Genomic DNA, 113,184 nt, shown 5'->3' on the forward strand with positions numbered 1-113,184 from the left:
GGCGGAACGTCTGGGCGTTGAGGCCTATAGCGATTTGCAGGCGATGCTGGTTGATCCAGCCATTGATGCCGTCGTCATCGCTTCTCCGGCGCGTACGCATGCGCAGTGGGTGGTAGCGGCGGCCAAGGCCGGTAAGCACGTGTTCTGTGAAAAACCAATGGCCGTCACGATGGAGGAAGCGGATAACGCCATTACCGCCGCAAACCGGGCAGGCGTGGTCCTGCAGGTGGGCTTTAACCGCCGTTTTGTCAGCGGGTTTGCCGCCGCTATCGCCGCCGTCAAGTCAGGGGAGAATGGCACTACCCAGTTGTCGCGCTCGGTCACGCGCGACCCGCAGTTACGCGATCCCGCGCCGATCCCGGCGTGGACCATCTTTCTGGAAACCCTGATCCACGATTTTGACACGCTGCTGCATTTCAACCCTGGGGCCCGGCCGGTGGAAGTGTATGCACTGGCGGATGCACTGGTACGTCCGGACTTCAAGGATCGCGGGCTACTGGACACGGCGGTGGTGACCATTCGCTTTGATAACGGGGCCATCGCCACCGCCGAAGCCAATTTCCAGGCGGTATACGGTTATGACGTGCGTGGTGAGGTATTTGGCAGTCAGGGCATGCTGCAGGCGGGCAATATCAACTTGAATAACTGCGTGCGCTATCACGCCGGTGGCATCGCCATTGAGACCTCGCGGCAGGATACCGACTTGCTGCACGACGCCTACGTGGCGGAGCTGACCGAGTTCGCTCAGTGCATTCAGCAAGGGCAAAAACCGAGAGCTACCGGCCAGGATGCGCGCAATGCGCTGGAAATCGCGCTGGCCTGTATTGCGTCGGTGCAGCAGGGCAAACCGATCAAACTGGGAGATCAATAATGGCCAATTATCAGTTGTCCGTTTGCGCCGAAATGGTGTTTCTCGATCTGCCGTTTGTCGAACGCGTGGCGCGTATTGATGCACTCGGTTTTGGCGTTGAAATCTGGAACTGGGCCAATAAAGACCTTGATGCTTTGGTGGCTACCGGAGCGCGCTTTACCTCGATGACCGGCTATCTCAGCGGCAATCTGACCGACGAAGAGGACATCGCCCAACTGTTGCACAGCGCCAGACAATCGCTGGTCGTGGCGCAACGCTTAAACTGCCCAAGTTTGAACCTGCACGGCACCGGCCTGGACCCGCAAGGGCTGCCGGTGAAGCCGGTGCAGGTGGTGACGGGTGCCATGTGGTTGAAGGCGGCTGAGACGCTAACCCGGTTGGCGCAGATGGGCGAGGAGGCCGACAAAGTCTTCACGCTGGAGAACCTCAACCTGCCGCTGGATCACCCGGGTACGCCCTTTGCCAAAGCCGGCGACACGCTGGCTCTGGTGGAGGCTGTTAACCGCCCGGGGCTGAAGATGAATCTCGATCTTTATCATGCGCAAATTGGCGAGGGTAATTTGATTGAACTGATCCGCCGCTGCGGTCCGGCGATCGGTGAAATCCAGGTGGCTGATGTGCCGGGGCGAAAACAACCCGGTACCGGCGAAATCAACTACCGCGCCATCGCCCGCGCGTTGGACGAAATAGGCTATCAGGGCGTGGTGGCGATGGAGGGTTGGGCAGCCGGTGACAGCACCGAGGCGCTGCAACAGTTCCGCGACCATTTCACCCTCTAACCCTAAGCCAGCCGGGTAGTGGCCTGTTACCCGGAATAAGCAGTGATGCGTTGATTTTAATAATAAATAAACCTCAACCTACAGGATGTCATCATGAAAACAAAAACGTTGCTGTTGCTTCTGCTGAGCCTGGTTATGGCCTTCAGCGTCCAGGCGAAAACCTATAAGGTCGGCGTGGCACTGGCCAATTTCGATCTTAACTTTGTTTCTATTCTGCGCTCGCAGATGGTCAGTGAGTTGAAACTGCTGAACATGGACGGTCAGTTTGTCGATGCCAAGGGGGACGTGGCGCTGCAGGTGCAGCAGGTAGATGACTTTATCAACCTGGGGGTGGACGCCATTATCCTCAATCCGGTCGATACCCAGGGGGTGAAACCGATGATGGATGCCGCCGAACGCGCCAACATTCCACTGATTTTCGTTAACCGTAAACCCGAGGTGAAACTGGGCAAGGCCATGGCCTATGTCGGCTCCGATTCGGCGGCGGGCGGTGAGATGCAAATGGAAGCGCTGGCGAAAAAAATGAACTACCGCGGTAACGTGGCAATCCTGATGGGGGCGCTGTCCAATGAAGAGGCTCGTGAGCGCACCCGTGCAGTGGAAGCGGTGATCGCCAAGTACAAAGACATGAAAGTACTGGAGAAGCAGACCGCCAAATGGCAGCGTAATGAAGCGGTGGACGTGGTGTCCGGCTGGCTGCTGAATGGCCGCCCGATTGACGCTATTGCTGCCAACAATGATGAAATGGCGATTGGTGCCATCATGGCGCTGAACCAGGCCAAAAATAAAACCATTCTGGTGGCGGGTATTGACGGTACACCGGACGGTCAGCAGTTTATCAAAAACGGCAGCATGACCCTGACCATCTTCCAGGACGCCAAAGGCCAGGCCACCGGCGCGGTGCAGGTGGCCCAGGCGCTGCTGGAAAAACAAAAAACCGAGCCGTATCACTGGGTGCCTTATAAAATCATCACCCAGGATAATCTGGCCCAGTTTATAGCGGCTAATCCGAAATAAGACCCAGTGGCTCAGGCTGCGGCGCGGGTACCGGGTTTGGCCAACATTCTCAGTACCAGTCCGCCCGCAGCCGCCAGGGTAGCCAGTGCCACCACGCCCGGCCAACCGGCACTTTCGAGGATCTTGCTGCCCAGTGCCGCGCCGCTGGCCATACCGACAAACACCAGGGTGAACATGATGGCGTTGAGGCGGCTGCGGGCCGCCGGGTTGATGGCGTAAATAATGGTCTGGTGCGCCACCAGCGTAGCCTGAATACCGAGATCAAAACCTACCGCGCTCAGGGCAATCAACGCCAGTTGCGCCGGTACCGACAGCAACGGCAGCAGAAACATCAGGGCGAATGAAACCACTACCATGGCAGCACCGATTTTAGTTACGTAGTCCGGCCCGTGACGATCGGCCAGCATCCCCGCTAATGGCGCAGCCAAGGCACCGGCCGCCCCCGCCAGACCAAAAGCCCCGGCGACGGCGCTGCCCAGTTGATAGTGTTCTGCCAGCATCACCGCCAGTGTCGACCAGAAAGCACTGAACGCCACCGACAGCAAGCCTTGCGCCAGCGCCGCGCGCCGCAGCTCCGGGTAGTCCGTCCACAATTTGCCTAAAGACCGCAGCAATGCCGGGTAGCTCAGCGTGGTATTGGGCTTAAAGCGTGGCAATACCGCCCCGATCGCCAGGGTGATCGCCAGCACACCCAGTGCCGCCAACAGGTAAACGCTGCGCCAGCCGAAATACTCCGCCACTACGCCGCTGAAAACCCGCGACAGCAAAATGCCGGCCAGCAGCCCGGTCATCACCGTACCCACCGTTTTGCCCCGGTTGGCGTCAGATGCCAGCGTGGCAGCCGCCGGGATAATGTCCTGCGCCACGGTAGCGGCCAGACCGATCGCCAGGCTGCTGAGCAACAGCAGCGGGAATGACGAAGAAAACCCGCAAAGCAGCAGGGTGAGCGCCAGCAGCACGCCTTTAATGCGGATGATCTGGCGACGATCGTGGCGATCGCCCAGCGGGGCCAGCAGCAGGATCCCCAGTGCGTAACCGACCTGAGTCAGCGTAGGCACCATGCCGGTGTCACTCACTCCGGCGTGGAATGCATTGCCCATAATGCCGAGCATCGGCTGACTGTAGTAAATGGATGCGACGCTCACACCGGCGCCGGTAGCCAGCAGAAAGACAACTTTGGCGGAAAGCGCACTGACAGGCGCGGTGGTGTTAGTGACGGGGGAAATCTGGCTCATGGTGGTTATTCCAGTCAAGGTTAAGTGCGGCTATTTTTGCCAGTATTCGCCACAAACTGTAGCCCCCGCGCGGGTAAAACTGTTATACGTAATAGGTATGAATAAGAACCTATTCCCTAATGGCGACCGCATAGCCATGCTGCAAACCCTGGTGCGTATCGTCGACAGCGGCAGCCTCTCGGCGGCGGCGGCACAAATGCAGACTTCACAGCCCACCGTCAGCCGGCGTTTGCAGGTGCTGGAACAACTGTTGGGCGTTAAATTAATCCAGCGGACCACCCACAGCATGAAGCTGACCGACGATGGCGAACGTTGTTATCAACATGCCCGTAAGCTGATTGAGCAATGGCAAATCATGGAGGATGAACTGCGAGGCGCGCGCGATGAGCCGGTCGGTGTCTTGCGGGTAAGGGCGCCGCATGCCTTTGGTCAGGACCAGTTGATTGGGCCACTGGGCGATTATCTGCAACGCTATAGCCAAACCAGCGTGGAGTGGACGCTCAACGATCACTCGCCCGATTTTATACCTGAAGGCGTGGACTGTGCGATCCACGTCGGTGCGGTGACCGATCCTTCCGTGGTCGCTGTGCTGCTGGCGGAGGTACCGCGGATAGTGGTGGCCGCCCCGGAGCTGTTGGCGGCGCATGCGCCACTGGGGCAGATCGGGGATTTGGCACAGTTGCCCTGGCTGGCGCTAAACAGTTTTTATCGTAATGAGGTCAGCTTGACCCACAGTAGCAGTGGCGAAACCTGCCGTTTTGATATCACACCCCGGTTGAGCACCGACAGTCTCTATGCAATACGCAAAGCGGCGTTGAACGGCGTGGGGGTGGCGATGCTGTCATCCTGGGTGGTCAAACAGGATCTGGAACAGGGGCGGCTGACGCCGTTGATGCCGGACTGGCGAGCCGCCTCTTTGCCCATCTATCTGCTTTACCCCTACGCCAGTTATTATCCGGCGCGCTTGCGTAAATTCCTTGAGCTGATGAAAGAAGTGATGCCACGCATCACCGGCGCACATGCCCCTCTGTCGTGAGCGGGCCGGTTTTGCATTGAGCACAGCGGAATAGGTCGTGGCGAGGGTGATAAACAGCGTAAATACCGAGTGCCAGAGGGTGGATTCAGCCTGATTGGTGATGCTATCTGTTTGATAATCGAAGAACAGTGACCGTCCTTTTCAACCGAGAGAATCGCCCATGCACTTTACTCAAGCCATTGCCAGACTCCCTGCTGATAGCTGCGCCAGCGGACAGACCACCGTCCAACTGGGTGCCCCGGATATCGCGACCACCGGCCGCCAGTTTTTGGCCTATGTGGACACCTTGCTCCGCCTGGGGCTAAAAGTGACAGTGTTACCGGCTGCACCGGCATTTCCTGATGCACATTTTGTTGAAGACACCGCCGTTGTGATGCCGGAATTAGCGGTGATCACCCATCCGGGTGCGCCCAGCCGTCAGGGCGAAGTGGCCACCATTGCACCGCTGTTTGAAGGGGAACGCCCGGTTGTGCGCATGAGCCAACGCGGCCATCTTGACGGGGGGGACGTGCTGCTGGTCGATCGCCAGTTTTTTGTCGGCCTGACGTCACGCACCGATGAGGCCGGTATCGGCGAATTTAGCGCGGCGGTAGAGCCTTATGGCTACCGGGTCACTGCCATTGAGGTAAGCGCCGGGCTGCACCTGAAATCTATCGTCAACTATGTAGGTCGCAATACCCTGTTGCTGACGGAAGACTACCAGCACCATGCTGCCTTTAGCGATTTTAACAGCATCGTGATCCCGGAAGCGGAGTCCTACGCCGGTAATACGCTGTGGATCAACGATACGCTGATCACGCCGCAGGGTTATCCGCAAACGCTGGCCCAAATCGAAAAATTAGGTATGCCGATCGTTCAGCTCGACACCAGCGAATTTAAAAAAATGGACGGCGGCCTGACCTGCCTGTCACTGCGTTTCTGACACTTACTTTTACCGGGGATCTCAGTCATGAAAAAAACATTAGCGGTTTTACTGACCAGCCTGGCATTAAGCGGCCCTGTGGCAGCTCAGGCCTTCGACACCATCAGCTTTGGCGTGGACGGTGGTTATCCGCCGTTTGACGTGCTGGCCCCCAGCGGTGAGATCACCGGTTTTGATATCGATATAGCCAATGCGTTGTGTACCCAACTGCATGCCAAATGCGTGTTCGTTAAACAACCTTTCGAAAGCATGATCGCGGCGCTCAACGCCCATAAATTCGATGCCATTATCGCCTCGCTGACCATTACCGATGAACGCAAAAAAGAAGTGGGTTTCACCGACCGCTATTACCGCAGTTCGGCCCAGTTGGTGGCGCGCAAGGGCAGCACGTTACTGCCTGACGTCGCCAGTCTGAAAGGCAAAACCGTTGGCGTGCAGACCGGCTCGATCCACGAAGCCTACGCCAAGCAACACTGGGGCGGAAAGGGGGTGAAAATTGTCTCTTACGCCAACCAGGATAACGTCTATCTGGATCTGATGTCCGGACGTATTAATGCCTCCTTACAGGACAATACCCAGGCCGCCAGCAGCTTTATCGATACGCCGCGCGGGCAGAAATTTGCCTTCGCCGGTCCGGTGATTGAAGACAGCAGTATTTCCTCCGACGTGGGTATCGCCGTGGGTAAAGACAACCCGGCGCTGCGCGATGCGCTTAACGGGGCGATCAAGGCGATCCGCGCCGACGGCACCTATGAGGCGATCCAGAAAAAATATTTCAGCTTCGATATTTACGGCGGCTAAACCGGCCCGGATTCAGTCATGTAGGGGAGGCCGGGAATGGTCATAGAGTATTTGCCGTTGCTGGCGCATGGTGCGTTACTGTCGCTGTGCGTGATGCTGGTTTCACTGGCGGTGGCGCTGGTGCTCGGCATGACCAATGCGCTGATCAAACTGTTTGGTCCGCGCTGGTTGCGCTGGGTATCGACTGGCTACACCACGCTGGTACGCGGGATCCCGGAACTGGTGATCATGCTGCTGCTGTTCTTTGGCGGTGAGATGCTGGTTAACGGCTTCCTTGGCCTGCTGGGGTTGGGGCCGTTGCGCTTCAATACCTTTATCTCTGGCGTGCTGGCGATTGGCTTTGTGTTTGGCGCTTACTATACCGAAACCTTCCGCGGTGCGTTTCTTACCGTAGAACGCGGTCAACTCGAGGCGGCGATGGCCTATGGCATGCGTCCGGGCCAGGTGTTTCGCCGCGTATTGCTGCCGCAAATGCTGAGTTTTGCTATCCCCGGCATCAACAATAACTGGCTGGGGCTGATGAAAGCCTCGGCGCTGGTGTCGATCCTCGGGCTGGAGGACATGGTATGGCTGGCGGAGCAGGCGGGGCGGGCAACGCAAAAACCCTTCTTGTTCTACTTCCTGGTGGCGCTGATTTACATGGTGATTACCGCCGTTTCCAGTTGGGGCTTTAGTCGGCTGGCACGGCGTTATGCGCTGGCTTCCTCACACTCTGCCGGAGCACGCTGATGAACCTGCAAAACATCCTGGAAGCCGCACCGAGTTTTCTGTGGAGCGACGGTTCTGACGTGACCGGACTGGCGATGACCGCCAAACTGTTCTTGCTGTCGGTGGTCCCGGGGTTACTGTTGGCGGCGCTGATGGCAATTGGCCAGGTTTATGGCCCACGCCCGGTGTCATGGGTGATCCGCAGTGTGACCTATTTTTTCCGCAGTACGCCGCTCTATTTGCAGTTGATGCTGATTTACTACGGCTTGTCACAGTTTGACGTGGTGCAACTGGGCTGGCAGAACGATCAGCCTTTCTGGCTGCTGTTTCGTGACGCCACATTCTGCGCCACGCTGGCATTGGTGCTCAATACCAGCGCCTACGTCGCCCAACTGTTGGCCGGCATGATGGAAACCTTCCCGCGTCAGGAGTGGATTGCCGGTGAGGCCTATGGCATGAGCCAGTGGCAGATCATCCGTCGGCTGGTGCTGCCGGCAACGCTGCGGCGTGGCATTCCTGCGCTGAATAACGAGATGGTATTCCTGCTGCATGCCACTTCGTTGGCCAGTACCGTCACGCTGCTGGATATCACCGGCGTGGCCCGCGCCTTTTATGCCGCCACCTATTCACCCTTTATTCCGTTCCTGATGGCGGCGGCACTGTATCTGCTGTGCACCTTCCTGCTGATTTTCCTGTTTTCACGCGCGGAGCGGCGCTGGTTGGCGTTTATCCGCCGTGACTGAGCGCCTTCAGGAGCGTTTGATCGACTGTAGCTCGGTCAGGGTGACGATTTTATCCACCCGGAACTTTTTGCTGGTCAGCCAGGTATCGGCCAGCAGCCGGTAGTTTTCCATGCTGCGGCAGCCAATACGCACCAGAAAATCGAAGTTGCCGCTGACCAGCCAGCAGTCCAGCACTTCCGGGGTGTTACGCATTTCCTGCTCGAACGCCGGTTGAGAATGGCCATGGTCGGCCAGCGCGATCTGCGCCTGGATCACAAACGCATGTTCGGGCTCCGGCAGTTCGATAATGGCGCTGTAGCCACGAATAATACCGTCGCGTTCCAGTCCGCGAACTCGTTCCAGGCAAGGGCGAGCGGTCAGATTGACCTGCTCGGACAGCTTCTGATAGGAAATGCGGCCATCCCGGCACAGTATTTCAAGGATTTTTTTGTCGATGCGATCAAGCCGGGCTTTCTTTTCCACAGATAGGGCGTCCAATGAAAAGTAAACATCATAAGTTACCTGAACATGCCCTGGGTGGGCAGCGCCAATTCACCAGTTTTCATTTCGGCCAGCCGGGTAAAGGCGAAAAAATTTACCTGCAGGCCGGTCTGCATGCCGACGAACTGCCCGGCATGCTGGTGCTGCATTATCTTAAAAGATTACTTAGCCAGGCGGAACGGCGTGGTGAGCTGCAAAGTGAAATAATTCTTGTCCCGGTAGCCAATCCGCCAGGGTTGGCGCAGGTGGTTCTCAATGGCGGCGTAGGGCGCTTTGATCTGGTCAGCGGTCGCAACTTCAATCGTGACTTTCCTGACCTGGCGCAGTTGTTACAGCAACAGGATTTCAGTAGCACGGAACCTGCACATCAGCAGGTGCGTGCCGCGATGCGCAGCGCTTTACAGGCCGCGCCAGACACCAGTGAAGTCACGGCGCTACGCCGACAATTGCTGCTATTGGCCTGTGATGCGGATGTGGTTCTGGATCTGCACTGTGACGACCGCGCAATTTTGCATATGTACGCCGATCCTGCCTGGTGTGAACAGGCCGAAGTCCTGGCTTGCTTTATGGGTATTGGCGCGGTGCTGCTTTCGCAAGACAGCGGCGGCGGCTCCTTTGATGAGGCCTGCGGCCTGCCTTGGCACCGGCTGGTGGCACAGCATCCGGCGCTTGATGGGATGTTACCAGGCTGTATGGCGGTCACGCTGGAGTTACGTGGGCAGCGGGACATCAGCCATGAGCTGGCCAGCGCCGATGCTGAACGCCTCTATCGATACTTACAGCACCGTGGAGCCGTTGCCGGTGACCCACTTGGGGTACCGCCGCTAGAAGTGGCCATGTTGCCGTTCGCCGCCGGGGAGATCGTCACCGCCTCCGCCAGCGGCATTCTGTTGCTGCTGCGTCAGCCGGGGGAATGGGTAGAGGCCGATGAAGCGGTCGCTGAAATCATCGACCCGATCACCGATATGGTAAAAGCGGTGCGGGCCCGCGCCGATGGACTGATTTATGCCTGCCGCCAGGCACCTTTTGTCACCCTGGGGGCTGAGGTGATGAAGATTGCCGGTAAAACCCCTTACGCAGGCGGTGGTGGGCTGGCGTCCTAGCTATCGCACCAGCGCTCGGCTAATTTCGGGGCCGTAGCCGGTAACAGAAAGTGTATCCCCAGCCAGTTCAACCACGGCGAACGGCAGCAGGTCGTCGCCATCTACCATGCCCTTCAGGGTGATAAAGTCGGTATGCTCCACCCGCAGATAGTCGCCCAAATGGTAATGACCAGCAAAGTAGGCGCGTACCTGATAACGGCATAACAGGGCCACCAGGGCATCGCAATTCCACAGGTTATGTTCATTCTCCGGTGCCAGCGGGTAGTGGCCGAACACCACAATGGTTTCGCCTTTGCTTTGTGCATCCGCCAGGCTGCACGCCAACCAGCGTAGTTGTTCATCGCCGACGGCACCGTTCCAGCTTTGCGCCTGCGGTTGATGCTCGGCACGGATGCGGGCCAGCAGATGCTGTGCCTGTGCGTGCTCTTCGCCGTTGGCCGGGTTGCAGTACAGGCTGATGTCGTTACCGTCGATCACGATAAAACGATAGCCGTTCAGGCTGAACTGGTAATAGTGTTTCGGCAACGCCAGCGCCGGAGACTGCGCCGCCAAATGGCGGGAAATCACGTCGGCATCATGGTTGCCCAACACCACCGCATGGGGATGACGTAACTGTCCGTACACCGGCAATAACTCGGCGTAACTGCTCCAGTGATCGTCAACCAAATCCCCGAGCGTGGCGACAAAGGCCAGCGGCAGGTCATTCAGCTCGGTAATGGCCTGGCTCAGTTTACGCAGGCTGTTACGGTAGTAGCGGTTGTATTCCAGATTGGGATCGGCGTCGGCATATTGTGGATCGGCGATTAACCCGAAACGAACGGAGCCCGAGGGCGTCGACTGGTCGGAAAACTGGGGCGGCTGATAAAGCGAACTGACCTGGCCCAGGGCCAGAGACTGTGCGGCGGTGAGGTGTGAAGTCATAGATTACCTGCTTAGCGCTAGCGAATGCCGGCGCGCATAAAGGATTGAACGAACTGGCGCTGAAACACCAGGAACAGCACCAGTAAAGGCAGGGAGGTCATCAGCGTCGCTGCGCCGATCAGCGCCCATTGCACGCCTTGTTCCGGCGCTGAAAATAGCTGTAGCCCGACGGTCAGTGGCCGCACGTTAACCGAGTCGGTAATCACCAGTGGCCAAAGAAAATCATTCCAGTGGAAACTGATCGAGACCAGGGCAAAAGCGACATACACCGGCTTCGCCAGCGGGATATAGATGCGCCGCAGGATGTAAAACCGGCTGGCCCCTTCGACGATCGCCGCCTCTTCCAGCACTAACGGGATGCTTTTGAAGGTCTGTCGCAGCAGGAAAATGGCGAACGCCGAAGCAAAGTAAGGCAGGGCGATGCCCAGCAGCGTATCGCGCAGGCCCAGCGCACCAATGGTCTGGTAGTTGTTCAGGATCAGCACATCGGGACTGATCATCAACTGCAACAACACCAGGGCAAACAGGATGCCCGCGCCCTTAAGCCGGAACCGCACCAGGGCATAGGCCGCCATGGTGGCCAGGATTAACTGACAGAACACAATCAGCAGTACCAGCAGGATAGTATTGAGGAAATAACGGCCAAAAGGCGCGGCATGCCAGGCGTTGATAAAGTTCTGGGCAGTCAGGGGAGCAAAAAGTGAAAAACCGCCCTGATCGGCCGCAGGGTGGATCGCCACCCAGGTGGCAACCAGAATAGGGAAAACCCACAACAACGCGGCGCTCCAGGTAAGCAGGCACCAACATAATCGACGTAGCGAAAGGCTGCGCGGCGGTGAGGCGGTGATGGAAAGACTCATTGGTAGTGGGCTCGCTTATCCAGCAGATTGAATTTAATTAACGCGATGCTGGCCAAAATGATCAGCAGTACCACGGTCATCGCCGAGGCATATGGCAGATCCCAATAGCTGAAAGCCGTGCGGTAGATGTAGAACAGCAGCAGGCTGGTGCTGTTGTCCGGCCCGCCATTGGTCATGGCGATCACCTGATCGACAATGCGGAAAGCATTCATCGAGGCGTTGATCAGAATAAACAACGTGGTCGGCATCAGCAGTGGCCACTGGATGCGGCGGAAGAAATAGCCGCGTGAGGCCCCTTCGATCTCGGCGGCCTCGGCCAGCTTGGGGTCAATCTGCTGTAACGCCGCCAGATAAAAAATCATAAAGAAACCGGCTTCCCGCCATACCGATACCGCCATCAGGCAGTACAGCGCAGACTGCGGATCTCCCAACCAGTTGACCGCCGGCAGTGAAAACAGCGCCAACAGCTGATTCAGCAACCCCACCTGTGGGGTATAGAAGAACAGCCACAGATTGGCGATCGCCACCATCGGCAGCAGTGAAGGAATAAAGAACGCGGCACGAGCAAACGCCGTGCCGCGCAGACGTCGGTTAACCGCCAGCGCCATTAGCAGGGCCAACCCTACCGCCAGAGGAATGGTGATCGCCGCATACAGCAGGTTATTGCGCAGCGCCAGAATGAAAGTCTCGTCATCCAGCAAGGCGCGATAATTTTCCAGCCCGACGAACTGGGCCGGTCGGTTATTGTGCGCCGCGCTGAACAGGCTTTCCCACACCGTGGCCAAAGCCGGATAGTGGGTAAAGGTGATCAGAAAAACCAACGCCGGCAGGACCAATAAATAGCCATAAAGCTGCAAAGAAAAGCGCTTATGGCGGGCGGCGGGCAAGGCTGAGTACGATGAGGTCATGCCGGCTCCGGTTATTGGTAACGTTGCAACAGACGGTCGGCCTGTTTTTGCGCGCTTTCCAGCGCCTGCGCAGGGGTTTTGCCTTGCGTCACGGCGGCTTCCACCGCACGGTTGAGCAATTCCTGAATTTGCACGCTGTTATAGGTGGAAAGCTCCGGCTGCGAATATTTCAGCTGTTCACGCGCCACGGTCGCCTGCGGCACTTTTGCGGCATATTCCTTCATGGCTGCGGTTTCCCAGGCGGCCGGTGAAGTCGCCACATAGCCGGTGGCGATGCTCCAGCGGGCGGCCTGTTCCGGTGCAGAGAGCCAGCGCATAAAGGTGACGGCGGCTTGTTGCTGAGCCGGGCTGGTGCCGTTGAACAGGTACAGGTTACCGCCACCGGTTGGGCTGCCACGCTGGGTTTTCTCCGGCAGCATGGCGACACCAAACGGGAATTTGGCGTTTTCACGCACCGTGGTCAGGTTACCGGTGGTGGTGACCATCATCGCGGTTTTGCCGTCGATAAAGTCCTGCGGCGTGGTGCTCCAGGTAATGGCGCCTTTTGGCGAAACCTGATATTTCTGCGCCAAATCGGTCAGCCAGGTTAATGCTTCAACGTTGGCCGGGGTATTGAAAGTTACCGCGGTGCCCTTGCCGTTATCCAGGTGGCTGCCATTGGTGGCGGCAATCCCCTGGAAAGTCCAATAGCCAATCGGGGTGGAAGGGATCTCGATCCCCCATTGTTTAACGGCGTTACCGTCGCGGATCACCAGTTTCTGACCGAAATCGACCACCTGCTGCCAGTTGGCCGGTGGGGTATCGCCATTCAACCCGGCTTGCTGGAACGCCTGTTTGTTCCAGTACAGCACCACGGTAGAGCGCTGGAACGGAATGCCCCACACCTTGCCCTGAATTTTGCGAATAAACGCCGGGTAGAAGCCGTCGATCCAGGCTTTGCCGGCTTGGTCGTTAGCCAGGTCACTGACCGGTAAGATGGCCCCGGCGTCGATCAGCGAATAGGCTTCGATATCGCCAATTACGGCAATTTGCGGTGCATTGCCGCCACGGAAGGCGGTTAATGCCTTGGTCACCGTGGTGGCGTAGTCACCGGTATAGACCGGCTGAATACTGATATCCGGGTGCAGTTTTTCAAAGTCCGCCACCAGGCCTTCAACAGTGTGGCTGATTTTGCCGCCGACGGCGATCGGATAGTACATTTGCAGCTTCACGGCATCCGCCGCCTGGGCAGAAAGAGTAACGCCGGCCAGCAACAGGGCGACAGCGCTTAATCTGGATAAACGGATCGAGACGGACATGGTTTTCCCCTGGAATAAAATGATGTTTTTGATTATTGAACTGCGTATTGATGAGTCACTGGCTGAAAGGCCTGCTCCATGGTGTGGCAACGCTCACCACTGGCGGAGAACAGGTATTGCGCTTGCTCGGCCCATTGCAGGCCAACCAGGCTGCCTTCGGTAAAGCGCTGCATGCCGGGGGTTTTTACCGTGATTTGCCCCTGGACCGCAGGCAGATGGCAAACGGCGAGGGTATCGGCCCCCATATATTCATAACTAAGCACCTGACAGGTGAGCTTGCCGCTGCCCGGTGTGCACAGGCTAATCTCTTCGGCACGGATCCCCAGACTTAGCATCATGTCCTGGCCACCCAAAACAACCGGCAGCGGGGCGTTACCCATGTGGTGGCCACTGCTTTTGCTCGTTAGTGGAATGATGTTCATCGGTGGTGCACCAATGAACTGCGCGGCAAAAATACTGGCCGGGTTGTTATATAAGTTGTCAGGGGTATCGTGCTGCTCAATACGGCCATCGTTCAGCAGAATGATTTTGTCCGCCATGCTCATGGCTTCGGTTTGATCGTGGGTGACATACAGCATGGTCAACCCCAGCTTACGCTGGAGCGCACGGATTTCCCGGCGCATGCTCTGGCGCAGTTTGGCGTCCAGATTGGATAAGGGTTCATCCATCAGACACAGTTTGTTCTGGGCTATCACCGCACGACCCAGCGCGACTCGCTGTTGCTGCCCACCGGAAAGCTGTGCCGGCAGACGATCCAGCAGCGGCTCCAGCTCCATCAGCTTACTGATGTCGGCCAGACGGGCGGCAAAGTGCTGTTTGTCTTCACCGCGGGCCCGCAGGCCAAACAGCAGGTTTTCGCGCACGCTGAGGTGGGGGAACAACGCATAAGACTGGAAAACCATCGACAGTTTGCGTTGCGATGGTGGCAGGGCGGTGACGTCGCGTTGCTGGATCTCAATCGTGCCGCTATCGGCGGACTCCAGTCCGGCCAGGGTCCGTAGCAGGGTGGACTTGCCGCAGCCGGAGGGGCCCAGCAGGGCCACAAAGTCACCTTCCTGTACCTCAAAACTGATGTCATCCAGTGCGGTTTTGTCGCCCCAGGTTTTCTTGATGTTACTGAGTGATAAATAGCTCATGGCGCTTCTTGAAGTGGCGTGTTCTGCCCACCCTAGCTGGCGCGTATTTATCTGGTATGAATAATTAATGACAGTTGTATGTCGTAGCGGTCCCATGTCCTTACGCGAAAGATGGCTTGCCGACCGCCGTCCATGTTAAATTTGACCTTTGCCACTCCGTAGCCCCTGATGATAAAGAGAATTTCAAATGGAAGAACGGCTGCCTGTGCCAAAGAAGTCAGGGTCTATGAGCACAGCCAAACCCCGCCGTCCGCACGGGCGATGGGTCTATTACATCCTGCATGAAGATATTCTGTGGCCTTGCCCGGTCAAGTGGGAATGGGAGAGCAACTTCCACGCCTGGCTGCCTTTTTACTACTCGCCCACCCTGGAATTTGTTGCCGGCAACCCCGCCAAAGCGACAAAGATCATCAAAACCAAGCGTTAATCATTATTCTTGCTTAAGAACCTTTTTTATCCCTCTCGCCGGAGTGATATTTAACCCTCTGTTTTTAAACAAGGCATCACTCTCCTTGCCCTCAGGGAAGACAGTAACTACATTAACAACTGTACTTCAATTCACCTGAGGGAAATATCCGATGAAAGCTGCCGTAGTCACCAAAAACCACAGTGTAGATATCCAGGAAAAGCAGCTTCGCCCACTGAAATATGGCGAAGCGGCGCTCAAGATGGAGTGTTGCGGGGTTTGTCATACCGATCTTCACGTCAAAAATGGCGATTTTGGCGAGGTTCCCGGCATCACCCTGGGTCATGAGGGCGTGGGCGTGGTCACCGCTATCGGCGAGGGCGTGACCTCATTAAAAGTGGGCGACCGCACCAGCGTCGCCTGGTTCTATCAGGGTTGCGGCCATTGTGAATATTGCGTCAACGGTAATGAAACCCTGTGTCGCTCGGTCAAAAATGCCGGTTTCAGCGTTGATGGCGGCATGGCGGAAGAATGCATCGTGGTGGCGGACTATGCGGTGAAGGTGCCTGATGGCCTGGATCCTTTTGCTGCCAGCAGCATCACCTGCGCCGGGGTGACCACCTATAAAGCGGTGAAAATCTCTGATATCAAGCCGGGGCAGTGGATCGCGATTTATGGTCTGGGTGGCTTGGGCAACCTGGCGCTGCAGTATGCCAAGAACGTATTCAATGCCAAAGTGATTGCCATTGACGTCAATCAGGGCCAGTTGGACTTTGCCAAAGAGATTGGTGCGGATCTGGTGATCAATTCCAAAACGGAAAATGCCGAAGAAATTATTCAGCAGAAAGTCGGCGGCGCTCATGCTGCGGTGGTTACCGCGGTAGCACGCTCGGCCTTTAACTCTGCGGTGAATGCGGTACGCGCCGGGGGCAAGGTGGTGGCCGTGGGTCTGCCGCCAGAAAGTATGGATCTGAGCATTCCACGTCTGGTGCTGGACGGCATTCAGGTGGTGGGGTCATTGGTCGGCACGCGAGAAGATCTGAAAGAAGCCTTCCAGTTTGCTGCCGAAGGTAAAGTGACGCCGAAAGTCACCAAAAGGCCGTTGGGTGACATCAACGCCATCTTTGAAGAGATGAAGTCAGGCACCATCCGTGGCCGTATGGTTATCGATCTGACCAACTCTTAATCCCGCCAAAAAATAAGGCCACCTATAGGTGGCCTTGAGGCCGTTGGTCAAGAGCTCTGTTGTTCAATGGTAGGGGCGCTGCATGCTGCGCCCATTTGCATAATCAATGGGTTACATCGGGTCGAACATGTTCGACCCCTACCGATTTAGCCCTTTCGCGGGTTTGTTAGCAATCTGAAGACCACCAAATCAGAACAGTCCAAGCGGTTTGGCATCGTAGCTGACCAACAGGTTTTTCACCTGCTGGTAATGCGACAGCGCCACCTTGTGGGTTTCACGGCCAACGCCAGAGTTCTTATAACCACCGAAGGCGGCATGCGCCGGGTAGAGGTGATAACAGTTGGTCCACACGCGTCCGGCCTTGATGGCGCGGCCCATGCGGTAAGCGCGGTTGACGTCGCGGGTCCACAAACCGGCACCCAGTCCGAACTCACTGTCATTAGCCAGTGCCAGCGCTTCCGCTTCGTCTTTGAAGGTGGTCACGCCAATTACCGGCCCGAAGATCTCTTCGCGGAAGAAACGCATGCTGTTATTACCGGTGATCAACGTAGGCTGGAGATAGAAACCGCTCTGCAACGTCTGCTCATGGCTGGCACGCTCGCCACCGGCGATAATTTTCCCGCCTTCGTTTTTAGCGATCTCGATGTAGGACAAAATCTTGTCGAACTGCTGCTGGGACGCCTGCGCGCCGATCATGGTGTCGGTATCAAAGGGGTCGCCCTGGCGAATGGTGGTGATCCGCGCCAGCACTTTTTCCATAAACTGCGGGTAGATAGATTCCTGGATCAGGGCGCGTGAAGGGCAGGTACAGACTTCACCCTGGTTGAAGAAGCCGAGGATCAGCCCTTCAACTGCCTTGTCGATAAACTCCGGTTCGGCCTGCATGATGTCTTCAAAGAAGATATTCGGTGATTTGCCGCCCAGCTCGACGGTGCTGGGAATGATATTTTCCGCTGCACAGGCAAGGATATGTCGGCCTACCGGGGTTGAGCCGGTAAAGGCGATTTTATCGATGCGCTTGCTGGTCGCCAGTGCCTCACCGGCTTCTTTCCCAAAGCCCTGAACCACATTGAGTACCCCGGCCGGCAGCAGGTCGCCAATCATTTCCAGCAACACACAGATGCTGAGCGGAGTTTGTTCTGCCGGTTTAAGCACCACGCAGTTACCGGCAGCCAGCGCCGGAGCCAGTTTCCAGGCTGCCATCAGCAGCGGGAAGTTCCAGGGGATAATCTGTCCAACCACGCCCAGCGGCTCGTAAATATGGTAGGCCACGGTATTCTGGTCGATCTCCGCGGCGGTGCCTTCCTGTGCACGCAGGCAACCGGCAAAGTAACGGAAGTGGTCAATCGCCAGTGGGATATCCGCGTTCAGCGTTTCGCGGATCGGCTTACCGTTGTCCCAGCTTTCGGTCAGCGCCAGCAACTCCAGCTTTGATTCCATACGATCGGCGATGGCCAGTAATACGTTGGAGCGCTCCTGCACGCTGGCTTTACCCCAGGTTTCGGCGGCGGCATGGGCGGCATCCAGCGCCAGTTCGATATCTTTCGCGTCGGAGCGCGGGAACTCGGCGACAGTCTGACCGGTCATCGGGGAGGTATCAGTGAAGTAGTTGCCTGAAACGGGTTCGACAAATTTGCCACCAATATAGTTGCCATAACGTGGTTTGAAAGAAATCAGCGAGCCAGGTAAACCGGGATGAACGTATTTCATGTAAACACCTCTCATGGGAACAGACTGTGTAGGGTTGACGCCTGACTGCGTAGCGCCATCAGCTTAACCCTAAGCATTGCTTATGCCACATTGTGTCGGTGTCGTTCTTCTAAAATTTAAAGCTGTTTTAAATCAAATAATTAAATGATTAAAAATGCTTTGACCGGCAATAAGTCCGAGGGCTTATTATTGGTTTCTATTATTTTTTGTGTCCCACGTCGCAACGCATGGGACACATTCATGATACAAAAATGCAACACTTTTATTGGCGGGAGTTGGCCATGTTGCATAAAGACCAGACCACCCAGACCGGGTTTGCCTCTGATAGCGATAACCTGTCTCTCCCTGGTCCAATGTCTGAATCCTGGCTACGTAGTCAGGCTTACGGTCTTAACCGGGCCGACGATCGGCTGCCTGTTGTCAGGCCGGGCTTGCTCAATGAAGTGCGCGGGCAAAACGGCTGGGTGGTACAGTTGGCACGGCCACTGATCGAACGTCTGGGCAGCGAAATTAACCGACAGCCTTCTATTGTCGTGGTATCCGATGCCAGCGGCATGGTGCTGGAAACCTGCGGCAATAGCCATTTTTTGCGCAAGGCGTCGCGTATCTCGCTGGCACCGGGCAATTTATGGGGCGAGCAGGAGCGAGGGACCAATGCTATCGGCACGGCGCTGGCGTTGGGCGGCTTGTGTGAAGTGAATGGCGACCAGCATTTTCTCAATCAAAATGCCGGGCTTTACTGCGCAGCCGCGCCGATTTACCGGCCTGACGGCCTGATTGCCGGGGTGCTGGATATTTCTACACCGGCGCAGCGCCCTTACGATGACGCACGATCCTTGATTCTGCAGGCGGTCAGGCATATAGAGCACCAGTGGACGATGGGGTGTGTCACCTCTCAGCACTGGACGCTGCGGCTGCACAGCGATGCGCGGGTGCTTGGCAGCGCCCATGAGCTGATACTGGTGTTTCGCGACGAGGTGCTCACCGCCGCCAATCGACTGGCAATGCAAGAATTTAACCTCACCGCCACCTGCTTTGGCAGCCTGGATTTCGCCACGCTGTTCCCGGAAATGCAGCGACAGACGCTAAACGCACCGCGCCAAACTTTGGCGGTCAATAATCGCCACTATTATTCGCTGTTGCAGATGCCGGAAACGCATTCACCGGCCATCAGATCGCGGGTTCTGCCGTTTGACCAGGACGGTGCCGACAGACAAAAAGCATTACGTATTTTGAATGCCGGGCTGGCGCTGTGCATCAGTGGCGAAACCGGCTGCGGCAAAGAGTATTTCAGCCAACGGTTGTTTGAGGAAAGTCACCGGCGGCAGGGCAATTTCGTGGCGATCAACTGTGCCGCTCTGCCAGAAAACCTGATTGAATCCGAACTTTTTGGCTATGCGCCAGGTGCCTTTACCGGGGCTAACCCGAAGGGCTACCTCGGCAAGATCAGAGAGGCCGACGGGGGCGTGTTGTTCCTGGATGAAATTGGCGATATGCCATTGAGCTTACAGACCCGGCTGCTGCGGGTACTGCAGGAAAAAACGGTCACGCCGCTCGGCAGCCGCATCAGCTATGCCGTCGACTTTTCGCTGATCTGCGCCACCCACCAGGATTTGGCGCAGCAGGTGGCGGCGGGGGCATTCCGTGAAGACCTGATGTACCGCATTCAGGAATTTAACCTGCGTATTTTACCGCTGCGCCAACGGGCGCACGTCGATCGTTTTATCCTTAATTTGTGGCGTGAGCTGGGGGCCGAGTCACGGGGTATCCGGCTGGCACCGGACACCGTCGCTGCGTTGGCAGGCTATCCGTGGCCCGGTAATGTTCGGCAGTTGATGAGTACGTTGAAAGTGCTGCTGGCACTGGCGGACGATGGCAATCTGATCCAGCCGGATGATTTGCCGGAACAGTTCAACACCTTGCCGGTGCGCTGTGCCGATGCTCACGCCGCACCGCAGGAGATGCTTGAGGCTATCCGAAGTGCTAACGGCAATATCAGCCAGGCAGCGAAACGGCTCGGCGTTTCACGCAGTACGCTTTATCGCAAGATGGAGAAGGGGCGTCGGCGTGATATGTAGAGGATAGCTGCATTTCGGGGCCCCTCCCTGGGCCCTGTTCTGGATGTTACTGGTCGCCCAAGCCCAGTGGGTTGATTTCAGAATGTTCGATTTTCTCGTCACTTTCCGCCCAACGATCCAACACCTTCAGGTAGCTGCCATTGGCGATAGCGCTATTGAGCGAAGCCTGCACCGCGTTCACCAGGCCATTGCCCTTTTTCACCGTAACGGCAATGTTGGCGCTGCGCGGCCAGCCGCCCGGTACGATGCCCACCAGCGTGGTTTTACCGTTCAGTTTGGCCTGATAAGCCCCGGCCACGTTCGGCCCAAAGGTCGCATCTGCCCGGCCCGACTGGATGGCCAGCGTGGCGGCCGCCTTGTCGGTTACGTAGATCGGCAGCAGGGCGGGCAACCCTTTGGCCTGATTCTCTTTATCCCAGGCCAGTAACACTGCCTCCTGATTGGTGCCGGAATCGACGATGATCTTCTTGCCGGCAATATCCGGTGCCGATTTTATCGAGGTAATTTTACTGCCGCTCTTCACGTAGAAACCCAAGGTATCCTGGCGGTAGGTGGCGAAGTCGAATTTGGTTTTACGCTCCTGAGTGACGGTGATGTTATAAATTGCCGCGTCATATTTACCGGAGGTGACGCCCAGCGGCCAGTCTTCCCACGAGGTCGGTACCAGCTTGAGTTTCAGCCCCAGGCCATCGGCTACCAGCCGGGCAATATCCGATTCGCTGCCAATTACCGTTTTATTGTCACGGGCGTACAGCCCGAATGGCGGGCCACTGCCCAGGATCGACACGGCCACCGTCAGCGTACCTGGCTCGACGAATTTAAACCCGGCCGGGATCTTGGCCGCCGCTTCAGCACTTTTCAGCGTATTAATCGGGGTTTCGTTGGCGACAAGGTCAATGCCCGGTGCGGCATGCGCCAGGGCTGAAAGGCTAAGGAGTGCCGCCGCTGCGGTGAGTTTTGCGCTATACATCATTATTATTACCTGCATTATTATGTGGTTGAGGCGGTCAACTCACTATCCTTCAAGCCGCTGATTCTGTGAACGAACAAAAATGGCTAACTAATTGCGGGATAAAAAAATGCCGACCGCCGGAGTTTGTCGGGCGGTCGGCCAGGGGCAGGGTTATTGCTTGTCCGGATATCCGGCGGAGCTTAGTGCAGTGAGGAATGGGGTTTCGTCCAGGGTGCTGTCGACCATAACTTCACGCGCGGCCAGATCGGTTTCGATCACCGCCTGTGGGTCGACGCTCAGTAGTGCTTTGGTGACGGAGCTGGCGCAGCCGCCGCAGGTCATATTGGGAATGTAGAAACGTAGCACGGTGAACTCCTTATGAATGACTGTGTTCGGCCAGGATGCGGCCTGCCAACGTAGTAAGGTCAAGCGGTTGTTTCACGAGTGACCGCGTTGGCGCGCCGAGGCGGGCATGTCGATACCAAACCGGGGTGTCCTGCGGGGTACCGGTGCAACAGGTTCCACCGTCGCCGCCTTTTCTGCCAATCCCTCAATAATCGGGCAATCCGGTCGGTCATTGCCGTGGCAATGTTCGGCCAGGTATTCGATGGTCTGTGCCATGGCCTGCAGCTCGGCTATCTTCGCCTTTAGACCGGCGACATGGGATAGCGCCATAGCCTTAACGTCGGCGCTGGAACGGTCACAGGTGCGCCACAGGATCAGCAGCTCCGAGATTTGGTCGACGGGAAAACCAAGGTCACGGGCACGCCGGATAAAGCGCAGGCTATGGGCATCGGCCGTGCTGTAATGGCGATAACCGGCATCAGAACGCATCGCTTTCGGGATTAAGCCAATTTGTTCGTAGTAACGAATCATCTTCGCCGAGACGCCGGAGAATTTTGCCGCTTGTCCGATATTCATCATTCACCCCTTAATCTTGTTTGGTTTCGACCGTCATCGGTGCCTGGAAGCGTTTGAGCCGCAGCGCATTACCGAGGACGAAGACGCTGGAGAGCGCCATCGCCGCCGCGGCGAAGATCGGTGAAAGCAATGTGCCGTTCAGTGGGTAGAGCGCACCGGCCGCCACCGGGATCAGCACTGCGTTATAGGCGAAGGCCCAGAACAGGTTCTGCTTGATGTTGCGGATCGTCGCCTGGCTGAGTGCAATGGCATTCGGCACGCCGCGCAGATCGCCCGACATCAGCACCACGTCAGCCGCCTCAATCGCCACATCGGTTCCGGTGCCGATAGCGAGCCCAACGTCCGCTTCGGCCAGTGCCGGCGCGTCGTTAATGCCGTCGCCCACGAAGGCCACCCGTGCTCCATTGAGGCGGAATTTCTTCAGTGCCGCGACCTTGCCGTCAGGCAGGACTTCGGCGGCGACTTCATCAATACCGAGCTGTTTGGCGATGGCTGCGGCCGTTGCCGCATTGTCACCGGTGATCATCGCGACCTTGAGGCCCAATGCATGCAGCGCCTTGATCGCCTCCGGGGTGCTGTCCTTGATCGGGTCAGCGACCGCGATCACCGCCGCCAGCCGACCGTCGATGGCGGCATAAAGTGGGCTCTTGCCTTGTTCACCGAGGCGTTGGGCCGTCTGCTGGAACTGGCTCACATCAAGGCCGAGTTGAGTCATAAAGCGGTCTGCACCGACGGCGACAGTTCGTCCCGCGACGCTGGCCGTAACGCCGAAGCCCGGTGTGGCGTCAAAGCTTTCAATGGCCGCGAGCGTCATGTTCCGTTGCCTGGCTGCCGCGACAATCGCTTCGGCGATCGGATGCTCGGAGCGGGTTTCAACCGCTGCCACCAGCGCCAGAACCTCATCGTGTTCAAAGCCTTCTGCGGGCACCAGATCGGTCAGCTCAGGACGTCCTTTGGTCAGCGTGCCCGTCTTGTCGAGCGCAATAACACTCACATCACGCAGTGCCTGCAAGGCTTCACCTTTACGGAACAGCACCCCGAGTTCGGCAGCGCGGCCGGTACCGACCATGATCGAGGTCGGCGTGGCCAATCCCATGGCACAAGGGCAGGCGATAATCAGCACCGCAACTGCGTTAACCAGTGCGAAGGTCAGTGCCGGATCCGGCCCGAAGATCAACCAGATCAGGAAGGTCAGCGCCGCAGCCGCCATCACCGCCGGCACGAACCACAGGGTGACCTTGTCGACCAGCGCCTGGATCGGCAGTTTGGACCCCTGAGCTTCCTCGACCAAACGAATGATCTGAGCGAGCACCGTATTCGCACCAATTTTGGTGACGCGGAAACTGAAAGCTCCGGTTTTGTTGATGGTGCCACCGACCACATCGGCACCGACGTTTTTCTGCACCGGTACCGGCTCGCCGGTGATCATGCTCTCGTCAACGTAAGAGGTTCCTTCGACGACTTCGCCATCAACCGGCACTTTTTCACCTGGACGAACCAGCACGATGTCACCGGTGGTCACCTGATCAAGAGGGATTTCCAGTGTTTCACCATTGCGCTCGACGCGCGCAGTCTTGGCCTGCAGACCGACCAGCCGCTTGATCGCCTGCGAAGTTCGTCCTTTGGCACGGGCTTCCAGCGTCCGGCCCAGTAAGATCAAGCTGACGATCACGGCGGCAGCTTCGAAATAGACGTTGGCGGTGCCCTGCGGCAGCACTTCGGGGACGAAGGTCGCCACAACCGAGTAGCCGTAAGCCGCCGCCGTGCCGACCGATACCAGCGAGTTCATGTCGGGAGCGCCGCGCAGCAACGCCGGGATCCCCTTGCGGAAGAAGCGCAAACCCGGCCCGAACAGCACCAGGGTGGCGAGAACAAACTGCAGATACCAGCTGGTCTGCTGCCCCAGTACCTGCATTACCCAATGGTGCATCGCGGGCACCAGGTGCGAGCCCATCTCGAGAATGAACACCGGCAAGGTGAGGGTGGCGGCAATCAGTAATGAGCGTCGTAGCCCCCGCGCCTCATGCTCACGACGCTCGGTATCCTGATCGTCTGCACTGGCCGTGGCGGCGGATAAACGCCGGGTTTTATAACCGGCCTTTTCAACGGCGGCCTCAAGGTCGGTGATGGCGACGACCCCGGCAAGGTGACGTACCCGCGCACGTTCGGTAGCCAGATTGACGCTGGCCTCGAGCACGCCGGGGAGCTGTGTCAGGGCTTTTTCTACCCGGCCGATACAAGATGCACAGGTCATCTCCTCGATCGCCAACTCGGTGGTCTCTTCACGCACGGCGTAACCGGCGCTCTCGATGGCACGGACCGCCGCCTGGGGATCGGCCGCGCCAGTGAAAGTGAGATCGGCGCGTTCGGTAGCAAGATTGACCGAGGCGGTCTGCACGCCCGGCACGGCTTTCAGCGCGCGTTCGACACGACCGACGCACGAGGCGCAGGTCATGCCGTCGACCGGTAAACTCAGTCGAGTGACTGAGGACAGCGTCGGATTGGTATCGGGTTTGAGGGTAACGGAAGTCATTGAACTGCCCCTTTATGGTGTCTGTTGCTGAAGAGCTTAAAGCTTCCCACCGCTGGAAGGTCAACAACTGTCGTCGATTTATTTTACTTGTTGCAAATTAGTCGTGCCGTCAGCGCCTCGGCAGTCGTTCAGCCCCGATGTACAAGCTTGCCAACCACCGCCTAGCGCCTTGTAGATACTGACAATGGCAAGTTGCTGGTCGGTTCGTGCGACGCTCAGCGCCCGGCGGCTGGCGAAGTCAGAACGTTCGGCATCGAGGACCTCCTGGTAGAGGCCTTCACCTTGCGAGAACCGCACCCGGGCCAGGCGGGCCGCCTCGCGATTGGCCGCTGACTCATGCAGACGCAGCGCCAGCGTGCTGCCGGCGGCGCTATAAGCCTTAAAGGCATCATCGGTTTCCTGCAGGGCCCGCAGCAAGGTCTGGTCGTAGAGGATCAGGGCCTGTTTGGCGCGTGCCTCGCTGGCGGCGATGCGGGCGCGGACACGCCCGCTATCAAGCAGTGACCAGCGAATGACCGGGCCGATAAAGCTCGACAGGGCTCCCGCACCGCTCATCGCATCCAGACTGCCGGCGACGAACCCGATCGACCCCGTCACCTGGATCTCGGGGTAAAGGCCAGCCGTTTCTACACCAATTCCGGCGGTTGCCGCCGCCAGGTTCCGTTCGGCCGCTGCAATATCAGCGCGCCGCCACAGGAGCGCGGCAGGGTCACCCACGGCCAGGGTTCGGACTTTCAGCATCTCCTGCGCAGCGGTGGCAGCAGGGGGGCTGAATCTTTGCGGCGTTTCACCCAGCAGGACGGCCAAGGCGTTGCCGGCGACCGCACGGCGGCGTTCAAGTTCTGGCGTGGCCGCCTCAACATTTCGCAGTAAGGCTTCGGCCCGCAGCCGGTCGACTTCGCTGGCGGAACCGGCGCTGATCCTTCGCTCAACCAACGTCAGACTTTCGCGCTGGTTTTGGCGAGTTGCGGCGACCACCGCAAGTTCGGCCTCGATACCTTGTAATTCAAACCAGGTCGCCGCCACTTCGGCAGCGACGCTCGCCTGTACACCGCGCAACAAGGCTTCGCGTGAGCCCGCTTGTGCTTGAGCGGCCTCCACCGATCGCCGCCGGTTGTGGGGTAATCTGCATGCCGGGGCGCACCAGTCCCTTGACGACAATGCGTTCGCCGGGTTGCAGACCTTGCTCAATCACGCGTAATCCCTCAAGCACCGGGCCAATTTCAACGGGCCGATACTCGGTCTTATCGTTTTTACCGACCACGAGCACGTAGCGACGTCCCTGATCGGTACCGATCGATTGATCGGAGATTAAAACCCTGGCCTGTGGTGCACCGGTCTCCAGTTTGACCCTGGCGAACAGGCCGGGCATTAATTGCCCCTCGGGATTGTCGACAATGGCGCGCACACGTACCGTTCCGGTACCTCGATCGGCGGTGTTGGCGAGAAAGTCGATCCGGCCCGGCCGTGAATAGGTCTTGTCGGTAAGTAATGCCACCCTGACCCTGGCGGTCGCGTTGGCCCGGTCTGCGGCGAGCGACCGTAAATAGGTACGTTCGTCGATATCGAAATAAACGTAGAGTGGGTTGAGCGAGACAATGGTGGTGAGCGGCGTTACGCCGCTGGCGACATAGTTGCCCTCGGTGACCAGGACTTGTCCGATGCGTCCGCTGATCGGCGCCGTGACGCTGGTGAAGCTCAGATCCAACTGTGCGGCATCCAGAGCGGCCTTTGCAGCGTCGACCTGCGCTTTATGCGTATTTAAAACGGCCGTTGTCGCATCGAGGCGCTCACGGGCCACCACCTTTTGGGCAAACAATTGTGTGGCACGCCGATGGTCCGTCTGGGCGAGAATGAACTCCGCCTCAGTCTCACGCAGACGGGCTTTCGCGGCGCTCACCGCCGCCTGGAACTGCCGAGGGTCGATCAGGAACAGCTTGCGCCCCTTTTCAACAAAGCGGCCCTCCGGAACGCTCACCTGCTGGATATAACCGGCAACGCGCGGGCGCAATTCCACCCGGTCTATGGCCGTGAGTGAACCGGTGAATTCGGCAAAGGGCGCTACCGAACGAATGAGTACTTCAGACACCGGTACGCTGGGTGGCGTTGCCACCGTGGCGAGCGGTACGGCTTCCTTGCATCCGGCGATAGCCAGCGTGATGCCCAGGGCCACGGTGAATCGAATCGGGTGTTTATCTTTCATCGTCTTGCCTCCCTCAACTGGAGTCGAATGGGTTTGCAGAGCCGGGGTGGCTGCGGTTCCCTTTCTCAGACGATCAGATTTCCCACGTTGGGAAGGTCAAGCAGATATTTGCGGGGCGGGTCTCATTAACAACATGCTGAGCGCTTTAGGTGCCTCAACGGCCTGGCTAAACAGAAAACCCTGACCCAAATGGTAGCCTGAGTCACGCAGCGTTTGGCGCTGCTGCTCGGTTTCTATGCCTTCCGCAATGATATCGATGGCGAGTTTCTGCCCCAGAATACCCATGCTTTCGACAATGCCCAAAATGGCCGGCTCGTTGTTCATGCGGCGAATAAAGTCACGATCCAGTTTTATGCAGTCCAGCGGGTAATCCATCAGATGGGTAAAGGAAGAGTGCCCGGTGCCAAAGTCATCGAGCGCAATGCGGATCCCCATTTCCTTGAGCATTTGCAAAGCCCGCAGCACATATTTCGAACCGTGCTTATTGAAGGCGTGTTCGGTCACTTCCAGCTCAATCAGAGGGTGAGGGATATTAAACATCTGCAAGCGCTGCAGGAAAGTTTCGGCGTAGTTGTCGCGTAAAAACTCGATAGGGGACGCGTTCAATGACACCGGCAACACCTCAACACCGGACTCAAGCCAGCCCGCCATATCGGCAAACACCTTCAACTGCATGGTTTCACCGATTTTGGTCGCCAATTCGTAATCGTTAAACGCTTCGCTGACGCTATCCGGCATCTGGATGCCAGTGCGCGGACAATACCAGCGCAGCAGGGCTTCAAAGCCGACAATGGCACCGGTGGGCAGGCTGACTTTCGGCTGATAGCTGGGGCGGATTTGATTATGACGCACAATCTGACGGGCACGATTTAACTGCGCAGCGCGCTCCTTGGCCTTATCCATCATCTTCGAATTAAACATATAAACGCCGCCGCGGCCGCCATCCTTGAGCTCGTACAGGGCGGTGTCGGCGCATTTCATCAGTTCGGACGCATCACGGGCATCCTGCGGATACAGGGCGCAGCCAATGCTCATGCCGCAGTGAAGCGCTTTGCCACCGTGGGTGATCGGCGATTCAAGCTGCATCAGAAAGCTATTGGCGATTTTGAAAATATCCTGCTGGTTTTCGACGTCGCTGATCACTACTGCAAATTCATCGCCGCCCAGTCGGGAGACAAAAGAGTTCGGGGTCAGATAGGTTTTTAGTCGCCGGGATAAGACGCGTAGCAGATGATCGCCGGCATCATGCCCCAGAGTGTCGTTAACCAACTTAAAGTGGTCAAGATCCAGTAAAATCAGCCCCAGCGATGTTTGGTTATTCAGAGCCCGTTTCATTTCCTGCTTTAATCTTTTCTTGAATAACCGCCGGTTGGGCAAGGCGGTCAGTTCGTCATATTCACTGGCGATCAGCAAACGTCTTTCAGCTATTCGCTGCGAGGTCACATCGCGCGAAACGCACAATATATTCTGTATCCGATCATCCTTATCGGTCACCGGGCTGAGGATATTATCCCAATGCTGCAGTGTGCCTTCCGGGGTAGCACTAAGGCCGGCAAATCTGGCATTTTTGCCGTTTAACACCTTACGCAGCGCTTTTCTGCCCCGCTTGCGAGCCTCTGGGTGCAGTAGATCCAGCCAGGGCATGCCAAATTGTTGTAGGTTTTCATCTATGCCAAGGGCGAGGCTACCGGCTCGGTTCATATGCAGCAACGAACCGTCATTGTTAATCACTTTGATACAGTCGACGCTGGCATCCAGCATATTTTTCTGCGCCGCCAGCGTGTCGATGATGATTTGTTTTTCCAGCATTTGCTGATGGATATCGGCACAGCTCAGGTACCAATGGTTCTGCGCGGAGTTCGGAACTTGCTTTGCCGCGAATGACAGTAAAAACCAACGATACTCACCACTGTAATGGCGCAGGCGGGCTTGATTAACGAACGAGGTAGCGGCAGTCATCGCTTGTTGCCACAGCGTATTCACGCGGGCATAGTCATCCGGATGCAGGGTATTCAACCAGCAAAGGTCATTGTTATCAGATGAAGAGAGTCCGGTATATTCACACCACAACTCATTAAAATGTCCCCCGAGGCTATTCCCTACGCCAATGAGATTCGGTAAACCGTTAAAGATTTCATTAGCTGGATCAACAGGATGATTGCCATCACTGTGCTCGGATAAAACATTCATCTGTCATTTCCTCTGAAAACCGCCGGATATTCACGCCAAAAGAATATTCTTGCCAGCGGAAATCGTTCTATAGCCTGGTCTGCTCAATAACAAGCCGTCAAAGAGAATGAGATATAATTCAGGGCAACACATTAGGAATACTCTTGTATTTGGGCTTTTTAAATGATCCGGCTCTCCCAGGGGCTTCCCACCGTTAAATATCTTCCTTCCGTGGTGGCAGCAGATATTAAAAAGCCCCCATCTTTATCAGATGGGGGCTTGATGATTATAGCCTATGGCCAGATTTATTTATCGAGAGCATAGGCAATGACGTAGTCACCGCGGTCTGGCGATTGGCGTGCACCGCCGGCGGAAATCACAATGTACTGTTTGCCGGTGGTTGGCGACACATAGCTCATTGGCGTACCGCCGCTGCCAACAGGCAGACGTGCTTTCCACACTTCTGCGCCGGTAGAGGAGTCAAACGCGCGCAGGTAGTAATCCTGAGTACCGGCAATAAACACCAGGCCGCCCTGAGTGGCTAGCGTGCCGCCCAACGTCGGCATACCTACCGGCATAGGTGCGCGCATTTTGATGCCGAATGGCCCGGTATCCTGCACCGTACCGGCCGGAACTTGCCACACCACTTTCTGAGTTTTCAGATCGATGGCGGACAGGGTGCCGAACGGTGGTTTCTGGCATGGAATGCCCAGCGGTGACATAAAGCGGTTTTTGTTGACGCCGTAAGGCGTCCCTTTCAACGGCACGGCACCCATCCCGGTGTTGACCGACTCACCGCCGTTACTGGCCGGTGTATTGGCATCGGTTTTCTGCGGGATCATCTGTACCCACAGGCCCAAACGCATATCGTTGGCGAAGATATAGTGGTTGTTCGGATCGGTCGACAGGCCGCCCCAGTTCATGCCACCCAACGAGCCCGGGAAGCTGAGCGAGATATCGGTGTCGGGGGCGGTAAACAAGCCGTCATAACGCATCGATTTAAAGCTGATGCGGCACATCAGTTGGTCGAACGGTGTTGCGCCCCACATGTCGGACTCGGTTAACTTTTGATTGCCAATCTGCGGCATGCCGACAGAAAACGGCTGAGTGGCCGAGTATTGCTCGCCAGGGATGGTACGAGTTTTTACCGGCAGCTCTTTCACTTCGGTTAAAGGTTTACCGGTATGGCGATCCAGCACGAAGAGCTGCCCGGTTTTGGCACCAATGACCAGCGCCGGCTTGGTGGTGCCATCCTTCATCGGGAAGTCGATCAGACTTGGCTGCATTGGCAGGTCGAAGTCCCACAGGTCGTTATGAACGGTCTGATAGACCCATTTTTCTTTACCGGTGGTGGCATCGAGCGCCAGGATAGACGCGCCGTATTTGTGATCCAGTGCGTTGCGATTTGCGCCCCACAGGTCAACCGAAGAGCTGCCCATCGGCAGGAACACGGTGTTCATGGCCGGATCGTAGGACATCGGTGCCCAGGAATTCGGCGTACTGCGCACAAAGGTCTGGCCCGGTTTCAATGCCGAGTTCGGATCTTGATTACCCGGGTCGAACGCCCAGCGCATTTTGCCAGTGACCACGTCGAAACCACGCAGCACGCCGCCTGGCATGTCGGTTTGTACGTTATCGGCCACGCGACCGCCGACCACGATGGTGGTGCCTGCCAGCGTAGGTGCAGAGGTCAGTTGGTATTTGGGATCGGAGGCATCACCCAGACCGGCCTTCAGATCGACCACACCCTGGTTGCCAAAGTTCTGGCAGAACTCGCCGTTATCGGCGTTGATTGCTACCAGGCGTGCATCGATGGTGTTCATCAGAATACGACGCTGGCAACTGTCGCCTGCCGCCAGGGTGACCGGCGTGGCAGGGGTAGAGCCTGGCACCGTCGGTTGCGGCAACGGTTTGGTGACGTCGAAGTAGGCCAGCCCACGGCAACGGTTCCACACCTGGGATTTCGCATTGACTTCACGCTTCCAGATCTCTTTCCCGCTGTCGGCATCGACGGCAATCACGTTGTTATGCGGCGTACACAGGAAAATACGGTTACCGATTTGCAGCGGCGTTTGCTGGTCTTCGGCACCGTTACCGTCCGGACTTAACGGAGTATCGCCGGTGTGGAAGGTCCAGGCGACTTTCAGCTCTTTCACGTTGTCGCGGGTGATTTGATCCAGCGCCACGAAGCGGCTGCCGCCCGGAGTGTTACCGTAGTTATCCCAGTCTTTTTGCTGCTTGGCTTTATCCACCGGGATCAGCGGCAAGGGTTCGCCGCTAAAAGCGACGGTAGGGTGTGGCTGGAACATCTGTACGAAGGTGCCGACCATGCCCACCGCCAGCACCGCGCTGAGCAGGTAGGACAGTTTTGCCAGCGGCGCCTTGCCTTCCGGCTTACGCAACGCCGGCCAGCTCAGGAAGGCTAACAGCATCAGCCCGGTTGGCACCATCAGGCGTGAAACCAATGGCCAGAAGTCAAAACCGGCATCGAACACCGACCAAATCAGTGTGCCGATAAAGACCAGCAGGAACAGCACCACCGCTGAAGATTTGCGACGGAAGAATTGCACTGCAGAAAGTAGGGTGACGATACCGGCAATCAGGAAGTAGCTGCTGCCCCCCAGCGAGACTAATTTACCGCCGGCAATGGCAAAGAATAGGCCGACTGCGGTAAGGATTATCCCCAATAAACAACACCATAGTTTAAGTTTTATACCCGGACGGGCATTTGATTCAGGCATGGCTGACAGACTCCAAGATAATGTTTTTCTTCATGTTTACCCCGAATGAACGCGGTATCGCTGTTCCCTGGACAATGAGGGAACCGAGCGCGAGTCAAACAGTGGAATTCGCGTATTGTACCATTTGATTCGTTAGCAAGTTAAGGATATGTTGGTTTCTGGCAAAAATTGTTAACCTGAAGTGCGAGGGGCAATGATTTATGGCTCGCTGGTAGCCGATAAAATGTCGCTCTTGAGAGCATCTTGAAAAAGAGCAGATAAAATCTGGAGGATGACGACGTCTAATATCAGCTGATTTAAAGGAAAACTGCAGTCACATACTCAGGTAGCTTCAGGTGAGTTTTATAAACCCATTTGCAATGCAGGGGTGATAAAGGCTGTTAGTTATTATGAACAGGGAATAGACAAACCTGAGAGCATATTTCATCTTGCTGATTTTCCAGCCCGTTAATCGGGCCTTTTTGGTTTCTTTAGTTACATAAGGTTAAATGTTTTAATTTGTTACGTTAATATTATTATTCCGCTATGCAGTGCTTCGGTTGATTGGGCGTCATCGTTTTTAATGTACTGCATAGTGGGCATCCTTAAATCCAGATTTATCCTTAATCAAAAATCCTATAAATTCACGACAGTGCCATATCTATTGATATTAATAGTATCGACAACCCTGTACCCATTAGGTATTGATCATCGCGAAACGCTGTTTAACCACGCTCAATACCCATTGTCGTAGCCAGCGATGTGCCACATCGGCTTCTAAGCGCGGATGCCACATCTGTGAAACGGTAATAGCCTGGGTTTTTACCGGCAGTTCAAAAGCATAGAGAGTGGCACTATCACCATTGCCTACGGGTTGATTGATCAGGAAAGAGGCGGGGACCAACGCCACCAAATCAGAGGCCTGAGCCACCGCCAGCGCGGCGGGAAAGCTTGGCACTACCGCAGCAACCCTGCGCTCCAGCCCCAATTCGGTCAGCGCCTGGTCTACCGGCCCGATTAATAGCCCGCGGCGTGAGGCAACTACGTGGCCGCAAGCGGCATACTGCTGGGCAGTAATTTCACTTTGCTGTTCAAACGGATGACCTTTACGGACCACCGCGACGAAACGATCGCGAAATAACGTCTGTAAGCGGATCTCTGGCCCCATTTCGCCCAGTACGCCAATCTCAAGATCCACCAACCCTTCACGCAAATGCTTTGAACTTTTTTCGGGTTTGGGGGCAAAACACAGGCGTACAAAGGGGGCTGCCTGCGCGGCCGCCGCGATCAGCACTGCGCCAAACGCCTCGACAAAACCCTCGTTGGCGCGCAGGGTAAAGGTTCGTTCCAGGGTGGCTAAACTCAGTTCTGACACCGCCGGTCGAAGTACCGCACGGGCTTCGAATACGGCGTTTTGCGTGCGTTCACGTATCTCTTCGGCGTAGGGTGTTAACACCATATTGCGGCCGGCACGTACCAATAAAGGATCGCCGGTGACTGCCCGCAGCCGACTAAGCGTGCGGCTCATCGCCGAGGCGCTTAATTCAAGCCGACGCGCCGCACCAGCGACGCTGCCCAGAGAAAGAAGTGCATCGAGAGCAATCAGTAAGTTGAGATCGGGGTCTGTCATTGCTGGCATCCTGAGCAGTCAATAAGGGGAGGCGTTCGCTGCATGTTATAAGTGCAAATGCTGCGTCTTCCGCAATCTATCCAGCATAGTTATATTTTCTACCCCACAAGACAACTGAATGCAGAGGAAATAATCCATGCCAACACCGACTTCACTTCAAAAGACCGTTTTGCTGATTGGCGCATCCCGTGGTCTGGGTTTCGCGATGGCAGAAGAGTTCCTGAAACGTGGCGACAAAGTGATCGCCACCGGCCGCGAGTCCTCTAAAGAGCCTCTTTATCGTCTGGCTGAAAAATATCCGGACAGCCTTGAGGTAGAGACCGCCGATATCACCGTGCCAGAGCAGGTAAATGCGTTGCATGAGCGGCTTGCTGAACGCCGTTTTGATCTGTTGTTTGTTAACGCAGGGGTCAAAAATGACGATCGTGAGACCATTGCGGATGTCTCTACCGAAGAGTTTAACCGGGTGATGGTCACTAATGCACTGAGCCCACTGCGGGTGATTGAAACCTTTAAGGATCGGGTAACACATGGGGGGACCATTGGCGTGATGTCTTCCGGCCAGGGTAGCCTGACGAACAACACCAATGGCAAGTTCGAGGTCTATCGGGCCAGCAAATCCGCGCTAAACATGCTGATGCGCAGCTATGCAGCGCGTAACAACGACGATCCTCGTACCTTGCTGCTGATGGCGCCAGGTTGGGTACGCACCGAGTTGGGAGGATCAGAAGGGCGTTTGAGCATCGAAGAGAGCATCCCTAACTTGCTCAATACCATTGCGGCTTATGCCGGGCGTTCGGGGCTGCATTACCTCGATTATCTGGGCAAAATTGTGCCTTGGTGATTGGCAAAGAAAAAGCCGATAACCCGCAAAGGTTATCGGCTTTTCGCTGCCGGTCAGGGCGGATTAAGCGGCAGGCAACTGCTGCGCGGTTTGATCCACCAGTGCCAGCAGGACTTTGATATCGTCCAGGCTGACCGTTGGGTTTAACAACGTCATTTTCAGGCAGGTCACGCCATTAAACTCGGTCACCCCAACGTTGGCACGCCCTGACTCCAGGAGCGCATCGCCAATCCGCTGGTTCAGCAGTGCCACTGCGGCATCGCCGCTGTTGGCTAATGACTGCGGACGGTAGCGGAACAGCACGCTGGCCAACTGTGGCTGCATCACCAGCTCCAGAGCCGGTTGGTCGCCAATATAGTGGGCAACCTGTTGCGCCAGCGTCACGCCGTGATCGATGATCGCGGCATATTGCTGCTGGCCTAACGCCTCCAGCCCCATCCACAGTTTTAACGCATCAAAACGGCGGGTGGTCTGCAAGGATTTAGACACCAGGTTAGGCACACCCTGAGCTTCGTCGAACTCGGAGTTCAGGTAAGCCGCCTGATAACGCATCAGCTCATAGTGACGGGCCTCTTTCAACAAGAAAGCGCCGCAACTGATGGTCTGGAAGAATTGCTTGTGGAAGTCCAGGGTAATGGAGTCCACCAGTTCAATGCCGTCCAGGTAGTCACGGTACTTCTCGGAAAGCAGCAACGCGCCGCCCCAGGCCGCATCAACGTGCACCCAGACCTGGTGTTCCGCCGCCAACTGCGCAATTGCACGCAGCGGGTCGATAGCCCCGGCATCGGTGGTGCCCGCGGTAGCGACAATCGCCAGGATCTGCTCGTCATTGGCCTTGGCTTGCGCCAGTTTTTCGGCCAGGTCGTTCACATCCATCCGTGCGAATTGATCGGTTTTCACCAGCGTAACGGATTGGTAACCCAGTCCGAGCAACGCCATGTTTTTCTGCACCGAGAAATGGGCATTTTCAGAACATAACACTTTAATCTTGCGCAGGTTACCGACCAGACCATCCTGTTGCACCGAGTGCCCCTGCTTGGCGAAGAAGGCATCGCGTGCCAGCATCAGGCCCATCAGATTGCTCTGGGTACCACCGCTGGTGAACACGCCCGCATCGCCAGGCTGATAGCCAACCTGGGTACGCAACCACTCGATCAGCTTCATCTCGATGATGGTGGCTGACGGGCTTTGGTCCCAGGAGTCCATGCTTTGGTTGGTGGCGTTGATCAACACTTCCGCCGCCTGACTGATCACCAGACTTGGGCAATGCAAATGCGCGACACACTGCGGGTGATGCACCGACAGGCTGTCTTTTAAAAAGTATTCAATCGCGCGTTCGATGGCCGCCTGGTTGCCCAGGCCCTGCGGATTAAAATCCAGCGTAATGCGTTCACGCAGTTCGGCAACGGTTTTTCCCTGATACATCTCGGGTTGTTGCAGCCACTGCACTACCGCCTGACTACTTTGCTCGATCGCTTGCTGGTAGGCTTCGGTGCTTTGCGCCGAGGCGGCCAGAATCGGGTTTGACCGGGACATTAAATTCACTCCATGCCTACAGGCTTGACGCCGGCGGCTAACAGGGCCTGTTCAAATTTATCCAGGAAAATGCCCAGCTCATCGTTGGTGATCAGCAGGGAAGGCAGCAGACGCAGTACGTTACCGTTACGGCCGCCACGCTCCAGGATCAACCCGGCTTCGAAGCATTTTTTCTGCAGCAGGGCAGACAACTGCGGATCCGCCGGGTAGCAACCCATATGATCCTGCGCTTCGTCAGGTTTAACGATTTCCATGCCAATCATTAAGCCCAGACCGCGCACGTGACCTATTGCCGGATAACGTTTTTGCAGCTCGGCCAGCTTGGCTTTCAGCCATTCGCCTTGTGCGGCGACCTTATCGGCCACGTTGTTATCTTTAAGGTGCTGCAGGGTGGTCAGGCCGGTGGCCATCGCCAGCTGGTTACCACGGAAGGTGCCGGTGTGGTGGCCAGGCTCCCAGGCGTCAAATTCTCGCTTGATGCCCAACACCGCCAACGGCAAACCGCCGCCTACCGCTTTGGACATCACGATGATGTCCGGCTCAATACCGGCGTGTTCAAAGGCGAACAGTTTACCCGTACGGGCAAAGCCGGCCTGAACTTCGTCGATAATCAGCAGAATGCCGTGTTCCTGAGTGACTTTGCGAATGCGCTGCAACCATTCGACCGGGGCCGGGTTGACGCCGCCTTCACCCTGAACCGCTTCCAGAATGACGGCCGCAGGTTTGCGCACGCCGCTTTCGACGTCGTTAATCAGGTTTTCAAAATAGTAGGTCAGTGCCTTAACGCCAGCTTCGCCGCCGATGCCCAGTGGGCAACGGTATTCGTGCGGGTAAGGCATAAACTGGACTTCCGGCATCATGCCGTTAATCGCTTCTTTCGGTGACAGGTTGCCTGTGACCGCCAGCGCGCCATGGGTCATGCCATGGTAGCCGCCGGAGAAGCTGATCACCCCAGAACGGCCGGTGTATTTTTTCGCCAGCTTCAGTGCGGCTTCGACCGCATCCGCACCCGATGGGCCACAGAACTGCAGGCAATATTCCTGGCCCTGTTGCGGCAATAAAGAGAGCAAATAAGCTGAGAACTGATCTTTCAACGGGGTTGTAAGATCGAGAGTATGTAACGGCAAGCCGCTGGTAATGACATTTTGGATGCTTTGAAGAACGTCAGGGTGGTTATGACCCAGAGCCAGCGTACCCGCACCAGCCAGGCAATCAAGATATTGATTATTCTCAACATCGGTGATCCACACGCCTTGGGCTTTCGCAATTGCCAACGGCAATTTACGGGGGTAACTCCTGACATTCGATTCAAATTCGGCTTGTCTCGCCAAATATGTTTCGTTGTTTACATTTTCTAAACTCACACCGAAATTATCAATACGGACTTTATCCGTCATCATATCTCTCCTACAACTGGGGGTATCGATACCACCCTAGTTGAATTATTAAATTGAATAAGTAACTACCGTGAAAAAACGCGCCCAATATATGGCTTTTTACCCCCCGGCTCAATAGTTATTTGGCCGGGCAGAATTTATTGTTTTTTCGATAAAAATCAACAAATTGCTGCTTTATTAGCCAATAATGGCGTGATTTGGGGATAATGGAGCGCTTGACAAGGCACGAAAAACTCCCGCAAAGAAAACAGGGGTACCGGCCCAATACGTTTATTTTGCAGGTAATTTTCACCGGGATGGGGCAGGTTTGTGACGGGGGGATTTGTGAGCAACCACTTATTATAAATTATCCATTGCTTACAAAATAACCAGATCTGGTGGGTTTTCTCCGTGATGACATCAGGGGATCTTGCCTTTTTCCTTACAGATACTGGCACTTTTATGGGCGTTTGGGCTGCATGATTAATTCCTCCAGGGGCCCGTAAAACCGGGAAAACCGTCTAAGCTGAATGAAATAAGTCATTTACGGCGCGGTGTTGAGTCATTAAGGCAGCGGCTAATCCTGCCCACATCGCCCAGGGACCTTCATTTGGAGCAGACATGTTCGAGCCATGCTTTCCGGAAAATGAAACCGAGCGGCTGTCGGTTCTACATTCGCTGAACGTACTGGATACGAATTCGGTAGAAAAATTAGACCGGGTTACGCGGTTGGCCGCCAAATATTTTGGGGTCAGTATTGCCTTGATCTCGTTAATCGATCGTGAGCGGCAATGGTTCCTCTCCCGCTCGGGTTTGGAGGCTCGGGAAACGCCACGCAACATTTCATTTTGCGGCCACGCCATTTTGCAACGTGACGCGTTAGTGGTGCCGGATACCGCGGTTGATCCGCGTTTCTTTGACAACCCATTGGTGACCGGCGGACCCAAGATCGGTTTCTATGCCGGTCAACCCTTGCTGTCACTGGGCGGTCTGCCGCTGGGCACCCTGTGCATTATCGACAGTCATCCCCAGAGCTTTTCACCCGAGATGGTGCATGATTTACGCGACTTTGCCGCCGTCATTGAAGAGTACCTGCACAGTGTTGAGCGTGATATTTACACGGAAAGTCTCAAATCCAATCTGCAACGTACCGAAGCCCTGTTTGAACAGACCTTTTCTCAGGCGGCAGTGGGCATGGCCCTGGTCTCGCTGGAAGGATATTGGTTACGGGTGAACCCGCGGATCTGTGAAATGCTGGGGTATTCTGAGCGCGAACTGCTGGATCGTACCTTCCAGGACATCACCTATCGCGAAGACCTGCTCACCGATCTCGGGCTATTGAAACAGCTGTTAGCCCATGAGATAGACACTTATTCCATGGAGAAGCGCTATATCCGCGCTGATGGCTCAAGGATTTGGGTTCAGCTTACCGTGTCGCTTAATCGTCTGCCCAATGGTGAGCCTCATCATTTTATTTCCGTTATTGTCGATATCAGCGAACGCAAACTGGCAGAGTCCGATCTCTATTCACTGCAACATGAGCTCGAAGATCGGGTGGTGGCCCGCACGCAGGAACTGAATTTTGCCGTCAATAAGCTCAACCAGGAAATTGCCAGCCGCGTCCTTACCGAGCAGCAACTCAGTAGCGAAAAAGAACGCCTGCGGGCGATTACCGACAATATGCCGGCATTGATCAGTCAGATCGATGCTGATGAACGCTATCTTTTTGCCAACAGCGCCTATAAAGCCTGGTTTGACCTGGATGAAGGGCGTCTCAAGGCGATGACGGTGCAGGCGTTTATGGGGGAGGAGGCTTATACCGCGGCCAAACCCATGATCGAAAGGGCGTTACAGGGGGAAACCGTCAGTTTTGAGAATGAACTCCAAACGCGCCAGGGGCCATTGATCATTCATAACACTCTGGTACCCAGTGAAACTCAGGGTTCCTATATTCTTTCCATGGATATCACCGAGCTTAAGCGTTTGCAGCAGCGGTTAGAGTATGACGTCTCTCATGACATGCTGACGGGGCTAACCAATAGACGCGCTTTCTTACTGCGGTTGGGGGCCACCCTGCAGGCCTGTTGCCCGCAGCAGCAAATGGCGCTGTTGTTTATCGACCTTGATGGATTCAAAACGCTGAATGACAGCTTTGGCCATGATTTCGGTGACCTTATTCTGAAAATCTTTGCCGAGTTGCTCAGCGACTGTGCCGGCCCTCATCATAATGTTTCTCGCCTTGCCGGGGATGAATTTACGGTGATCCTCTGGCCTTTGACGCAACCGCAGCTGCAGGTATGCGCATTTTGCGAGTGCGTGTTGGCCAGGCTGGCGGCGACGCAACAGGTTGGTAATCAAAAAGTGACGCTCTCCGCCAGTATCGGTGCAGCCATATCCTCAGGCGGCAACATGACGGCAGAAGCCCTGCTGACCAGAGCGGATGATGCCATGTACCAGGCGAAATCCGCAGGTAAGGGGACTTATACCGTCCGTTAATGGGAAGTCCACGCTGGTGGCAGCCCAATCCGGGAACGTTGGGCTGCCGTCAAAGGGAGTGAATGTGCCAAGTTGCCTCAAAGTAATTCTGTGATAATAACTTCGACCACATTGGGCAGGTTCACTGGCTTGACTGAAAACAGCGAGTTAAAGACTTCGGCATTGCCGCCTTTGGTCTCTGCATATTGATGCCAAAGTTGATTTAAAACAGCGTGTTCAAATGAGGTGACGATGCGTACGGTGTGATTAAGGTAGGTCTGAATAACATAAGAGGTGTCTGAAGAAAAATAAATGCAGCATGCGTGAGTGTAATCCCAATTATCATAGTCGAGCAGTATATTAACCAGACCTCCATTTTTATATTTCTTAAGTTCATCTCCGGTCAGGTTATTGACTTTGATTCTGTAACTTTTATCCGTGTCCTTTCCTCCTGCTTTTTCATAAACGGCTCCGGCGAATTGAGTGCAACCAATTGAACCGTCGGTGGTTTTATCTGAATTTAAATTATCGATTCTTATTACGGAGTGAAATTCAGCTAACGCCGAATTGATGGCATTAGTCATCTGTGTTTTATCAATAGACATAATATCACCTGTATTAATGAGTTACGATTGGATATTGTCTTGGGCTCGGACGTGGCGATCACCAATGAAGAATATTGTTGTAACGATTCCACTCCTGACTGCTGTTTACTACATTGATTTATTGGTAGTTAAATTAAATAGCAGCGAACTTGTATTTAATTTTGCCATGCGTGAGTTACAACATTAATAAACATAGTCTGAATTGCAATGATACGTCGTTTTTTCTTAAGTATTTTTATAGTAACTTGTCGTTATTTAAATAACTCATTGTTATTGGTTAATAAAGATAACATTCGGAGCAGGTCGATTAATATCCTGAGTTATAATATTAACTGAAAGTATTTAATAACGAATGAAGTCATTTTTACCGGCAGCCTCGGCGGCTGCCGGTAAGGGGGCTAGAGGGTCAGCGAGTCATAATTTTTGCGCCGGTAATTCAGCGCGGACAATGCCCACAGCACCACAAATAGCGCGATGGCGGCGTAACCTACACTGCCCATGTTGTCATTGAGAACTTCAACACCGCGCCACAGGCCACCCTGTAACCCCAGCTTGTCGGCTAACAACCCCAGACCTTCCAGGCCGCCGATCACCAAAGCAATCGCCACGCTGGTGGCGGTAATGGTCATGTTGTAATACAGCTTGCGGATCGGCTTATTGAAAGCCCAACCATAAGCGCCGACCATCACAAAGTTATCCAGAGAGTCAATCAGCGCCATGCCGCTGGCGAACAGCAACGGAAACACCATAATCGACCAGACCGACAGACCCGAGGTGGCACCCGCCGCGGAGATGCCCAACAGGCCGACTTCGGTAGCGGTATCAAAACCCAGGCCAAACAAAAAGCCGACCAGATACATATGCCAGCTTTTATTCACCAGATTAAAAGCAAAGCGATACAGCCGTGTCATCACGCCGCCGGTGCCGTTCACCAGCAGGGCAACATCTTGCTCCACCAGTTTCTCCCCGCGTTTCACCTGACGGAAAATGCGATAAACATCGAAGAAAATCAGCCAGTTCAACAGTGCCATGGCCAGCAGGAACAGCGAGGAGATCAGCGTACCCAGAGTCGCGCCGTACTGATGCAGCCAGCCAATGCGATCGCCAAACGCCAGAGAGGTGGCGGCAATCGCAATGCAGGCCAGGATCACGATGCTGGAGTGGCCCAAAGAGAAGAATGCGCCGACGGACACCGGGCGCTGGCCTTGCTGCATCAGCTTGCGGGTGACGTTGTCGATAGCGGCAATATGGTCAGCATCCACCGCATGGCGCAACCCATAACCATAAGCCAGCAAAGCGGCGGCGATCAGTGCCGGATACTGATGGAACGCAGCAAATGCCGTTCCCCAGGCCAACAGGTTCAGCGCTACCAACGCCAGTAATAGCCAAAAGGCGCGGGTATGGGTGTGGAAAAACTCGCGGTTTAACATGTTACATCCTGTCAGGGTTTACAGAGGAAGTCGGGGAATGCTGGGCACAGGCGACCAGTGCCTGACCCAACGCCAGGCCACCGTCGCCCGCCGGCAGTTGTTGTGGCAGCAGCACCTGCAACGGTGCCAGATGGTGCTGTAGCCGTTCACGTAATAAGCGGTTGTGCAGTACGCCGCCGCTTAACGCCACATGTTGGATGCCATGCCGAGCGGCAAAAAATTTGGCCAGGTTGGCAAAGCCTTGCGCCAGCGCATCATGGAACGCCCAGGCCTGTTGAGGGGCGGGGGCTTGCCAGCCCAGCCACTGTTGCCAGAACGCAGCAAGATCAAATTGCTCGCCTTTCAGTGGCAATGTCACCGGGTGAGAGCAAGGTCCGCTCTGGTGAGCCAGGGCTTCAAACCGGCTGGCCGCTTCGCCTTCCCAACTCTGTTGTGCCGGGGCACAGCCCAGGGTGGCAGCGGCGGCGTCAAACAAACGGCCGCAGGAGGAGGCCAGCGGGGCATTAATACCGGCGTTAATCGCTTTCAGCAGCGGTTGCCAGGGCAGAGCCTGCAGCCGTTCGGCCTGAGGGTAGCTTTGCCAGTCCGGTACGAAGCGCGCGAAATGCGCCAATTGGTTACGCCAGGGTTGCTGTGCGGCCAGATCGCCGCCGGGCAGTGCCACTGAGGGTAATCCCCCCAGATGACGGCAACGGCGATAATCAACCAGCAGGCATTCGCCGCCCCACAGGGCACCGCCCTGGCCGTACCCGAGGCCATCGAGTGCCAGACCAATCACCGGCCCGCCTTCCAGTGGCCAGCGGTGCTCGGCGAGACAAGCGGCCAGATGCGCATGATGATGCAGCACCGGGGTCACCGGCAGTGACTGCCGGGCGGCCCATTGATGGCTGATGTAATGGGGATGAGCATCGCTGGCCAGCCGCTGTGGCTGGCAATGGTACAGGCCGGTGAAGTGCTGAATGGCCTGCTGCCACTGTTGCTGAATATCCTCTTGCTCCAAATCGCCAAAATGCGTGCTGAGCAGGGCCTGATCGCCCAGCACCAGGCAAAAGGTATTTTTGCGATCGCCGCCCACCGCCAACAGGGCCTGCTGAGCGGGGAAACCGGGCGGCAGCGGCAGGGCATCGGGAACGAATCCACGCGCCCGGCGGATCATTTCATGGCCTTCGGTTAGCAAACGCACCAACGAGTCGTCAACGCGTTGCAGGATCTCGCGATCGTGCATCAACCACAGATCGGCAATGCCGTCCAGGTCGGCCAAGGCCTGGTCATTGGTTAACGCCGGAGCACGGCCACTGGCATTGCCTGAGGTCATCACCAGTGGACGCTGTATGGCCTGCATCAGCAAATGCTGAATCGGGTTGGCGGGCAACATCAGGCCCACTTCATCGAGCTGCGGCGCAACGGCGGCAGACAGCGGTGAGTATGCGGATTGAGGGACCAGCACTACCGGCGCGGCGGGCGAAGTCAACAACGCCTGCAACTGCACCTGATCAATGCCACTGGCGCAGCGCACCAGCCAACTGGCATCCGGCACCATCACCGCCAGCGGTTTGCCTGGCCGCCGTTTACGCCGACGCAGTCGTTCGACGGCCTGGGTGTCGGTGGCGTCGCAAGCCAGGTGAAAGCCGCCCAGGCCTTTGAACGCCACAATCTGTCCGGCGGCCAGCGCAGCCACCGCCTGTTGTAGCGCTGCTTCGCCCTGATGCTGTGCCTGACCCTGAGCCAGACAGCTAAACAACTGGGGGCCGCAGTCGCTGCAGGCCACCGGCTGGGCATGAAAACGTCGGTCCTGTGCAGAATGGTATTCCCAGGCGCAGTGTGGGCAAAGGGTGAAGGGCGCCATGCTGGTCGCCGGGCGATCGTAAGGCATGGCGCGAATAAGGGTAAAACGGGGACCGCAATGGGTGCAGTTGATAAAAGGATAACGGTAACGCCGATCCTGCGGATCGTTCATTTCCTGCAGACATTGGGGGCAGGTCGCCGCATCCGGTACGATCTGGGTCGCCTTGGCGCCATGCTGACTGGGGCGGATACTGAAATCGTTGGGGGCTTGCAGCCAGGTAAACGCGCGCTGCTGGATACGTTCGATCTGCGCCAGAGGCGGGGCCTGCTGGTACAACACATGCAGGAATACTTCCAGATCAACGGGTTGTACCAGGCGAATTTCCACCCCGGCGCTGTCGTTCCAGACTTCGCCATGCAGGTTGAGTTGTTCGGCCAGTTGCCAGACAAAAGGCCGGAAGCCGACGCCCTGTACTTTGCCGCTGATGCGCAGCAGTAATCCTGAATGGGACACTTTTTATTACTCTCTGTGTAGGGGCGCTGCATACTGCGCCCGCGTTAATCGGGGCGAATGTATTCGCCCCCTACAAAATGACTGTGTAACTTTACATCACATCTTCAACCGCGCGCCGCAGGCGGGCTTTCATATCGCTATAGCTCTGTTGCGCATAGTTTTCCGCCCAGTTCTGATCGGCAATCGCCTCCAGTTTTACCGCGCAGTATTTGGTTTCCGGCGTTTTGGAGATCGGATCCAAATTCTCCTGAGTCAGCTCATTACAGGCGCCGATCCACCACTGGTAGGTCATATACACTGCGCCCAGGTTAATGCGCTCGTTATAGTTGGCGCGGCTGATCACCTTGCCGCGGCGCGAGCTGACCCACACCAGTTGCTGGTCGGCAATACCCAGCGCTTCGGCATCCTGCGGATTGATCTGCACGAAGCCGGGCTCGTCCGCCAGAGTTTGCAGGGCGGCGCAGTTACCGGTCATCGAACGGCAGGAGTAGTGACCGACTTCACGCACGGTACACAGTACCAGCGGATAACCGGCATCCGGCACTTCCGCCGGGGCACGCCAGGTGGTGGCGAACAACTGGCCTTTGCCGGTCGGCGTGGTGAACTGGTTACCCTGATACAGGTAAGGGGTGCCCTGGCTTTCCAGCGTGGTACAAGGCCATTGCACGTGGCCCAGCTCGCCCATTTTTTCGTAGGTCGCGCCATAAAACAGCGGGCAGAGCTCACGCATTTCGTCCCAGATTTGCTGGTTATCGTCGTAATGCATCGGATAACCCATCTCGGTGGCCAGCAAGCTGATGATGTCCCAGTCGCGTTTGACGTTGTACTGCGGTTCAATGGCTTTCTCGAAACGCTGGAACCCACGGTCGGCACAGGAGAACACGCCGCCATGCTCACCCCAGGAGGTGGCGGGCAGGATCACGTCGGCCTGTTCGGCGGTTTTGGTCATAAAGATGTCTTGCACCACCACAAACTCCAGCGCCTCGAACGCGCCGCGCACCAGACTCAGGTCGGCCTCGGTCTGCAACGGATCTTCGCCCATGATGTAGTAGGCTTTCACTTTGCCCTCATGAACCAAATGCGGGATTTCGGTGATGCGATAGCCCACATTCGGATCCATTTTGGCGGCATCAATTCCCCAGGCGGTGGCGAACTTGGCGCGTACCGCAGCGTCGGTGACGGCCTGATAGCCGGGGAACTCATTCGGCAGCACGCCCATGTCGCAGGCGCCCTGAACGTTGTTTTGCCCACGTACCGGGCCGACGCCCACGTTGGCCCGGCCCAGATTACCGGTCAGCAACGCCAGGCTGGCGAGCCCTTTGACCACGTCGACCGCCTGGCCGAACTGGGTGACCCCCATGCCCCACATAATGGTGGCAGAAGGGGCGCTGGCGTAGGTGCGCATCGCCTGGCGAATTTGCTGGGCGCTGACGCCGGTCAGTTGTTCTACCGCTTCCGGCGCATAGTCCGCCAACTGCTGACGATAAGCCTCGAACCCCTCGGTGTATTTCGCCACGTAATCGCGGTCATACAGGTTTTCTTCAATCAGCGTATAGGCGAAAGCATTCACCAGCGCCATGTTACAGCCGTTCTTGATCTGCAAATGCTGGTCAGCAATGCGCGCGGTTTCGATACGGCGCGGGTCGCACACGATAATCTGCGCGCCTTTCTCTTTGGCCTTCAGCACCCGGCGAGCCACGATAGGGTGCGAGTCGGCGCAGTTGTAACCGATGACCAGCAGGCATTTGGAGTTTTCGATATCACCAATCGAGTTGCTCATCGCGCCGTTACCCAGCGTGGCCTGCAAACCCGCCACCGATGGGCCGTGGCAGACGCGGGCGCAGCAGTCGACATTGTTGGTGCCGATCACCGCACGGGCGAACTTCTGCATCACGTAGTTGGTTTCATTGCCGGTACCGCGTGATGAGCCGGTGTGCATGATGGCGCTGGCACCGTGCTTATCTTTGATCTGTTGCAATCGCTGGGCGGTGTAGCGGATCGCCTCATCCCAACTGACGGCCTCAAACTTGCCGCCTTTTTCACGGCGGATCAGCGGTTGGCTCAGGCGCGGGGTCAGTAGCTTGGTATCGTTGAGAAAGTCCCAGCCGTAATAGCCTTTCAGGCACAGCTCGCCCTGATTGGTCACGCCCTCAGCCGCTTCGGCACGGATGATTTTACCGTTGTCGACCACCAGTTTCATTTTGCAGCCTGCACCGCAGTAAGGGCAGACGGTTGTGATTTTTTTCATCGGTTCAGTTCCTAAAACAGTGACGACATGGTGTCGAGTGCGGCGCGACGACGTTTCTCGGCGTTCATTTCCTGCAGCATGTTGCGATCCACACAGTGCAGCGCATTGGTTGGGCAGGTTTCCATACAGGCCGGGCCGCTATCACGGCCGATACACAGGTCGCATTTATGGGCTTCGGCTTTCTCGGTGGTGGCGCTCATCATGGCGCCGTTCTGGCGGATAACCGGGCGGGTGATCACTTCCATCGCGCCGTAGGGGCAGGCCACTACGCAGGTTTTGCAGCCGATGCAGCGTTCCTGCATCACCAGCACCATGCCATTGGTGCGGCTGATAGCGCCATTGGGGCAGACGTTGGAACAGGGAGCGTCCTCACACTGGCGGCACAGCACGGCGGTGCTGACGTTAACGCCTTTGATCACGTGCAGGCGTGGGGCGAAGCTGGCGGCGTTGAGCGCTGAAATATCCTGGCTTTCGCTGTGTGCCATCACGCAGGCAATTTCACAGGTACGGCAGCCGATGCATTTCTTGGGATCGGCGATGATAAACCGGTTCATCAATAACTCCTGGGTTACCCTTCATCCGGGTATGACAATGGATAGGTTGTGCCTCGGATTAGGCATAAAGCATGCCAATCCTGAAAATCAAGTAAAAGCAGTGAGTTAGCCTGGTGATGACGAAGTGTCCGACGGCATGTCGACACAAATGACGATGCCGTGTCAGACATTCGTCACCACCAGTGGCGAGTAGCCGCCGTTAATCGGCCAGTCATGCAGGCGTTGATGCAGCCGGGTCACCGCCTGCTGTACCGCCGCGCCGATCGGGTAGTAAAACGCCACTACCTCGGGCTGAATGCCGATAAAGGTGATCTCCGGCACCGTTTCGCGCAGTTGGTCGATCAGGAAATTGAGCGGCAGGTTATGGGTGGTCATGATGAACATGTCGGCGATGTCTTTTTCATCGATCACCCGGGTTTCACCCGCCGCCAGCCCCATGTCGGTGGCATCGACAATCACCAACCGATCGGGGCGCAGTTCGCGGATATGGCCAATGTCGTTCTCCGGCGCGGCTCCGCCGTCAATCACCGTCCAGCCGGCGGGGGGATTACCGGCACAGAGTTCCGCCAGCAGCGGTCCGGCGCCGTCATCTCCCATCATGCAGTTGCCTACACACAATAAAACGTCAGTCATCATGCCTCCGGACCATCAGGTAAATGGCGGGTTCGTTTTCAATCGACTGCAGCAGGGCGATCAGCTGTTGGCTCCAGTCTTGCTGTTGGGCGCTCATCTGCGGGGCGGCCCCGCTCAACGCGGTGGCCAACAGGTGGGTGTGGCTGCTGTCGATACAGATCTCACCGAAGCGGTCGACCCCTTCCAGCTTGCGCCGGGCGGTGCTGTCGGCGGGCAGTTGGGCCACCCAGCCGTGGAACCCGGCCAACGGGCAGCTGATTTTGGCCTCCAGACAGTCGATAACCCCCAGATGATGGCCGATCGCCAGGCTGTAATAGATCACCTCCTGGGCTTTGGGCGGGGCTTTTTTCTCCTGCACGAACTTGCGGCTCAGGGAGTAAAACACCACCTGCGCATGGGAATGGCTCATAGTCGCAGCTCCCCACGCAGTACCCGTTGATAGATGCCCTGCAGGTTGCCGACAATCTCACTCAGGCGCAGATCGTCCTGCTGTTGCAGGTAAGTGCTAATGCGCTGTTCGACCGGCAGGGGGCTGTCTGCGGCCAGCAGTTGCATAAACTGATCGGCGATCTGACGGCCATAGCGATATCCGGCCATCCGCCGGGCTTCCCGATCCAGCAATACCCGCAGTGGCTGGGGCAATGCCGGGTGCAACAGTCGGGTGGCTTCGCCATCGGTTTCATCATGCTGGCGACCTTTGATTTTTTGATCCAACAGGCCGAGCGCCATGGCAAAACCGTAAATGGTGGCCGCCGGGGTCGGCGGGCAACCGGGAATATAGACATCGACCGGGACGATGCGATCGGTGCCGCCCCATACGCAGTACAGATCGTGGAAGATGCCACCGCTGTTGCCGCAGGCACCGTAAGAGATGCTGATTTTCGGATCGGGTGAGGCCTGCCAGGCGCGGATCGCCGGGATCCGCATGGCGCGCGTGACCGCGCCGGTAAACAGCAGAATATCGGCATGGCGGGGTGAAGGAACCACTTTGATACCGAAGCGTTCAGCGTCGAACAACGGGGAAATAGCGGCGAAAATCTCGATTTCGCAGCCATTGCATCCCCCGCAGTCCACCCGGTAAACATAGGCCGAGCGGCGGATATCTTTCAGCAGGGTGGTTTTCAGCTTGGCGATACTTTCGTCGAGGGTGATCGGCACCGGCAGGCCATTTTCGTCGCGAGGGCCAATCAGTGGCGGATTCATGAGATGACCTCCCGGGTCAGATGGCGGCCAATGTCAATGCGATCGGCCTGGGTCAGGTTTTGCTGCTGTTTGCAGGCCGGGCAGGTTTCAAACTGCGTGCGGCGCGCGGCGGTTTCGGTACTGTTCAGCCCGAGCAGCGCAATGGCATAGTCAATCTCCTTCTGCGACGCGTAGGGCTTACCACACTGGCGGCAATGGCAGAGGGCGAAATCGGCTTGCTCGTACAGATCTTCTTTGCGCCACACCGCCAGTTCGAACTGTTGCGAAAGCCGGATGGCGGCGGTGGGGCAAACCTCTTCGCAGCGAGCGCAAAAGATGCAACGACCGAGAAACAGCTGCCAGCGGATCGTGCCATTACTCAGGTCTGTCGCCATGGTCAACGCATTGGACGGGCAGGCGTTGGCGCAGGCACCACAGGCAATACATTGCTGTGGGTTGTATTCGGGTTTGCCACGAAAGTTCGGGTCAATCACCAACGGCTGGGCCGGATAGGCCACGGTGGCTGGCCCGGTTTTCAGCACTTTTTTAATCAGTTTCAGCATGATGGGCTCCGGTTAGAACGGTTTGTTTTTCCGTTCGATGCCATAACGCTCAATCTCTTTGTACGGCACGATGATGGACTGGCGTTTGCGCACGTCGACGATGGTCATGCGATCGGTACAGGAATAGCAGGGATCCAGACTGCCGATGATCAGCGGGGCGTCAGAAACCGTGTTACCGCGCAGCATGTAACGCAGGGTCGGCCAATTGGCGTAGGTCGCGGCCCGGCAGCGCCAGCGGAACAGCTTCTGGTTGTCGCCGGTCATGCTCCAGTGGATGTCGTCACCGCGCGGGGCTTCGGCAAAGCCCAGGGCAAAGCGGTGCGGGATATAGGTGAAACCGTCCACCGCCAGCGGCCCGCTTGGCAGACTTTGCAGCCCGAACTCGATGATACCGAGCGAGTTGAACACTTCGTGAATACGCACTTTAAGCCGCGAATAGACGTCGCAGCCGTCCTCCACGCACAGTTCTACCGGCAGCTTGGCGTAACCGGCAAACGGATGGTCGATGCGGGTATCGCGACGGTGGCCGCTACCGCGGATCATTGGGCCGACGTTGCTGTAGTCGCGGGCAACCTGTGGATCGAGACGGCCAACCCCGACGCTGCGCTGTTCGGTGTTTGGCGTGCTGAGCAAGATATCGACCAGATCCACCAGTTCACTGCGCATTTGCGCCGCCAGCCGCAGGGTTTGCAGCATGTCGTCTTTCAGAATGTCGCGGCGGATGCCGCCAATCAGGTTCAAACCATAGGTTTTACGCGCCCCGGTCAGGATTTCAGCCATCTTCATCGACTGTTCACGTACCCGGAAGAACTGCATAAAGCCGGAGTCGAAACCGACGAAGTGGCAGGCCAGCCCCAGATTCAACAGGTGGCTGTGCAGGCGCTCCACTTCCAGCAGGACTGAGCGGATCATCTGGGCGCGCTCCGGCACCTGAATGCCCATCGCGTTCTCCACCGAACTGGTGTACGCCACGCTGTGGGTAAACCCGCAAATGCCACACACCCGGTCCGACAGGAAGGTCACTTCGTTGTAACCCATGCGGGTTTCGGCCAGCTTCTCCATTCCCCGGTGCACGTAGAACAACCGGTAGTCGGCATCAATGATGTCTTCACCGTCGACGAACAGCCGGAAATGGCCAGGTTCATCCGAGGTGATATGCAGCGGGCCGATCGGCACCACGTTGGCTTTGCTACCGGCCAGGCTCTGGAATGGATAGGTTTCCACGTCGGTGGTGGGGGCAGGCCGTTGGCGATAATCCATGGCGTCTTTGCGCAACGGGTATAGATCGTCCGGCCAGTCATCCGGCAGTACCAAGCGGCGTTCGTCCGGCAGGCCAATCGGGCGCAGGCCATACATGTCGCGCACTTCGCGTTCACCCCAGACGGCCGCCGGTACCCGTGGCGTCACGGAAGGGAACTCCAGCGTTTGGGCGTCGACTTCGGCACGCACCGTGATCCAGCACTTGGTGCCTTTCTCCATCGACAGCACGTAATACAGTGCATAACTGCCACACAGCGTGCGTTCATCGTTACCAAACAGCACCGACAGCCAGCCACCCTGTTGGTAATACAGCCATTCCACCACTTCCGGCAGCGCATTGAGTTTCACGGTGACCGTCAACTGATCGTCCGTTTGCCATTCTGCTGCCAGCATGGCGGCGGGGAACTGTTGCTGCAGTGCCGCCAGATAGTGCTGGCCTTGATGTTCGTTAGTCATTATTGATTGCCTTAATCATTATTCAGCCGACGACCAGCCAGGAAACCAGCGCCAGAAAAGCCAGCCCAAACCCGGCCCAGGTGGTACGGGCGGTTTTCAGGAAGCGCAAACGTGCCACGCTGTTTTCGATGAGTGCGATCAGCGTCACCGCGCACAGCAGCTTGAGCAGCGCCAGTACCAGCCCGATCAACAGTTGCGGAGCGGTGAGCTGTGCCGCTTGGCCCCAGGGCAGGAACACGCCGAGGAACAGTTGCAGTACCACCAGTTGTTTGAGGCTGATGCCCCATTTGATGATGCCGAGCTCAACGCCGGAGTATTCCGTCAGCGGGCCTTCCTGTAGCTCTTGTTCGGCTTCGGCCATATCAAACGGCAGCTTGCCCATCTCGATATAAGTGGCGAATGCGCAGGCCAAACCGGCCAGCAGCAGCGCTAATCCCGCGTGATGCGGCAAACCCAGCAGGCTCTGCACCATGGCACTCAGTTGGGTGGAACCGGCGACCAGTGCCGTCACCCATAGACCGAGCAGCAGGATTGGTTCGACCAAAATGCCCAGCACCGCTTCGCGGCTGGCGCCGATGGCGGTAAAGGGGCTGCCGGTATCCAGCCCGGCAATGGCAAACACAAAGCGCACCACGGCGAACAGATAGATCAGCGTGATCACATCGCCGATGGCGGGCAGCGGTGAGGCAGTAGTCAACATCGGCAGCGCACAGGCGATGGCCAGCAAGGTGCCGGTCAACAAGTAAGGCATGGCGCGAAATGTCAGGCCGGAAGCTCCCGGTGCCACGCTTTGGCGTTTAAGCAGTTTGGCGATATCACGGTATTCCTGTAATACGCCAGGGCCACGGCGGCTATGGATGCGCGCGCGTAGCACCCGGCTGATACCGGCAAACAGCGGGGCAATAGCCAGTAGCAGCAGAGCCTGCGCCAGTCCGAGTAATACATTGGGATAGGTCATTGTCATCTCCTCAGGCAAAAGCCACGGCCAACAGCACCGCCAGTTCTACGGCGGCCAGACCACGGCAGAAGGCCACGAATTCGTTACGGTGTAACCCATCACCGAAGTTTTCCGGCAGCCAGCGACGCAGTTGGTACAGCGGGGCAAACATCACCCGCAGCGGTTGAGCAAAGCCGGTCGCGGTGATCACCATCGCGTCTTCATGCCCATAGCCGCAGGCCCAGGCGCTGCCTTGCACCCGACGAGGTTGGCGACGTGCCTGATAACGCGCCGCGATCAACAACGGCAGTAGCGGCATCGCCAGCAATAAAATGGCGATCAGCGGGGTGGAAACCAGCGTGCCGGTGACGGAAAGCGACTGCTCGGTCGTCATGCCGGTCAGGCGGGCAAACAGTGGAATGATCCAGGGCGCACCCAGGCCACAAACCAGACACAACAAAGCGGGCAGCGCATGGCTCAGCGTCAGGCAAAGGTTGGCTTGAACGGCATTCGCGGCGGCAGCACAGCGTGGTGCTCCCAGACAGGCAACACCAAAGACCTTGCTGACGCACATCACCGCCAGCGCGCCGGTCAGGGCCAGGACCACGGCCAACAGCGGGCCGAACAGATGCCCAATAAAGCCGGGCGCGGCGCTAAAGTGGAACAGCCCCTGGTAGATCAACCATTCACTGGCGAAACCGTTCAACGGCGGTAATGCCGCCATCGCCACCAGGCCAATCAGCAGGGAAACGGCGGTCCAGGGCATCAGCCGTGCCAAACCGCCCATTTTTTCCATGTCCTTCAGCCCGGTCTGCTGTTCAATCGCTCCTGCCGCCAATAGCAATGCGCTTTTGAACAGGCTGTGATTCAGCAGGTGGAACAGGCCACCAATCAGGGCGAAGGCGGTCAGTAACGGCAGTTGCAGCGCCATACCGACCATGGCTCCCCCGATCCCCAGCAGGATGATGCCGATATTTTCCAGCGTGTGGTAAGCCAGCAAGCGGCGCAGATCGTGTTCCATCAGCGCATACAACCCACCGAAAAAGGCGGTGCCGGCAGCCAACAGCAGCACCAGTAATCCCCACCACAACGGCGGCGTGCCCAGCAGATCCAGTCCGACTTTCAAAATACCCAGCAGGCCGACCTTCATCAGCGCGCTGGAAAACAGCATGGCGGCGGAGGCAGGTGCATTGCTGTGGGACTGCGGCACCCAGGCATGTAACGGCATCACCCCGGCAAAAATGCCAAAGCCGGCCAGCGCCAGCAGGAAAACGCCGTTACGCAGCGCGTCCGGCAATGGCGTGGCGCGGATCACGCTGAACTGCAGGCTGTGGCTGTGGGAATAGATCAATGCGAAGGCGATCACCAACAGCAGGGTGCCTGAGCGCATCAACAAGAACTGGCTATGCCCGGCGCGCAGGCTTTTAGCGCTCGGGGCATGGACAATCAGGAAATAGCCGCACAGTGCCGCCAGCTCGAGTAACAAAAGCAAAGCCAGGGCGTTATCGGCCATCACCGCGGCGCTTAATGCCGCCAGCATCAGATTGATTAATCCAACCTGTCGGCCACGGGCGCGCGGGTTCAGCCTGGATAAGCTGCCTGCGTGATAGAGCGCGGCAAAGATCCCGCTGAGCGCCATCACCAGCAGCAGCAGGGCGTTAAGGCCACTGATTTCCACTGCGTAATGCAACCACGGCAAACGATCGCTGTGCAGTGGCGCAAACAGCATTTGCAGCGCCGCCAGCAGCGAAGCGACAGCACAGAGCAAGGTGCCGCCACTCAGCAGGACGCTGATGCGTGACCAGGGGGCCAATAACCAGCCCAACAGGGCGCAGAGTAAATACCCCACCAATGCCGGCGTCAGCAGCAACAACGGGTCGGGCAGAAGGGCATACATCATCAATTCGGCTCCTTGTGGGATCCAGGGGCGGCGGCGAACGGCAACTCGGCGCTGAGCGCCTGCATGGCGTTGCGCCTTTTCTGTTCGCTGGCGTTGCGTACGTCCAGGTCAGTGACCAACCGGATAGCCTGGGTTGGACAGGTGCGGATACAGGCCGGGCCTTCGGGGCTGAAGTCGCAGAGATCGCACTTCACCGCCACGGCACGCACACCGGGCACACAATCCAGGAAGGCGCTGATCGGGCGTGGTGCCTTGGCCGCCGGCAGTGCCAGCGGGGTGTTGCAGTCGCTGGGGATCGCCAATGGGCTACTGCCGCCGAAGCCAATCGCCCCGAACGGGCAAGCAATGCCGCAGAGTTTGCAACTGATGCACAGGCTTTCGTTCAGTACGATGGCGTTATCCTGATGACGAATAGCGTTGACCGGGCATACCTGTGCACAGGGAGCATCCTCACACTGGTGGCACATCACCGGGGCCGAGTCGCGGGCGTTACGTATCACCTGCAAGCGGGGTAATGCCTGCAAACCTTGTTGCCGGTGTTCCGCAGAACAACTGGCCATACAGGTATTGCAGCCAATACACAATTTGGGGTCCGCAATAATAAAGCGGTTCATGCACACTCCTTGCTTCGTCATTTATGACGAAATCGTCAGTAAAAAATGACGCTTCGACAGTTTTCTGTCGGTGATTAACGCCGACGGTCAGACGGGTAAGGTTATTTTCTTCAGTGCATCATGAATGGCGTGGCCGTCATGCAGGGAATCAAACAGGCATTGATAAATAACGGCGATCTTATCCAGATAATGATCAAATACCGCCTGCATATCGCGGTTGTTTATTACACCGTCGATATTGCCATTTTCATCCAGCGTGGCATGGGCGAATGGGGCAAAGTTTTCCGGCTCATGGGCCGTGGCCAGATTAATGCGGTAGCAAATATCACGGCTGTAAAAGCCCTCGCTCAGTTGGATACTGACCGTAAAGTGGTTGAACAGGACAAAGCGCAGATCGTTTTCCTGCCCGTAGGTAAACTGATGATTAATCTTCTTTTTGGTGGTGGTCACCGCCTTGACCAGGGTGCTGTGGTAAGTCTGCCACTGCGCCATCAGGCGGTTGCTTTTGTTGGCGATATAATCGGCCTGACTGGTTACTTCACTGATTGTACTCATTGTCGTCACTCAATATTGATGGTCGTTGTCGAAATAGCTCCGGGTCAGCGAGTTAAAGCATAAAGCGTGCCAAGCTCCGGTAAATTTCATTATTTCCTTTTAATTCAATTATCAGGATTAAATTAACCCGCCAGCCGGTTAGGCAATGAACGGGTTAATCACTGACGATGACATGACGCTCGACAAATATGTCATTGGCGACTTGGCACCCTATTTGCAATGTGAGGTAAATAACGCGTTTTATCGCCATTACCGGAGGCCGGATGCACGAAATAACCTTGTGCCAACATGCGATGGAAATAATGCAGCAACAGGCTAACCAACATCATGCGCAGCGTATTACCGCGGTGTGGTTCGAGATTGGCGCATTTTCCTGTGTCGAAGCGGAGTCATTGAGGTTCTGCTTTGACATGGTGTGCCGCGACACCCTGGCCGAAGGCTGCGAACTGCATCTGATCGAACAGAAAGCGCTGTCCTGGTGTTATGACTGCCAGGCCGACGTCGAGTTACTGATGCCGCAGGTGCTGGTTTGTCCACACTGCTCCGGGCGCAACCTGCGGGTGCAGGCCGATGATGGTTTGCAGATAAAACGTCTGGAAATTGAATAACAGAGGGGAACGACTATGTGCAGTACCTGCGGATGTGCTCAGGGCGAACTGACGATTGAAGGGGAAGTGAAGGTGCCATTCCGCCCGCAACGCAATGTGCAGGGCGATCTGCATTACGGCCTGGGGTTGGCGGGCACCCATGCGCCGGGCATCAGCCAGCGCCGGATGCTGGAAATTGAAACCCGGGTGCTGGATAAAAACGATCGTCTGGCGGAAGGCAATCGGCAATATTTTGCCGGGCAGCACATTCTGGCGCTGAATCTGGTTTCCAGCCCCGGCTCCGGTAAAACCACGTTGCTGACAGAAACCCTGCTGCGGCTGCGTGGTCGGCATCCGTGCGCGGTGGTGGAAGGTGACCAGCAAACCACTAACGATGCAGAACGCATTCGTGCCACCGGCGTCCCAGCGATTCAGGTGAATACCGGGAAAGGTTGTCACCTGGATGCGCAAATGGTTCACGAGGCTGCCCGACGTCTGGAACTCAAACCCCATAGCCTGCTGTTTATCGAAAACGTCGGCAATCTGGTTTGCCCAGCCAGTTTTGATCTCGGGGAACGCCATAAGGTGGCGGTGCTTTCGGTCACCGAAGGGGAAGACAAGCCACTCAAGTACCCGCATATGTTTGCTGCTGCCCGGGTGATGCTGCTCAACAAAATCGATCTGTTGCCGTATTTGAACTTCGACCTGGCCACCTGCATCGACAATGCGCGACAGGTGAACCCGACCATTGAGGTGATTACCCTGTCGGCGACCAGCGGCGAAGGCATGGATCAGTGGCTGGCCTGGCTGGAGGAGCAGCTATGTGCATAGGCGTTCCCGGGCAGATCGTGGCGCTGGATGAAAAGCAGCCCCAGCACGCCTGGGCTGAAGTCTGTGGCGTGCAACGGGAAGTGAACATTGCGTTGGTGCGTCAGGACGGTGAGCCGAGAGAGGCGATGATCGGCTGCTGGGTGCTGATCCACGTGGGCTTCGCGATGAGTCGCCTTGACCAACAAGAGGCCGAGGAGATGCTGGCGGCACTGCAGGCGATGGGGGAAGTGGAGCAGGACGTGGCACTGTTTCTGGCGGGGGAAGGCAAGCATGCATTACGTTGATGAATTCCGCGATCCACAACGGGTAAAAACCCTGCTACAGCATATCCGGCAGCGAGCGGTGCAGTTGCCGTTTACCGCTGAACGCCCCTTGCAAATCATGGAGGTTTGCGGTGGCCATACCCATGCCATTTTCCGCTTTGGGCTGGATAAACTGCTGCCCCCACAGATTGAATTTATTCATGGCCCCGGCTGCCCGGTTTGCGTGTTACCCATGGGCCGTATCGATGCCTGTTGCGAAATCGCCGCTCACCCGGAGGTGATTTTTTGCACCTTCGGCGATGCGCTGCGGGTACCGGGCAAACAAGGCTCGTTACTGCAGGCTCGCGAGCGCGGGGCCGACGTGCGGGTGGTTTATTCGCCGTTGGATGCACTGATGCTGGCGCGGCAAAATCCCCAGCGGCAGGTGGTGTTCTTTGCCCTGGGTTTCGAAACCACCATGCCGGTCACCGCGATCACTTTGCAACAGGCCCGGCTGGAAGCGCTCGACAACTTCAGCGTGTTTTGCCAGCACATCAGCCTGATCCCCACCTTGCGCAGCCTGTTGCAACAGCCGGATGTGCGCATCGACGGTTTTCTGGCGCCCGGCCATGTCAGCATGGTTATCGGCACCGAGCCCTATGACTTTATCAGCCGGCAATACCACAAGCCCCTGGTGGTAACCGGTTTTGAACCGCTGGATATCTTGCAAGGGGTGATGATGTTGATTGAACAGTTCGTCGGGCAGCAGAGCCAAACCGAAAACCAATATCGGCGGGTGGTGCCGGAACAGGGCAATCTGTTGGCACAGCAGGCGATGAGCGATGTTTTTGTGCTGGGCGGCGGCAGCGAATGGCGCGGTCTTGGCACCATTGCCGACTCCGGCATTGCCCTGACCGCTGCCTATCGTGCCTTCGATGCAGAAAGACGCTTCCGTCCGCAGCATCGGCAGGTGGCTGACGATCCTCATGCCCGCTGTGGGGAAGTACTGACCGGGCGCTGCAAACCGCGAGATTGCCCGTTGTTTGGCCGTGGCTGTACGCCACAAAACGCCTTTGGTGCGCTGATGGTATCTTCAGAAGGGGCCTGCGCCGCCTGGTACCAATACCGCCGTGAAACAGAGGAAACCCCGGCATGAATAACGTGATTACCATGGCTCACGGCAGCGGCGGCACGGCGATGCAGCAACTGCTGGATGAGCTTTTCTTGCCGGCCTTCGCCAACCCACAGTTGGATCAGCGCGAAGATCAGGCCCGACTGGATTTGGCCGAGTTAACCCAACAGGGCGATCGGCTGGCATTTACCACCGACAGCTACGTGATTGACCCGATTTTCTTTCCGGGCGGTGATATTGGCAAACTGGCGGTTTGCGGTACGGCTAACGATCTGGCGGTCAGTGGTGCATTACCGCGTTATCTCTCCTGCGGGTTCATCCTGGAAGAAGGTTTGCCACTGGCCGATTTACAGCGGGTGGTGGCTTCAATGGCCGCCACCGCACAGCAGGCCGGTATTCGCATTGTCACCGGAGATACCAAGGTGGTGCAGCGGGGTGCCGCCGACAAGCTGTTTATCAATACTGCCGGGATCGGGGTGATCCCACCGGGCCTGGATTGGGCGGCGACCCATATCCGTGTCGGCGACGCCGTCATTGTCAGCGGCACCCTGGGCGATCACGGGGCAACTATCCTCAACCTGCGGGAAAAGCTGGGCATGTCGCTGGACGTGATCAGTGACTGTGCGGTGTTGGCTCCGTTAATCGCGCCATTGCGGGCCATTAACGGCGTGCGGGCATTGCGTGATGCCACCCGTGGCGGGGTGAACGCCATTCTGCATGAGTTTGCTCGTGCGGCCGGTGTGGGGATCGAGGTGGAAGAGAATCTGCTGCCCGTAGCCTCGGCGGTTCGGGGTATTTGTGAATTGTTGGGGTTGGATGCCATCAACTTTGCCAACGAGGGAAAACTGGTGGTGGTGGCCGCACCTGAGGCCGAACTTGCAGTGCTGGCTGCCTTGCAGGCTCACCCGTTGGGCAAGGCCGCTACGGTGATTGGCCGGGTGACGTCAGGACGCCAGGTGAGGCTGCAAGGCGCTTATGGCATCAGCCGCCTGCTGGATTTGCCGCATGCTGAACCTTTGCCGCGCATTTGTTGATCCGGTCGGGGGAGAACCTTGCCGCCCAGCGTTACACTTTGTGACGTGACTCACTAACATCATCATCGCGACTCAGGCAAGTGATAAACAATGTCGAATGCACAATTAGAAAAACAAGAATTACTCGAAATAACTCGCACGCTGCTCAGTCAGCACAGCTTCGCCGATCTGTTACGGCAACTACGCCAGCTGCTGCAACGTCAGCAACTGGCCGACAATGTAACGCTGGTGCTGTTTGACCCACACAGTGAGCGCGTGTGTTTTCATGGGCTGGACGCGCAGCGGCAGCCGGTTATCTATCAGGATGAAACCCTGCTGGCTAACGGACCGGTCAGCCGGTTACGGCAGAGCCCACTGGCACAACGTTGGCAGAGTGAAGATCTGCATGCGCGTTACCCGCAAATCAGCGCCCTGGCGTTGTACCCCTCCTTTAGCCACTATTGCCTGATGCCACTGCATGCCGGTGGCACCCTGATTGGCGGTTGCGAACTGTTACGCAATAGCGCGCAACCTTTCAGTGATGCGGGTCTGGTGCAGTTACAGACGCTGATGGAGTTGGTCGCGTTGGCGGCAGAGCAGATCACATTGCGTGAGCAGGCAGAAACACGCCAGCGCCAGTTGCGCCATGAACGAGACGATTACCGTGTTTTGGTCGACGTGACCAACGCGGTGCTGTCAAAGCTCGATCTGGATGATTTGATTGGCGAAATCTCAACGGAGATCCACCGTTTTTTCAAGATCGACGCCATCAGCATGGTGTTGTGTGTCGATAAAACCGATCAGGTGACCGTCTATTCCACACATTACTTGCAAGACGACGTGGTCGAGCGCCAACAGTACAGTGTGGCCCTGGCAGGAACCTTATCGGAACAGGTGATGCAGAGCGGCGAAATGCTGCTGCTGAACCTCAAGCATTCCGATCGCCTGGCGGCCTATGAACGCCAACTGTTCGATCTCTGGCATGATCAAATCCAAACGCTGTGCCTCTTGCCACTGGTGTTTGGCAAAAAGACTCTGGGCGTATTGAAGCTGGCACAGTGTCAGCCGGACAATTTCAACGCTGCCAATCTGCGGGTGTTACAGCAGATTGCCGAACGTATCGCCATTGCGGTGGACAATGCGTTGGCCTACCAGGAAATCAACCGGCTCAAAGAGAGCCTGGTGCATGAAAACCTGTATCTGACCGAGCAAATCAACGGCAATAACCCGGACTTCGGTGAGATTGTCGGGCGCAGCGTGGTGATGTCTGCGGTGCTGAAACAGGTCGAAATGGTGGCCAAGAGTGACTGTTCGGTGCTGATCCTCGGCGAAACCGGCACCGGTAAAGAATTGATTGCTCGCGCTATTCACAACCTGAGTGAGCGGCGTGACCAGCGCATGGTGAAAATGAACTGCGCGGTGATGCCGGCCGGTTTGCTGGAAAGCGATTTGTTTGGTCACGAAAAGGGATCCTTCACCGGGGCCACCAACCAGCGGATGGGGCGTTTTGAACTGGCGGATAAAGGAACGCTGTTTCTGGATGAAGTGGGGGAAATTCCCGTCGAACTTCAGCCTAAACTGCTGCGGGTATTGCAGGAGAGGGAGTTTGAACGGGTAGGCGGTAACAAGGTGATCTCGGTAGATGTGCGTCTGATTGCTGCCACCAACCGTGACCTGCAGCAAATGGTGGCCGATCGCGAGTTTCGCAGCGACCTGTTTTACCGGCTGAATGTGTTCCCCATTGTCATCCCCCCCTTGCGTGAGCGGCCGGAAGACATTCCGCAATTAGTGAAGTTTCTTACCTATAAAATCGCACGGCGGATGAAGCGCACCATCGACAGCATTCCGGCAGAGACCCTGCGTCTGCTAAGCCAGATGCCCTGGCCGGGCAATGTGCGCGAGCTGGAGAATGTCATCGAACGGGCGGTATTGCTGACGCAGGGTACGGTACTTAATCTGGAGTTGCCCGAACTGCGCTATCCGGTGCCTTCGATGGCCTTACCCTTGCCGGCAGCGGAGCCGATCCAGGCGGGAGAAGACGAACGCCAGCGGATTATCCGCGTGCTGAAGGAAACCAACGGCGTGGTGGCCGGCCCCCGTGGTGCCGCGCAGCGTCTGGGGCTCAAACGCACTACGCTACTTTCACGCATGAAGAAGTGGGGGATTTTGGTCAAGTAATCGGATGGGGTAATTAAAAGGCCCAAGTCCGGCGGAGTCTCCGGCTTGGGCCTTGCTTGTCGCTTAATTTGAGTTAGGGTGTCACTTCATCAATCTCATGCGGTCTTTGCTTGCGCAGCAGATGCAGCAGTAAAGACACCCGTCGCTCCGTCCGTTCCGGGGTATCCGGCGGCAAGTTATAGCGCAGGGTATAACGCTCGTTTTTTTCATTGAAGAAATCGATAACCAGTACCGGTATCGAAGCCCCAACCACTTTGCGATAATTCAATGAGATCGATGACAGGTCTCGTTTCATGACACATCCATCCTTGATCAACTCACAACAACGTTGCGACGTGTTGATACCGCAATCCGCCCGATACCAAAACTCAGCGCGGCACCCAACAGCAGCATCAGCAAGGAGCCCCAGGCGGCACGGGAGACTTGTTTGGCTGCCACATCCGCCGCTTCGCGGGCTTTCTGTTCAGCCTGAGCCTTCAGTTTTTCGACTTTTTGTACTGCCTGCTGATAAGCCTGAGCGTAGTTGTCGACAATTTGGGTCGCTTCAGCGTGGCTCTTGCCGGTACGAGCCGCAACGATGTTCACCAGTGCGTCCTTATCAGCGGCATTCAGGGTTGGCTCACCAGATTGCTTCACGCGCTCGAACCATTGCTTAAGCTCCGCTGCGGCCTGGGCCGGATCGGTGGCAGCATCGGTCGCCGACTGTTTACCGTCCGCACCAGCCTGTTCGGTTTTTTGTTCCAATTTGGACGGGTCTAATTCCGGCTTGCCGGTTTGCTTGAGCGTGGTAGCCAACTGATTTTGCAAATCATCCCAATCCAGGCTGATGCCTTGCTTGTCGAGTTGCTGCTTAACGCTGTCGCCAATGCCCGGTGCCGCCGCCGCCAGGCCGTTACCCGCCAGAGATAATCCTTTACCAACGGCATTTCCGGCCAGACCGACCACGCCGCTTGCCAAAGAAATAACCAGCCAGGTGGTCAGTAAGGTGGTGACCGCCCAGCTCAACAGGCCGTGTAAACCGCCCCGGTTGGGTGCGGTTCGGCCGGCGACAAAGGCCCCTGCGGCCAGGGAGAGCAAGGTGGTGACAAACAGCCAGATGCCGGTTCCGACACCGAAGCCACTCAGGGGATTACCTGCCTGCATCGGGTCCACGGCCGATGCGCCGACAGCGGTACCCAGTACACTCAAGATCAGATAGGTCGCCAGTGCCATGGCGCTCCCGGCCAATATTGAGCCCCATGAAACGTGAAACGCAAAGCGATTGGATTCATAGACAGTGGTCATTGTTATTCCTTATATTTACTGGACAAGGGGTTGTACGCACAGCAGTCCGCTGCGCCGACAGAATCAGTCTGCCGATCTGCACCACCGATCGTCCCGGTTCATTTGCACCCTTGGTGCTAGTGCATTCACACCCCGCGAATGAACTACTTAAGCACTATGCTGGTTGGGAAGTCGCATCATTGCCAGGCGCGAAGATCGCCATTTGGTGGCCCGAGGCCTTTTGTCTTATGGAGAAATAATGAGCCAGTCCGTTCTTGCCAGCGAAACTAACCGCAGCCAACTACAACAGATCATTTCAGGATTGACCGAAGGGGTGATCCTGACCGAAATCGATCAGACCATTCTGTGGGCGAATGAAGCCGCGCTGAGCATGCATGGGCTGACCAAACTGCGTGAGCTGGGAGCCAATGCCCAGGAGTACGCGGAGCGTTTTGCCTTGCGTTATCGCAACAATCATCCTTTGACCGCAGAGCAATACCCGATTAACCGGGTGGCCAAGGGTGAAGAATTCAGTGATGTGCTGGTCGAGGTAAAACCCATCAGCGAGCCGGAGTTTATCTGGGTACACCGTTTGCGCAGCCTGATTATCACCGACGCTAAAGGGCAGCCCGAGTTATTGGTATTGATCCTGAGTGATGCCACCGAGTGGGCCAGTGCCGAAGATCGCTTTGAAAAAACCTTCAACGCCAATCCGGCACCCGCGGTGATCTGTAGCCTGAACGACCTGCGTTACATCAAGGTCAATCAGGGGTTCCTCGATATGACCGGTTACCACCGCGATCAGGTAATGGGTAATTCGGTCTACGCACTGGATGTACTGGAGCAGGCGGAAAATAAGGAACTGGCCGTGCAGCGCCTGAGTGAAGGGGCAACCATTCCGCAAATGCAGGCCGAGTTAAAACTGCCCGCAGGGGGAACCAAACTGGTGATCGTTGCCGGGCAGCCGCTGGACATCAATGAAGAAGATTGCATGCTGTTTACCTTTACCGACCTTGAGCCTCGCCGTAAGGCCGAGTCGGCGTTACGCGAGAGTGAAGAGCGGTTTGCCAAGTCCTTTCGTTTGAGCCCGGTCCCGACGCTGGTGTGCACTGCGGACAAGCAGCGAGTGCTGGATATCAACGAAGCCTTTATCAAGACCACCGGATACGCCGCTGAGGAGCTGATCGGCAAGACGGTCGAGGATCTCAATGTTATTGATGGGCAGGGGGAATGTCGCCGTTTGTTTACCCTGCTGGCAAAAACCGGCAACGTCGAGAGTCAGGATGTTAAAGTCCGGAAAAAGGGCAACGACGTGATCGACTGCGTGGTCTCCGCCGATGCTGTGAGTATTCAGGACGCGCCCTGTTATCTGTTGGTCATGATGGACATTACCGAACGCAAACGGTCGGAACTGGAGTTGGTGTCCGCCATCGAAGAGGTGATGCAAGATGCTTCTTGGTTCAGTCAAACGCTGCTCGAGAAACTGGCTAATGTGAAAAGCATCAATAAACCCCATCTGTCTGGGGTTTCCTTCACCGATCTGACTGCCCGTGAGCGCGATGTGTTGGGACTAATCTGCGAAGGCCTGCCTGACAAGAAAATTGCCACCCGCCTTAATCTTGCCGCCAATACCGTGCGTAATCATGTGGCTACAGTGTATTCCAAACTCGACGTGCACAGCCGTAGTGAGGCCATTGTCTGGGCCCGTGAACGGGGGTTATTTGCCGGTGAACGCCAGTCTAAAAAGGAAAAGTAAGGCTCAAATGCACTAGTCAATTTCATGCAAATTGACCTTATGAGTGGCTAGGGGGCAGCTTAGTATTGAGGCCGTCATCTACCGATATCAAACTCAGGAGAACAGGATGAACAGCGATAAAATCGAAGGTGTTATGGATAAAGTTGTCGGCAAAACGCAGGAAGTTGCGGGTGATGTGACGGGCGATGAACGCCTGCAAGCCGAAGGGAGCGCCCGCTACGTGGCGGGGGCGATACAAGAAAAGTATGGCGATGCCCTGGGCTGCGTCAGCGACCTGGTCAAGAAGAAGCCACTCACCACTGTGGCGATCTTTGCCGGCGTGAGTTTATTGGCGGGCCTGCTGTTACGTCGCCGGTAACCCTGTTTTAATCGCCCGCACTCTGCGGGCGAACTCTCCCCCAGATGTGCCCCCCCGGTGTCAGACCAAAGCCTTCGTCGTCCCCGCAGTCATCTTATGCAACTTCGCCAGTGATCCCCCTTTGCAGCCGCAGATTTCTCATAACCCGGGCAAAGAACCTTTGCCTCTGATTTTGCGTCTGGGGCATACGTCCTATATATTTATTAACAGGCCCAAAGGCCGTTAGGGAATTGTGATACTTGATCCAACTAATCACCGATTACTAGGAAGCTATCATGCATAAAAGAACACTGGCGACACTGCACTACGAAAAAATGCCTTACGATGGAGTCTATTACCATATCTTAAAACGTGAGGCGCAAGGGCACACGGCGCTGTTGAAACTTGATGCTGGCAGCCAACAGTCAGCCCGTTTTCATCCGGGTTGGGTCAAACTGATGGTTTTGTCTGGTGAACTCAAAATTGGGGATCAGATTCTGCAAGCGCATGAGATGTTGATGATCCCGGCGAAAACCGCCTACACGGTGGAGGCCATCACCGAGGTTTACTGCCTGGCGATTTCTGAACTGGACGGAGTAGAACTGGCTCGCTAGAGAGGGCTCCTGACAGAGTAGCCAGCTTGGCCCCGCATGGGTTTATCTGGTGGAATTCCCCGTCACTCAGCGGGGAGTTCTGATTTTAGCGCTGCAAGGTATAACAACCCGCCTGATAGATAACCTCTTGCTATTCATCTGTCGCTCTCCTTGTTTCTCTGGGGGAGGCGTTTGCCGTTTAATATAGATTGTGACCCATTAATATATTGGTCACTCATTGTGAATCAAAACTCACAGAGATAAGCTATACCGATGAATAAAAAAATGAAGACACCCCAAACACGCGGCCCCTCTGATCACAGCGTTCGCGATCAGGTGGTAGAGGCGGCTACAGAATATTTTGGACATTATGGGTTTGAAAAAACCACGGTGTCCGATCTGGCCAAGGCCATCGGTTTTTCCAAGGCTTATATCTACAAATTCTTTGAGTCCAAGCAGGCGATTGGCGAGGTGATCTGCGCCAATCGCCTGGCCATGATTATGGCGCTGGTGGATTCGGCGATCGCAGAGGCACCCACCGCCTCAGAGAAGCTGAGACGCCTGTTCAAGGCGCTGTCAGAAACCGGCAGCGACTTGTTCTTCCATGACCGCAAGCTGTATGACATCGCCGCTGTTGCCGCACGCGATCGGTGGCCTTCAGTGAAGGCGCATGAAGTTCATTTGCAGCAGGTCATTCAGCAAATTATCCGTGAGGGCCGCGAGTCCGGGGAGTTTGAGCGCAAGACCCCGCTGGACGAAGCCGCCAGTGCGATTTATCTGGTGATGCGGCCCTATATCAACCCGGTACAACTGCAATACAACCTGGAAACGGCCGGTGAGGCTGCGGTGCTTTTATCAGCATTGATATTGCGCAGTCTGTCGCCATAACGCCATCAGTGACCATTGACACAATTGGTCACTAGTTAGAGAATGCGGTTCTTGTCCTGTTAATGACGTAAGGGAACCCATGCCTCGGCTTAAACCTGCCACCATTGCCATTTGTCTGTTGCCTCTCGCCCTGGTGGCCTGTGGTGACACATCGACCGGCGACGACCCACGAATTAAGCCGCCTTTAGTGCGGGCGGTAGCGGTTGAAGATTCAATCGATACTTCTCGCGCTTTCACCGGCGTCGTGGTCGCGCGCATCCAGAGTGACCTCGGCTTCCGGGTCTCCGGCAAAATACTTGAGCGCTTGGTCGACACCGGTCAGACCGTCAAACGTGGTCAGCCACTGATGCGTCTTGATCCGGTCGATTTGGCTCTGCAGGCGCGAGCCCAGCAACAAGCCGTGACGGCAGCTCGCGCGCAGGCCCGACAGGCGACCGCCGACGAAGCACGTTACCGTGGACTGGTCGCCACCGGTGCTGTTTCAGCCTCGGCTTACGATCAGATCAAGGCGGCAGCGGATACCGCCAAGGCACAACTCAGCGCCGCAGAGGCTCAGGCTGATGTGGCCCGTAATGCTTCCGGATATGCCGTTTTACCCGCCGACGCCGATGGCGTGGTGATGGCCACCCTGGCTGAACCCGGACAGGTTGTCAGTGCAGGTCAGCCGGTAGTTCGGCTGGCGCGGGCAGGGCAAAGAGAGGCCATAGTGCATCTGCCGGAAACATTGCGTCCGGCCATTGGCAGTGTGGCGATGGCCAGTCTGTATGGCCGCAGTGGTGACGCAATGCCTTCCACATTGCGACTGCTTTCTGATGCGGCCGATCCTTCGACGCGAACATTCGAGGCCAGATATGTGCTTGAAGGCTCGCTGGCTGGAGCCCCTTTAGGATCCACCGTCACCCTCGATATCGCTAACGGTAATCGTTCGGCGTCAAGGCTACAGGTGCCGGTCGCGGCATTGTATGACCCCGGCAAGGGGGCTGGCGTATGGATTATCGCCGGTAAACCGGCAACAGTGTCCTGGCGCGCGGTGCAGGTCCTGGGCATCAGCGACGATATGGTACAAGTTGCTGGCAATCTCAGGGCTGGCGAACAGGTCGTGGCTTTGGGGGCGCACTTGCTGCGCGACGGTGAGGTTCTGGGCACAGTTCGTGGCGACAGCCTTGAAAAGTCCCTTAAGATCCTTAAACCTCATGGCGAGATCGTGTCGCTCATCGGACCTCCGGACCTTGCGTTCGCCCGTAAAAGAGGGATGAATATTGCGATGAAGGCTGTTTTTTGGCTGCTTAGCAGAAAAATAATCTCTCGTGCGGCCGATCGGCAGGTTAATTATTCGTTTTTTTTCGTTCGTCCTGATGGGAGCCAACTGACGCAAATAGCGACACTAATTGATGCCGGGAAACTGAAACCGGTGATCGACAGAACATTTCCGTTTGATGACAGCCTAAACGCACTGGCTTATCTGGCAGACGGACACGCGAAAGGGAAAGTTGTGGTACAAATTGTGGAGCCCTGATTTAGTGACATTGTCACTAAATTTTTGAGTGTTAGGACTTCAACGTGAAAGAACAATCCCCAGGTTAGCTCATCGATGGAGTCAGTTCAGATGATGACGAATATATTCAAACACTTTCCTGAAGCCGCACTTCAGGCAGAAGCTGAAACCTTCGAAACATTGCTATCACAGCCTAATGTGAAAATTGAACGTATCATTTCTACCGGACAATCGAGCCCGCCGGATTTCTGGTATTGCCAGCCGCAAAGTGAGTGGATCATGGTATTGCAGGGTTCCGCGGGGTTAAGGTTTGATAATGAGTCTGATATCCGGGTGTTAAACAGCGGTGACTTTGTGAATATTCCCGCACAATGCCGCCATAGAGTTGAATGGACCGATCCCAACGGGCCAACTGTGTGGTTGGCTGTTCATTACGGGGGTATTTAATGGTGCGTTTTGACGAAATATGCAGGGTGATTACTGCCAATTGTTTTCAGATTTCACGTAGCGCGATCAAAAAAAGGAGGGCGTTTTGACTCATTCGACAGAGTTGTTGGCGGTGATCCAATCGCTGGAAGTTAAACTGCATCAGCCGGCAACGCGCGGTGACTTAGCTGCAGTCAGTGAATTGCTGCATGAAGAGTTTGAAGAAATTGGACGTTCTGGCCAACGCTATGACAAACCGCAAACTCTGGCAGCTTTGCAGATGGAAAGTGACCCGACAGAAATTTTTGCTGACGGGTTTAAGTTAGCTGCAATTGCCGAAGGTATAGTGTTGCTGACATACCGAAGTTATCAGCGTAGTGCCGATGGCGGTGTTGCTCGTTGTACATTGCGATCGTCGATCTGGTTGTTAACCTCAGAAGAGAATGGCAGTCGATGGCAGATGCGTTTTCATCAGGGCACGCCGACTGATGATTGAAGCCAGCGATGTTGAGCAAACGCTGATAGGTCTTGGTGACGAGACCGGTAAGGATTGAAGGTGAGGTGAGTTATAGCCAGGATGGCCAGCCCGGTGCGTAACCACCAATGTAATTTAACATAATATACATTATGCGCACCTAGGTGGGTTTACGTAGAATCTGAGGTCCTGGCCTTTACTGGTGTGCTCTCAGCCAAAACGGCTCTTCGCTGTATGGACTGCCTTGGTCCATGATGGCTAATGTTCTCTGTATGTAGTCTTACGTTTTTTAGTCCATCTCGCAGCAACCACCGGTATAACTCGATACTTTTACTGAACCCCAGCTTTCGCATTACAGTTCCTTTATGACTGCTGACCGTTTTGATACTCAGGTTTAAACGATCAGCGATGGCTGCAGGCGTCATCTCCATCGAGAGATAACGCATTATTTCTTTTTCACGTGCAGTGATAAATATTTTCTCACACCAATAACAACCATTCTTGGCAACGCTGGGTTGCCGATCTGTTGCCAAGGCAGACTGGATACGCAGCATCACCGTATCCAGAGGTTCGTTACGGTATATCACACCAGCTTCACTTTGGCAGTGAGGTTGCTTAACCCAGCCGGCATCATTCTGCTTACGAAGCGAAAAAAATTTCTGCGGCAACTGATCGTTTAAACAAAAACAGGCATGCAGCCCTTTTCTCACGGATTGGAATACCATATCTGCTTGCTCAGGGGAATCTGCCGGCAAAATAACCACTTGGTATCCCTGCATCTCAAAATGAAGAAAAATGGCTCGGTTCAAACCATCAATAAAAAAAAGGTCCTCATCAAAAAAGGCTAATGAAATAACCCTACTCATATTCAACCTCAAATATTTTTATGTAATAAAGGGCAAAACCGGTCAATATAATTACAATGCTTCAATAACCAGTGTCGCACTGGCCGTAAATGCGCCCTCCTTCGGCTCCTGCACAGCATTTTTGACTGGGTATAGGGTGATCTGTTCCAGGCCACTGCCGTTAATCAGACGAATCGGGAAAGCGCCAAATGGCTTGACCAGGTGGTCGTTGTACTGCATAGCGATACCAAGGTTAGTGTTGCTGGTAGCCATGAGTCCATCGGAGAATATCGTGCTAGTGGCTATCAGACGGATCACTGAGTCCTGTGTCAAGTTGGTATTGCAACTAATAGAAATACCTACATTAATTCCCTGAGAAACTAATGATGGATTGGTTCCAATTGTGTCCTTCACCACGTTACCAAAGGCAACATTAATGGCATTTCCGTTATTTATTTCGCACACTGTAGGTACGGGTATAACGATTCCAGAAGATGCAGTGACTAATTTCATTATTGGAGCACTGGGTTTTGGTGGGCGCGGCGTTTTAGTCAGTACTCTATATGCGGAAAATAACTCAAAATTAGCAGGGACAATTATAGCCCCACCAATGATATCCCTTCTTAATTTAACTTCAACGACCCCAGACCCGGCAACCGAAAATCCTTCAACCCAGCATTTATTACAAATATTAGGAGGTGTAACGTAACCAAGTAAATTATCAGTGTCGACTATTGGAAGAAAAAGACTGCTTTTACTAGGTCGTATTCTAATGTCCACATCATTACTGAGTCTGTACCAACTTGCATTAATGGTTGATTGGGCTATTCCTGGCCCATAGTCGACGTAGTGAGACATAGCATGAATCGTTGAATTATCATTCCTGTTACAATAAGCTCCGAATGATGACGGTGTGGAGCTATAGGTTAAATTTGCTGTTGCGCCGGCTTTGTTATTTGTGAAATTAGCCACTCCAAAATCTACCAGAATCTCCTTGGTAGGCGATGTCCAGCAAGCGTCAACCGGGTTAGCACGTGTAGGTATATTTAATAAAAAAACCAAAGAAATAAATAAAACAAAGCCAGTAACTTGCTGGAACATATTAATTCATCACCTTTAAAAAAGCATTTGGACATATTTCGCCTGTAAAATTACAATATGGCTTCAATCATATCTGAGAACAAAAGTTGCAATCGCAGTAAAAATGCCCTGTTTTAGTTCCTGACTACCGCCATCCAGCGCCAGCAGACCTGGCAACATCAAACTTTCCGTTCCACTGAGACTTATCCTCACCGTTTTCCCCAGATGGGTATCGCAATCCAGTAACTGCAACTGAAACGCTTTACTCTGAGTACGCTGGTGTGTGTACAAATATTTATCCACCAGTGTTCCGAAATCCAAATGGATATTTTCATCGCCCGGCTTGATAGTGCAAGGCTCTTCAACCAAGGCGCCGTACAGCTTCATGTTATCCGCCGCGCTGGTTGGTAAAATGAGCGTACCCGTCAACAAAGCAGCCAATATTCTGGTTATGTGCATAACACACCCCTATTGGTAATCCGCTAACAACGTCGCAGTGACTACAAAGCTGCCGGCCTTCAATTCCGCCCCCGGTTTTTTTACCGGTACCGCCTGCAATATCGGCGGGTTAGCCGCATCGATATTCATGCGTTTGTTGAGCGTAAATGCCTGACTGTTTTGCAACAGACGAATCCCGAGATCGGTTAAGTTGGTCTGCACTGCAGCACCATCAAACCCGGTAGCGCTGCCGATCACTTTCAACCCCAGAGTCACGCCGCTGACACCCGGCTCACAGCTAATACGGTAGTTCACCGTCTGTATATAATTCTGCCCATCCACTTTGTTCACCCCGACACGTGCGCCAAAATCCACATCAATTTGCCCGCCATTATTGATGGTGCACGCGGGCGGTTCATTGAGTGTTCCGTAAAAAAGAGTATTGCCTGCAACCTGCATTGGTATGCCCCCCAACAACAGCACCAGAGAGATATAGTGTCGCGATTTCATTTTCTCTCCCTTTTCCCGTTCATTGGTAAGCCACTATCAAGGTGGCAGCGGCACGAAAATCACCAGGTTTCAGAACCCCATCGGGTCTTTTAACCGGTACTGCCTGCAGTAATGGCTTGTTCGGATAGGTGAATTTCAACCAGCTGTTAATCGCCAGTGGCTGACCGTTAACGCTCAGTGCAATCCCCAGGTCGGCCTGTCCGGTCTGTAATGCGTTAGGATTGAACCCGGTGGCGACGCCTCGAAACTGCATCTGTAAAGCGTTGGTTGTGATATTTCTGCAGGTCAGTTGGTAATCCAGTGTTTTCATATAATGGCTGCCGTCGACCCGCGTCGTGACCAGGTTGTTACCAAAGTTAACCTCAATCACTTTGTTACCATTAATCACGCAGGACGGAGAGGTAATGAGGGTACCCGTAATATTAAGGGTGGTAGCGGCATGGCTGTCGTCACTGAACAGCGTTACTGGCAGTATCAGCCCGAAAACCAGTGTCTTCCGCCACCGTACAGATTGGCTTTCTGTCTGCTTTAGTTTGCGCACACCCACTCCTTATCAATCATAACTCAGCCGAAAATCCACCTCAGCCGAATAGGCACTCGCTATCAATGGAGCACGGGTGCGTTCCAGAGCCACGTTATAGGTCAGCATATTTTGCCCCGGCGTCAGCAACAGCGGCCGCCCCCGACTGCCTAGCCTAACATCCTGCCCCAGTAAATCGGTGATCCGAAGCGCCACTCCGGAGGCACCCTGCACCTTTATCCTTTGTGGGTTGTCAGCATCTGCCGGGGCGCTGAAGCTCACCGTCACCGCAGGCTGCTGTGCAGCCCAACTCAAACTGGTCGTTCGGCTATCCCGGCTACCCACAGAGCTGCGCAGGCAATCTTGCAACCGAAGTTGAAACGCCACCGGTGTGCCCCGGTCACCGATTTTCCGTAACCTGCCAGTCCCCGTTTCACCCAGTTGGATGTCCTGCCGTGCACTGCTCATCTCCAGACGGCAGGCGCTTTCGATCAGTGCACCACGGATCTTCAATGTCCCGTTCGCCCCTTCGGTAAACCCGATGCCTTTCGACTGGCCATGAACATTTGGCAACAGCACCAACAAGGTACCCAAGGTCAGCGGTACCATCAGAACCAACCCACCCAAGGTTGCGTAATATTGCCGGTCTCGGTAGCCCGACAGACGTCCACTCCATTTTTTGCTTATCCGTTGCACTGCCTTTTCTCCTGTTCACCGATCCTGAGCTGCGACGTTATGACCGGTTGCTGTCCGGTATCACCTTGCAGGTGGCGCCGCTGCAATCAAAAATCAGCTGAGGCCGACCACCGTAGTCGTTGATGTAGGTCAAAACCGGACTAGCCCCTAACGCTGCAGCGCGAACCTTCAACGGCGCATTGCCTTTAGGTGGTACCATCAATGGCTCAAACTCCTTCAGCCCTGCCGCATTTTTCTTGCTGCCCGCATCTACCAGAGTGATGTAATACGGCGTCGGGTTATTCACCTGATAACTATCACCCTGTTTGTTCAGCGTCAGTTTCTCCTGCCACGGTGTGGTTATCTCTGCCAGGGTTGGGGTAATGGCCGCCGGGCGATAGAACAGCTTGATGCGCGTTTGCAAGGCGATCTGCAACGTGTTCGGCTTGTCGCTCTTCGGCGGGATTTCCCGCAGGTTAAAGTAGTAAAGTGTTTCGCGATCCTGCGACAGCAGCTTGGCCGCCGGCAGCGCCTGGATTTTCACCTGGCTCGGCTTGCCGGCCTCCACCCGCTGTACCGGCGGCAACACCACCAACGGATTCTGGATTTTGTTGCCCTGCTCGTCTTCCAGCCAGGCCTGAGCGAGATATGGCAATTGCTTGTTCTGATTGCTGATATTCAGACTGACTGAGTTTTGACCGCCGTCAAAAATCACGCGGGTGCGGTCCAGTGCTATTGCTGCCTGAGCCTGCGAGGCCAGCAATGTGCCAATCAAGGCGGAGGTCATCAGGTATTGCTGCTTCATTTTCATCAAACTCACTGTTGCTCATTCAAGTAAGGGGCAATACGCCTAGCGTACGTTTAACTCATCAGCCCTTAACGGACTGCATGGCAATAACAGGTTACTGACCGTGCCGTCAGGCAACTTCTGCGGCAGACTGATATTGCATTGTGCCGAGCCGGCCCAGTGCACGGTCATAAGCTCACCCGGCTGGATCCCGCTCAGATAGACGCTGCCACCATCGTTCACAATCCCGGTGTCTTTTTTACTGGCGTTCATCACTGTGGCGCCAAATGGGGGCGTGCTACCGTCTGCCAGGGTTATCACTGCCATGGCCTTTTCCCCGGCAATTACGTCAAATCGCCGATAACCGATAGCCCCTTCGGTCAGCGTAGCCTGCACCACTGACTTGGTAGCTTCGGCATTGTCACCAAGCTTGTTCAGATCAATGCTGGCTTTATTGCGGTAGTAGCTGCTCACATCCGCCACCACTGCCTTGCCGAACCTATTGGTATTGCTGGTATTACCGTAACCTCGCACCGGCACCCCAGCGACACCACTGGTGTCCAGCAGCAAACGCGTTCCACCCGGCATGCTGATACGGTGCAGCGCGCCGCCCTGCGGTGTCAGCGTCGCACCACCTTGAGCAGAAAAACCCAGTGCGCTGTAGCTGCCTTCCTGGTAGCTGGCATTGGCGCTCACCTGAGCCATATCGCCATCGAAGTTGTAATAACCGTTCAGGTTGACGCCGCCGCGGGAGCTACCGGCGTTCAACTGGTAGCTGCTATGCTCGTCAATTCGGTCGTAATACCCCACACGATGACTGGTCTCGCGCTTGTTTACCGCGGTGCTATAGCTAAGACTGGCGCCCTTGCCCCAGGGCATCGACAGCGACAGATACATACCGTCATCGTTGGTGCCGTTGTATGCGTTGCGGTAGCCTGACAGCGACAGGCTCAGGTTTGTAAACCGCCCGATGTCGAAGTAGCGCGATAACGTCAGGTTATAACGATCATTCATCGGCCGATCCCAATAGGTCTGGTGGTCGTAGTTCAGATACAGGCTTAGTCCGGCATCACGGAACTGCTGGTTAAAGGTAATGGTGTACATTTCTTTGTTATTGCCCACTCGCCGCCCCTGGTAGCGCGCATCCAGGTATTCACTCATGCTCATAAAGTCTTGTTCCGAGAAACGGTAGCCTGCAAAGGTCACCTGACTGTCCATCTCATCAAAGCTCTTCGAGTAGCTCAGACGATACGAACCGCCGCTAAGCGTTCCGGACCGCTGGGGTATCCGTGCCCGAGATTGAGTGGCGTCAAATGACACCGCGCCCAGTACCAGCAGGTCGCGTCCAACACCCAACGACAGAGCATTGTAGTCACCGCCATACAGTCCACCGCCGTACAGAGACCAGCCGTTACTCACTCCCCAGGAAAACTCACCGGTACCGAAGAGCGGACCGTTGGTATGTTGCTGCCAGTCCGATGGTTTTCCTGCGGCAAATTTGTAACGTACAGAACCAGGCCGGGTCAGATACGGGATACTGGCGGTATTCATCTTGAACGCCTGCACGCTGCCATCCTGTTCTTCTATACGTACATCCAGTTCACCGGATACCGCCTCGCTGATGTCCTGAATGCGAAACGGGCCGACTGCCACCTGGGTTTCGTAGATCACCCGTCCCTGCTGGCTGACGGTCACCTTGGCATTCGTCTTGGCTACACCGACCACTTCTGGAGCATAGCCACGCAGATTGGGCGGCAGCATATTGTCATCCGAGACCAGGCTGACACCGCTGAAACGAAAGCTGTCGAACATGCCTGAATTGAGGTAATCCTCCCCTAGTGTCAACCGCGAACCCAGCCCAGGGATGGCGCGATAAAGGTAGTAACGGCTCCAGTCCAGTCGTTGCTCCATGCCCTGCCCACGGCTTTGTCGGTTGAACTGGGCCTGCCAATCGGCACGTAGTCGCCAGGCACCGAAGTTGGCGCCAGTGGTACCGTTACCGCTCAAACTGTAGTTTTGCGAACCCTCGTGCTGTTGATGCTGCGTCTGACCATTGAAGCTGTAGTCAAACAGCAGGCCTAAAATGCCCTCATCCCAACGCGACGGCGGGTCCCAATCCGGGGCGGTATACTCCAGGTAGGCCTGCGGAATATTTAAATAAAGCGCTACAGTGGCCAGATCACCGCGTGCCTCCATGCCTTTTAGGCTATTTATTTCCAAACATTGATCTTGATGCCACCAGGTCAGAGTTTTCAGCTTTTGTTCTTTCAACCCGAGTTGACTCACTAAACTCGGAGAAAGACAGGCCTGACTGCCTTTGGGATTATCATCCGGCGGATAGAACTGAATATTCTGATCGGGCAACTCATTATTGTTAATATGTACCGTCAGGCTATAAACACCCGGCATCATATAGCCGGCCTGAGAAAACTGACTAAGATCGATATTTTTTCGATCGTTTACATCCAGCACATCGGTATTAAACTGAATGCTTTCATTGGCAGAAACCAAAGATACGTTATAACCCATAGCCAGAAAAATACAGACTCTTAACAACCGAATACGGAACAGCGTCCCACCAGGAGAAAAAACCATAGCCTTCAGCCCTGTTATTTAATATTTCCTATCCGTGTAAGTAATAATCAAACTTGGTAACTATTTCCCAAGCACAGCTATATTCCCCTGCCCATCGCCATTTAATAATGGCTCATTGTATATTGACGTGCTCCCCCTGCATCTACTGGCCAGCAAGAACACCGTTGCCAGATAACAACAGGGTCAATATGCAGCGAACCATTGGTCTTTCGGGGATCTCATTCATTGAATATCCCCTATTCGCACAAATTCCCATCGGTGAAAAGCATGCGGATAGCCCCGCATGCTGAATTCTAACTACTGGCAGACTTACTGATAGGCCAGGGTAAAGTCGGCCACGGACTGGAACTCACCCGGAGTCACCACCGCCCCAGCCTCCCGACTGCCCTGCAGGTAGGCAGCAAAACTCAGAGTGTTATTACCGTTACCCAGACGTTGTGCATCAGCCGCTTTACCCAATTCGATCAGCTTTCCTGAACCGTCGGTAATAGCAATACCAGCGCCTTTAGCTGTGCCAGTAATGCCCAAGAGTTTACTGTCTGCAACCGAAGAGGCCCCGGTAAAAGTTATGGCCACGGTATGATTACTACCTGCTCCTTCTGTGGTTAGCTCACAGTTTTCCAACTTGATTTGGAAGTTTTTTGGCGTGGACTGACCACCACCTTGTAAAGCAATGTTAGATACCTGACCTAAATTAACGGTCTGATCTGAACTTTCTGGAGTAATAGAGCAAGGGGAATCGACAATCGCGCCTTTAAAGGTCACGGTGCCATTGCCTTGATTGATTATTGCTGCGTTAGCGACAGAAATCACGCCAAAAGCCAGTGCTACTGCGAACATGATTTTATTCAGTTTCATATAAGTTACCTTACATTCCTTTACTTTATACGAGGACGTTCTAGTTAACGCCAAGGCCAAAGACTCCAAGTCTATGGTCATCTACCTTTTTATTTTTGCCAGTGGTTAGCCAGCCCCAACAAGATACCTCGCGAAATATTAATTTGAAACATTATATCGATTTATATAAAATTACGACATTTTATGCCACATAAATCCGCCAATGTATAACATTGCACCAGTTGTCATTGTGGTTATATCGAAATAGATAATATCGTGCTTTTTTACTTATTTAATATCCACCACATAGTGACAAATTTTGATATAAAAAAGGTTCTATATCAGAGGTAGGCTTGAAAAATAGAACTGGCAATAGCAGAATCGGGCTCCAGCCCAAATGATAGGACTCATAGCAATGCTATTCATCTTGAATAAAAGGATAAAATACAATGAGCACGAAGGAACGTTGCAAGACACTAATGATGCAAGCAACTCTGTGCTGTTGGCTAAACCTGCATGCAGACTGCTATCTATATTTGTGCGAAACAACGAAAATTTGATTTATCGTAAACAGCTACTTGATGAAGTCTGGGGGGATTTTGGGCTGAAAGCAACCGACAGTAATTTGAATAATTATATTTCAGGGTTGCGGAAGACACTGGCAAGTTTTAATGAAATTGACATGATTATCACCTACCCAAGGAAAGGGTTTAAATTCAGTGCGAGCAGTATAGTCAGGCAGCCTATTGGTACTGAATTTATGGCAGTGAATCCTGCCACTAAGCCATCCTATGATAGGAGGAGCGATACTGCCATTTTTACAAATAAAGTAACTAATTATTTTCGTTTTTTAAAGTTAAAGAAAATTACATCATTTCACATCGTTGCCATTTCACTATCAACGCTATGCTTTTTTACATTTAAATATACACAGTCCCCTCTTATAAAACTGGGGAGCTATAAAAACTGCAATATATATACGAAAGGAAGTGGTGGTTCAAAATCAAAAGAAATTAGAGATGTAATAAAAAAATATTTCACTTGTGATGATAAAGCAAATGTTTACTACTACTTTAACATTAGTGGGAAAGGAAGAGAGGCAGATATGTCAATGTTCACATACTGCCCTCTGGATATATCTTCCCCCTGTGAGGTTATCGATATGAACAACCAATAGTGAACAATCATCATGTATGATTAAAACTCGCAATTTACCGATTGATTTCAGGATAAGAAACCCAAATAATAATGCGCATTGTAACGCAATCTATTGGTATTGGGTTTTTATCATATTCAGAAAATCTGGATTATGTCAAACCAATAAATCCTTTAGATTCTTTTATATTAATATATATAACCATTACAAAGATAACAATGGAAATAAAATGCATAAAACACGAAGCAAAAAATAAAGTTCTAAATCCACACTCACAATCATGGGGGCAGAACGAAGTATTATTTTTATTGATTATATCTGCACGTCCATCAACAATGCTAATTGTAAACGCGGAAAATATAAACCCTTGTTTCGGAACGGTGACTATGATGTCAATTTCACCAAATTCTTTAAATAATTTCCTTATTACCGAAATATAATTATTTAGATTGCTGTGTGACGAGGTTTTCCCATACTCATCCCAGACGTTAGATAAAATAAAATCCCTTGCCAACAAATTATTATGATTTCTCACTAAAAGTGACAAAAGCCGACATAAGGTACCGGTTAACATGACGGGTTTGATACTATCTTCAAGTGCTTCTATCGTAGATTTATCTTCGTTAAATAGTATTTTCTCATTAATTAAAAACTTCATTCACTGACTCTTTTACCAAATTTAAATCGACAAATAAAAATAAGTTAACTTTTTAATAACAAATTGATATGTATGATGAATCTTATGCTACATCAAAAAATCATCTCATGTCTAAAAATAGTTAGGATAATAATCATTATCCGTCCTGTAAATATGAATGATTTTCATTTATTAAATTGGCGTTGGTGCGGGAGGGAATGGGCATGACTAGGGCTATAAAACAACTTTAGGCAACATCGTCACCTAAAGTTAACTGCAGACGCTATGTTTAGCTTAAATAACATATGAAAGCAGGAAGGTCATGCCCAGCGCCAGCACCGAGGCGATAAAGGTGGCCGTAGTGTAATACTTGAAGGTTTCATTCAGCGTCGCCCCGCAATACTGCTTCACCAACCAGAACAGGGAATCCGTCACAATGGTGCAGCCAATGGCGCCAGAGCCAATAGCAATCGTCACGATCTCCGGGCTCACATTAGGATAAAGCGACAGCATCGGCGCGACTATTGCCGTGGCCCCCATCATGGCTACGGTAGCGGAACCCACGGCAGCATGCAGGATCAGGGCGACCAGCCAGGCCAACAGGATCGGGTGCATATGCAGGTTGGACAGCATCAGTGCCAGGGTATCGGCCAGGCCGCTGGTTTTCAGAATACTGTTGAATGCCCCGCCAGCACCGATAATCAGCAAGATATTGGCGATGGAAGAAAAACCGGATTCTGTGTGGCTTAGCAGAGCGCTCATCCCCATATGTCGGCGCAGGCCCAGCACGTAATAAGCCACAAACACGGCGATAAACATGGCGATGATCGGGTTACCGATAAACTCCATAACGGTAAACAAGCGCCCTTCTTTATCCAGGTTCAGCTCTGCCAGCGTTTTGGCCAGCATCAGCACGATGGGTAGCAAAACGGTAAACAACGTTGCCCCCAGTGATGGCAGTGAACGCTCTTCCCGCACGGCCAGATTAGAAAACTCGGGCGGGACTGCCTTAAACGGCAAACGCTTGCCGACTAATTTCAGGAACAGCGGCCCCCCGACCAGTGATGCCGTCAACCCGACGAGAAGACCATAAACAATCACCGTGCCCACGTCTGCGCCCAGCTTGTTGGTAACAAACAACGCTGCTGGATGAGGAGGAACCACGCAGTGCACTGCCATCAATGCAGTACACAGAGGAATGGCCAACTTGAGCAAGGAGGTCCCGGTTTTTCTGGCAATGGAAAAAGCCAATGGGATCAATAGCACCACGCCCACTTCAACAAACAGCGTGATGCCGCAAACCAAACCGACCAGCACCATAATCACGTCAACGGACAGCCAGCGGCAACGCTGGAGCGCAATACCAATACGCTCTGCCGCGCCGGAAACCTCCATCATCTTGCCCAGAATGGTACCCAGCCCGATGACGGCGGCTAAAAACCCTAGCGTACTGCCAATGCCGTTTTCTATGGCATTAACCATATCAATCGGGCCCATGCCCATCATGCCGCCGACAAAGAAGCTCGCCAACAGTAATGCTAAAAAAGGGTGAAACTTAAACTTCACGATGGTCAAAATGATGATCGCGATACTGGCGATCAGCGTGCCGGCAACCCAAATCTGCGAATCCATAGTCCATACTCCCCGCAATTAACTTACCTTCATTGGACAGGAAAACGACGATCGGTGACAAACGATAAAAATCCGCCCTCACATGAGTGAAACAGAATCAAACGAGTGACTTACGCCAAGAAATGGTGCAATTTAGCGACATGGGTCAACTTTGCTCACCAAACTGGTGCGAAGAACGCCGGTTTTTTTAAATCTCAGGGGGAGTTTATGGCAGTGAATCATCTATTGGCGGGTCCACACCGGTCGCTGAATGGCTGGCAGTTATCGCGGTTGTTTACCTTTGAAGTTGCTGCACGACATGAGTCTTTCGCCATGGCGGCCGATGAGCTGTCTGTCAGCCCCAGTGCCGTCAGCCATAACATTAATCAGCTTGAGGCCAATCTGGGGATCCAACTGTTTGTCCGCTCTCATCGCAAGGTGGAGCTCACGACCGAAGGCAAACGGGTTTTCTGGGCGTTAAAATCTTCACTCGGCACCCTGAACCAGGAAATTCTGGATATCAAGAATCAGGCGCTATCCGGCTCGTTAACCATTTACTCACGGCCTTCCATTGCTCAGTGTTGGATTGTCCCGGCGCTGGCGGATTTCTCCCGCCGTTATCCTGCCATTAATCTGACCATTCTGACTGGCAATGAAAATGTGAACTTCCAGCGGGCGGGTATCGATCTGGCGGTTTACTTTGACGCCACGCCGTCGTCGCAACTTCATTATCAATACCTGATGGACGAATCGATCATTCCAGTATGCAGCCCGGAGTACGCCAACCAATTTGAGCTGGTCAACTTTCCCGGCAACCTCTCCCACTGCACCCTGCTCCACGATCGACAAGCCTGGAGCTATGACTCAGGAACAGACGAATGGCACAGTTGGGCACAGCATTTCGGCGTGAATCTGGATACCTCGCCGGGAATTGGCTTTGATCGTTCCGATCTGGCCGTCACGGCAGCCATCAATCATGTCGGCGTGGCCATGGGCCGTAAACGGCTGATCCGCAAGCAGCTTGATTCCGGCGAGCTGGTAGCTCCCTTCCCGAAGATGGAGCTGAAATGCGACCAGCACTATTATGTATCGACGCTTTCCGATCGCCAGTGGCCGAAGATTGACGCCTTCATCCTTTGGTTAAAAGCCCTGGGAGAACAACCCGCGTAAGCACCGATTCTACATGGATTAGGATCCCATACGTTGCCCCCGCCGCCACCGTCCCGGTGTCTGTCCCATGATTTTGTGAAATGCTTTACCGAAGGCCGCTTCGGATTGATACCCGACGGCCTCGCCAATATCTGCCTGACCCAGAGCGGTGTTAGACAGTAGTTCACACGCGCGCATTATCCTGATTTGGGTAAGAAATCCCCCCACCGTCATGCCAGATCTATCCTGAAACTGCCGGGCATAGGTGGCACGCGACATAGCAACCATTTTACCGAGCGATGAAATCGTCCATGGCTGCGCTGGAGATTCCAGGATGGCCTGAATCGAAGGGCCTAACCTTCTGTCCGCGGCTAACGCCAGTAAGTTAGGCGATATATTTGTGCCTTGGCTATAAGTGCGCAACGCAAAAATGAGAAGAACCTGCCCAAGTGTATTCACAATGGAGTGAGCACCAGGCTGAGCATCATCGGTTTCTGTGCGTAATAGAGAGATCAGGGCTTCCAACTGATCCACCCCGGAAGAATCTCGCAAACAGACATGCAGTACTTGGGGTAATGACTGCATCAGCAGTGTCCCTGCACCACGAGTAAAAACAAATCGTCCACAAAGCAAATCCACGTCAGCCAGGTTGGCTGCATCCTGGTTGCATTTGATCGGCAGAGACTTGCCTGCTTGTATGCGTATATCGCGGGTTATCTTCCGAACTGAATGGGTATCCTTGGTCACGTTTAGTAATTCGTGGGCGGAGCCATGGGGCAATAAAACAAAATCCCCTGCATTCATCTTCAGTGTCAGGTCTTTGCTCAGGCGCAATTGGCACTCACCGGAAAGCAGGAAATGGAAAGCCGCTTCCCCCGGACACATGATCTCATGAGGGATAGAAAATGCCCCGTCCAGCAAGCAGCGTACATCTAAGCTGACCTGCGTTTGGCTAAGTGAAAGTAGTTGACTTAAAGTATCCATGAGACGAATGAGCTAAAAATAGAGACTCCACATCATGCATCAAATCACGAGCAAAGACTATTATCTAGACAAGTTTTTATGCGATCTGGCTTTGCGCAATGATCGCCCCATCAAAGAAAGGAGAGACCATGTTGGATTGGAATGAATACCGCAAGCAGTTGATGAGCCGCGTCGGCGAATTGGGCAAGCTGGCCCCTGATACCGTTTCTGGCTATCAGGCGTTGTCGCTAGCGGGGAAAAAAACCTCTCATCTGGATGCCAAAACTCGTGAGTTGATCGCACTGGCTGTCGCTGTTACGACACATTGCGATGGCTGTATCGCGGTACATACCGCAGAAGCTGTGAAACACGGCGCGACCAGAGAAGAGATAGCGGAAGCACTGGGCGTAGCGGTGGCTTTGAATGCGGGGGCCGCGATGGTGTACTCAGCTCGTGTGATGGATGCTTTGGCTGCAATGCAGCCAAACTAAAGTGAGGCTTGAATATGATCTTCGTTTCTTCTGCCCGGCTGTCCTGGTTACCCGTAGCTTTGTTTGGTTCCGTCATGGGATTGGCCGGTTTAGGGCAGGCCTGGCGAATGGCTCATACACAGTGGGGGACACCCTTGTGGATTGCGCAAATAATTAGTGGTGTTGCGGTGATCGTATTTGTGCTGCTGGTTGTGGCATATGCCATTAAAGCGGCGACGGGATTTGAACACGTCAAAGCCGAGTTTACTCACCCTATCGCGGGTGCGCTATTTGGGACGCCGCTCATTAGCGCATTGCTGTTGCCCGCTATACTGGCCGAAATCAGTATGCCCCTGGCTCGCACGCTATGGATATTGGGGGCAATAGGCATGACGGTATTTGCGTGGTTAATGGCCGGTCGCTGGATTGGCATTCGCCAACAAAGGGTTCATGCCGTACCGGCCTGGATCGTGCCATTGGTGGGAATGCTGGATATCCCCCTGGCAGTCCCCGCATTGCATTTTACCGAACCGCCACATGCCTTGATGGTGTTAGGGTTGTCGGTTGGGTTATTTTTTGCAATCCCCCTGTTTACGATTATTCTTTCGCGGTTGATGTTTGAAGAGCCGATACCTGCGGCCATGAGCCCGTCACTGTTGATTATGCTGGCCCCTTTTGCCGTAGGGTTTTCTGCCTACGTGATAACCGTGGGACACGTAGATTTGTTCGCAGAAGGATTGTTTGCTCTGACACTGCTGCTGCTGACAGTCCTGCTTTCACGCCTGCGTGATCTCAGACACTGCTGTCCGTTTAGGGTCTCCTGGTGGGCCGTCAGTTTTCCGCTATCCGCCGCCGCAGGTGCCGGTCTACGTTATGCCGCCTTTGCTCAGGCAATTTGGGCAGATGCCATCGCCGTTGCGTTACTGGCTCTGGCAACCACGGTGATAGCTGCGTTATTCATCCGCACTATTACCGGGATTGTGCGTAGTGAGATGCAAAAGCTGGCAGGTTGAGGTTTTTCTGGGCACTTCGGCGAACGGATTTACCCAATGTTTTTAGCCTGTCCATGATATTTACGCTGGAATATTCAGCAGTCGGGATATAACAATACCTTTACTGCCAGTATTATTTCACAGCGAGGCCAAGATATATCCTAAAGGTTAAATGGGTTGAGAATGTGAGACAAACGGCAATTCACTTTAGCAATAGGCTAACCCTGAATAAAATGTTTTAACATTTGCCGTATAAAACAGTACAATTCCGCCCGTTAATTTCGCACTATTTTAGGATATATGTGTCGTTAATTCGGACTGCTACATCGCGAAGCCGTCTCCCTGCCTGTCTGGGGATTTTTGCGATCCTGATGTTGTTCATTGCCCCGGTGATCTCACGGTCGCTGGAGCATGCGCGCGTCGGGCAGTCTGAACCTGCCGGCATGGCAGACTGCGGTATGGATATGTCGATGCATAGCCATCACCAGCCGCCGTCAGAGCCAACCGGCAAGGCCAGCATGCCGGGCATGTCAATGCCCATGCAGACCGGCAGCCACAATATGGCGATGATGATGGATGACAGCGCCTGCGGGTACTGCGTCTTGCTGATCCATGTCCCGCTGCTGGATCTGGCCTACTCGCCATTATTCTGGTCAGGTTCATTGCTGTCCCGCGCCCCACCAGCACATTATATCTTCCCGTTATTCGCCCATGTGATCCACTCTGAGTCACAGCCCCGCGCTCCACCAGCATCACTTCCTCTGATTTAAAAATTAATAGACTGCAGCCAAATTATTCCTGTTGAGATGATTCAACCAGGAGGTTGACGCACGCCTGTCATATTTACGGCTGCAGAACATTATTCATCGCAACCCGATTGGCGTTATTGATTCGTCATGACGGAACCCAACCCCTATTTACGGCGGCATGATGCTCCGGGTGTTACTGCGCCTAAATAATAGCCGGTTGCGATGTGAACATATTTTTAGCGTCAAAATTTACATTAAGGAACGATGATGTTTGGTACAACCAAGAATTATAAAAAACGCCCTCTGCCACTGCATATTACTGCGGCGATGCCACTGTTTGTCCTGGCCACCTTCAGCGCTCATGCCACTGAACCGCACCAGCATGAGGTTGCAGTCAAAGCCAATGATGGCGACGTGATCACCGTAACGGCGCCACTCTATTCACCAATGACCATTGTAACATCACCGAAAACGCCGCGTCAGCCGGTGCCGGCCAGTGACGGTTCGGATTACCTGAAAACCATTCCAGGCTTCTCGCAGATCCGTAACGGTGGCACCAATGGCGATCCGGTGTTTCGCGGCATGTTTGGCTCACGACTGAAGATCCTGACCGACGGCGGCGAAATGCTAGGTGCCTGTCCTGCAAGAATGGACGCCCCTACCTCGTACATTTCACCAGAAAGCTACGATCTGTTGACCATCACCAAAGGCCCGCAAACGGTGCTCTGGGGGGCCGGTTCTTCGGCAGGCACGGTGCGCTTTGAACGTGAACGCCCTCGCTTTGAACAGCCCGGCATCAAGGGAAATGCCAGTCTGCTGGCCGGTTCTAACGGGCGCTGGGATGAAAACATCGATGCCAGCCTGGGTGGCGAACAAGGCTATCTGCGTCTGATGGGCAATAAATCGCGTTCCAATGATTATCAGGACGGCGATAGCCAACGCGTCCCTTCGCGCTGGGATAAGTGGAATGGCGATTTGGCGCTCGGCTGGACGCCAGACAGTGACACCCTGTTGGAAGTCACCATGGGCCGGGGTAATGGCGAAGCGCGCTATGCCGGACGCAGCATGGATGGCTCACAATTCAAACGTGAAAGCCTGGGTATGCGAGTAGAGAAATCCAATATTGGCGAGGTGCTGGATAAGCTAGAAGCCCAGGTTTATTACAACTACGCCAACCATATTATGGATAACGTTACCCTTCGTTCCCCCGGTCAGGGCGGCATGGCGATGGGCCATATGGGCATGGGACACATGAATATGGGGATGACGATGCAGTTGGATCGCCGCACCGTCGGCGGGCGCGTGATGGGCACCTTCCTATGGGACGATTTGAAGTTGGAAAGCGGTATGGATACCCAGACCAACACCCACCGTAATAAACAGGGGGATGCCTGGCAAAAAGATGCGCAATTCCATAACTACGGCGCTTTTGGCGAGTTGACCTGGACCGCAACCGAACAAAGCAAAGTCATCAGTGGTGCACGCCTTGATCGTAGCCTGGTAGATAACTATAAATCCGCCAATGACAGCGAACGTTCCGACACCTTGCCGAGCGGGTTTACCCGTATAGAGCATACGCTGGCCGGCATGCCGTTGATGGTTTACGCCGGGATAGGCTATACCGAACGTTTCCCTGACTACTGGGAGTTGTTCTCCCCGACACTTGGGCCGGACGGCAGTAAGAGCCCGTTTGATAGTGTGAAGAGTGAAAAGACCACGCAGATCGATATCGGTGCTCAGTACACGGATAAACGTTTTAACAGTTGGGTTTCAGCGTATCTGGGTCATGTGAATGACTTTATCCTGTTCAAGTACGATCCCAACCACACCCGCATCAGCCAGGCCGATAACGTCAACGCGACGATTATGGGCGGTGAGATGGGCATGGGCTATCAGCTGGCCGAGCACTGGAAAACCGATGCCAGCCTGGCCTATGCCTGGGGTAAAAACACCACGGACCACCAGCCACTGCCGCAAATTCCACCGCTGGAAGCGCGCTTGGGTTTAACTTATGAACGTGGGGACTGGAGCAGTACCGGCCTTTGGCGTTTGGTCAGCAGCCAGCACCGCGTGGCGATCAATCAGGGCAACGTGGTGGGTAAAGACTTTGCCGATAGCCCGGGCTTTGGCGTGCTTTCCGCCAATGTGGCGTACAAGGTGAATCCGCAGATCAAACTCAGTACCGGTCTGGATAACATTTTTAATAAAACCTACAGCGAGCATCTAAACCTGGCAGGTAACAGCACCTTTGGTTATTCCTCGAATACTTCGGTGAATGAACCGGGCCGTACTCTCTGGGCCAAGGTTAATGTCACTTTCTAACTAAAGGGGCCGGGCGGTGGTCAGCATCGCCCGGCAAAGCCCTTTCTGAGCCTGTACTCACTCCCTAAGTATTATTGCTTCCGCCCGTCAAACTCGTTAAGATCGCTTAAAATAAATTTGAAAATATAAACAAAATGATTAAATCTGATTTGAATCCGGGTTCCCGTTACCTGAATTTGCCCGCAGGCTATTTTGGCATGGTATTGGGCATCATTGGCGCAGGTTTTGGCTGGCGTTATGCGGCCACCATCCTGCCTGTCCCCGCTGTCATCGGTGAGGCGTTAGTGGTCATCGCGATCACCCTGTGGTTTCTGCTGGCCTGCGCTTTTTTATACCGCCTGCTGCGTTTCCCCCAGAGTGTAAAAGCCGAAATCACCCACCCGCTGATGAGTAGCTATGTCAGTTTGTTCCCGGCAACCACCCTACTGGTCGCCATTGGCGTGGTGCCCTGGTGGCGTTCACTGGCCGTGGCACTGTTCGTGGTGGGCGCTCTGGCACAACTGAGCTATGCCGCCTGGCAAAGTGCCGGCCTGTGGCGTGGAACGCACCCTGGTGAGGCCACCACGCCCGGGCTCTACTTGCCAACGGTCGCCAACAACTTTATCAGTTGCATGGCCTGCGGCGCATTGGGGTATCAGGATCTGGGCCTGCTGTTTCTGGGCGCCGGTGTTCTTTCCTGGCTGAGCCTGGAACCGGCCATTTTACATCGCCTGCGCAGTCAGGGCGAAATGCCGGAACCGGTACGGATCTCTCTCGGTATCCAACTGGCCCCCGCACTGGTGGCTTGCAGTGCCTGGCTGGCCGTGAATGGCGGTGAAGCCGATGTGCTGGCCAAAATGCTTTTCGGCTATGGTCTGCTGCAGTTGTTATTTATGATCCGCCTGCTTCCCTGGTATCTGAAGGGGCCTTTTAATGCCTCATTCTGGAGCTTTTCGTTCGGCCTTTCTGCTCTGGCGACCACCGCTCTGCATCTGGGGCATGCGAGCCATGAAGGGATACTGTCTGCGCTCGCATTACCGCTTTTCGTCTTCAGTAATATCCTGATTGGCTTGTTGTTGGTTCGTACGCTGATTCTGTTGTTCCAGGGCGGTTTGTTGAAATACCACCCGCGCCCCTGACTCCCTCAGCTTACCGCGGCGACGATATGCTCGCGCAACCATTGATGTGCCGGATCGCGGTGAGAACGCTCATGCCACAGCATGGTCATTTCGAACCCCGGCACCTCGACCGGCGGTTCGACTACCTGCAGCGAGCTATTGTTGCGTACCAGCCGTGAAGGCAGCATCGCCACCAGATCTGAATTTGCCAGCACCGACATCACAAACAGAAAATGCGGAACGGAAAGCACCACACGCCGGGTTAAGCCGGCTTCCGCCAGCACTTTGTCGGTAATACCGAAAAATCCCCCGCCGTCCGGTGAAACCATTACATGTTCCAGCTCGCAAAACTGGGCCAGCGACGGCGGTGTTTGCAATTCTGGGTGCCCTGCACGCCCGACCAGTACATAGCGTTCGCTAAATAGAATGCGCTGTCGCAAATTGGGCGGTGAACCTTCTCGAGTATGAAAGGCCAGATCGATTTCACCCTGTTCCGCCTGCCTGGCAATGCGTGAAGGCACGGTTTCGATCACCGCCAGTCGACTGTGCGGCGCGGCTGCCCGTAACCCGAGCAACGCCGGTTGAACAATGGTCGACTCACCGTAGTCGAAAGCCGCCACGCGCCAGGTATTGTCCGCCACCCTTGGGTCAAAGGGTTCCGACGGTGATACCGCACGTTCCAGAGCCTCAAGCGCCAGGCGTAATGGCTCACGCAGCTCGTCACCCCGGGCGGTCGGCCGCATGCCGCGTGGCCCCGGCATCAACAAGGGGTCGTTAAAAATATCCCTGAGTTTGGCAAGATGCACACTGACCGAAGGCTGCGAAAGGTGTAATCGCTGCGCCGTCCGGGTCACATTATGCTCGGCCAGCAAGGTGTCCAGCGTCACCAGCAGGTTGAGATCCAGGCGTCTGATATTATTCATGGTAATACCTGTAATATTAGAAATTCATTTCCAGTATACCTGACATCCGCCTACCCTGACCTTCATCAACCCATGGAGGTCACACTATGAATGTTTTACTGGTCTATGCTCACCCTGAACCGCAGTCATTGAATGGCTCACTGAAGGATTTTTCTGTCCAACGGCTTGAAGCCGCCGGCCACGAGGTACAAGTATCCGATCTGTATGCCATGCAGTGGAAAGCCACGCTTGATGCCGCCGACAGTACAGCGCAACCCGGGGATCGTTTTGATCCCTCGCGTGATTCCCAACATGCGTTTGCCCATGGGTTACAGAGCAAAGACATTGAGCTGGAGCAGGAGAAATTACTGTGGGCCGATACGGTTATCTTGCAGTTTCCCCTGTGGTGGTTTTCTATGCCGGCAATCCTTAAAGGCTGGGTAGAACGCGTCTATGCCTACGGATTCGCCTATGGCGTGGGGGAACACTCTGACTCACGCTGGGGTGACCGCTATGGCGAAGGTACCCTGGCCGGCAAACGCGCGATGCTGATTGTCACCACCGGCGGTTGGGAATCGCATTATGCCGAACGCGGTATCAATGGCCCGATCGATGACATTCTGTTCCCTATTCAGCATGGCATCCTGCATTACCCCGGTTTCGAGGTGTTGCCACCCTTTGTCATTTATCGCACCGGTCGGATTGATGAAACCCGGTTTGCCGAGATCGGCAGCGCTCTGGGCCAACGACTCGATGACCTGGCGGACACCGCACCGATCCCCTTCCGTCGACAGAATGCGGGAGAATATGAGATCCCGGCATTAACCCTGAAACCGGCTATTGCCCCTGGGCAGTCTGGTTTTAGTGCACATATCGAATAATGTTCAGGCCCGGTAAACCGGGCCATCAGCCAAATCATTTTTCCAGCGGATAAATGGTGCCGGTGTTCATGATGCCGTTAGGATCGTAAACCTCTTTCAACGCCTTCAGGATGTAATAGGCACTGCCGTGCTCGTCTTTGGTCCAGTGGGTACGGTGCTTGCCGATACCGTGGTGATGCACCATTGAACCGCCCTGTTTAAGGGTTTCCTCGACGATAATCTTGTTCAAAGGATTGTGGTACTTGTCGATCTCCTCTTCCGGCTTACAACCCACTACGTTGTAATCGTAAACGAAGTACATATTGGTGCCATTGATATAGCTGTGGGACGAGTGCCCACCCAGCATGGTGATGTCAGCAATAGGGGGGAATTCGGCCCGTATCCGACGGATCACGTTTTCATAGATGGTATGGATACTCGCCCAGTCGCTGGAAACCTCGGTGGTGAAGCCCATATTGTTGGTTTTCATGATCTGCACGCGTTCGGCCTCTACCTTCTCCGGCCCCCAGTTCAGGTTATTGAACCAGGCTTCAATCAGTTTACTGTCCACCTTATGGCATTCGGCATGGCGTTGTACGATCGCCTCAATGCCCGCGCCGGTCGCCTGTGCTATCCCTTTTGCCCCTTCAGCCATAAAAATCAGCACACATTTCCCTTTGGCAAAATGGGTAAAATGCTGGGTGCCGTCCTCGGCATCGTAGAGCCGGGCGATCGACGGGCGATAACCCTCAACCATCACTTCTCGCAGGATGTCGAAACCGGTTTGCATGTTATCGAGGGTATAGCCGTAAAACAGGTTGTTCTCCGGCGTGTATTTGAAGATTTTCACCGTCACTTCGGTTATGAAGCACAGCGCCCCTTCGTTGCCGATAATCACGTGACGAATATCCGGCCCGGCCGCCCGGCGCGGCACGTTTTTGATCCGGGTAATGGTACCGTTAGGGAAGACCGCCTCCAGTCCAACCACCATGTCCTCTATTGCCCCGTATAACGTAGACAGCTGGCCAATGCTGCGTGTCGCGACCAGCCCGCCCATTTGCGCCAGCGGTTTGGACTGCGGTGAATGCCCGGTGGTGTAACCCTGAGCCCGCAACTGATTCTCCAGCACTTCCAGCGGGACGCCGCACTGGGCCGTGGCTTGCATGTTGCGAATATCAATCTTGACCACCTGGTTCAGCCCTGAACCATCCAGCACCACCGAGTTTTTCACCACCGTCTCCAGCCCACCCTCAGTGGCTGACGCGCCAGTCCGTGGTACGCAGTTGATGTGATTTTCATTCATAAACTTCAATACGTCTGACACCTGCTGGGTATTCTCCAGTTTGACTACCGCGGCGGGTAACGGCTGGGTGAAGACACCGTGGATATCAGCATATTTGCGGAAGCGGTCTACACTATTTTTTTTCAGCACTTCTTCATCCGTAATCACCCGTGCCGGGCCAACGATTTCTTTTAAATGAGCGACAATAGCTTCACGAGTCAGAGACATGATTATTCCTTCCTGATAATAAGAATATAAATTTTGTTGCTTGAGATGAAATGGGAAGTCCCGCTTATTTAACGAACCAGATAACCACCGTCTACCACCAGCAAATGGCCATTAACATAATTAGACGCCCTGCTGGCTAAAAACACCATGGCCCCCATTAAATCCTGAGTGTCACCCCATCGATTGGCGGGAATATGCTCCAGTACCCGGCGATTGGTTTCCGGATTACTACGGGTCTCAGCGGTGATATCTGTAGCATAATAACCAGGAGCAATACCGTTGACCTGAATATTATATTGGCCTAGCTCGTCACAATAGGCTTTGGTAAACCCGGCCAGGGCGTGTTTGGTGGCGGCATAAGCCGGTGACCACTGCCCGCCAAGATAAGAGAACAGCGAACAAATATTGATGATCTTGCCCTGCTGGTTGGGGATCATTACTTTTGCGACTTCATAGCTCATTTCAAAGGCGGCAGTCAGATTGATGTCGATCATCGGATCCCAGTCACCACGACCAAAATCCAGCACCTTGTTCAATTTACAGATGCCTGCATTGTTGACCAGAATATCTACACCACCGAACTTTGCCAGACATTGGGCAATAACCCTTGCGGGAGCGCCTTTCTCGGTAATATCGACCTGCATGAACTCAACCTGAACGCCCTGTTGCTCAATGATTTCGCGGGTTTGTCCCTGATCCATCACAAAGCTGGGAATAAACAGATTGGCGCCTGCCTTGGCCAGTGCTACGGCAAATGCCTGCCCCAGGCCGCTGTTGCCGCCGGTGACAATTGCCGTTTTTCCCTTCAGTGAAAAGAAATCCAGTGAGAACGCATTTAATTTATCCAGTGACATGTACTAACTCCTTAGCCTGAAAAAAATGCAAAAAAAAATGAGAAAAGTAAGCTCCTCTGCGTGTAGCAAAGAAGTTACTTTTCTCATCGGCTCTAGTAACTGAGGAGCAAGCTAACATGGCCCACCAGGACTATTCAGTGACTTACATCACAAAATCATTTCATCCCTAAAATACAGTGTCTAACATCATTCCAAACAATTAATTTATTAAAAAACCAGGTAACCCAACTTTAATCTTTTGTGATGGCGGTCGCTTTTATTATTAGTATCACCGTGCTATTTGTTAGTGCAGTTACTGAATGAGCCGAAGAGAAAAGTAACTTCCCGCAATGCGGGGAGCCTGCTTTTCTCTTTTTTTATTTAATTTTTAACAGGGTGCCGCATGAAAAAAACCAATACCCACCGCTGGTTAACGCTGGCGATAATAAGTATCAGTGGCGGCGTGAGCTTTGATCTGGCCTATCTGCGTTATATTTATCAAATTCCCATGGCGAAATTTATGGGCTTTTCCAATACCGAAATAGGGTTAATCATGAGTACCTTCGGTATTGCCGCCATTATTCTTTATGCCCCTAGCGGTATTATCGCCGACAAGTTCGACCATCGTAAAACCATGACTTTCGCCATGATCGCTACCGGGTTACTGGGTGGGTTGATGGCGTTATACCCTCCCTTCTGGATGATGATCCTGATCCAGGTGGCATTCGCCATTACCACCATTCTGTTGCTGTGGTCCGTTTCCATCAAGGCAGCATCGCTGCTTGGCGACCACCAGGAACAGGGGAAAATCATGGGTTGGATGGAAGGTTTACGCGGTGTCGGCGTCATGACATTGGCGGTCTTCACCATGTGGGTATTCTCCATGTTCAGCCCCGAAGATCCTGACAGCCTGAAAGCAGTGATCCTGATTTACAGCGGCGTGTATATTCTGCTCGGCATTCTGTGTTGGTGTTTTGTCAGCGAAGGCGTCCCGCAGGCGGCAAACAGCGCTGAACCTGTACGCCAGTTTAGCCTCGGCGATATCCTTAAGGTGCTGAAAGTCAGTACCACCTGGTATTGCAGCATGATCATTTTCGGCGTTTACACCATCTACGCCATCCTGAGTTATTCAACCAACTATCTGACCGAAATGTACGGTATGACCTTGGTCGCCGCCAGCTATATGGGCATTGTCATTAACAAGATATTTCGTGCGGTATGCGGTCCGCTTGGGGGGTTGATCACCAGCCACAGCCGGCTGAAATCACCTACCCGGGTGATCCAGTTGCTGGCATTGGTCAGCCTGATCACCCTGGGTGCATTGCTGCTCACCAATCAACAGCCGGTTTCGGTCGCTGTAGGCATCGGGTTGATTCTACTGCTGGCCTTTGCCTGTTATGCCTCGCGTGGGTTGTATTTCGCCTGCATTGGCGAGGCCCGTACGCCCAAATTCATTATGGGTACCACCGTCGGTATCTGTTCGGTGATCGGCTTCCTGCCAGATGTCTTTGTCTATCCGTTAGTCGGGCATTGGCAAGATACCCTGCCCGCCGCCGAGGCTTACCGCAATATGTGGCTGATGGGCCTGGCTGCTACCGGTTTGGTGGTAGTGTTTACTTATCTGTTGTTCAACAAAATCAAAACTGCCGACGCGAAAACCATAACCACAAAACCGGCGATCGGATAATGCCTTTTCCTTAAGGAGTCATAACATGAAGAAGAAGTATCTGATGGGTGTGGACGTGGGCACCCAGAGCGCCAAAGTGGTTATTTTTGATTTGGACGGCAAGGTGATTTGCGAAGGCAAGCAGCCACTGCGCAAGCTGGATATACCGGCACCGCTGCTGGCGGAGCACCCGGATGACGATCTGTGGGATGTCTTAAAAGTGGCCTTCCGTCGGGTCATGCAGCGCTTTGCCGATCATGGCGGCCAGCCGGAGGATATTATTTCGATGGGGATCTGCATCATCCGTTGTTGCCGTGCGCTGTTAAAAGAAAATGGAGAGTTGGCCTACCCAGTGATCAACTGGATGGATAAGCGCTTGAATAAACCCTATGAGTATATTGATGCCTATCGGGGCGTGCGCTATATCACTACCACCTCCGGCTATATCACCCACAGGCTAACCGGCGAGTTCAAAGATACCTGTGCCAACTACATTGGTTGGTGGCCGATGGACAATGACCGACTCGACTGGAGCACCGACTCGGCCGTCTGGCAAAGTTGTAACCTGACACGCGACCAGGTGTTTGAGGTTGTCAAACCGGGTGAAATTCTCGGTCGGCTCAGCGAACGCGCAGCCCAACAAATCGGTTTACCTGCCGGTATCCCGGTGGTGGCCACTGCACACGATAAGGCGGTAGAAGCCCTGGGGGCCGGATCGCTGGAACCCGGCGTCGCACTGATCTCTCTGGGGACCTATATTGGCGCTATGGTGCATGGCCATGCCAATGTGAAAGACGCACAGCATTTCTGGCCGTTCCAGGCCTCGATCCCTGGCCGCTATTTGTATGAATGTATGGGCGTGCGGCGCGGTATGTGGACCGTAAGCTGGTTTCGCGATCAGTTTGGTGCAGCCGCGCTGTCTGCCGCTGACGACGCCGGAGTCAGCATTGAGGAATTGCTGAACCAGGAGGCAGAACGGGTGCCTGCCGGCTGTGAAGGATTAATCACCGTGCATGACTGGGCGCCACCACCTGAAGCAGAGTTCCGCAAAGGCGCGATGATCGGCTTCGACGGCCGTCATACCCGGGCGCATCTGTATCGTTCCATTCTGGAAGGGATTGCCTTCACCATGAAGAACCATATGGACCCGATGGCCCAGGAACTGCATACGCCGTTCCGCAGCCTGATCATTTCCGGCGGCGGTGCCAACAGCGATCTGTTTATGCAGATTTTTGCCGACGTTTTTGGCATCCCTACACGGCGTAACCTGATGAGTGGCTCGGCCGCGGTGGGTTGTGCCATCAATGCCGGCATGGCGGTAGGCGCATTCGACAGTTATCAGCAGGCAACCGACAGGCTGGTGAAGGTAGGCGACAGCTTTATGCCGGATAGCGCCAATCACGCCTTTTATCAGCAACTCAATCAACAGGTTTATCAGCGGGTAAACGCACATCTCGATCCCTTGTTACGTGCGCTCAGCCCTTTGGTGGATTAACTAAAGCTTTAATTTCCAAACGTCATGGTTAGTGGTGGAGACGGCAATCGCCCCGGCTTTTAATGCCGTCTGGGCATCGTCTTCATCACACACCAAACCACCCGCAATGATCGGCAGATCAATCTTTTCGGCCACCCAACCCAACACTTTCGGCATACAACCCGGCAGGATCTCAATGCAGTCCGGCGTCGACTGCGCCACCTGTTTGTCGACGTTATGAAAGGAGATGGAGTCGAGGATAAATAACCGATGAATGGCATAGAACCCCTGCTGACGCGCGGCTTTTACCATCGAGGTTTTGGTGCTGATAATGCCGTCGGCGGCGGTCACGATCTTTAGAAAATTGATCACAATTTCTTTGTTGGAGCTGCCTTCCAGCAGATCAACATGAACGAAGGCATATTTCCCGGCGTCTTTAATCTGCTGCACGATGCGCCCAATGTTGCAGATGTTGCCATACAGCACCGAAATAATCCGGCAATCCGACTTCACCGCCGCCTGCAGGCTTTCATTATCTTTTACCGCGGCAATCACCGGATGCAGTTTTAATAATTCAACGATTGAAGACACGTTTTTCCCCTGGTAGGCCCGCCAGGATAGGTTACGGGCATTATTCATTAACAACAGGGTAACACACCCCTACCAGTGGTATCCCCAGCCGTGCTCACACCCTGCCAACATGCCAACCGCCGTAGCCAATACGTCAATCTCGGGCAGCCTGACGGCGAATAAACAGCTGTTCGGTCATGGGCTGCCCCCATTGTGTGCCCGGCTGCTCTTCTGCCAGCGTAAAACCGACGCTTTCATACAGATGCCGGGCCGCATCCAGCCCTTTGAAGGTCCACAAATGGGTTTCATCAAACGCGCGTTCATCGCAGAAACTGACCGCGCGGTTCAACAGTTGTCGGCCTACACCGCTGCCGCGCAGGCTGTCATCAATAATGAAAGCGCGCAGATGGGCACGGTTATCCCCCAAGGTTTCCCCATCGATAGAAACCGAACCGACGATACGACCGCGACTTAATGCCGACCAGGTCTGGTTTAACGGATGTGACAATTTTCCGGCGAGATCGGCCAGCGCTGCGCCAACGGTGGCTTCAAAAAAGGCGCCAAAGCCCACCGTGCGCGAATAATATTGCATGTGCATTTCCAGCGTTCTACCGACAAATCCGGGCAGATAGCCGCTGACAATTTCGATGATCGACTTAGAAAGCGGTGTGTCAGCCAAACGGCAAGCGCGTAGTGCCGTGGCATAGCTCTGTAACCCTTGGGCAATGCCACTGCTTGCGTTGGCCGGCAGTTGCTCTAGCGCGTTAAGCACCTGATGCTCGGCATACCGGTTAATTCCTGCCAGAGTCTGTCGCCCTTTATCCGTTAACTGCAGGATTTTTTCCCGGGCATCACGCTCACTGGGTAAAGTCACCAGTTCCCCGGCTTTGATCAACTTGTTCAACATGCGGCTGACGCTGGATTTTTCCAGGTTGAGCACCGTGCAAAGCTCGGCTGCGGTTTCAACCTGCCTGTCGCCAATTTCAATTAGCGCATGCACCGCCGACGGCGGCAACTCGGTTCCTGCCAGGGTACTGCCCATAAAACCCAGCTCCCGCACCAGATGGCGTGACGCGTCCCTGATCGGTTGTAAATACGGATCCACTTTGGTTATTGGCATGATGTGCGCTCTGATATGGTTGCATGAGACAACCATATCAGAGGCATTCTGGAATACAAGCGATCGGTGGGATTAGCCGATCAATGCCAGTTGGCAGCCAACACCGGTTGCAACCTTTGTAGCTCAATATCGCCGAGCATTAGCGTCGCAGACGTCGGTGGCGCAAAGGCAGCCATCGCCTGGACAAGGTTTTCAACATAGCTGCTCATTAAGCGCTGATTATCACCGGCCGTAATGTATCCTGGTCGGTCGGGGGAACTGGCGTACCAATTCTGTAATTTAACCTCCTGCTTACTGCCTATCACTGAAATCTGCAGTTCCAGTTCCTTATGCTGGAACCACAGACGGTCAGGGCTGATGTCCTTTCCAAACAGCAGACTCCCCATCCTGCCTTTAAATTCTAAATTATTGACGCCATGCCCGACTTCTATCTTCGACATGCTACCGCTGACCTGCACATGGTTATTGCCATCTCCCAACTTCACCTCCGCAAAAGATCCACTGCAGGTGACGTTATTGTTGCCATTGCCCAGCGTCATCTTCGCAAAGCTTTCGTTGCTAGTGAGGGTGTTATTGCCATTGCCCAACGTCACCTCCGTAAAGGATCCGCTGCTGGTGAACGTATTGTTGCCATTGCCCAACGTTGCTTTGGTAAAGGTTCCGCTGTTTGCGATGGTATTATTGCCATCGCCGACAGTGAGTTTATCGATATCACCGACAACAAGATTATTACCCTGACCTAGCGTGATCTTGGCCCAAGAACCCGACACTTTGACTTTGTTATCACCGTTACCTGCCACCACCGTGCTGCCGAACGCCTCAACGCTGATGGTTTTACTCTCGTCCCCCAAGGTGAGATCGGCAAAGGATTTTTTGATCCTGATACTATTGGCATCCAGAGACACTAACGTCGGTTTTACTTCTGGCTCAGCTACCTGGATGCCCGGTGGGGTATTCCATGCAATTGGCTCTAACTCAACGGGTTTGACGCTGATTGGCTCCACCCACTCTGCTCGTTTGAAGCTGATTGGTTCTATCCGCTCCCACTTACTGGAGTCAATTTTGGGGATTGGCGTCCTCTCAATTTGCATCGACTCAGCCGGCGCCAACTCGATAGGCTTAACCGGTGTAAACTCAATAGGCAGCACCAAAGGCTTATCGACGACCATGGGAGGTAACCCTGGAATCACGGGATTGACTGGTGCCACGGGTTCGGTCGCCGTCAGCGTTGGTGGTTCGGGGACTTGCGTTACCAAAGGGCTTACCGCTGGCACGATATCCGGTGCAGCTACCGCAAAAAGAAAATCAGCCGCATTGATTTGTGATGTTTCCAGGGCATCGAGATACAGCAGTTTCACCATGGCATCTGACTCGCCACCACCCTTGAAACTAACGTCAACGCCATGAATTTGTGACAGCCCGTTGATCGTGCCACGGTTGGTTTGAGTGATGTTCAACTGGCTGAAATCCGTGATACCGGTCTGTCGCAAATCAATTTTATCAACGCCGTGGCGGAAACCACGCAAAGCGTTTTGGTAATTTTTGACCCCAGGCTGCTCTGCCACCACAAAAACGTTCTTTGCAGCGCTATCGTGACTGTAAATCTTCCCATTAAGCTTAAATACCATCCGCCCCTGAGCATCGCTACTGAGCAGGACGCCCTTGCCACCGCCGTTGAGGATCACGGTACCCAGGCCTTCTTGTGGTTGGTGCGTTGAGGTATCACTGCTGGTGTAAGCCAACGGCGCAATAAAGCTGTCCTGGAAGCTAAAGTTCCCCGCATGGATCCCATCAAGTGTCTGGCCTTTCAGGATGATGCTCTGGCCTTTACCCAGCTCGACCTTCACATCTGCCCCCTGTTGCTTTAGCACCAAATCGGCAAAAGTTTTCCCGGCAAAGCCAACCAGATTGACGATTTCTCCACGAGCGGCCTCAAAATGACGGATAACATCGCTACCGGCCTGACGACGGTGAACCACAAACAAATCCTTGCCTGCGCCGCCTGCAAGCGAGTTGTTCCCACGTCCACCATCAAGCAAAGCATCAGCATGACCGGCAACCAGCGTATCGTTGCCATCACCGGTAACGATGTTCTGAATGCTGGTTGGATTTTTTATCGTCAGCGCGTCGCCGCCAATACTGGCAACACCGGTCAACAAGTTAACCGAGGTATCTTTGGATACCGCTGCCGCATTGAGAGTATTACGCCCCCCTGCCACACCATTGACTGCGTCGTCCAGCACTGCGCGATTGGCCTGCCCAACTACCGACTGGACATATTCGTCGGTGTAAAAATAGGTATCATCCACGGTGCTCTTGCTGCCGTACAAACGTAGCGACCAGGCATTTAATGTGACCGGTAGTCCTGAGCTTGCATCGGTCATCTGCAGGGTCCAGTTTCCTACCGAACGTTCACCAAAATCATGGGTCGACATAAAGCTGTATCTGAATTTTCCCGATTGACCGCTTCCCATGTCGGTCGCACTGGCCCCCGGCATGCCGTCTGGAACCTTGCCCTGACGATGGAGTAACAGGCTTTCGGTACCCTCAGGAGAGATCAGTTTCAGCGTCAGATCGCCAAGGCGGCCCACCTGGGCATCAAAATCGATTTCAACATGTTCGACATTCAAACCGGCATTCATGGCGATGGACGAGGTTAACGTTGCCCCCGCCGCCAGGGTTTTCGCCACGGGGCCGCTGGAAGCGCTATAGACATGCTCGTTTGCCGCCGTACTTTGTGTCATCCAGGCTTCTGCCAAGCGAACCGCAGCCCGTGCATCAACCTCACCAAACCCGTAGTCATGGCTGGTGTGCATCCCGCCGCCATTCCAGCTCCGGCCGTGATTGTCGTTCCATTGCGTAGCGGGATCGTTAACCTTGCGTGCCGACAATGCCAGGATCTGCTGCACATCCCGATAGCCCAGGTTTGGGTTGGCCTCCAGCATCAGCGCCACAATACCGGAGACTATCGGCGCAGCAAAACTGGTGCCTTGCATGCTGGTGTAGTCATTACCGAAGGTGGAGCCTCGCTCGGTTTTCAGCATATGGCTGGTGGACACGACATTGCTGCCCGGCGCAGAAATCAACAGGCTGGCCCCCGGATTCGAGAAAGGTGAAGAGCCAATTTGTAACGTCGATAAATCGCCCTGTGCGTTGATCGCACCGACCTCCACGGAAAAGCGATTGTTATTGGTCAATGACCCCTGAGCATTGCCACCGGCTGCACGATGATTACCCCCGGCCGCCACGATAACGGTGCCTAACCCACCACGACCATTGGCCGCTGCGTATTGCGCATTCATGCTCAATGAAGAAGCCGTGTTTATTGCACCGTCCTGAAAACTGCTGAGGGCAAAATCGTTGGTGAACCCCCAACTGTTGTTGGCAACGTCAAAACTGACCATATGCCCCAAGCCCGCGAGGTCGGCACCGCTATTGGCCAGATAATAGGCCCCCAGCGTAGCGCCATAGGCTACCCCGACGCCGCCTTTATCATTCTTCGCTGCGACCATCACCCCGGCCACCATGGTGGCGTGGTTGGAGACCAGACTCGGCAAAGTGCCGTTGTCCTGCTGAGACTGTAGCCAGGCTTTGTCGACATTGGCGACAAGATCGGGGTGATTAATATCAAATATTTCTGGCGCGGTGGCGAACTGCCCGCCCGGCTCGAACTGTCCGATACGCACCCCTTTGCCACTGTAGTCTTGCCAGACAGGCAGAATGTGGGTGTCGCTCAGATACCACTGCTGCGCAGCCAGAGGATCACTGGGCACTTCCGGAGTCAATAAGGTGACGGCGGCCCGCATCGGTGCAGTTTGTCCGCTGTCCAGATCCACGACAGAGGTGGAAATATGACCGGCAGCATCGACGATACCGTACTTGAAACTCAGCAGACCGGTATAAGCGGCATCAGGGGTAAACAATACATCGCCCTGGGCAGTGAGGCTGACTTTGCCGCCGATAGCATCCCCGACATTGGCAATGCGCAAGGCACCCTGACTATTGAGATGTTGGTCGTTGGCCAGCAGGCTCTTTGCGGCAATCAGATGGGGCTGTGTGCGGCCGAACACCTTGCCGGCCTGGTCGTGAGTGAGAACATCCTCGACAGGCATTGGGTTCGGGGTTTGTAAATCAACGGCAGAAATGTCCGAGAAATTGAGTTTCTGGATATTTTTCAGCGTTATTGTGCCGTCACGATCGGCCACTTTATCAACCACTTGATACCCTTCAGCGGTACGGGTGATACGGTAGTCGCCATGTTTGCCATGCAGGCTGACCAAATTAACTCCGCCGTCGCCGTCAATGGTGGCATTACCCTGCCCGACTTCGATAACATCATTCCCAAAACCGCCGAAAATCATATCGGCCCCGCCGCCGGCGTGAATGATGCTGCCGCCTTCGGACGCATAAATGGTGTCCCCCTGTGGCCCGGCGTAAATAACCGACTTACCGCTCCCCCCAATCAGGGTGTTGCGGCCACTGCCCCCGACCAGCACGTCGTTACCCATACCGCCTACCAGCGTCGAATGGCCAGCGCCCCCTTTGATAAAAACGCCATTGGCCCCGCCGCTTCTGATTATGTCATTGCCGCCTCCGCCTTGGGCGATAGTTAAACCGGCCTGAGCCATGTTCAGCTCGACGCCTTGTTTACCGACAATGATTGCCGTGTCCCGGCCACCGTTGCCGTTAATATTTTCCGTTTTGTCTGAAGCGCTGATGACAAATACGTCATCGCCGGTACCGCCGATATAAGTATTGCTCCCGGCACCGCCGACCAGCCAACTGCCGGTTTTGGCCGCTATCAATCTGTCATTGCCGCTACCGCCATACAGATTGTTTACCCCCAATTCAGCCGCATCCAGGGTTTCTGCGGTTTTGCTCTGGCTGGCATAAGCCGTGGTGGTGACACCCTCAGTAGTGGAAGTTACCCGCGTGCCGGTACCTTGCTGAGTAAGGGTGTTGCTGACCGGATCGCCCAGGAAGTCGACGGCCAATGCTTCCTGAGTTTTGCCGTTAATGGTAAAGGTGCCACTGGCAATAACCCGGTTACCGTCACGAATTTCGCTTTTGTCGGAAGCCCGGACGCTAATTTGACTAATCCCCAGTTCTGCCAGCGTTTTAAGTTCGCCCGCATCGACTTTCGCATCCTGAGTGCCGTCGACCCAGACCCGCAGTTTGCTCCAGATCGGATCGTTATGATCAATCACCCCGTCCCGGTTGGCATCTTCGCTGGCTAGGGCACCGAAGGCATCCTTGAATTTTCGCTCGCCTGCTGCGCCACCGACACCGGCCTTGCCAGCGTAATACTCGGAGAACATTTGACTGACATCGGTTATCTGGCCGCTGCCATCGTCGATCACCAGCATGCCGGTTTTACTGTCTGCCCAGCCGCTGCGCTTAAGCGTACCGCTGTGGTCGGTGTCAAACAGCACACCGTCAGCGATGTCGGTCATGCGCACGCCATCGCCGGTTAAATCCAGTAGCAACGGATCAACATAGGTGTTGAACGTCATCATGGCCGACAATCCGTTCAAAGTTGCGGCGTTGCGCAGGCTGGAGTCGGTATAATTGTCGTCGGGCGTTTGGTAGAACTGCGACAAATAGCTGTTGGGCCGGGCGTTGGGATCCAGCTGCACTTCACCGGGTCGAATGCCTCCACTGGCCAGGCTGGCCATTTGAGTAGAAGCAAAGTCCGTTTGATCGAGCATTCCTCCAATGGCAAAAATGCTGTGGGTCGCCGCATTCTGGATATAGCCGTTGGCGGCATCCTGCTGGGCTTTGTTTTCGCCCTGAATATGTTGCTTCGCCTGCGGGGATGGATTGATTTCTATGTTAATCAGGTTTTTCGGTACATCAGGAGTTGTCCCTACATTATCTATAGGTTTGAGCCACTCTGGAGTAAGTAATGAATCATTGAATTTTCTTTTTTCATAATGGTCACCATTACGAATTAGGTCATCACGAATGATAGTGGCGCCCTGCGCTGTTAGTATTGACTTCAATATGACAGCATTATCATTAGGAAACAGGTTCCCCTCAAATCGGCGGCCATTATACCCAATCTCCCTTAATGAATAATATACAAAATCCACACAACTATTATAAGTGGCTCGATATTTTTTATCATTAAACCCGGCCAGCCAAGGTTCTTCTGAAAAGGCTTTTAGCTTATTATATTGGTTTGCCGTCAGCGCGATAGTCACCTCATATGAAGTTTGTTGGTATGCGGCATTATCGTCTTGAGTTACCTTCCCCACGTCAAATACTTTACCGTTCACTGACTCGAAGCCGTAACTTTCCTCTTTGCCATTGCCATCACTGAAGACATACCACATATGACCACCGGGGGAAGGATGGGAGCTTCCCGCCTTGTTTTTTTCAGTATCTTTTTGGTACGTATACGTGGAGCCTCTCTCTGCCACTTTATAAGTTACGGTATATTTATTTTTCATCTTTTACACTCCTTGTTAATAGACAGCAGTAACGCTAAAAAAACTCTCTATCCCGATAAATTCCGGCGTATTACCTAGCGTAGTGATCGTCACTGAGTAATGGCCTGGCGACAACTCAAGTATTCTCACAACTCTCTCTGAAGAATATATTGACCTCTCTTCCACATGAACGGAACGACTTCCATTTGACCTCGCAGAATTTATTTTTCTGTTATAAAAAATCCTGCCATTTCTTAGCAGTTTAAATGAAACTGAAATAACAACCCCTTTATTGTTAAAACCCCCAAACAATTTAAGTCGCCTGAACATTTCTTCATGGTTTTCTGTGTTCTTGTCAAACATCAAAGCAAACTGATAACGTCCTTCCTTATTGACCTTAAAATCAATTTTGACGGACTGCCTCGACTGAGAGATATCTATCGGCTGAAAAATATTGAGTGAGTCACCGCAGAAAGCAATACAGTAGACCCCTTGCGCCAACCACTTCGCAAACCGCCAGTCAGTATGCCACTCGCTGTTCAATCTTTCGGCTGTTGCCTTATTTTGTTTACTAACCTGAGCAAGGTTTTTCGGGGAGACATCAAGCATCATGGCAAAAGTACTAACATAATCAAAATCTGGCGTGTCGCTAATAACTCCAATCGTCGCCGAGTAATGACCAGGAGGTAAATCTATTATTTTAATATTCCTGACTAAGACAGTATTTGTCTCATATCCACGATAGAATTTATCTCTGCCAATAGTGCCTGAACTATCAATCACTTCCTCTGAAAATAGCTTACCGTCTTTGACCAGACGTAATGAAATCGGGATTTTCTCCCCCTCGTTCTGTTCATCACCGAACAGATTAATCTGCAACTTTCTTTCTTCACTATTTTCTTTCTCTTCAGAAGCGGAAAACAGCAAGGCAAACTGATAATCTCCCGTTTTTTTGACGTCAAACTGGAACTCGACGGACTGACCTATCTGCGAGACATAGATACGTTTGTATTGAACGACAGGTTCATTGCATGCCACTAATCCTATGCAGCAAAGTAGAATAAGCAATCGACGATAATCCATTAATTTTTCTCTTATCCTTATTCCCTTCATCTTGCTACCCCACAGTAATAAATGGCCCTTCTGACCATTAGCGGTTACCTAACGCTCGCGTAGGCTTTCATTCAAAGACCTTGTTAGCGGGCTCAGGAAATAATCAATCACCCGACGCTGATCGGTCTTTATTTCTGCCGTGACCCGCATGCCTGGCGACAGTCCCACTCGCCGACCATTGACCTGTACGTGATCGGACTTCAACCGGATACGACTGCTATAAATGAGTCCCAACTTTTGATCTTCGATGGCGTCGTTCGACACGTTGATAATTTCGCCTTCGATGGTGCCGTAGCGGGTAAAGGTAAAGGTTTCCACTTTAACGGTGACCGCTTGCCCGACGTGGACGAACCCCACATCCTTGTTTTCCAGCATCGCTTCCACTTCTACCGGTTGGTCTGCGGGTACAATGACCATTAGCGACTGGGCCGGTGTCACTACGCCGCCAAGGGTATGTATAGCCAGTTGTTGCACCGTGCCGGATACCGGGGCCTTAAGCCGGGTGAGTTTTTTTTGATAGTCCGCTTTCGACAGTTCCTGAAGCCGAACCTCCACTTTTTGGTTGGCTTCTTGCTGCAGGTCGAGCATCGCGCGGCGGTTTTGCGCAACTACACTTTCTTGACGACGACGCGCCTCGTCCAGGGCGGCGGTATACTGCAACACGCTGGCCTGTTGCACGCGTAACTGACGTTGCAGATCCAGTCGCACCTGTTCTTTTTCAAGGTACTCATGCTGCGACACATAGTGCTTCTTCAATAATCGCTGGTAGTCCCTGGCTAATCGCATCGCAATGGGCAATGCTTGTTGCAGGTTGGCGACCTGGGACTGTGCCGACTGGATTTCCGCGCTGCGTTGGTGGATTTCCGTCGCCGCCAACGCCAGGCTGCTGTGATATTCCTGATATTGCCCCTGAAGCCAGCGCTCGGCGCTAAGCACCTGCTCAGGGTTTGCTTTGGCAATCACCCCTGCCAGTGACGCGGGAACCTGTTGCTGATTAATCGCATCGAGCATAGCCGCCGCTCGCGCACTGTCGATACGGGCTGCCAGCAGTTCACTTTGGATCCGGCTGACGTCGGCTCCAGCCGCCGTAGGATCAAGCTCAACCAACAGCTGCCCTGCTTTCACCGCTTGGCCGTCATTAACGTGAATTGCTCTGATCACCGCCGTTTCACTCGGTTGGATCAGTTTGGTTTTACCATTAGGGACGATCTTTCCCGGAGCAACCGCCACGATCTCGATGTGGCCCAGACAGGCCCAGAGCAATGCCAATACGGCAAAACCCATGATGCTCCAGATGAAAACTCTCGGGGCCGGATGAACCGGCGTTTCCTGCAGTTCCAATGCCGAAGGCAAAAACTGTAATTCATGGGCGAGGCGCGGTGGTACATCCATGCTTTTACGTCGTCGCCAAGACTGAAGGCATACGTGGCGATAGCGCTGGTATAAAGAAAACGTGTCACTCATGAGAAAGTTTCCTCCTTGAATCTGCGTCGGTTGAGCCTGGCCCCGCCTGCTGCGGGGGCCGCCGGTCGAACGGCTGACTTGTCAACCCTGCTGCATACGATACAGCCGAGAATAGTGCCCATCCTGGCGAGCCAATAACTCGGCGTGAGTACCCTGTTCTGCGATCTCCCCGCACTCCATAACGAGAATTCGATGAGCATCGCGGACCGCTGACAACCGGTGGGCGATGATAATGACCGTGCGTTCCTGGCAGATACTTTTCATGTTCTGTTGAACCACCCGCTCAGACTCATAATCCAGTGCACTGGTGGCTTCGTCGAAAATCAAAATGCGCGGATTACCGATTAAGGCCCGGGCGATGGCCACGCGCTGGCGCTGACCACCCGAAAGTGATGCCCCGTGTTCACCCACCATGGTGTCGTAACCTTCAGGCAGTTCCAGAATGAACTCATGGGCACCGGCCATATTGGCGGCGTGCATTACCACCTCGAGTGGCGCACCCGGATCGCTCAGCGCAATATTTTCCCGAATACTGCGGTTGAACAGCATGTTGTCCTGCAGCACGACACCAATCTGCCGGCGCAACGAAGACACATCGGCCAAGGCCAAGTCCATGCCATCAACCATCACCCGCCCACGTTCCGGCACATAAAGTCGCTGTAACAAACGGGTCAAGGTGCTTTTGCCCGAACCGGAACGACCGACCACACCAATGATCTCTCCGGCACCAATCACCAAATTGATGCCACGTAGTACCTCAGATCCGTCGGGCCGATACCGAAAATGCACCTGTTCAAACTCTACCCGCCCCTTAAGTGGGGGGACGGCGCTGCGAGTCGCCTGAGACAACTCAGTCCGGGCATTGAGAATGTCCCCCAGTCGCTGTACCGAGACCCCGGTTTGTTGAAAGCTGGTCCACAGTTGTGCCAGCCGCATGATCGGACCACTGACACGCCCCGCCAGCATATTGAACGCAATCAGCTCGCCCACAGACAGTTGCCCCTCTATCACCAGGCGGGCCCCAAGCCAGAGAGTGGCTACCGTCACCAATTTGCCAATAAGTGAGACGCTTTCATTAGCGAGAGTAGATAAGGTCTGTGTTTTGAATCCTGCGGCTACATACGCCGCCATCTGGCTTTCCCATTTGCGAACCACCTGGGGTTCTACTGCCATGGACTTAAGGGTGTCGATGCCGTTTATCGTTTCAACCAGGAACGCCTGATTCTCGGCACTACGCGTGAAACTGTCCTGCAACCTTTTACGCAACAAAGGCGTCACTAACATCGAGACCAGGGCATAAAGCGGCAAGGACACCAGCACAACGAGGGTCAGCCAGCCGCTGTAAAAGAGCATTACCAGAATGAAAACCAGAGAAAAAAGGACATCAAGCATCAGCGTAATGGCGTTGCCGGTGAGAAAACTGCGGATGTTTTCCAGTTCACGTACCCGGGCAACCGAATCACCAACCCGGCGGGCCTGGAAGTAAGCCAGCGGCAAATTAACCAAATGTCGAAATAGCCCTGACCCCAGCTCCACATCGATACGGCTGGTAGTATGAACAAACACGTAGCTGCGCAAACCGCTCAGGGCCGATTCGAAAAGCATGATGCTCAACAACCCGGTAGCAATAACATCAAGCGTGGTAAGGCCATGATGTACCAGCACTTTGTCCATGACGACCTGAAAAAACAAAGGTGTAACCAGTGCAAACAGCTGCAGGGCAAAAGAAACCAGTAATACCTCCCCCAACAATTTGCGGTATTTGACGATCGCCGGGATAAACCAGGTGAAGTCAAAACGCGAGGGTTCACCGGACAGAACGTTACTGGAGCGCACCAGGACCAGTTTCCCCGTCCAGCGTTGTTCAAATGCCTCGACGCTGATCACTTCTGGTCGCCCCGAGCGCGGATCCTGGATCAAGGCTTGCCCCTGATCCAGCTTGGCTAAAATGAAAAATGTCCCATCCCGATCAATGGCAATGGCGGGCAAGGGTGTGTGTTCAAGTCTGGCGACCTTGATGTGAACGACCCTGGCCTTTATCCCCGATTGACGGGCAGCCAAGAGCAATTCATTCAGCGTCACCCCTTGATTAGAGGTAGCGAACTGGTGTGAGATTTGCTCTGGCGAAAGGGCTATATTGTGAAACCGGGCTAACATCACCAGACAAATAAGCCCGGTATCCATCTCCGGAGGGGAATTCACCCTATCACTATTCACTTTTGGTTCTTCCATAATGCATCCTTGCCTACCTGGTAAGGTCATGTAATTTATGAAGTTAAATGGCTGCGTGTTAAATAATTCAAATTGATGATTATTTTAATAAAAAGACTTAAATTCGTATTTTCCAGTTAACTATCTCATGGGAAATACAGTTGACTATTACGCCAGTTTTATTGATATTTAAAATCGGATTTTAGTTCGTGATTATATTTTTTTTAATTAGATTCATCCGGGTAATGGATATATAAAACTCATCGATCAATTAATAACACAAAGCTATACTCCAAGCCCACAACAAGTAACCACCGTTAACGTTCACAAGTAAAAAATAAAAAAATTAACCCTATAAAATAAAGAGTTAAAATTAAAATAAAAGGCATAAAAAATCACACACAAAGAAGATGTAAAGTAATGCACCTAGTAACGGTTATAGATACAGCTTGATTAATTTATTCACATGATGAGTTTACATATAGGTATGTGCTGTCCAACAAGTACCACATCGTCGGTCATGCCAATGCCAATGCCGACTTTATCGTTTAAATCGTTTTAGGTAGACCCGGGCGGGTTATCCTGCTTTTTGGCGAGGGCTTCTTAGGGGGCGCCCTCGCCTTTTTTTACGCTTTAACCAATGCTGACTACTCAGCCTCATGGCTACGTTGGTAAAACACGTAGTTTTCCTGCGTCAGGCTATTTTTAACTCTGAAACGCCACACCAGCGCCAGAGCGATAAACCACAGCGGCATACTGCACAACGCAATCAGGGTATCTCGGTCGAAAATCATCAGCACCAGCGTGAAAGCAAAGAACGCCAACGTCAGCCAGGTCATGATCACCCCACCCGGCATCTTGAAGGTAGAACGCGCGTGCAGTTCGGGCTGCTGCTTACGGTAGACCAGATAAGCCACCAGGATCATGCCCCAGCTGTAGACCACCAGTATTGCCGCCACGGTCGAGACAATGGTAAACAGCGTCATGACATCCGGCATCAGGATCAACAGCATGGTGCCCACCACCATGCAAAAGCAGGAGAACATCAGGCTGCGGATCGGGATCGCCGTGGTGCGGGACAGTATTTTGAACTGCCCGTGGGCGTGTTTCTCCATCGACAGGCCATACAGCATGCGGGTACTGGAATAAACGCCGCTATTGGCCGAAGACATCGCCGAGGTCAACGCCACAAAGTTAATCACCGCCGCCGCCGCGGGCAAACCGGCCTGGTCGAACAACATGACGAACGGGCTGCTGTCCGGTGACACGTGGCTCCATGAGGTCACAGCGATAATCGCCAGCATTGAGAACACGTAGAAGATGATAATCCGCACCGGGATAACGTTGATGGCCTTCGGCAGAACCTTTTGCGGATCCTTGGTTTCGGCCGACATGGTGCCCAGCAGCTCAATACCGGTGCAGGAGAAAATGGCAATCTGGAAGCCGGCAAAGAAACCGAAAATACCGTGCGGCATAAAGATATTGGGGTCGGTGATATTGCTCACCGAAGCTTTAACGCCGTCCGGCGAGGTCCAGCCGATAAACACCATCCAGGCCCCGGTCAGGATCAACGCGATAATGGCTATCACTTTGATGATGGCAAACCAAAACTCCGCCTCGCCGAACATCTTCACCGACAGCATATTAAACAGACACAGCAGGCCCAGGGTCAGTAACGCCGGTAGCCAGGGGGAAACCTCAGGGTACCAATACTGCACGTAACCACCGCACACCACCACGTCGGCGATACAGGTCACCACCCAGCTCAACCAGTAGGACCAACCCAGAAAAAAACTGGCTTTGGGCCCCAGGTATTCGGAAACGAAATCGGCAAACGAGCGGTAGTCGAGCTTGGTTAGCAATAACTCCCCCATTGCCCGCATCACCATAAACATAAAGAAGCCGACAATCACATAGGTCAACACAATAGAGGTGCCGGAAAGTGCAATGGTTTTGCCAGAGCCCATAAACAACCCGGTACCAATCGCGCCGCCAATGGAAATAAGTTGAATATGGCGTTCGCTCAGGCCACGTTGCAATGTTTGGGCGCAGTCGTGCCCCTCGGTTGAAGGAGTATTCAACCGATGTTGCTTACTTTTTGTCATGGTGTTACCTGTCCGTCATCAAGGCGATTAAGCAGCTTGTTGTCGCTGCAGCAGGAGTGAAACGCCGCTGGCGTTCTACCGGCAAAAAAGAAATTCAGGCCAAACGCTGCCTGCCCTTTTGTTAAAGGGAAGTAAATATCTGTACGTCTCAGAAAACCACTGTTCGAACTGAGCGGTAGCCCACATTGAGCATGCGAAGCATGAGCGTGGAAATTAAAGGTATTTATATCAGTGGGTTGTAATTATTCCCGGTTAAGAAAAAAACGCGACCAACGCAGATTTAACATGAATTTAACTCTGGCGTCAGGAAACGGCATTGTCAACACGACACTTAAATAAAATGAAACTTTTTGATCACATTCAAGCTTCTGAAAAATAGATAAAAACGAGTTTTATGCATTTTTTATGCATAAAGAATGCTTACTCAGGGCAACCTCCAAACAAAAGTAATTAACTATTCATTTTTACTCCTCAAAACCCGCTGGAAACCGGCCCGCAGCCCGATGAGGGGGGGCTAACAAGCTGCGTTTTTAATGGTAAATTTAGCGTCGCAAAAGTGTTATGCACTTAGTAATCCACGGTTAAACGAAATAAATACCTCTATATAAAAAAGGTTGGTTATGGAAAAGCTATCCTACGCTTCAGAAAGCAGCACAACGGCCTGGGCCACCTATCTGCAACAAATCGACCGCGTTGCACCTTACCTGGGTGATCTGTCGCGTTGGGTTGATACCCTGCGTCACCCTAAGCGTGCGCTGATCGTTGATATCCCACTGCAGATGGACGACGGTTCAATCCGCCATTTCGAAGGCTTCCGCGTTCAGCACAACCTGTCGCGCGGCCCAGGTAAAGGCGGCATCCGTTATCACCCGGACGTTGATCTCGATGAAGTCATGGCGTTGTCGGCTTGGATGACCATCAAATGTGCGGCAGTCAATCTGCCTTACGGTGGTGCCAAGGGGGGGATCCGCGTCGATCCTTTCAAACTGTCTGAAGGCGAGCTGGAAAGATTGACCCGTCGCTACACCAGCGAAATCGGTTTTATCATCGGGCCACAGAAAGACATCCCGGCACCGGACGTCGGTACCAACTCCAAAGTGATGGCCTGGATGATGGATACCTACTCCATGAACCACGGCACTACCATCACCGGCGTGGTTACCGGTAAGCCTATTCATCTGGGCGGTTCTCTGGGTCGTGAGAAAGCAACCGGTCGCGGTGTGTTCGTGACGGGCTGTGAAGTGGCGAAACGTCTGGGCGTGCAAATCGAAGGTGCCAAAGTTGCGGTTCAGGGCTTTGGTAACGTGGGCAGCGAAGCCGCCCGCCTGTTTGTGGGCATCGGCGCGCGTGTGGTGGTGATTCAGGACCACTCCGCTACCCTGTTCAACGCCAACGGCATCGATCTGGTTGCACTGACCGAATGGCAAGCCAAGAACAAGATGATTGCCGGTTTCCCTGGCGCCAGCGAAATCGAAAGCGAAGCTTTCTGGTCTGTTGACATGGATATCCTGATCCCAGCCGCGCTGGAAGGTCAGATTACCCGTCAACGCGCAGAAATCCTCAGCGCCAAACTGGTTCTGGAAGGCGCCAACGGCCCAACCTACCCAGATGCGGACGACGTGCTGCGTTCACGCAACATCACCGTAGTACCTGACGTAATCTGTAACGCCGGCGGCGTGACCGTCAGTTACTTCGAGTGGGTACAGGACATGGCCAGCTACTTCTGGAGCGAAAGCGAGATCAACGAGCGTATGGACAAGATCATGACCGACGCTATGGTTCACGTTTGGAACAAAGCCGAAGAGAAAGAGTGCAGCCTGCGCACAGCGGCTTATATCGTCGCCTGTGAGCGTATCCTGACCGCACGTAAAGAGCGTGGCATTTACCCAGGTTAATGCGTTATCTCTCCCGGCTTGCGTTGCAGGCCGGGAGTCTTTCAAAGTGATCCCTTTAGCGCAGCAGCCGCTTCATCACCTTGCCGGTACTGGTCATCGGTAACCGTTCAACAAATTCAACGATACGCGGATATTTAAACGCCGCCAGCCGCTCTCTGGTCCAGGCTATCAACTGATCTTCACTCACCGTTTCATCCACATCCTTTAACACCACCACCGCTTTGATCTCTTCGCCGAGTGACGGATGCGCTACACCAATCACCGCCACAAATGACACCGCCGGATGACGGATCATCAGTTCTTCAACTTCACGTGGGTAGACGTTAAATCCGCCGCGGATAATCACATCCTTCGATCTGTCGACGATAAAATAGAAGCCATCGGCATCACGGCGGGCCAGGTCACCGGTCCTGAACCAGCCCTTTTCCAGCACCTCGGCCGTCGCTTCCGGGCGGTTAAGGTAGCCTTTCATCACGTTGTGGCCACGCACCGCAATCTCGCCTACCTGATCTATCTCCGTCAGTGTTTTACCGGTGACATCGACCAGACGAACTTCAATGCCCCAAATGGGCTGGCCAATAGAGCCGACTTTATTGACTCGGCCCGGGTGGTTAAAGGTCGCAACCGGGCTGGTTTCCGATAAGCCGTAACCTTCCAGAATATTCACGCCGAAGCGCTGGGCAAAGTCCTCGATAATTTGCACGGGTAAACTGGCGCCACCGGATACCGCCATGCGCAGATTTTTACGTAACAGGACAAGGTCCGCGGTGTCATCCAGCGCATTCAGTAACGCCCAGTACATGGTGGGCACCCCGGCAAAAAAGGTGATGGCGTGTGTTTGCATCAGCGCGATGGCCTGCTTCGCATCAAAACGCGGCACCAGAACCAGCGTCGCCGCCAGGGCAAAGCCGGCATTCATCTGTACGGTGGAACCAAAAGTATGGAATAGCGGCAGTGTCACCAAATGGCGATCGGGCTGTTCTACCGAGCTATTGAACAACTGTACCGAACCCAGCGCGTTCAGCACCAGGTTGGCGTGCGTCAGTTCAGCCCCCTTGGCGCGTCCGGTGGTCCCGCTGGTGTAGAGGATCACGGCGGTGTCCGACTCCAGCGTGGTGGCACTGTCAAAATCGGTGGGCTGGGTGCTGATAACCTGGCTGAAACGGTCACCTGCCAGCGGCAGGCTGTCGCCGATAATGATAAAATCACGGCACTGTTCAGCAGTATCAAACGCACGTCGCGCCTCTTCCCCCAGCGTTAATCCGTTACCGCCCTCAAAGCAAAAGAAGAGCACCGCCTGCGAATCCTGCAGATAGTATTCAAACTCCCCCGCCTTTAACAATGTGTTCAGCGGCACCACCACCGCGCCGGCTTTTAGCACGCCATAATAGGGGTCCGCTTGGAAAACGGAAATTATCCTACGCTAAGCCTGTTTTTTGTACATATTACTATTCACTGAGCGTAATGCGCGGTATTTACCCTGTCCCAGTTTGAGGTTCGTTCTCCAGACGTAATCCCCGCTCAGGTTGATATGTTCCCATCCCAGTGGTGACAGATGGTAATCAGTTGCTCATTAATCGGGATCCCT

At 54.4% G+C, this 113,184-nt stretch carries 96 protein-coding genes (1 of these 96 cut by a window edge); 38 read left to right on the plus strand and 58 right to left on the minus strand.

Translation table 11 applies throughout. The features are described 5' to 3' along the window. From BEI65_RS02570 to BEI65_RS02580, 3 genes are all read left to right on the plus strand, one after another. A protein-coding gene (locus BEI65_RS02570) for a Gfo/Idh/MocA family oxidoreductase (RefSeq protein ID WP_099061989.1) crosses the window boundary here: on the plus strand, window positions 1-871 show its 3' portion. It extends 146 nt beyond the left edge of the window; only the last 871 of its 1,017 coding nucleotides appear in the window; its start codon lies beyond the left edge, outside the window; its stop codon occupies window positions 869-871. Next, on the plus strand, window positions 871-1,650 hold the full coding sequence (locus tag BEI65_RS02575; RefSeq protein WP_099061990.1) for a TIM barrel protein: 780 nt from the start codon (window positions 871-873) through the stop codon (window positions 1,648-1,650). The genes BEI65_RS02570 and BEI65_RS02575 overlap by 1 nt, the downstream gene beginning before the upstream one ends. Window positions 1,651-1,743: 93 nt before the next feature. Continuing rightward, window positions 1,744-2,667, plus strand: coding sequence for a substrate-binding domain-containing protein (locus BEI65_RS02580; protein ID WP_099061991.1), 924 nt, complete (start codon window positions 1,744-1,746; stop codon window positions 2,665-2,667). An 11-nt stretch (window positions 2,668-2,678) separates the two neighbouring features. Here the strand turns inward: BEI65_RS02580 and BEI65_RS02585 are convergent, their stop codons facing one another. Next, window positions 2,679-3,902: an MFS transporter gene (locus tag BEI65_RS02585; protein WP_099061992.1), complete on the minus strand. Its 1,224-nt coding sequence runs from the start codon at window positions 3,900-3,902 to the stop codon at window positions 2,679-2,681. 97 nt (window positions 3,903-3,999) lie between these two features. Between BEI65_RS02585 and BEI65_RS02590 the strand changes: the two genes are divergently transcribed. The 5 genes from BEI65_RS02590 to BEI65_RS02610 all read left to right on the plus strand — a co-directional run bounded on the left by BEI65_RS02590 (window position 4,000) and on the right by BEI65_RS02610 (window position 8,112). Next, window positions 4,000-4,938, plus strand: coding sequence for a LysR family transcriptional regulator (locus BEI65_RS02590; protein ID WP_099062085.1), 939 nt, complete (start codon window positions 4,000-4,002; stop codon window positions 4,936-4,938). Between the two features lie 160 nt (window positions 4,939-5,098). Next, entirely contained in the window at window positions 5,099-5,860 is a 762-nt protein-coding gene (locus BEI65_RS02595; RefSeq protein ID WP_099061993.1) for a dimethylarginine dimethylaminohydrolase family protein, read from the plus strand. A 27-nt stretch (window positions 5,861-5,887) separates the two neighbouring features. Continuing rightward, window positions 5,888-6,661: an ABC transporter substrate-binding protein gene (locus BEI65_RS02600; protein WP_099061994.1), complete on the plus strand. Its 774-nt coding sequence runs from the start codon at window positions 5,888-5,890 to the stop codon at window positions 6,659-6,661. Between the two features lie 36 nt (window positions 6,662-6,697). Then, a complete protein-coding gene (locus BEI65_RS02605) occupies window positions 6,698-7,390 on the plus strand; it encodes an ABC transporter permease (protein WP_099061995.1) in 693 nt (230 codons plus the stop codon). Beyond that, window positions 7,390-8,112 (plus strand): ABC transporter permease, encoded by a 723-nt coding sequence (locus tag BEI65_RS02610; RefSeq protein WP_085116754.1) that lies wholly within the window; start codon window positions 7,390-7,392, stop codon window positions 8,110-8,112. Before BEI65_RS02605 ends, BEI65_RS02610 begins: the two co-directional genes overlap by 1 nt. Before the next feature lie 6 nt (window positions 8,113-8,118). Here BEI65_RS02610 and BEI65_RS02615 read toward each other — a convergent pair whose 3' ends face one another. Then, the gene (locus BEI65_RS02615; protein WP_085116755.1) at window positions 8,119-8,574 is read right to left on the minus strand and encodes an Lrp/AsnC family transcriptional regulator; all 456 of its coding nucleotides are present in this window, start codon (window positions 8,572-8,574) and stop codon (window positions 8,119-8,121) included. 14 nt (window positions 8,575-8,588) lie between these two features. Between BEI65_RS02615 and BEI65_RS02620 the strand changes: the two genes are divergently transcribed. Beyond that, on the plus strand, window positions 8,589-9,695 hold the full coding sequence (locus BEI65_RS02620; protein WP_099061996.1) for a succinylglutamate desuccinylase/aspartoacylase family protein: 1,107 nt from the start codon (window positions 8,589-8,591) through the stop codon (window positions 9,693-9,695). Here BEI65_RS02620 and BEI65_RS02625 read toward each other — a convergent pair whose 3' ends face one another. The 5 genes from BEI65_RS02625 to BEI65_RS02645 are packed head-to-tail and all read right to left on the minus strand — an operon-like array spanning window position 9,696 to window position 14,818. Further along, window positions 9,696-10,616, minus strand: a complete 921-nt coding sequence (locus BEI65_RS02625; protein WP_099061997.1) for a metallophosphoesterase — start codon at window positions 10,614-10,616, stop codon at window positions 9,696-9,698. It lies immediately after the preceding gene. 17 nt (window positions 10,617-10,633) lie between these two features. Then, entirely contained in the window at window positions 10,634-11,476 is an 843-nt protein-coding gene (locus BEI65_RS02630; RefSeq protein ID WP_099061998.1) for a carbohydrate ABC transporter permease, read from the minus strand. Continuing rightward, window positions 11,473-12,384, minus strand: a complete 912-nt coding sequence (locus BEI65_RS02635) for a carbohydrate ABC transporter permease (protein WP_099061999.1) — start codon at window positions 12,382-12,384, stop codon at window positions 11,473-11,475. Before BEI65_RS02635 ends, BEI65_RS02630 begins: the two co-directional genes overlap by 4 nt. A gap of 11 nt (window positions 12,385-12,395) precedes the next feature. Beyond that, window positions 12,396-13,682: an ABC transporter substrate-binding protein gene (locus BEI65_RS02640; protein ID WP_099062000.1), complete on the minus strand. Its 1,287-nt coding sequence runs from the start codon at window positions 13,680-13,682 to the stop codon at window positions 12,396-12,398. A 32-nt stretch (window positions 13,683-13,714) separates the two neighbouring features. Beyond that, complete coding sequence (locus tag BEI65_RS02645) at window positions 13,715-14,818, minus strand: ABC transporter ATP-binding protein (protein WP_099062001.1); 1,104 nt, start codon at window positions 14,816-14,818, stop codon at window positions 13,715-13,717. Window positions 14,819-15,044: 226 nt separating this feature from the next. Between BEI65_RS02645 and BEI65_RS02650 the strand changes: the two genes are divergently transcribed. Next, entirely contained in the window at window positions 15,045-15,245 is a 201-nt protein-coding gene (locus BEI65_RS02650) for a hypothetical protein (RefSeq protein ID WP_099062002.1), read from the plus strand. Between the two features lie 151 nt (window positions 15,246-15,396). Continuing rightward, a complete protein-coding gene (gene adhP, locus BEI65_RS02655; protein ID WP_099062003.1) occupies window positions 15,397-16,410 on the plus strand; it encodes an alcohol dehydrogenase AdhP in 1,014 nt (337 codons plus the stop codon). A 189-nt stretch (window positions 16,411-16,599) separates the two neighbouring features. Here the strand turns inward: adhP and BEI65_RS02660 are convergent, their stop codons facing one another. Continuing rightward, window positions 16,600-18,120 (minus strand): aldehyde dehydrogenase family protein, encoded by a 1,521-nt coding sequence (locus tag BEI65_RS02660; protein WP_099062004.1) that lies wholly within the window; start codon window positions 18,118-18,120, stop codon window positions 16,600-16,602. A gap of 281 nt (window positions 18,121-18,401) precedes the next feature. Between BEI65_RS02660 and BEI65_RS02665 the strand changes: the two genes are divergently transcribed. Then, the gene (locus tag BEI65_RS02665; protein WP_099062086.1) at window positions 18,402-20,198 is read left to right on the plus strand and encodes a sigma-54-dependent Fis family transcriptional regulator; all 1,797 of its coding nucleotides are present in this window, start codon (window positions 18,402-18,404) and stop codon (window positions 20,196-20,198) included. A 46-nt stretch (window positions 20,199-20,244) separates the two neighbouring features. Here the strand turns inward: BEI65_RS02665 and BEI65_RS02670 are convergent, their stop codons facing one another. The 9 genes from BEI65_RS02670 to BEI65_RS02710 form a co-directional block, all read right to left on the minus strand. Continuing rightward, on the minus strand, window positions 20,245-21,171 hold the full coding sequence (locus BEI65_RS02670) for an ABC transporter substrate-binding protein (RefSeq protein WP_198404390.1): 927 nt from the start codon (window positions 21,169-21,171) through the stop codon (window positions 20,245-20,247). A 150-nt stretch (window positions 21,172-21,321) separates the two neighbouring features. Next, window positions 21,322-21,516, minus strand: a complete 195-nt coding sequence (locus BEI65_RS02675) for a heavy-metal-associated domain-containing protein (protein WP_099062005.1) — start codon at window positions 21,514-21,516, stop codon at window positions 21,322-21,324. 72 nt (window positions 21,517-21,588) lie between these two features. After that, complete coding sequence (cueR, locus tag BEI65_RS02680) at window positions 21,589-22,071, minus strand: Cu(I)-responsive transcriptional regulator (RefSeq protein ID WP_099062006.1); 483 nt, start codon at window positions 22,069-22,071, stop codon at window positions 21,589-21,591. A gap of 10 nt (window positions 22,072-22,081) precedes the next feature. Then, window positions 22,082-24,604: a heavy metal translocating P-type ATPase gene (locus tag BEI65_RS02685; RefSeq protein WP_099062007.1), complete on the minus strand. Its 2,523-nt coding sequence runs from the start codon at window positions 24,602-24,604 to the stop codon at window positions 22,082-22,084. 78 nt (window positions 24,605-24,682) lie between these two features. Continuing rightward, complete coding sequence (locus BEI65_RS02690) at window positions 24,683-25,663, minus strand: TolC family protein (RefSeq protein WP_198404398.1); 981 nt, start codon at window positions 25,661-25,663, stop codon at window positions 24,683-24,685. Beyond that, window positions 25,611-26,807: an efflux RND transporter periplasmic adaptor subunit gene (locus BEI65_RS02695; protein ID WP_099062009.1), complete on the minus strand. Its 1,197-nt coding sequence runs from the start codon at window positions 26,805-26,807 to the stop codon at window positions 25,611-25,613. Before BEI65_RS02695 ends, BEI65_RS02690 begins: the two co-directional genes overlap by 53 nt. 96 nt (window positions 26,808-26,903) lie before the next feature. After that, window positions 26,904-28,997 (minus strand): bifunctional diguanylate cyclase/phosphodiesterase, encoded by a 2,094-nt coding sequence (locus tag BEI65_RS02700; RefSeq protein ID WP_099062010.1) that lies wholly within the window; start codon window positions 28,995-28,997, stop codon window positions 26,904-26,906. A gap of 284 nt (window positions 28,998-29,281) precedes the next feature. Continuing rightward, entirely contained in the window at window positions 29,282-31,717 is a 2,436-nt protein-coding gene (locus tag BEI65_RS02705) for a glucose/quinate/shikimate family membrane-bound PQQ-dependent dehydrogenase (protein ID WP_099062011.1), read from the minus strand. Window positions 31,718-32,393: 676 nt separating this feature from the next. Then, entirely contained in the window at window positions 32,394-33,326 is a 933-nt protein-coding gene (locus BEI65_RS02710) for a LysR family transcriptional regulator (RefSeq protein WP_099062012.1), read from the minus strand. 136 nt (window positions 33,327-33,462) lie between these two features. Here BEI65_RS02710 and BEI65_RS02715 point away from each other — a divergent pair, with 136 nt between their 5' ends. Further along, on the plus strand, window positions 33,463-34,170 hold the full coding sequence (locus BEI65_RS02715; protein ID WP_099062013.1) for an SDR family NAD(P)-dependent oxidoreductase: 708 nt from the start codon (window positions 33,463-33,465) through the stop codon (window positions 34,168-34,170). Between the two features lie 63 nt (window positions 34,171-34,233). Here BEI65_RS02715 and BEI65_RS02720 read toward each other — a convergent pair whose 3' ends face one another. Then, window positions 34,234-35,706, minus strand: a complete 1,473-nt coding sequence (locus BEI65_RS02720; RefSeq protein WP_099062014.1) for an aspartate aminotransferase family protein — start codon at window positions 35,704-35,706, stop codon at window positions 34,234-34,236. Between the two features lie 5 nt (window positions 35,707-35,711). Next, window positions 35,712-37,103 carry a diaminobutyrate--2-oxoglutarate transaminase gene (locus BEI65_RS02725; RefSeq protein WP_198404395.1) on the minus strand — a complete coding sequence of 464 codons (1,392 nt, stop codon included), beginning with the start codon at window positions 37,101-37,103 and terminating at the stop codon, window positions 35,712-35,714. A gap of 600 nt (window positions 37,104-37,703) precedes the next feature. Here BEI65_RS02725 and BEI65_RS02730 point away from each other — a divergent pair. Continuing rightward, the gene (locus BEI65_RS02730; protein WP_099062015.1) at window positions 37,704-39,578 is read left to right on the plus strand and encodes a diguanylate cyclase domain-containing protein; all 1,875 of its coding nucleotides are present in this window, start codon (window positions 37,704-37,706) and stop codon (window positions 39,576-39,578) included. A 77-nt stretch (window positions 39,579-39,655) separates the two neighbouring features. Here BEI65_RS02730 and BEI65_RS02735 read toward each other — a convergent pair whose 3' ends face one another. The 14 genes from BEI65_RS02735 to hycA form a co-directional block, all read right to left on the minus strand. Beyond that, entirely contained in the window at window positions 39,656-40,162 is a 507-nt protein-coding gene (locus tag BEI65_RS02735) for a hypothetical protein (protein WP_099062016.1), read from the minus strand. Between the two features lie 398 nt (window positions 40,163-40,560). After that, a complete protein-coding gene (locus BEI65_RS02740; protein ID WP_099062017.1) occupies window positions 40,561-41,592 on the minus strand; it encodes a HoxN/HupN/NixA family nickel/cobalt transporter in 1,032 nt (343 codons plus the stop codon). Window position 41,593: 1 nt separating this feature from the next. Beyond that, window positions 41,594-43,891 carry a carbamoyltransferase HypF gene (gene hypF / locus BEI65_RS02745; RefSeq protein ID WP_099062018.1) on the minus strand — a complete coding sequence of 766 codons (2,298 nt, stop codon included), beginning with the start codon at window positions 43,889-43,891 and terminating at the stop codon, window positions 41,594-41,596. Between the two features lie 91 nt (window positions 43,892-43,982). After that, window positions 43,983-46,139, minus strand: coding sequence for a formate dehydrogenase subunit alpha (gene fdhF, locus BEI65_RS02750; RefSeq protein WP_099062019.1), 2,157 nt, complete (start codon window positions 46,137-46,139; stop codon window positions 43,983-43,985). An 11-nt stretch (window positions 46,140-46,150) separates the two neighbouring features. Further along, window positions 46,151-46,693 carry an electron transport protein HydN gene (gene hydN, locus BEI65_RS02755; protein ID WP_099062020.1) on the minus strand — a complete coding sequence of 181 codons (543 nt, stop codon included), beginning with the start codon at window positions 46,691-46,693 and terminating at the stop codon, window positions 46,151-46,153. A gap of 162 nt (window positions 46,694-46,855) precedes the next feature. Then, window positions 46,856-47,326, minus strand: a complete 471-nt coding sequence (gene hycI / locus BEI65_RS02760; protein WP_099062021.1) for a hydrogenase maturation peptidase HycI — start codon at window positions 47,324-47,326, stop codon at window positions 46,856-46,858. Beyond that, window positions 47,319-47,735, minus strand: a complete 417-nt coding sequence (locus BEI65_RS02765) for a formate hydrogenlyase maturation HycH family protein (protein ID WP_099062022.1) — start codon at window positions 47,733-47,735, stop codon at window positions 47,319-47,321. Before BEI65_RS02765 ends, hycI begins: the two co-directional genes overlap by 8 nt. Beyond that, on the minus strand, window positions 47,732-48,529 hold the full coding sequence (locus BEI65_RS02770; RefSeq protein ID WP_099062023.1) for an NADH-quinone oxidoreductase subunit B family protein: 798 nt from the start codon (window positions 48,527-48,529) through the stop codon (window positions 47,732-47,734). The genes BEI65_RS02765 and BEI65_RS02770 overlap by 4 nt, the downstream gene beginning before the upstream one ends. Further along, a complete protein-coding gene (locus BEI65_RS02775) occupies window positions 48,526-49,071 on the minus strand; it encodes a formate hydrogenlyase complex iron-sulfur subunit (protein WP_099062024.1) in 546 nt (181 codons plus the stop codon). Before BEI65_RS02775 ends, BEI65_RS02770 begins: the two co-directional genes overlap by 4 nt. A 12-nt stretch (window positions 49,072-49,083) precedes the next feature. Beyond that, window positions 49,084-50,787: an NADH-quinone oxidoreductase subunit C gene (locus tag BEI65_RS02780; RefSeq protein ID WP_099062025.1), complete on the minus strand. Its 1,704-nt coding sequence runs from the start codon at window positions 50,785-50,787 to the stop codon at window positions 49,084-49,086. Window positions 50,788-50,809: 22 nt separating this feature from the next. Continuing rightward, window positions 50,810-51,745 (minus strand): respiratory chain complex I subunit 1 family protein, encoded by a 936-nt coding sequence (locus BEI65_RS02785; RefSeq protein WP_099062026.1) that lies wholly within the window; start codon window positions 51,743-51,745, stop codon window positions 50,810-50,812. Window positions 51,746-51,755: 10 nt separating this feature from the next. Continuing rightward, complete coding sequence (locus BEI65_RS02790) at window positions 51,756-53,624, minus strand: proton-conducting transporter membrane subunit (RefSeq protein ID WP_099062027.1); 1,869 nt, start codon at window positions 53,622-53,624, stop codon at window positions 51,756-51,758. Beyond that, a complete protein-coding gene (locus BEI65_RS02795) occupies window positions 53,624-54,238 on the minus strand; it encodes a 4Fe-4S dicluster domain-containing protein (protein ID WP_099062028.1) in 615 nt (204 codons plus the stop codon). Before BEI65_RS02795 ends, BEI65_RS02790 begins: the two co-directional genes overlap by 1 nt. 87 nt (window positions 54,239-54,325) lie before the next feature. After that, window positions 54,326-54,793, minus strand: coding sequence for a formate hydrogenlyase regulator HycA (hycA, locus tag BEI65_RS02800; protein ID WP_099062029.1), 468 nt, complete (start codon window positions 54,791-54,793; stop codon window positions 54,326-54,328). A 263-nt stretch (window positions 54,794-55,056) separates the two neighbouring features. On the opposite strand from hycA, the gene hypA reads away from it, so the two are divergent. The 6 genes from hypA to flhA all read left to right on the plus strand — a co-directional run bounded on the left by hypA (window position 55,057) and on the right by flhA (window position 60,776). After that, complete coding sequence (gene hypA, locus BEI65_RS02805) at window positions 55,057-55,401, plus strand: hydrogenase maturation nickel metallochaperone HypA (protein WP_099062030.1); 345 nt, start codon at window positions 55,057-55,059, stop codon at window positions 55,399-55,401. 15 nt (window positions 55,402-55,416) lie between these two features. Continuing rightward, complete coding sequence (gene hypB / locus BEI65_RS02810) at window positions 55,417-56,211, plus strand: hydrogenase nickel incorporation protein HypB (protein WP_099062031.1); 795 nt, start codon at window positions 55,417-55,419, stop codon at window positions 56,209-56,211. Beyond that, window positions 56,202-56,495 (plus strand): HypC/HybG/HupF family hydrogenase formation chaperone, encoded by a 294-nt coding sequence (locus BEI65_RS02815; RefSeq protein ID WP_099062032.1) that lies wholly within the window; start codon window positions 56,202-56,204, stop codon window positions 56,493-56,495. Before hypB ends, BEI65_RS02815 begins: the two co-directional genes overlap by 10 nt. Beyond that, window positions 56,482-57,609 (plus strand): hydrogenase formation protein HypD, encoded by a 1,128-nt coding sequence (gene hypD / locus BEI65_RS02820; RefSeq protein WP_099062033.1) that lies wholly within the window; start codon window positions 56,482-56,484, stop codon window positions 57,607-57,609. The genes BEI65_RS02815 and hypD overlap by 14 nt, the downstream gene beginning before the upstream one ends. Beyond that, complete coding sequence (gene hypE / locus BEI65_RS02825; protein WP_099062034.1) at window positions 57,606-58,619, plus strand: hydrogenase expression/formation protein HypE; 1,014 nt, start codon at window positions 57,606-57,608, stop codon at window positions 58,617-58,619. The genes hypD and hypE overlap by 4 nt, the downstream gene beginning before the upstream one ends. A 90-nt stretch (window positions 58,620-58,709) precedes the next feature. Beyond that, on the plus strand, window positions 58,710-60,776 hold the full coding sequence (flhA, locus tag BEI65_RS02830) for a formate hydrogenlyase transcriptional activator FlhA (protein ID WP_099062035.1): 2,067 nt from the start codon (window positions 58,710-58,712) through the stop codon (window positions 60,774-60,776). 73 nt (window positions 60,777-60,849) lie between these two features. Here flhA and BEI65_RS02835 read toward each other — a convergent pair whose 3' ends face one another. Both BEI65_RS02835 and BEI65_RS02840 read right to left on the minus strand, forming a co-directional pair. Then, window positions 60,850-61,071 (minus strand): hypothetical protein, encoded by a 222-nt coding sequence (locus tag BEI65_RS02835; protein ID WP_099062036.1) that lies wholly within the window; start codon window positions 61,069-61,071, stop codon window positions 60,850-60,852. A gap of 17 nt (window positions 61,072-61,088) precedes the next feature. Then, window positions 61,089-62,060 (minus strand): hypothetical protein, encoded by a 972-nt coding sequence (locus tag BEI65_RS02840; protein WP_099062037.1) that lies wholly within the window; start codon window positions 62,058-62,060, stop codon window positions 61,089-61,091. A 238-nt stretch (window positions 62,061-62,298) separates the two neighbouring features. Here BEI65_RS02840 and BEI65_RS02845 point away from each other — a divergent pair, with 238 nt between their 5' ends. The 7 genes from BEI65_RS02845 to BEI65_RS02875 all read left to right on the plus strand — a co-directional run bounded on the left by BEI65_RS02845 (window position 62,299) and on the right by BEI65_RS02875 (window position 68,030). Further along, window positions 62,299-63,795, plus strand: a complete 1,497-nt coding sequence (locus BEI65_RS02845; protein ID WP_099062038.1) for a PAS domain S-box protein — start codon at window positions 62,299-62,301, stop codon at window positions 63,793-63,795. A gap of 106 nt (window positions 63,796-63,901) precedes the next feature. Next, window positions 63,902-64,153 carry a CsbD family protein gene (locus tag BEI65_RS02850; protein WP_085116822.1) on the plus strand — a complete coding sequence of 84 codons (252 nt, stop codon included), beginning with the start codon at window positions 63,902-63,904 and terminating at the stop codon, window positions 64,151-64,153. A gap of 275 nt (window positions 64,154-64,428) precedes the next feature. Further along, entirely contained in the window at window positions 64,429-64,746 is a 318-nt protein-coding gene (locus tag BEI65_RS02855; protein WP_099062039.1) for a hypothetical protein, read from the plus strand. 264 nt (window positions 64,747-65,010) lie between these two features. Next, window positions 65,011-65,613 (plus strand): TetR/AcrR family transcriptional regulator, encoded by a 603-nt coding sequence (locus BEI65_RS02860; RefSeq protein WP_232518964.1) that lies wholly within the window; start codon window positions 65,011-65,013, stop codon window positions 65,611-65,613. 79 nt (window positions 65,614-65,692) lie between these two features. After that, the gene (locus BEI65_RS02865) at window positions 65,693-67,129 is read left to right on the plus strand and encodes an efflux RND transporter periplasmic adaptor subunit (RefSeq protein ID WP_099062041.1); all 1,437 of its coding nucleotides are present in this window, start codon (window positions 65,693-65,695) and stop codon (window positions 67,127-67,129) included. A gap of 90 nt (window positions 67,130-67,219) precedes the next feature. Beyond that, window positions 67,220-67,555: a cupin domain-containing protein gene (locus BEI65_RS02870; protein ID WP_099062042.1), complete on the plus strand. Its 336-nt coding sequence runs from the start codon at window positions 67,220-67,222 to the stop codon at window positions 67,553-67,555. Between the two features lie 85 nt (window positions 67,556-67,640). Then, the gene (locus BEI65_RS02875) at window positions 67,641-68,030 is read left to right on the plus strand and encodes a DUF4440 domain-containing protein (protein WP_099062043.1); all 390 of its coding nucleotides are present in this window, start codon (window positions 67,641-67,643) and stop codon (window positions 68,028-68,030) included. A gap of 149 nt (window positions 68,031-68,179) precedes the next feature. Here BEI65_RS02875 and BEI65_RS02880 read toward each other — a convergent pair whose 3' ends face one another. The 9 genes from BEI65_RS02880 to BEI65_RS02920 all read right to left on the minus strand — a co-directional run bounded on the left by BEI65_RS02880 (window position 68,180) and on the right by BEI65_RS02920 (window position 76,317). Beyond that, entirely contained in the window at window positions 68,180-68,875 is a 696-nt protein-coding gene (locus tag BEI65_RS02880) for a LuxR C-terminal-related transcriptional regulator (RefSeq protein WP_099062044.1), read from the minus strand. A 51-nt stretch (window positions 68,876-68,926) separates the two neighbouring features. Continuing rightward, window positions 68,927-69,955, minus strand: coding sequence for a fimbrial protein (locus BEI65_RS02885; protein ID WP_099062045.1), 1,029 nt, complete (start codon window positions 69,953-69,955; stop codon window positions 68,927-68,929). Between the two features lie 63 nt (window positions 69,956-70,018). Beyond that, window positions 70,019-70,393 (minus strand): fimbrial protein, encoded by a 375-nt coding sequence (locus BEI65_RS02890; RefSeq protein ID WP_099062046.1) that lies wholly within the window; start codon window positions 70,391-70,393, stop codon window positions 70,019-70,021. Between the two features lie 9 nt (window positions 70,394-70,402). Beyond that, window positions 70,403-70,882 carry a fimbrial protein gene (locus tag BEI65_RS02895; protein ID WP_099062047.1) on the minus strand — a complete coding sequence of 160 codons (480 nt, stop codon included), beginning with the start codon at window positions 70,880-70,882 and terminating at the stop codon, window positions 70,403-70,405. Window positions 70,883-70,901: 19 nt separating this feature from the next. After that, window positions 70,902-71,423: a fimbrial protein gene (locus BEI65_RS02900; protein WP_232518965.1), complete on the minus strand. Its 522-nt coding sequence runs from the start codon at window positions 71,421-71,423 to the stop codon at window positions 70,902-70,904. A 12-nt stretch (window positions 71,424-71,435) separates the two neighbouring features. After that, complete coding sequence (locus BEI65_RS02905) at window positions 71,436-72,098, minus strand: fimbrial protein (RefSeq protein ID WP_099062048.1); 663 nt, start codon at window positions 72,096-72,098, stop codon at window positions 71,436-71,438. 37 nt (window positions 72,099-72,135) lie between these two features. Then, window positions 72,136-72,888 (minus strand): fimbria/pilus periplasmic chaperone, encoded by a 753-nt coding sequence (locus BEI65_RS02910; RefSeq protein ID WP_099062049.1) that lies wholly within the window; start codon window positions 72,886-72,888, stop codon window positions 72,136-72,138. Between the two features lie 39 nt (window positions 72,889-72,927). Then, a complete protein-coding gene (locus BEI65_RS02915) occupies window positions 72,928-75,459 on the minus strand; it encodes an outer membrane usher protein (RefSeq protein ID WP_099062050.1) in 2,532 nt (843 codons plus the stop codon). Window positions 75,460-75,768: 309 nt separating this feature from the next. Beyond that, window positions 75,769-76,317 carry a fimbrial protein gene (locus BEI65_RS02920; RefSeq protein WP_099062051.1) on the minus strand — a complete coding sequence of 183 codons (549 nt, stop codon included), beginning with the start codon at window positions 76,315-76,317 and terminating at the stop codon, window positions 75,769-75,771. 394 nt (window positions 76,318-76,711) lie between these two features. Between BEI65_RS02920 and BEI65_RS02925 the strand changes: the two genes are divergently transcribed. After that, window positions 76,712-77,473, plus strand: coding sequence for a winged helix-turn-helix domain-containing protein (locus BEI65_RS02925; RefSeq protein ID WP_099062089.1), 762 nt, complete (start codon window positions 76,712-76,714; stop codon window positions 77,471-77,473). A gap of 130 nt (window positions 77,474-77,603) precedes the next feature. On the opposite strand, the gene BEI65_RS02930 is transcribed toward BEI65_RS02925, so the two are convergent. Both BEI65_RS02930 and dsdX read right to left on the minus strand, forming a co-directional pair. Beyond that, complete coding sequence (locus BEI65_RS02930; RefSeq protein WP_099062052.1) at window positions 77,604-78,110, minus strand: helix-turn-helix domain-containing protein; 507 nt, start codon at window positions 78,108-78,110, stop codon at window positions 77,604-77,606. A gap of 273 nt (window positions 78,111-78,383) precedes the next feature. Then, the gene (gene dsdX / locus BEI65_RS02935; protein ID WP_099062053.1) at window positions 78,384-79,721 is read right to left on the minus strand and encodes a D-serine transporter DsdX; all 1,338 of its coding nucleotides are present in this window, start codon (window positions 79,719-79,721) and stop codon (window positions 78,384-78,386) included. Window positions 79,722-79,928: 207 nt separating this feature from the next. Between dsdX and dsdC the strand changes: the two genes are divergently transcribed. Next, window positions 79,929-80,870: a DNA-binding transcriptional regulator DsdC gene (dsdC, locus tag BEI65_RS02940; RefSeq protein WP_099062054.1), complete on the plus strand. Its 942-nt coding sequence runs from the start codon at window positions 79,929-79,931 to the stop codon at window positions 80,868-80,870. Between the two features lie 18 nt (window positions 80,871-80,888). Here the strand turns inward: dsdC and BEI65_RS02945 are convergent, their stop codons facing one another. Then, window positions 80,889-81,833, minus strand: coding sequence for an AraC family transcriptional regulator (locus BEI65_RS02945; RefSeq protein WP_099062055.1), 945 nt, complete (start codon window positions 81,831-81,833; stop codon window positions 80,889-80,891). Window positions 81,834-81,961: 128 nt separating this feature from the next. Here BEI65_RS02945 and BEI65_RS02950 point away from each other — a divergent pair, with 128 nt between their 5' ends. From BEI65_RS02950 to tehA, 5 genes are all read left to right on the plus strand, one after another. Then, window positions 81,962-82,303: a carboxymuconolactone decarboxylase family protein gene (locus BEI65_RS02950; RefSeq protein WP_099062056.1), complete on the plus strand. Its 342-nt coding sequence runs from the start codon at window positions 81,962-81,964 to the stop codon at window positions 82,301-82,303. A 14-nt stretch (window positions 82,304-82,317) separates the two neighbouring features. Beyond that, window positions 82,318-83,295, plus strand: a complete 978-nt coding sequence (locus tag BEI65_RS02955; RefSeq protein WP_099062057.1) for an SLAC1 anion channel family protein — start codon at window positions 82,318-82,320, stop codon at window positions 83,293-83,295. A 281-nt stretch (window positions 83,296-83,576) separates the two neighbouring features. Beyond that, a complete protein-coding gene (locus BEI65_RS02960; RefSeq protein ID WP_099062058.1) occupies window positions 83,577-84,044 on the plus strand; it encodes a DUF2946 domain-containing protein in 468 nt (155 codons plus the stop codon). A 246-nt stretch (window positions 84,045-84,290) separates the two neighbouring features. Next, entirely contained in the window at window positions 84,291-86,345 is a 2,055-nt protein-coding gene (locus BEI65_RS02965) for a TonB-dependent copper receptor (RefSeq protein ID WP_099062059.1), read from the plus strand. 134 nt (window positions 86,346-86,479) lie between these two features. Next, window positions 86,480-87,463 carry a dicarboxylate transporter/tellurite-resistance protein TehA gene (tehA, locus tag BEI65_RS02970; RefSeq protein ID WP_099062060.1) on the plus strand — a complete coding sequence of 328 codons (984 nt, stop codon included), beginning with the start codon at window positions 86,480-86,482 and terminating at the stop codon, window positions 87,461-87,463. 5 nt (window positions 87,464-87,468) lie between these two features. Here the strand turns inward: tehA and BEI65_RS02975 are convergent, their stop codons facing one another. After that, window positions 87,469-88,365 carry a LysR family transcriptional regulator gene (locus tag BEI65_RS02975; RefSeq protein ID WP_099062061.1) on the minus strand — a complete coding sequence of 299 codons (897 nt, stop codon included), beginning with the start codon at window positions 88,363-88,365 and terminating at the stop codon, window positions 87,469-87,471. Window positions 88,366-88,451: 86 nt separating this feature from the next. On the opposite strand from BEI65_RS02975, the gene BEI65_RS02980 reads away from it, so the two are divergent. Beyond that, window positions 88,452-89,225 carry an NAD(P)H-dependent oxidoreductase gene (locus tag BEI65_RS02980; RefSeq protein ID WP_099062062.1) on the plus strand — a complete coding sequence of 258 codons (774 nt, stop codon included), beginning with the start codon at window positions 88,452-88,454 and terminating at the stop codon, window positions 89,223-89,225. Between the two features lie 34 nt (window positions 89,226-89,259). Here BEI65_RS02980 and BEI65_RS02985 read toward each other — a convergent pair whose 3' ends face one another. Together BEI65_RS02985 and BEI65_RS02990 are read right to left on the minus strand one after the other, a co-directional pair. Then, window positions 89,260-90,714: an FAD-binding oxidoreductase gene (locus BEI65_RS02985; protein WP_099062063.1), complete on the minus strand. Its 1,455-nt coding sequence runs from the start codon at window positions 90,712-90,714 to the stop codon at window positions 89,260-89,262. A gap of 68 nt (window positions 90,715-90,782) precedes the next feature. Beyond that, window positions 90,783-91,568 (minus strand): SDR family oxidoreductase, encoded by a 786-nt coding sequence (locus BEI65_RS02990; protein ID WP_099062064.1) that lies wholly within the window; start codon window positions 91,566-91,568, stop codon window positions 90,783-90,785. 382 nt (window positions 91,569-91,950) lie between these two features. On the opposite strand from BEI65_RS02990, the gene BEI65_RS02995 reads away from it, so the two are divergent. Together BEI65_RS02995 and BEI65_RS03000 are read left to right on the plus strand one after the other, a co-directional pair. Then, a complete protein-coding gene (locus tag BEI65_RS02995) occupies window positions 91,951-93,234 on the plus strand; it encodes a nitrate/nitrite transporter (RefSeq protein ID WP_099062065.1) in 1,284 nt (427 codons plus the stop codon). 25 nt (window positions 93,235-93,259) lie between these two features. Continuing rightward, window positions 93,260-94,708, plus strand: a complete 1,449-nt coding sequence (locus tag BEI65_RS03000; RefSeq protein ID WP_099062066.1) for an FGGY-family carbohydrate kinase — start codon at window positions 93,260-93,262, stop codon at window positions 94,706-94,708. On the opposite strand, the gene BEI65_RS03005 is transcribed toward BEI65_RS03000, so the two are convergent. The 7 genes from BEI65_RS03005 to BEI65_RS03035 all read right to left on the minus strand — a co-directional run bounded on the left by BEI65_RS03005 (window position 94,709) and on the right by BEI65_RS03035 (window position 109,701). Next, window positions 94,709-95,278 carry a glycerol-3-phosphate responsive antiterminator gene (locus BEI65_RS03005; protein WP_232518967.1) on the minus strand — a complete coding sequence of 190 codons (570 nt, stop codon included), beginning with the start codon at window positions 95,276-95,278 and terminating at the stop codon, window positions 94,709-94,711. A 133-nt stretch (window positions 95,279-95,411) separates the two neighbouring features. Continuing rightward, window positions 95,412-96,377 (minus strand): helix-turn-helix domain-containing GNAT family N-acetyltransferase, encoded by a 966-nt coding sequence (locus BEI65_RS03010; protein ID WP_099062068.1) that lies wholly within the window; start codon window positions 96,375-96,377, stop codon window positions 95,412-95,414. An 80-nt stretch (window positions 96,378-96,457) separates the two neighbouring features. After that, entirely contained in the window at window positions 96,458-102,829 is a 6,372-nt protein-coding gene (locus BEI65_RS03015) for a S8 family serine peptidase (protein ID WP_099062069.1), read from the minus strand. Window positions 102,830-102,844: 15 nt separating this feature from the next. Beyond that, window positions 102,845-103,891, minus strand: a complete 1,047-nt coding sequence (locus tag BEI65_RS03020) for a DUF5625 family protein (protein ID WP_157765414.1) — start codon at window positions 103,889-103,891, stop codon at window positions 102,845-102,847. Between the two features lie 78 nt (window positions 103,892-103,969). Further along, window positions 103,970-105,385 (minus strand): HlyD family type I secretion periplasmic adaptor subunit, encoded by a 1,416-nt coding sequence (locus BEI65_RS03025; RefSeq protein WP_099062071.1) that lies wholly within the window; start codon window positions 105,383-105,385, stop codon window positions 103,970-103,972. 81 nt (window positions 105,386-105,466) lie between these two features. After that, window positions 105,467-107,617: a type I secretion system permease/ATPase gene (locus BEI65_RS03030; RefSeq protein WP_099062072.1), complete on the minus strand. Its 2,151-nt coding sequence runs from the start codon at window positions 107,615-107,617 to the stop codon at window positions 105,467-105,469. 626 nt (window positions 107,618-108,243) lie between these two features. Next, window positions 108,244-109,701, minus strand: a complete 1,458-nt coding sequence (locus tag BEI65_RS03035; protein WP_099062073.1) for an amino acid permease — start codon at window positions 109,699-109,701, stop codon at window positions 108,244-108,246. 620 nt (window positions 109,702-110,321) lie between these two features. Here BEI65_RS03035 and BEI65_RS03040 point away from each other — a divergent pair. Beyond that, entirely contained in the window at window positions 110,322-111,596 is a 1,275-nt protein-coding gene (locus BEI65_RS03040; RefSeq protein WP_099062074.1) for a Glu/Leu/Phe/Val dehydrogenase, read from the plus strand. A 55-nt stretch (window positions 111,597-111,651) separates the two neighbouring features. Here the strand turns inward: BEI65_RS03040 and BEI65_RS03045 are convergent, their stop codons facing one another. Further along, on the minus strand, window positions 111,652-112,977 hold the full coding sequence (locus BEI65_RS03045) for a long-chain fatty acid--CoA ligase (RefSeq protein ID WP_232518969.1): 1,326 nt from the start codon (window positions 112,975-112,977) through the stop codon (window positions 111,652-111,654). Window positions 112,978-113,184: the final 207 nt, after the last annotated feature.

It is taken from the genome of Serratia sp. BW106 (assembly GCF_002607755.1).
Classification (GTDB): domain Bacteria; phylum Pseudomonadota; class Gammaproteobacteria; order Enterobacterales; family Enterobacteriaceae; genus Serratia; species Serratia proteamaculans.

Coding starts and splice junctions, on each gene's coding strand:
- BEI65_RS02710 (WP_099062012.1), bottom strand. CDS start 33,326: ATGACAGACCCCGATCTCAACTTACTGATTGCTCTCGATGCACTTCTT.
- BEI65_RS02840 (WP_099062037.1), bottom strand. CDS start 62,060: ATGACCACTGTCTATGAATCCAATCGCTTTGCGTTTCACGTTTCATGG.
- hypA (WP_099062030.1), top strand. CDS start 55,057: ATGCACGAAATAACCTTGTGCCAACATGCGATGGAAATAATGCAGCAA.
- BEI65_RS02995 (WP_099062065.1), top strand. CDS start 91,951: ATGAAAAAAACCAATACCCACCGCTGGTTAACGCTGGCGATAATAAGT.
- BEI65_RS02580 (WP_099061991.1), top strand. CDS start 1,744: ATGAAAACAAAAACGTTGCTGTTGCTTCTGCTGAGCCTGGTTATGGCC.
- BEI65_RS02925 (WP_099062089.1), top strand. CDS start 76,712: ATGCTATTCATCTTGAATAAAAGGATAAAATACAATGAGCACGAAGGA.
- cueR (WP_099062006.1), bottom strand. CDS start 22,071: ATGAATATCGGACAAGCGGCAAAATTCTCCGGCGTCTCGGCGAAGATG.
- BEI65_RS02930 (WP_099062052.1), bottom strand. CDS start 78,110: ATGAAGTTTTTAATTAATGAGAAAATACTATTTAACGAAGATAAATCT.
- BEI65_RS03035 (WP_099062073.1), bottom strand. CDS start 109,701: ATGACAAAAAGTAAGCAACATCGGTTGAATACTCCTTCAACCGAGGGG.
- BEI65_RS02610 (WP_085116754.1), top strand. CDS start 7,390: ATGAACCTGCAAAACATCCTGGAAGCCGCACCGAGTTTTCTGTGGAGC.
- BEI65_RS02855 (WP_099062039.1), top strand. CDS start 64,429: ATGCATAAAAGAACACTGGCGACACTGCACTACGAAAAAATGCCTTAC.
- BEI65_RS02740 (WP_099062017.1), bottom strand. CDS start 41,592: ATGTTAAACCGCGAGTTTTTCCACACCCATACCCGCGCCTTTTGGCTA.
- BEI65_RS02620 (WP_099061996.1), top strand. CDS start 8,589: ATGAAAAGTAAACATCATAAGTTACCTGAACATGCCCTGGGTGGGCAG.
- BEI65_RS02625 (WP_099061997.1), bottom strand. CDS start 10,616: ATGACTTCACACCTCACCGCCGCACAGTCTCTGGCCCTGGGCCAGGTC.
- BEI65_RS02725 (WP_198404395.1), bottom strand. CDS start 37,103: ATGACGGATAAAGTCCGTATTGATAATTTCGGTGTGAGTTTAGAAAAT.
- BEI65_RS03000 (WP_099062066.1), top strand. CDS start 93,260: ATGAAGAAGAAGTATCTGATGGGTGTGGACGTGGGCACCCAGAGCGCC.
- hypE (WP_099062034.1), top strand. CDS start 57,606: ATGAATAACGTGATTACCATGGCTCACGGCAGCGGCGGCACGGCGATG.
- BEI65_RS02685 (WP_099062007.1), bottom strand. CDS start 24,604: ATGACTTCCGTTACCCTCAAACCCGATACCAATCCGACGCTGTCCTCA.
- BEI65_RS02585 (WP_099061992.1), bottom strand. CDS start 3,902: ATGAGCCAGATTTCCCCCGTCACTAACACCACCGCGCCTGTCAGTGCG.
- dsdC (WP_099062054.1), top strand. CDS start 79,929: ATGGCAGTGAATCATCTATTGGCGGGTCCACACCGGTCGCTGAATGGC.
- BEI65_RS02795 (WP_099062028.1), bottom strand. CDS start 54,238: ATGAACCGCTTTATTATTGCGGACCCCAAATTGTGTATTGGCTGCAAT.
- BEI65_RS02885 (WP_099062045.1), bottom strand. CDS start 69,955: ATGTTCCAGCAAGTTACTGGCTTTGTTTTATTTATTTCTTTGGTTTTT.
- BEI65_RS02590 (WP_099062085.1), top strand. CDS start 4,000: ATGAATAAGAACCTATTCCCTAATGGCGACCGCATAGCCATGCTGCAA.
- BEI65_RS03025 (WP_099062071.1), bottom strand. CDS start 105,385: ATGAGTGACACGTTTTCTTTATACCAGCGCTATCGCCACGTATGCCTT.
- BEI65_RS02600 (WP_099061994.1), top strand. CDS start 5,888: ATGAAAAAAACATTAGCGGTTTTACTGACCAGCCTGGCATTAAGCGGC.
- BEI65_RS02790 (WP_099062027.1), bottom strand. CDS start 53,624: ATGATGTATGCCCTTCTGCCCGACCCGTTGTTGCTGCTGACGCCGGCA.
- BEI65_RS02670 (WP_198404390.1), bottom strand. CDS start 21,171: ATGATGTATAGCGCAAAACTCACCGCAGCGGCGGCACTCCTTAGCCTT.
- BEI65_RS02770 (WP_099062023.1), bottom strand. CDS start 48,529: ATGAATCCGCCACTGATTGGCCCTCGCGACGAAAATGGCCTGCCGGTG.
- BEI65_RS02915 (WP_099062050.1), bottom strand. CDS start 75,459: ATGGTTTTTTCTCCTGGTGGGACGCTGTTCCGTATTCGGTTGTTAAGA.
- BEI65_RS02595 (WP_099061993.1), top strand. CDS start 5,099: ATGCACTTTACTCAAGCCATTGCCAGACTCCCTGCTGATAGCTGCGCC.
- BEI65_RS02975 (WP_099062061.1), bottom strand. CDS start 88,365: ATGAATAATATCAGACGCCTGGATCTCAACCTGCTGGTGACGCTGGAC.
- BEI65_RS02965 (WP_099062059.1), top strand. CDS start 84,291: ATGTTTGGTACAACCAAGAATTATAAAAAACGCCCTCTGCCACTGCAT.
- BEI65_RS02980 (WP_099062062.1), top strand. CDS start 88,452: ATGAATGTTTTACTGGTCTATGCTCACCCTGAACCGCAGTCATTGAAT.
- BEI65_RS02665 (WP_099062086.1), top strand. CDS start 18,402: ATGTTGCATAAAGACCAGACCACCCAGACCGGGTTTGCCTCTGATAGC.
- BEI65_RS03040 (WP_099062074.1), top strand. CDS start 110,322: ATGGAAAAGCTATCCTACGCTTCAGAAAGCAGCACAACGGCCTGGGCC.
- fdhF (WP_099062019.1), bottom strand. CDS start 46,139: ATGAAAAAAATCACAACCGTCTGCCCTTACTGCGGTGCAGGCTGCAAA.
- BEI65_RS03030 (WP_099062072.1), bottom strand. CDS start 107,617: ATGGAAGAACCAAAAGTGAATAGTGATAGGGTGAATTCCCCTCCGGAG.
- dsdX (WP_099062053.1), bottom strand. CDS start 79,721: ATGGATTCGCAGATTTGGGTTGCCGGCACGCTGATCGCCAGTATCGCG.
- BEI65_RS02575 (WP_099061990.1), top strand. CDS start 871: ATGGCCAATTATCAGTTGTCCGTTTGCGCCGAAATGGTGTTTCTCGAT.
- BEI65_RS02850 (WP_085116822.1), top strand. CDS start 63,902: ATGAACAGCGATAAAATCGAAGGTGTTATGGATAAAGTTGTCGGCAAA.
- BEI65_RS02735 (WP_099062016.1), bottom strand. CDS start 40,162: ATGTCTATTGATAAAACACAGATGACTAATGCCATCAATTCGGCGTTA.
- BEI65_RS02895 (WP_099062047.1), bottom strand. CDS start 70,882: ATGAAATCGCGACACTATATCTCTCTGGTGCTGTTGTTGGGGGGCATA.
- BEI65_RS02815 (WP_099062032.1), top strand. CDS start 56,202: ATGTGCATAGGCGTTCCCGGGCAGATCGTGGCGCTGGATGAAAAGCAG.
- hydN (WP_099062020.1), bottom strand. CDS start 46,693: ATGAACCGGTTTATCATCGCCGATCCCAAGAAATGCATCGGCTGCCGT.
- BEI65_RS02865 (WP_099062041.1), top strand. CDS start 65,693: ATGCCTCGGCTTAAACCTGCCACCATTGCCATTTGTCTGTTGCCTCTC.
- BEI65_RS02990 (WP_099062064.1), bottom strand. CDS start 91,568: ATGTCACTGGATAAATTAAATGCGTTCTCACTGGATTTCTTTTCACTG.
- BEI65_RS02640 (WP_099062000.1), bottom strand. CDS start 13,682: ATGTCCGTCTCGATCCGTTTATCCAGATTAAGCGCTGTCGCCCTGTTG.
- BEI65_RS02780 (WP_099062025.1), bottom strand. CDS start 50,787: ATGACTAACGAACATCAAGGCCAGCACTATCTGGCGGCACTGCAGCAA.
- BEI65_RS02765 (WP_099062022.1), bottom strand. CDS start 47,735: ATGAGCCATTCCCATGCGCAGGTGGTGTTTTACTCCCTGAGCCGCAAG.
- BEI65_RS02660 (WP_099062004.1), bottom strand. CDS start 18,120: ATGAAATACGTTCATCCCGGTTTACCTGGCTCGCTGATTTCTTTCAAA.
- BEI65_RS02985 (WP_099062063.1), bottom strand. CDS start 90,714: ATGTCTCTGACTCGTGAAGCTATTGTCGCTCATTTAAAAGAAATCGTT.
- hypD (WP_099062033.1), top strand. CDS start 56,482: ATGCATTACGTTGATGAATTCCGCGATCCACAACGGGTAAAAACCCTG.
- BEI65_RS03020 (WP_157765414.1), bottom strand. CDS start 103,891: ATGGATTATCGTCGATTGCTTATTCTACTTTGCTGCATAGGATTAGTG.
- BEI65_RS03010 (WP_099062068.1), bottom strand. CDS start 96,377: ATGCCAATAACCAAAGTGGATCCGTATTTACAACCGATCAGGGACGCG.
- BEI65_RS02890 (WP_099062046.1), bottom strand. CDS start 70,393: ATGCACATAACCAGAATATTGGCTGCTTTGTTGACGGGTACGCTCATT.
- BEI65_RS02945 (WP_099062055.1), bottom strand. CDS start 81,833: ATGGATACTTTAAGTCAACTACTTTCACTTAGCCAAACGCAGGTCAGC.
- BEI65_RS02650 (WP_099062002.1), top strand. CDS start 15,045: ATGAGCACAGCCAAACCCCGCCGTCCGCACGGGCGATGGGTCTATTAC.
- hycA (WP_099062029.1), bottom strand. CDS start 54,793: ATGAGTACAATCAGTGAAGTAACCAGTCAGGCCGATTATATCGCCAAC.
- BEI65_RS02635 (WP_099061999.1), bottom strand. CDS start 12,384: ATGACCTCATCGTACTCAGCCTTGCCCGCCGCCCGCCATAAGCGCTTT.
- hycI (WP_099062021.1), bottom strand. CDS start 47,326: ATGACTGACGTTTTATTGTGTGTAGGCAACTGCATGATGGGAGATGAC.
- BEI65_RS02860 (WP_232518964.1), top strand. CDS start 65,011: ATGAAGACACCCCAAACACGCGGCCCCTCTGATCACAGCGTTCGCGAT.
- BEI65_RS02845 (WP_099062038.1), top strand. CDS start 62,299: ATGAGCCAGTCCGTTCTTGCCAGCGAAACTAACCGCAGCCAACTACAA.
- BEI65_RS02700 (WP_099062010.1), bottom strand. CDS start 28,997: ATGAATGTTTTATCCGAGCACAGTGATGGCAATCATCCTGTTGATCCA.
- tehA (WP_099062060.1), top strand. CDS start 86,480: ATGATTAAATCTGATTTGAATCCGGGTTCCCGTTACCTGAATTTGCCC.
- adhP (WP_099062003.1), top strand. CDS start 15,397: ATGAAAGCTGCCGTAGTCACCAAAAACCACAGTGTAGATATCCAGGAA.
- BEI65_RS02705 (WP_099062011.1), bottom strand. CDS start 31,717: ATGCCTGAATCAAATGCCCGTCCGGGTATAAAACTTAAACTATGGTGT.
- flhA (WP_099062035.1), top strand. CDS start 58,710: ATGTCGAATGCACAATTAGAAAAACAAGAATTACTCGAAATAACTCGC.
- BEI65_RS02785 (WP_099062026.1), bottom strand. CDS start 51,745: ATGACCTATCCCAATGTATTACTCGGACTGGCGCAGGCTCTGCTGCTA.
- BEI65_RS02645 (WP_099062001.1), bottom strand. CDS start 14,818: ATGAGCTATTTATCACTCAGTAACATCAAGAAAACCTGGGGCGACAAA.
- BEI65_RS02630 (WP_099061998.1), bottom strand. CDS start 11,476: ATGAGTCTTTCCATCACCGCCTCACCGCCGCGCAGCCTTTCGCTACGT.
- BEI65_RS02955 (WP_099062057.1), top strand. CDS start 82,318: ATGATCTTCGTTTCTTCTGCCCGGCTGTCCTGGTTACCCGTAGCTTTG.
- BEI65_RS02715 (WP_099062013.1), top strand. CDS start 33,463: ATGCCAACACCGACTTCACTTCAAAAGACCGTTTTGCTGATTGGCGCA.
- BEI65_RS02880 (WP_099062044.1), bottom strand. CDS start 68,875: ATGAGTAGGGTTATTTCATTAGCCTTTTTTGATGAGGACCTTTTTTTT.
- BEI65_RS02695 (WP_099062009.1), bottom strand. CDS start 26,807: ATGAAAGATAAACACCCGATTCGATTCACCGTGGCCCTGGGCATCACG.
- BEI65_RS02775 (WP_099062024.1), bottom strand. CDS start 49,071: ATGCTGAAACTGATTAAAAAAGTGCTGAAAACCGGGCCAGCCACCGTG.
- BEI65_RS03015 (WP_099062069.1), bottom strand. CDS start 102,829: ATGAAAAATAAATATACCGTAACTTATAAAGTGGCAGAGAGAGGCTCC.
- hypB (WP_099062031.1), top strand. CDS start 55,417: ATGTGCAGTACCTGCGGATGTGCTCAGGGCGAACTGACGATTGAAGGG.
- BEI65_RS02835 (WP_099062036.1), bottom strand. CDS start 61,071: ATGAAACGAGACCTGTCATCGATCTCATTGAATTATCGCAAAGTGGTT.
- BEI65_RS02910 (WP_099062049.1), bottom strand. CDS start 72,888: ATGAAAATGAAGCAGCAATACCTGATGACCTCCGCCTTGATTGGCACA.
- BEI65_RS02605 (WP_099061995.1), top strand. CDS start 6,698: ATGGTCATAGAGTATTTGCCGTTGCTGGCGCATGGTGCGTTACTGTCG.
- BEI65_RS02870 (WP_099062042.1), top strand. CDS start 67,220: ATGATGACGAATATATTCAAACACTTTCCTGAAGCCGCACTTCAGGCA.
- BEI65_RS02920 (WP_099062051.1), bottom strand. CDS start 76,317: ATGAAACTGAATAAAATCATGTTCGCAGTAGCACTGGCTTTTGGCGTG.
- BEI65_RS02730 (WP_099062015.1), top strand. CDS start 37,704: ATGTTCGAGCCATGCTTTCCGGAAAATGAAACCGAGCGGCTGTCGGTT.
- BEI65_RS02720 (WP_099062014.1), bottom strand. CDS start 35,706: ATGTCCCGGTCAAACCCGATTCTGGCCGCCTCGGCGCAAAGCACCGAA.
- BEI65_RS02950 (WP_099062056.1), top strand. CDS start 81,962: ATGTTGGATTGGAATGAATACCGCAAGCAGTTGATGAGCCGCGTCGGC.